The sequence below is a fragment of the Vreelandella titanicae BH1 genome, from assembly GCF_000336575.1.
GTDB lineage: Bacteria > Pseudomonadota > Gammaproteobacteria > Pseudomonadales > Halomonadaceae > Vreelandella > Vreelandella titanicae.
The window spans coordinates 1-87,159 of the sequence record NZ_AOPO01000018.1 but is presented as its reverse complement, the minus strand read 5'-3'; the positions used below and the strand labels follow the sequence as shown (position 1 = coordinate 87,159).

Genomic DNA, 87,159 nt, shown 5'->3' with positions numbered 1-87,159 from the left:
ATTGGGTTGCCCGTTTACTAGCTAAATTTGAACAGTACCAGCAAGCTTTAAACTTATGATTGGTTTAAAACCATGGTCGGTTCAAAGCATCGCTAGACGGCTTTAGGTTCGCTCATCAACCCCTTGATAATGGCATAGCAGGCCACTAGCAGAATGATGGTGAACGGGAAGCCGGTAGAAACAGCCATGGTTTGCAGCGCTGTCAGGCCACCGCCTAGCAGTAGCGCAATGGCAATCGCGCCTTCGATGATCGCCCAGAAAACGCGCTGTGGCGTCGGTGCATCGACCTTACCGCCAGCGGTGATGGAGTCAATCACCAACGAGCCAGAGTCAGACGACGTCACGAAGAACACGATGACTAGCACAATGGCCACGAATGAGGTGATTTGTGATAACGGCAGCTGCTCGAGCATTATGAATAGCTGCAGATCAACGCCTGCATCGCGAACGGCCTCAATGCCTTGGCTGACGTACTGATCAATGGCTGTGCCACCAAACGTGGTCATCCATAGTACTGATACAGTGGACGGCACCAGCATCACCGAGACCAGAAATTCACGCACTGTACGACCGCGGGATACCCGCGCAATAAACATACCGACATACGGAGACCAGGAGATCCACCAGGCCCAGTAGAAGGCTGTCCAGCCCTGGCTGAAGTTGGCATCTTCACGACCAAAAGGATTCGATAACGCAGGTAGATGAACCGCATAGTTCCAAAGGTTTTCAAAGAAGCCCGTGGCAATCATCAGGGTAGGGCCAACAGCAATCACAAAGAAAAGTAGCATTGCCGCAAGAATAATATTGATTTTGGAGAGCAGCTGTACGCCCTTATCAACGCCTGCCACGATTGAGCCGATGGCGATCATCGTAATACCGATGATCAACAGGATCATGGTGATATCACTTTCCGGCGCACCAAACAGGTAAGTGAGGCCTGCTGCTGCTTGGGTTGCCCCTAAACCAAGGGACGTAGCCAAACCAAATAAAGTGGCAAACACTGCCAAAATATCAATCACGTGGCCTGGCCAGCCCCATACGCGCTCACCCAAAATGGGGTAGAACACAGAACGCATGGATAGCGGCAGGCCCTTATTGAACGAAAACAGTGCCAGTGAAAGCGCCACTACAGCGTAAATTGCCCAGGGGTGCAGGCCCCAGTGGAAGATGGTTGCGGCCATAGCTAACGCTTCAGCACCGGCAGCATTGCCTTCCGCACCCGCAAGCGGCGCCCAGCTGCCACCGTCAAATGAAGTGCCAAAGTGCGTCAGCGGTTCGTTAACGCCGAAAAACATCAAGCCAATGCCCATGCCTGCGGCAAATAGCATTGAAAACCAACCCATATAGGTAAAATCAGGCTTGGCATCGGCGCCACCAATGCGGATTTTACCTAAAGGAGAGAAGATCAGACCAATGCACAAAATGACGAATATATTCGCCGCTAGAATAAAGAACCAAGACAGATTTCCGGTCAAGAAATCGAAAATGTTTTGATAAATCGGTGCGACGGTCTCTTGCAGTGCCAGAGTTAACACCACAAATAGCAGCACGATAACGGCCGATATACTGAACACCTTACCGTGCAGGTCAAGATTGAGACCCATAGTATTCGTGGTGATGTTGTCTTGGCCGATAACGTAATCGGTATCGATCAGGTTAGCCGGGCCATCTGGGGCGGGTATACCCTCAGAGACCGGCTCATCAGGCTCATTTTTCGGTGTTTTGTCCATAAGTTTACTCCCTTAATTATTTTAAAAACGAAAGGCGGTTTTATTGAGCCAGACGAATTAAGAAGACAGAGGCGTTTGTGTGGGTTGCTACTTTGCCACCATGCGAAGGCATGACAATATCCAAATGCCGCGGCAGATGAGTTGCCATCATTACTAAGTCAGCCCCTACTTCGTCAATAGCTTTCTCAAGCAGTGTGTCGATATTCGCCATAGGGTCTGTTGAGCTATAAACCTTGCTGCTTACCGGTTGGCCATGAACCTTATGTCGTTCTTGCGCAAAAGCCTCGAGCTTTTGCGCATACTCCTGGGGAGTGCGGGCGACGCTTGTGGGTGTATTGGCCGTGACGCTGACATAGGTGATATGGGCGTCATATTGTTTGGCAAGGTCGGCTACAACGCTTAATGCGGGTTCAAGTGCTTCAAGGTGGGCAAGGTCTACCGGCACCATAATGTTATTAAACATGCCAAGCTCCCGAAATGACCTGTCACACTATCAAACTGCTTATAGTAGTGTGCTCATAACAATAGGTTGTACAAACTTAAGCAGTTGGGCTGGGGCTTACGAAAGCCCCAGCCCAACCATTGCTAACAAATACAACTTACCTAATCAAAATGGCATTAGCTATCGAGCCATTCTGCTACTACATCTTGGTTATCTTCAACCCACTGCTTCGCGTTCTCATAGGGGTCACTGCCATCTTCCTGGTTCATCAGCATGACCTCGCCCATCTGCTCAGGCGTCCACTCGAAAGCGTCGAGAATGGCATAGGCTCCTGGCATGTCGTCTTCCAGGCCTTGGCGAACTGCGGTGTGAATCTGCTCTGCACCGCCATAGACGTTTTCAGGGTCTTCTAGATATTTGAGATCAAAGCGGGCAAACATCCAGTGGGGCGTCCAGCCAGTAACAACGACATCTTCCTCGTTATTAATTGCACTCGACAGTGCCGCCGTCATGGTGGCACCGCTGCCACTACGCAGATTCAGCTCAAGGTCATAGGTATCCACAACCTCTTCGGTGAGGCTCATTAAACCTGCACCAGGGTCAATACCGATGATCTCGCCGTTAAAGCTGTCGGCGTTATCGTTAAGGTCTGCAATCGAGTCGACGTCAGTATACTCTGGAACCACAAGGCCCAGCTTGGTGCCGTCCAGGTTGGGGCCAAGGTCTTCAATACTATCGCCCAGGCGTTCCATGTAATCGGCGTGAGTGGTTGGCAACCAAGCAGCGACGATGGCATCCGCATCGCCAGTGGAGAGCGCCTGGAACATAGCCGCCGCTGAGAGTGAGGTTAGCTCGACGTCATAGCCCGCTTGCTCAAGTACTGCAGCGACCACGTTAGTTGAAGCGACTTCGGAAGACCACTCTACGTAGGCCAGGTTAACCATGCCTTTCTCTTCTTCAGCCTGCGCCGCGCTGCTGACGGTCACACCAGCACCTGCTAGCAGTGCCAGCGAAGCAAGACGGATACGGAGGTTCAATGTGCGATGTTTCATTCACTTTCTCCCTTGTGTATTAAAATATAAATGTACTGGTTATTAACGTGCATGATGCTTAACGAGCACGGTTGCTGCAAAACACAGCATGGTAAGCAAAGAGCGACTTAGCAAGCTAATGGCTCAACGCAGCCGCTTCTGCTGTTTTACTCTATCGCGCGTTTTCGCTATTGCCGGGTTTTTCTAAGCGATTGCGTCAGGCGGTCAAGCAGCATGGCCAGGATGACCACCGCGATGCCTGCTTCAAAGCCGTCGCCAGGGCGCAAGCGTTGAATTGCGCGCCATACTTCGCTGCCCAAACCATCTGCACCAATCATGGCTGCGATGACTACCATGGAGAGAGCGAGCATTATCGTTTGGTTGATACCTGCCATTACTGTGGGCAATGACAGCGGTAGCTGTACTTTGAATAACTTCTGGCCACGGGTGGCACCGTAGGCATCGGCGGCCTCAATCAGCTCCACCGGTACTTGACGAATACCCAGAGTGGTAAAACGAATAGCCGGGGGCATCGAGAAGATCACCGTGGCAAAAATCGCCGACACCGAGCCAATACCGAAAAATGGAATGGCTGGGATCAAATAGACGAACGCTGGCATGGTCTGCATAAAGTCGAGAATTGGCATAATGACCCGGTAAAGCCGGTTAGACAGCGCCGCGGCAATACCCACAGGTAACGCGATGACAACTGCCACCATGGTAGCGAACACTACCAGCGTGAGCGTTTCAATCATCGGGTTCCAGAGCCCCAGGTTCCAGATCAGTGCCAAGCCCGCAGCAGCGCCTATGGCTAGGCGAGTGCCCGCCAGCTTCCAGCAGAGCAGGGCGATCAAGCCAAGCAGCGCCCACTCGGGTAACCACATCAAGCCGTCATTTAAAACATCGATACCGGTTTGAGTGAAACGAGAGATGCCGCGGGTAACCAAAGAGTATTCGCTGGTCAACCAAGTCAGGCCGCCTTCAATCCAATCACCTAGCGGGATGCGTGGGATATCCATTATTGCTCTCCTGCTCGTGCCAGTTCGTCGAGTACTGCGCCTTTAACCACCACGCCTAGCAGTTGCTCTTGCTTATCAATAACGGCGATAGGGAAACTCTTTTCACTAAACATGGCAAACAGGTTATGCAGTGGCTCATCCATGGGGACTTTGCGGAAATCCTGGGTTAAGTAGGGAATAATCGAATCGGCACCCTCTTCAATGGCCCGGCTGGCGGCATCGGCCTCGAGTAGCCCGATAAGGCGGCGGTTGCGATCAACCACATAAATAGAGTCGATAGCATGGTCGCGCATGCGGTGTAGCGCCGTGCGTGGGCCATCGCTTTCCCGAGCGGTGGAGCGCAGTGGCCGCATGGCGCTCTCGGCGGTCAAGATACGTGCCCGGTCAACGCCTTCGATAAAGCGACGCACGTAGTCATCCGCAGGCTTGGTCAGAATCTCTTCCGGCGTGCCGATCTGCACCACTTCGCCATCTTTCAGCAACACGATACGGTCGCCAATGTTGAGCGCCTCATCCAGATCGTGGGTGATGAAGACCGTGGTTTTTTGCATTTTGGATTGCAGCTGCAAAAGCTCTTGCTGCATGTCTTTGCGAATTAGCGGGTCAAGTGCTGAGAAAGCTTCATCCATTAACAGTACGGTGGCATCGTTTGCCAGAGCACGGGCGAGGCCAACGCGCTGCTGCATACCGCCGGAAAGTTGATTCGGGTAGGCGTCTTCCCAGCCCTCCAGGCCCACTTGCTTAAGCGCATCATGGGCAATTTTATGGCGCTCTGTTTTCTCTACGCCGCGAATTTCCAAACCGAACTCGGCATTTTGCTGCACAGTGCGGTGGGGAAATAGCGCGAAATTTTGAAATACCATAGAGAAGTGACGGCGGCGGCACTCCAGTAACGCTTTCTCTTTTAGCGTCGGGATGTTTTCGCCGTCGATAATGATCTCACCTTCGGTGGTCTCAATTAGACGGTTAAGACAACGGATCAAGGTCGATTTGCCTGACCCCGAGAGTCCCATGATGACCAGCAGTTCGCCTTCATAGACATCAAACGAAATATTGGATAGCCCCAGTGTCTGGCCGGATTTCTCCAGAATTTCGGGGCGCTTCATTCCTTGATCACGTAGCTCAATGGCTTTTTGTGGGTGCTTACCAAAGACTTTGCTTAATCCGCGCACTTTAATTTTGACGGGTCGTGTCTCGTCCATCGGCGATGCCTTTTTGTTGAGCTGAATGGGCGTGTGTCGTTATTGCGCCATTCATAAAGAAATAAGAGCTTGAGTCGGATAATTTATTAAAAATTATTATACATAGGTGGGGCCTGTGTGTCACAACGGCTCGCTCAACGGGGCAATTAACGCTACATGTGTCATTTTTTACCCACTCGCGCGGGCTGCCTATAAGTACATAATGGCATTGCTAATGTTTTATAAGGCATTGATTATTAATTGTTTATATTGGTTTTTTATGTTTTTGGCACGTAAAGTGATTGTAGTTTAAGTAGAGTGTTGTGAATAACTTGTATACGTGTACGGAAAGCTGACTGTCGATTTTTCCAGTGAAATGTTTAGAAACAAGCAGCGTAAGTAATGGAGGTGGGTATTATGGATAAGCAACACGACCACATTGAGAGCAAGCAAATTTCCAATCGCCCACGCTGGTTAACGCTGTGCATGATGGCGACAGCGGCAAGTGTAATTGTGTTAGCTGGTTGCGGTGATAACGAAGAAACAGCGCCACCTGCTGAAGAGCCTTCACCATTAGAGCAGGATGCCACCACTCAGCCGGAACCGGGTATGAGTGAAGAGTCAGCGATGGAGCAGGATCCAGGCTTAAGTGAAGAGCCAGCAGCAGAAAACAGCATGACGCAATCTGAAGAAACGATGTCAGAAGATCCTATGCCAGAAGAGTCCATGCCAGAAGAGTCCATGCCAGAAGAGTCCATGCCGGATGACACCATGGACGAGCCCGCAGAGGGCACTATGAACCCTGACGACGAGCCTGGCTTTGGTGAAGGAACCGAACCTATGCCTGGCGCTGAGGAAGAGGATGAAAATTCGACCAGTAACTAGTCTTTAGCAAGTGTACCGCTCCCTACGATGGTAAATCGCCTCAGCTGTTTGTTCCCTGCGGCTGCTCCACACGATTTGCCATCCTTTCCGCCCCCGCGCCCGCGGGGGTTTTTTTGTCTGTTTTCTAGCTAGCGCATCCCACCTTATCAGTATCCTGGTAGTTACTCTTCACTGTCTTCCAGGCGACGATAGAGTGTCCGACGAGCAATGCCCAGCACTTCTGCGGTGCGTCGTTTGTTGCCACCCGTTGCTTCTAATACCTTGTTAATATAGCGCTTTTCAACTTCTTCTAGGCTAGGCCAGCGGATTGGCGTTGCCGAGGGCACCTGGCTCCCTGCCAGCACTTCGCCACTGACGGTAGGCACCAGTGGGGTACCGCTTTCCACCGTTGATTGTTCGCGCAGCCGTTCGGGCAGATCTTTATGGCTGAGCGAGCCATCTTCGCTCAGGGTAACTGCCCGCATGATGGCGTTTTCCAGTTCGCGAACGTTACCGGGATAGGCATAGTTGAGCAGGTTGTTGAGCGCTTCTGGCTCGATTTGCTCGATCTGCTTGCCCTGGGCCTCGGAGTGCTTGTCGATAAGGGCAAAAACAAGGTGCTCAATATCGGTACCGCGCTCGCGTAGCGGGGGAATGCGCAGCGAGAACGTTTCCAAACGGTAGAACAAGTCGCTGCGGAAATTCTCCTGCTCGATTTCCTTCTCCAGGTTGCGGTGAGTCGCAGCGATGATGCGGACATCTACTGGCTCTTCGCGCTCGCCGCCCACTGGGCGCACGGTTTTCTCCTGCAAGGCCCGCAGTAGTTTAGCCTGCAGATTGATGGGCATTTCACCAATCTCATCTAAAAACAGGCTGCCGCCCTGAGCACTTTGAAAGAGCCCTTTGCGCGCCTCATTAGCCCCGGTAAAGGCGCCTTTTACATGACCAAAGAACTCACTCTCCATCAAATCTGCGGGAATGCTCGCACAGTTAACCGGCACAAAGGGTTGGTCATTGCGAGGGCTTTCCTGGTGAATGGCGCGGGCGAGTAACTCTTTGCCGGTACCGCTTTCCCCTAAGATCAAAATGGGGGCATCGCTTTTGGCAAGGCGGGAGGCGTCATGAAACAGTGTCTGCATGACCTGGCTTTTACCCACAATGCCGTGGAAATGGCTGATATCCGTGTCGTGGAAAACCGCCAGGCGTTGGCGTTCCAGCACACGAAATACGGCATCGCGGATGGCATCAAGGTCTAACGGCTTGGTTAAAAAGTCGTCAGCCCCTAGCTTAAGTGCCTCAACCGCCTGATCGATGGTACCGAAAGCGGTAATCACAATAATGCCCAGCTCACTGCCTGCTTGGCGGAGCTGCTGGAGTAGCTGAATGCCGGTCATACCCGGCAGTCGCACGTCGGTAATTACCAGTGAGACGGTGGTGTGGCTTAGTAAGGCGATCGCCTCTTCAGCGCTAGGTACGCCGAGCGTCGTGTAGCCTGCATCCTGCAGTTCTTCTTCTAATAACTCACGTATAGCGGCGTCATCTTCAACCACCAACAAAGGTAAAAGGGGATCCTGTTGGGTCACAAACGTTGTCCTCACGCGGATGCGGTTTCACTAATAGGTAGTGTGATTTCAAATCCAGCGCCGCCAAGGGCGCTGTCAAACACGCCGATCGTACCGCCGTGGTCGTTAATAATGCGATGTACCATAGAGAGTCCCAAACCGCTGCCTTGACCGACCGGTTTGGTGGTGAAAAATGGGTCGAACACTTTGTGATGATGGGCACTGGGTATCCCTGGGCCATCATCTTCCACCCACAGTATTAATTCGTGCTCTTGCTGCTGGGCGCGCACTCGAATTCTGTTCACTTCGGGGGCTTGCGCTGCATTGCGCAGCAAATTGGTCAGCACCTGCACAATTTGTTGGCCGTTGGCGAGTAAGTTGGGTGTCGGCGACGGTAATTCAATGTCTAAACGAATATTGCGTGGCTCCAGCTCGTCTTCAACCAAATCGCTGGCATTCATAATAAGCTGATCAAGCGCCAGTTCGCCTTTCTCTACGTTATGTTGGCGGCCTAATTCCATCAACTGGCGCACAATTTCAACGATGCGCTCGACTTCGCCACGAATACGCCCTAGTCGTGCGCGTTCGTCATCGCCAATCACATCGCGGCGAGCCAAACGCTGGGCCTGGCCATTGATCACCGTTAACGGCGCACCTATCTCATGGGCAACGCCGGCTGCCAATACGCCCAGTTCAGCCAGCTTTTTCGATTTGCGCAGGCGCTTTTCAAGCTCAATTTCGCGCCGTTGGCGATTTTCGATCTCTTGGTCTTTTTCGGCCATCGCATCCAGCATGCCATTCAAACCGGAGGCAAGGTGGCGATATTCGATAGGGCCGTCTTCGGTGGCGCGTTGGCTGCGGTCACCTTTTTCTACCAACTGCATTACGTGCAGCAGCCGGTTAAGCGGGCGCTCGATATGGCGGCGAAACCCCCACCAAATACTAAACACGATTCCGGCGGCGCCAATCACGAACACCAACACGGCCACAATACTGATAAAACCCGTGTAGTTCTCAATACCGGTATTTAGCCGATTAACCTGCAGTACCCCATATACAGTGCCATCTTGTGAGCGCAAGGGTGTCAATGCAGAGTAGTAATTCCATCCATCGTGTTGGCGATAGTTGCTATATAAGTCATCGCGCTCAATGATTTGTTGAATCTCTTCACGGCTGAAAATATCTTTGCCTAGGCCCAGCCCGTAAATATCGCGACCTTGGGTATCGAATACATAGGCCCCGTAAATTCGATGGAAGGAGAACGCCGACTGTAGCGCTTCTTCAAGCGGCGTGTTGCTATCTGGCGTAACCGCGTAGCTGAGCGACGAGCTCAGCGTCCGGGTAATAATCTCGACTTCCGTTTGTAGCTTTGAGCGTACGTTATCTTCGAGCGACTTGATTGCCACTAAGCTAAAAACCACCAGGATGACAAATAGCGGCACAATCACGGTCAAAATAATCAAATTGCGTAGTCGCATGGGGCATCCATGGTGGTTTTAATACGTTTTAATATCAGCCAGTGAATGAAGCGCTACTGGTTCGTTGGCGCTAGGCGGTACAAGCCGCCCTGGGGGGCGTCAGTGAGTAAGTAAATGGCATCATCAGGGCCTTGGCGAACATCGCGAATGCGACCCACTTCGCCTTGTAAAATCAGCTCTTCCTCGGTGACACGGCCCTCTTCCAAGCGCAGGCGCAACAGCTTCTCGCTACCTAGCCCACCGGCTAATAAGTTGCCTTGCCACTCACTAAAGGCGTCGCTAGTCACTTCGGCAAGCCCAGCGGGGGCGAAGCGGCCTTCAAATACATACACTGGATCAACCATGCCGGGGAGCGAATCTTCGCCAATCGGCTCGTTGGTTGCATAGTCATTGCCCTGGCTGACCTTTGGCCAGCCGTAATTATTGCCCGCTTCGATATGATTCAGCTCGTCGCCGGTGCGGGGGCCATGCTCTGACGCCCAGGCTTCGCCGTTACTGAGCACGACCATGCCTTGAATATTGCGATTACCCATGGAGTAAATTTCATCCAGGGTGGTGTCATCACCAACGAAAGGGTTGTCATCGGGAACGCCGCCAGTAGCGGTAAGACGCAGGGTAGAGCCCGCGTGGTCATCGCTTGCCTGGGCGCGGGGCGGTTCACTGCCGCGATCCCCAATACTCATTAGCAGGGTACCGTCGGGCAGCCACGCCAACCGCGAGCCGTAATGGCGGCCCGGCCCAGAGGCGCGATCTTGTTCAAACAAGTGTTCGACCTCTCCTAGCTGGCCATTGTGCCATTTTATTCGCGATAATGCTGAACGGCTGTTATTGCCCTCGGGCTTGCTCCAGGTGAAATAGATCCAATCGTTATCACCCTCGCTATTTCCGCCTTCAAAATCAGGATGTAACGCTATGTCTAGCAAACCGCCCTGGCCCTGAGTACTCACTTCGGGCATGCCTTCCAACGTACTGGCTTCACCGCTTTCGGGGTCGACAAGTTTCAGTTGCCCGCTGCGTTCGCTCACCAAGTAGCGGCCATCGGGTAAAAACGTCACCGCCCAAGGATGCTCAAAACCATCGGCGATACGCTCAATGGAAAGGTTTAAATGGTCGGTTTCCAGCGATTCCTGGACGATTTCCGCATTTGCCGTGTTAATAGCGCCCGCCAGCACTAGCCCACTGATCCTTGCCCAAGCCCCAGGGGGCAGTGGGCGTTGGGTATGATTGTTCATGTGAAGCATAGCGTGCCCTCTGGTGACGTTAATCATTGGCATCCTTGCCAGTAGTCTAGCAGTGACCTTTTAGTCACGTGTGGGTTCCACTATTACATGAGCAGGGCGAGTAGCACGGGTAGGTAAAACAGCGCTAACAACGTTGAGCAGAAGACCAAACTGGCGACATAAACGGGTTCGCGCTGGGCACGCTGAGCAAAGAGATAATTGAATACCGCCACCGGCATACACATTTGCAGCACTAAAATGCTCTGTGCCAGTGGCGGAAGGCCCACCCAGCCAGCGATCAACCAGGCGACCACGGCAGCGAGGGGCACGCGCACCAGGCTAAATCCGAGCCCTGAACGCAGGTTCTTCACCTGAATGCTGGCTAGCGATACGCCCAGAGTAATGAGCATGAGCGGTACCGTGAACCCTGACATTAAGTCCACCGTATTCGCCAACCAGGGCGGCAGGGAAGTGTCCGTCAGCAGCAGCGCCATGGAAATCGCAATAGCGTAAACCGTGGGCGTTTTGGCAAGCGTTTTGAGCGGGTTGCCCTGGCTATTAAGCACCGCGCCTAAGGTGAACTGAAACAGCGAGACAGTCACCATCACCGTGATGCCGTATGCAAACCCGGCACTGCCAAAGGCGTAAAGCACCACCGGTAAGCCCATATTGCCGGTGTTGGGGTACATCATGGGGGCAAGCAGCACTCGCCAACTGCGGCGCAACAGTTTTGCCACCACAAAAGTAGCGGCCCCCATGGTGATAATCACCAGCGCGGCGGCCAGCATCGTCTGGCCAAAGGTGGTGGCATCGATATCGGCACCCGCCAGGGATGCTAATACCAGTGAGGGTGTGCCAATGTTAAACACTAGCCGGGTAATGAAGTCGACCGGGTAGGGATGGCCTAGGCGTACCCACAGGTAGCCGAGCCCTGCACCCGCCAGCACGGGCGCCATGACGGCAAAAAGTTCGGCAAGCATTGGCTGTCCTTGGCAATCGTTAGCCGCCCATTGTCGTTAATAAGCGGGCTAACTGGCAAGGCAAACACTCGAATTAACCTAGACGGCGGCGGCTGACGTGCGCCACGGGGCGGGCACCTGGCTGCGTAAAAACTCTAACAGCGCGTGGGTACGGCGTGATTGATGACCGTAAGCGTAGAGCAACGTGATGGGGAGAGGCACCGGCTCCCAGCCCGGCAGGCAGTTAACCAGTTCGCCTGGATGATGCTGTTCGCGTTTTGCAGTTAACCAGTGTGAGAGCAACCCGATCCCCTGGCTGCGCGCGATGGCATCAATATGCAGGGCAGTAAGGTCTACTCGCAGCCGGGAACGGGGCGGGTTAAAAGCGTACTGGCCATGCTCTTGATGAGTGAGCAGCAGCCCATCAGAGGCAGAACCCAACAGATCTATCCAGGCGTGCTGGTTCAGTTCGTCGGGGTGTTGAGGCGTGCCAGCCGCCGCTAAATAGTGTGGGCTGGCATAAAGCCCGCGGGTTAAATGCCCCAAGCGCTCCTGGTTTAGCCCGCACTCGTGCGTTGGCCCAAGCCAGACATGAACGCTATTGCTGTGCATTTTAGTGGGTGGTGTTTCCCTGGTGTGTAGCGTTAACTCTACCTTGGGGTGGCGGTTTAAGAAGGCATCAATCGTGCCGGGTAACCAGCTGCGTGCCAGGGCACCGTGTACCTCAAGGGTTATTTCGCCGCTAATCTCCTCACGCAGCTCTGCCAGCGCCTCCTGGCTATGAGCCGCCATTGCCAGAAGCTCGGTGCAGTAGTTGTGAAACAGCAGCCCTGCTTCGGTAGGAATTAAGCGGTTGGCCTGGCGGCGCAGCAGAGGCTGGTTAAGCCGGGTTTCGAGCTGGCTGATACGGCGGCTAAGGGTCGATTTGGCTAATCCGAGCTTTTGAGCGCTGCGAGTCAAACTGCCCGTGGTCATCACATCGGCAAAGGCGGTAAGTTCGTCAAAGTCATACATGGTCAGGCCCACGGAAAAGGGTGAGCGCTAATTGTGCCATTTTTCGGTGCGAATGAAAATAATAGGCATTTGTGTTCCGGTATGCTGAACGTACCGTCTCACCCCAGTGTGCAAAGAGTGTGTAAAAATATTAATGCTAATAATTCGCATTTAATAGAGCGAATGCTGACCCACATTGCTCACACACATTGAACACACTATGAAGGACGAAGTTATGTCTCCCTGTTTGCGCCGAACGCTGCTGGCCAGCGCCATCTCTTCCCTTGCCAGTAGCGCATTATGGGCACAAGAAGCACCCCGTTTAGACGATATGGTGGTCACTGCGTCGGGGTTTGAACAGCAGATTACCCATGCGCCTGCCTCTATCAGCGTGGTTTCCCGGGAAGAGTTAGAGCGGGGCCACTATCAAAGTGTCACCGATGCGCTGCGTGACGTGCCCGGTGTGATTATTACTGGCGGGGGCGCTGGGGATAACGGTCAAGATATCTCCATTCGTGGTATGCCTTCCCAGTACACGCTTATCTTGGTGGACGGACGCCCGCAGAATTCCCGCGAGTCCCGACCCAATGGTAGCGCCGGGTTTGAGCAAGACTGGCTGCCACCGCTACAGGCTATCGAGCGCATTGAAGTAGTGCGTGGGCCAATGTCGACGCTCTACGGCTCCGATGCCATCGGCGGGGTAATTAACGTGATTACCCGCAAGGTTGCGCAGGAGTGGCACGGTAATGTTCAACTCGACACCGTGCTTCAGGAAGACAGCGACTCCGGCGATAGCCGTCAGGCTAATTTTTACCTCAGTGGCCCGCTGGTAGGGGATCGTTTAGGTCTTCAGCTCTATGGTCGCGCCTCTCAGCGCGATGAAGACAATATCCTCAACGGCTATGAAGATAAAAGCCTACAAAGCCTTACCGCACGATTTAGCCTTGCCGCATCAAAAAAACACGACTTCACGTTTGAGGCCGGTATCACGGAGCAGGAGCGCGAATCGCTGATGGGCAACTCGGCGCCATCAGAGGGCTGTCGCGGTGGTTGTGAGGATAGCTTCAATGACTATACCCATCAGCACGTTGCGCTAACCCACAGTGGCCGCTTCGATTGGGGTACCAGCGAAACCTACCTGCAGCGTGAGCGCAGCGAAAATAAATCGCGGGATATTGAAATCACCAACACCACCGCCAAAACCAGCGCGGTCATTCCGCTAGGCATGCATATGGTGACGGTAGGCGCTAACTACGAGGAAGAGTCGCTTGACGATAGTACGACGAATCAATTGCCTGGTTCTGATCGCAGTGAGATTGAGAATAGCCAATGGGCACTCTTTGTTGAAGATGAGTGGATGCTTACCGATTCCTGGGCATTGACCGGCGGTTTACGTGTTGATGATGACGACAATTACGGTAGTCATTTAAGCCCGCGTCTTTACAGCGTGTGGAATATGACGCCTGATTGGACGTTGAAAGGCGGCGTTTCAACCGGTTATCGAGCGCCTAACCTGCGCGAGATTACTCCCGACTGGGGACAGGTCAGCCGTGGTGGCAATATTTACGGTAATCCTGACCTTGAGCCAGAGACCTCGCTCAATAAAGAGCTGGCCCTGCTTTATGCCAACGACTCTGGCTTGAATGGCAGCGTCACGGTATTCCATAACGACTTTGACGATAAAATTACGCGCATTGCTTGCCCCATCGATATCTGTACGGATGGCGCTAACGATTATGGTAGCGACCCGACTTACCGCGTCAACGTGGATGAAGCGGTGACTCAGGGCGTAGAGGCGAGTGTGGCTGCGCCGTTAACCGATACCGTTGAGCTAACGGCCAGCTACACCTATACCGATAGCGAGCAAAAAAGCGGTGAGTATGCAGGCGAGCCGTTAACACAGCTGCCTAAGCACCAGGTATCCGCCTCGTTAGATTGGCAAGTCTCTGCCAAGTTGAGTCAATGGACAAAAGTCACTTACCGCGGCGAAGAGAGCCAACCGACTACCGGCCCTTCGCAAAGCTCCATCGTGGCCCCTTCCTACACCTTTGTAGATGCAGGTATTGGCTACCAGCTAAATGAATCGACTCAACTGAACGCGGGTATCTACAACCTGTTCGACGAAGCGATTGACTACGATGAGTACGGCTATGTGGAAGATGGCCGCCGGGTTTGGTTAGGTCTCAACGTCGCCTTCTAAACGCTAGGTTCCCGTTATAAACGCAGTACAGCAGCGGCTATCCAGCGATAGCCGCTTTTTTGGCTGCTAGGCAAGGAGAGGAGAGTCAGCAAAAAAGCCCCAGCGCATGGCCGGGGCAGAAATCAGCATTGAAACAGTAGCGAGCTGAAATTGATTAGAACTCGTAGCGGGCGGATAGCCACAAACGGCGACCTTCTTCGCTATTGGCGTAAACGTTGCCAAAGCTGGAGCCATCGCCGTAGGCGCGGTAGTCGACAAAGTCTTTGTCAAACAGGTTATAGATCGTCGCGCTCAGATTAAGCTGATCGGTGACCGCGTAATTACCGCCCAAGTGAAACAGCGAATAGGCTTTAAAGTCGCCCAGGTCATCAAACGAGGGGGCACCGCGGACGCTTTCGCGGTTACGGTAGCGTTCGCTGCGGTACTCAGCGGAGAGCCAGGTATCCAGCTTTGCCGTTGTCTGCCAGCGCAGGGTGGCGTTAATGGCGTGTTCCGGGGTATCTGTCAGCGGCTCGCCCTTGTTATCGCCACTCTTCTGTTCGCTATCGGTGTAGGTGTAATTGGCGTTGACGCGCCAATTGGGAGCGAACTGGTAGCCAGTAGAGAGCTCAACCCCTTGGGTGATCGCTTCATCGATATTGATATCCTGGCTATACAGGCCGTCAGGAATCAGCGGGTCGTTTTCCACCAAGATATCGCTGCCGCTGGCAATCTTATCGTCAAACTGGTTATGGAACAGTGTGGCGCTGGCGGTAAAGCCTTGCTGGTTATCGTAATGGGCGCCGATCTCGCTACTAGTGCTGGTTTCAGGCTCAAGATCCGGGTTACCAATGGTCAGCACGGTGCCTTGGCCGGTGACGCCGTTGATGCCATCGTGCAAATCATTAAGCGTGGGCGTTTTATAGCCGCGGCTCACGCCACCTTTTAATGTCCAGTTGGGCGTCGTGTTCCACACCAAGTAGCCGCGCGGGCTGAACTGGCTGCCAAAGGCATCGTGGTGATCGTAACGGCCACCTAGGGTCAGGGCCAAATCGTCCCGTAGTAGCCACTCATCTTCCGCAAATAGCGACCAGGTGGTTTGGGCAAAGGTCTCACCGGCCAAGCCGTCGTCAAGCTCGGCATCCCACCACTGCATACCCACGGTGGCCATATGGTTGTCTAGCGGCATGATGAATTTGCTGTCGAGCACGGTATTGGTGGTTTCCAGCTCCCGCGGCGCACCGCCGACAATGCTGGGAAAGCCTTCGTAAGCGACGCCCACATCACCAGGAATCGTGCGTCCTTTGGTTTCGGTGGTATTGCGCATCAGGCTGGATTCCAACGTACCCGAGGCAAAACGTCCGGTGTGGCCAATGGCGATTTGCTCGCGCTCAAAACGGAGTTCATCCGAATAGCCGGTGGCGCTGCCAGGGTCGGGCGCGCAGCTGCGGGTGCGGCCATCCAGGGTGCCTAGCTGGCACTCATCGTTGTTATAGCGCTGACGATTGACTTCACCATCTAGCCACAGGTCATGGCTATCAGAGGGTGTCCAGGTTAGCTTGCCGCCGATGTTGTAGGTATCGCCTTCCACCGGGCTGGGGCCGCGCTGGCTAACCTCAATAGGATTGCCGTCACCGTCGGTGTAGGTGAGTTCAGAAGCATCGCGCTCATAAACCCGCCCGCGCAGTTGCAGGCCAAGGGTATCTTCCACCAAAGGGCCACTGGTATACAGGTTGATCTCGCGCCGATCGCCAAAATCACGATCTTCGTTAAAGGTGTTTTCGACCCCGATAGAGCCAGTCCACTCGCGGCCAACCCGACGGGTAATAATGTTGATTACCCCGCCCATGGCGTCAGAGCCATACAGTGTCGACATCGGCCCACGAATAACTTCAATACGCTCAATGCTGGAAATGGGCGGAAAGAAGCTGGTGGACGTTTCGCCAAAGCCGTTGGGCGTCACGCTACCGGCAGTATTCTGGCGGCGGCCGTCAATCAGGATCAGCGTGTAGTCGCTGGGCATGCCACGGATACTAATGTTGCTACCACCGGTTTTGCCCACTGAGCCGCCGACATCCACCCCCTCAACGTTGCGCAGGGCATCAGCAATACTGGTAACCCGTTGGCGCGAAAGCTCCTCGCGGGAGATCACCGAAATGCTGGCGGGGGCATCGACCATCGCCTGTTCAAACCCGCTGGCCGAGACAACGATATTGTCCAGCTGTTGATCTTCTTGAGCGGTGGCTGTGCCTGCAGAAACAGCAAACGTGACGGCGCTAGCCAGAACAGAGCGAGTAAAGCGTGGCATGTCATTCCCTCTTGGTTACGATAATTATTAGCCAATGATATTAATTATCAAATAAAGGCGGGAGTCTAAAAAGAAAAGTTCCCAAACGCGAGGGAATGATTGAGGAACGTTACGTTGCGCATACTGAAACAGTGAGGGGGTGGAGGAGTTGCAGGAAATGGAACACGCCATTCGCTGGAATAGTAGTGCAAGCGCTTTTGAGAATCGTTATTATCCTTGCCAAGGTACCGTATTGAGAGAAACTTATGCTGGTTAAAACGACATCAATGGCCGCCATCCTCGCTAAGAGCGGGCGTTTAGGTATGGTCGGCGTATTGCTAAGTATTTTTGTGGCAGGCACTGCGCAAGCGCGCACGCTGGAAACCGCCTTTGGCGACGTAGACGTTGAGGGAACCCCAGAGCGCGTCGTAACACTCTACGAAGGCGCTTTGGACGCTGCCGTAGCGGCAGGCGTGAACCCGCTAGGCGCTGTGACTACGCGTGGTGGCGACAACGTGGCAAGCTACATTGAAGCGCATCTTGGTGAAAACCCGCCGGCGATTATGGGCGTGGTGCGTGAGATCAATATCGAGGCCGTGCTGGCGCAGCAGCCGGATCTGATTTTGGCACCCGCCCAGCTCTCTGATGAGCAGTATCAACTGCTGTCACGTATTGCGCCCACGGTGGTGCCACCGACCCAGCCACTGGCGCCGGATAATTGGAAAGCAGAAGCCCGCCTTTACGGCGAAGCGCTCAATCGCCAAGCTGCCATTGCAGAAGCGATTGAGGCCGTTGAACAACGCGCCGCCGAGGTCGCTAAGGCAGTGGAAGAGGCCAGTGTGGGGGGGAGCGCCTTCTTGGTGCGCTGGATGCCCGGTGGCCCCATGGTGATGTCGGAAAACCTTTTCTCTGCAGGTTTGTTAGCCCAGGCGGGCCTGGATGTTCAGGACGCTGGCCTGGTCGGCGAGCGCGGTGTGCATAGCGATGTGCTCAGCCTGGAAAACCTTTCCCAAGTGGACGGTGACTGGCTATTTCTGGCAACGCTCAACGAAGATGGTCAAGCGGCGGTGGACGCAGCCAAGCAGAGCAGCGCCTTTACGCGCCTAAACGTAGTACAGCAAGAGCACGTAGTGCCGGTGGATGGTCAACTATGGACAAGTGCCAATGGCCCGTTGGCCGCCCAGGCGATTCTTGACGATATAGAGGCAGCGCTGTTGCCGTGACGGTTCCACGTTTTGCAACGCCTAACGTTAGGCGTGCTACTCCCCGTACGTTAATGCTGCTACTTCTCACCGCCCTTGTGGCGGTGAGTCTCGTTAGTCTATTAATCGGTGCGGGTAGCGTTGGCCCGGGTAGGGCCCTGGCGCTACTGAGCGGTGCCCAGGACAGTGAAGCACGCTTCATCGTCTGGGAACTGCGCGCACCGCGCACCTTGATTGGTATTGTCGTGGGCATGGCATTAGGCGTTGCTGGTGCCCTGTTGCAAGCGGTGGCACGCAACCCGCTGGCTGAACCGGGGCTTTTAGGGGTTAGCGCGGGGGCGGCATTTGCCGTGGCGCTGGCCTTAGTGCTGGGTGCCAGCGCCGCCACGTTACGCATTTCAGTCGCGCAGTTAGGTGCGCTGGTGGGCTGCGTGTGCGTATTGAGCGTGGCGCGCTTTCGCGGTGTGGGTAACGACCCCGTCCGGCTCGTGCTTGCCGGGGCTGCGTTCTCTGGCCTGTTGGCGTCATTAACCTCATTGATACTGCTTTACGACCAGCGTGCCGCTGATGAAATTCGTTTCTGGGTGATTGGCAGCTTGGCAGGCCGCCGCTTGGACGACCTGCTTGCCGTGCTGCCCAGTATGCTGGTCGCGTCAGTGATGGTTGCGCTGATTGCTCGGCCGTTAGCTGCCCTGGCACTAGGCGAACGAGTGGCCTCTGGTTTGGGCCACCACCCCAACCTCATTCGTTGGTTGGTCATCGCCTGCGTGGCGCTGTTGGTGGGTGCTGCCACCGCTATCGCCGGGCCTATTGCCTTTGTTGGGTTGGTGGTGCCGTTTGTCGCACGGGCTTTTGCCGGGCCTGATATTCGTCGCACGCTATGGTTTTGTCTGCCCATCGGGCCGCTGATCGTCCTCGCGGCCGATATCATCTCTCGGGTGGTGGTTGCTCCATCGGAACTACCGTTGGGCGTACTCACTGCGCTGTGCGGCGCACCTGTACTGATAGCGGTTGTTCGTGCACGCCGCCTACCGATGCTGTGAATTCGCTAATGAAAACCACGCAGATAAAAAGCTCGTCTATGCCTTTCTCCCCGGAAGACCAGTTCCGCGCGGACGGCAATAACAACGTACCGCCACCGCAAGGTTACTGGCGATTCGCCTGGCGAAGCGGGAACGGTGCGAACAGCCTGTTGTTTGAACAGCGTGCGGTGGTCGTTAACCTGGGTCTGTTTGGCGCGTTACTGCTTGCCAGCGTCATTTACCTAAGTCTGGGCAGCGTTAAGGTCGCGCCAACGGCGGTGCTGCAGGCACTGTTTGGCAACGCAGATATAATGGCGAGCTTTGTAGTGCAGGAGCTACGCTTGCCGCGTTTGGCCGCAGCCGCTAGTACCGGGGCGGCCTTCGCGTTAGCGGGCATTCTGATGCAAACCCTGGCCCGCAATCGCTTGGCAACGCCGGGTATTATCGGCATTGATAATGGCGCGACAGCGTTTGCAGTGGCATCCATTGTAGGCCTTGGTGTTTCCATTGCGCCGCCTGCCATGGCGTTAGCAGGGGCAACCACCGCTGCGGTACTCACCTTCGGGCTCGCCGCGGGCAACGGCACCCAGGGCTATCGCTTTATCGTGGCGGGGATTGGCGTGGGCGCGGTGTTTGGCGCGATAACTCAGTTGATGCTGGCGCGAGTCGCCATTGATACCGCCAATGCCGCTTACCCATGGACGGTGGGGTCGCTCAGTGCCCGCCCCAGCGGCGCACTGCAATTACTCATGCTCGGGTTGGTGTTAGGGCTGGCCACTGCCATGGCGTTAGCCCGTTCGCTAACGCTACTGCGTTTTAAGGATGCTACCGCTAGTGGGCTAGGCGTGAACGTCAAGCGACGCCGGTTGGAAGTGCTGCTGCTATCTGTCGCCTTGACGGGGTTGGCGGTCGCTGTTGCCGGGCCGGTGGGCATGGTGGGGTTGATTGGGCCGGAGATTGCCCGGTCGCTTGCGAGTTCGCGCAGCGTGCCTGTTTTGGCGGCCACCCTGGCGGGGGCGTTGGTGATGGTACTCGCCGATTTGGCCGGGCGTACGCTGCTGGCGCCTATCGAGATTCCCGTCGGTATCGTTACCGCCGTGGTCGGCGGGCCCTGGTTACTTTGGATATTAATGCGCCCGCAACGGAGCTTCACATGAGCCAATCTCCAACACCCAGCATGCCGTCTCTTGCCACGCAGTCGCTCGGCATGAGTTATGGCACCCGGCAGGTGATCGATGGCTTGGATATCACCCTGCCCAGCGGCCAAGTGACCGCCATTGTGGGCCCTAACGGCTGCGGAAAATCGACGTTGTTGGCCGGGCTTGCTCGTTTACACAAACCTGATAGCGGTGCTGTATTGCTTGATGGCGCCGATATTCAGCGCCTGCCTACGCGCCAGTTGGCCACTCAACTGGCGCTACTGCCCCAGGAGGCCGTCGCACCGGAGGGGCTCACTGTGACCGAGCTGATTCGTTTTGGTCGCCAGCCCCACCAAGGCTGGCTGCGCCAGTGGTCAGCAGAAGACCAGCGCGTGGTGCAGCACGCGCTAGCGGCGGCAGGGCTTGAACAACTCGCTGACAGACCGATTGATGCGCTCTCCGGTGGCCAGCGTCAGCGCGCCTGGATCGCCATGACTATCGCCCAACAAACCCCGCTGCTGCTGCTGGATGAACCCACCTCCGCGCTGGATCTGGGCCACCAGATAGAAGTGTTCGAGCTGGTGAAGCATCTTGCTCACCACGGCCGTACCGTGGTGATGGTGCTGCACGATCTCGCCAGCGCCTGCCGCTACGCTGACCATCTCATCGCCATGCGCGAAGGTCAGATTATCGCGGCTGGGGCTCCGGCTACGGTGGTTACGCCTGACCTGGTGCGAACGCTCTATCAAGTAGAGTGCACGCTACTCACCGACCCAGATACCGGCAGCCCGTTGCTGGCCAATGTGCGCCGCTCCCCGGCGCCTGCTTAACTCCCCAAGCATTAACGCGTTGAGCCTTCGCCGTGAATTCATTACGCTAGCGCCTACCTAATTGGCCTACAACCACCTCAGTAAGGAATGCTCGTGGCTCCTTCTCCGCCCCGTTCTAAGAATCAGAGCTTTCAAGCCCTGGTGCGGCTACTCCGCTACGCCAAAGGCTATCGTCGGCGCATCATTGCCGCCACCGCCTGCTCGATTATCAATAAGCTGTTTGATATCGCCCCAGAAATTCTGATTGGTGTCGCCATTGATGTAGTGGTCAACCAAGAGCAGAGCTTTGTGGCCAGCCTGGGGTTTGAAACGCCTCAACAGCAGATCACCATGCTAGCGGTGCTGACGTTTGTTATCTGGGCGGGGGAGTCACTGTTTGAGTACCTGTTTCAAATCCTATGGCGCAACTTAGCCCAACGTTTACAAGCGGATATGCGCCAGGATACCTATGAGCATGCTCAGCGGTTGGATATGGCGTTCTTTGAATCAAGAAGCTCCGGCCAGCTCGTGGCCACCATGAACGACGACGTTAATCAGCTCGAGCGCTTTCTGGACGGTGGCGCCAACGCGATGGTTCAGGTAGTGGTGACGGTGGTGGTGATTGGCGCGGTATTCTTTGTGCTTTCGCCGCTGATTGCGCTGCTGGCGTTTACACCGATTCCGCTGATCATTTGGGGCGCGTTCTTCTTCCAGCGTAAAGCTGGGCCGCTCTACAGCGACGTGCGTGAAAAGGTGGGCGATTTAGCCAGCCGTTTATCCAACAACCTAAGCGGTATCGCAACGATTAAAAGCTTTACCAGCGAAGACCGCGAAGCTGAACGCCTGCGCGAGGCCAGCGAAGCCTACGTAGACGCCAACAGAAGGGCGATCAAGGTTAGCTCCGCGTTTATTCCAGTGATCCGCATGGCGATTTTGGCGGGCTTTCTGGCCACCTTTACTGTGGGCGGCATGATGGCGCTCAACGGCTCGCTGAATGTGGGTGCGTACGGTGTGTTGGTATTCCTGACGCAGCGGCTGCTCTGGCCGCTCACCGGTCTGGCGCAGGTGATCGACCTGTTCGAGCGCGCCATGGCCAGCACGCGGCGGATTCTCGATCTACTTGAAGTGCCGATTACCGTTAAAGACGATAGCACCACTCCGCTCGCTCAGCCGGTGCGCGGCGAAGTGACCATCGACAATGTGAGCTTTCACTACGCCACCAGTGGCGTTGGCGTGGAAAACATTCATTTACACGCACCTGCAGGCAACACTCTGGCATTAGTAGGCGCGACCGGCTCGGGCAAATCGACCCTGATCAAGCTACTGCTGCGCTTTTACGACCCGGAAAACGGGCGGGTATTCATCGATGGCCAGCCGATTACCGACGTCAGCATGAACTCACTACGCCAGTCGATTGGCCTGGTCAGCCAGGATGTTTACCTGTTTGAAGGCAGCATTCGCGACAATATCGCCTACGGTAAGCCCGAGGCGGATGAAGCTGAAATTATCGACGCTGCCAAAACCGCCGAGGCGTGGAGCTTTATCGAGACGTTGCCCCTAGGGTTAGATACGCCGGTAGGGGAGCGGGGCGTGCGGCTTTCTGGCGGCCAACGCCAGCGGCTTTCCTTAGCGCGGGCGCTGCTTAAAGACCCGCCTATTTTGGTGCTGGATGAAGCCACCAGCGCGGTGGACAACGAAACCGAAGCGGCCATCCAGCGCTCGCTTAAGCGCATCGCCCATGGCCGCACGGTGATTATGATTGCCCACCGGCTTTCTACCATCGTGCATGCCGATGAGATCGTAGTGATCGAGAAAGGCCAAGTGGCCGAGCGCGGCACCCATTCCAGCCTATTGGCAGCGAACGGCCACTACGCCGCCCAGTGGCGGGTACAAACCGGCGAAGCCCAGGCGGGGGATGTGGAAGCAGTTAGTAGCCTTTAACGACTACCGATTAACTATTACCTATTAACCAGGAGCGCATTGAGGGTGACGGGCACATGCTCGTCAATCTCCTGGTAGCCTAGTAATGACATCACGGTGCGCACCGTGCTGTTGGCCATCAGCGCTCGGCCATCCATCGCCATGGGCTCCGCGTGGGTTACGCGTATCTCGTTCAAGCCTTCACGAGTAAACCGCAGCGGCACGGATTCCTGTTGGTTTACCATGTCTGATTGAACGCTAAATGTCAGCGTCTCCACCAGGGATTCGCCAATATCCAAACCGTCCAACCGCTCTGGCGGCATTTGCGCCTCTAGCGTCACCAAGGTGGTGTTCGCCAGCAAGCCTATCCAAGGTGGCAGCTCACCAAAGCGTTCCAGCACATCCGTTTGGCTAAGTTTTAACGGCAAGCGCAGGGTGCCATCACTGGAGATATCTCCCTGTAGATCGCGCACTTGATGGTGATGCGTTTGCGGTGTTTCGCCGTTCAACTGAGTAATCGATGCCTGAACCCGCGACTGGCCAGGATCAAGCTGCCAGTCAGCGTGCACGGGCAGCGCCAACAATAAGGGGAATAGAGCAATCAATGCTTTCACAGCGCGTCTCCGCATAAAGAACTACTCACCAGACTGCCCAATCCACATAAAGTGCCGTAATGACATCAAGATAGCGCAAAGGGGCTAGCCTCACCCGGCCACATTCGCTATGATATGCACGCTTTTCGGGCCTATAGCTCAGTTGGTTAGAGCAGGGGACTCATAATCCCTTGGTCGTAGGTTCAAGTCCTACTGGGCCCACCATTTCTATATTTACCTATTTCAAAAGCAGGGAGTAATTAGTCCCTGGAGCTGCTGTATATCTGATTCTAGTTACGCCCTGCGCACGTCTAAAACTTTCAAGTCCCCCAATATTACCCAACCCACCAGCGCCAACCCGCAGCGCAAAGCATACCCATGGCAATCGATACCAGCGGGCTTCTCAATACTACCGCCACCGTGCCAGCGGCAATGGCCGCGAGCCGAACGCCGCCGTCACCATGCACGATGATAGGCGTAATAACGGCAATCAGGACTGAGCTAGACATGGCATCGACGAATCGCCGCACGCGTGGACTTAGCGGCACACGCGACATGATTAGCAGCCCCAGCACTCTGGAGCCATAAGCAATTACCACCATTAGCATGATAGCTATCAACGACTGCCACACGGGTGATGAGCTCATGAGGCGCTTTCCCTTAACCAGCGCCCGGGTAATAATACGGCCACCACGCCACCAGTAATGGCACCCACCATCACATGTAGGTAAGGCGGCAACCACCAGTACGCCATTAATGCACTAGCCGCTGCTGCCAGCCAGGGTAGGGCCATTGCCGCTCTTGGGTTTCCACCTACAACGATCATCAACAGAAAGCACAGCATGATCACATCAAGGCCGAAGCGTTCAGGCTCGGTAATGCCTCCGCCAAAGGCTAACCCTATTGCGGTGCCCGCGACCCAGGCTCCCCATAGCGCTATCCCGCCACCTAGAAGAATGCCCAGGTTTCGCTCGCCGCGCTGATACTCTCCCAGCGCCATTGCCCAGTTGGAGTCGGTTAGCAGAATCACCATAGCGAATTGCTGGCGTTGAGGTAACGCCTTGAGCCAGGGATAGAGCGCCGCACTCATTAGCATATGCCGGGTATGAATCGCGAGTGTGACCGCTGCCAGAGCAAGCAGTGGCAGAGGCGAATGCCACATCTCTAGGGCAGCAAATTGCGATGGAGCCGCGAAGACAAACAGGCTCATTAGCATCGCTTCCCAGCCGGCCAACCCTTGGTGCACGGCGGCTACGCCAAACGCCAATCCAAACGCGATCGTAAAAACCGCTAAAGGCAGCATCATGCGAATCCCTCGCCAGGTACCCGCAATATCCAGCCGAGTAGGATTTTCTTTTATTTTCATTGCTTAACCTTTCTATGCGAAGCAGGTCGTATCAAAAACAAACAGACCTGCTTGTTTTTTTATTATTTGAAGTCTAGATTGAATTATGTGCACGCGCCACAGCTGGTGACGTGTCAACAAGATGAAACAATACAACAGAAAAAAACAGCCGATTAAATCGGCCCAGGAAACTATATGAACTTCACTCGTAATACGCTGACACTCGCCGTTGGAGCGCTGGTCTTGCCTGTTGTTGCTTCTTCGGCCCATGCCGCAACTTCCTTTATTGCCAATTCGTTCTACGACCAACAACATCCCCACTCCCGTTACGGTTACATCGAGTGGGCAGAAATGGTCAAGGAACTCTCGAACGGCGAACTGCAACCCGAGGTTTATACCGGCACCGTACTGTTGGCACCACGGGCTAACCTGCAGGGTATCCAGGATAACGTGGTTCAGGTTGCTCACCATGCGGCTATCTACACGCCTTCTGAAATGCCAGTCGCGAATGCCGTGCAGGAGTTAGGGTTTAACTATGATGACCCGCTGATTGGCATACTGGCGGTGACAGACTTCAGCCTTAATAATCCCACTCAGCTAGCCGAGTGGGAGGAGCTGGATATTGTCTACCTGGGCGCCTATAACACGCCTTCCTATGTGCTGTTCTGCCGCGAACCAGTCCGCAATCTGGAAGAGCTACGCGGTAAGCGTATTCGAACGGCTGGCTCGACTGTTTCTGCCTGGGTCGAGCAAGCCGGGGGAACGCCCGTCAATGTGCCTTCCAGTGAGATGTATAGCGGCCTCGATCGTGGCTCGTTGGACTGCGCCTCTAATGCGGCTAACGACTTGATTGACCGGTCATTGTGGGAGGTTGCCGAGCACACCACGTTGCTGCCTACCGGCATGTATTGGTCTGGCCCTCAGTGGGGCTTCAATTCGGGCTTCTGGGCTAGCCTCAACGATGAGGAACGTAATGTCTTCAAAGAAGCGACTGCCAAGGCAATGACCCGCATGATTGTCCAGTATCTGGGCGCTTCTGAAGCCGCACTGGAAGAAGCCGCCTCCCACGGCAACAATATCTACGAGCCCGAAGATGATCTGATGGCTTCCGTGGAGGCTTTCCGCGATGAGGCCTTGGCCAATGTCTACGATAAGGCTCGTGATGAGTACGGCGTTGAAGACCCAGAGGCGCTGATTGATGATTTTATCGCGACCTACGAAAAGTGGGATGCCTTAATCAGCGAGGTTGATCGCGAGGACGAAGAGGCACTGGCCGAACTGGCCATGGAAGAGATCTACAATAAGCTTCCTGCTGACTACGGAATCTATTAACGCTGCAACATTGAGGCCGCCGCATTGAGGCGGCCTAGGCCAAATAAGGGTTCGCTATGACGAAGCGACAGAATCAAGAAGAACGCTCACGCCAAACCCAGGCTCGGGTGACGCAAGCGACTATCGAATGCATTCTCGAGAAGGGCATTCGTGCCACTTCAACGGTAGATGTTGCACGTCTGGCGGGCGTTTCCCGTGGCGCTTTAGTTCACCATTACCCCTCTAAGACATTATTGATGCAGGCGGCGCTTGAGGACTTGCTTAGTCGCGAAGTGGAAAGCGTAAGGGAGATGGCCGTAAAGGTTAAAGCGGGTGAGCTTAACTTTGACAGCCTGCTTAAAGCGCTGCATGAGCACTTCAAGGGTGACCTTTATATGGTGACTCTCGAATACCTCACTAATGCGCGAACCGACCCCGATATCATGAAAGTGCTGATACCGCTGGCAGCAAAGTTCAATGACTCTTTGGAGCAGATTTGGGAGCAGTTAGTCGCCAGTTCCAAGCACACTTCACATCAGAATCGCGTCGCCCTGAATGCCACCTTGTGCATGATGCGGGGTATGGGGGCGCAAAGCATCTGGCGAGATGACCCCGAACTCTACCGCGATATGCTGCTGTTCTGGAAAGAGACCCTGTTAGAACTGGGCTTTTCTGCCCCGGATACGCAGAGGAGTGAGCCCGCATGATGGCCAAACACTTCGAATCACTGAGCCAGTGGGTTGCCAAAAGTGCCATGGTGCTGGCGGCCCTCTTTCTGGTGCTTATGGCACTGCATGTCTCACTCGATGTTGGGCTGCGCTACTTATTCGGAAAGTCGTTTACCGGCACCTTGGAGTTTGTCTCTTTTTACTACATGGTCGCCGTCGTCTTTCTGCCTCTCGCCTATGTGGAGCTTCAGCGGGAACACATCAGCGTGGATGTGCTGGTGGGAAGGCTTCCGCCTATTGCCCAACTAACGCTTTACCTATTTGCCAGCACCCTTGGGTTCCTCTATTTCGGCATGCTCTGCTACCAGAGCTATCTAGATGCCGTTCGCGCTACGGTTCGAATGGAAACGGCCATGGCCAATTTCACCTTCTATCTATGGCCCAGTCGTTGGGCGTTACCGGTTGGCTTTGCAGCTATGTGCCTGGCCATCCTCGCCAACATGATTAAGGCGCTGCAACAACGCCAAGCCCTGTAGGAGTTTCCTAATGAGTAATATCGAGATAGGTGTGGCAGGCATTGCCATCGCCTTGGCCCTTACCGCCCTGCGCGTACCAATCGGCGTGGCACTGGGTTTGGTGTCGATTATCGGCATTGGCGAAATGACCAGCATGCGTGTGGCCTGGGGGATGATTTCGGCCACTCCGTTCGACTTTGCAGGTACCTGGGAACTGACCGCTGCACCTATGTTCCTGTTTATGGGCTATTTGTGTACCAGCACTAATATGACCCAAGGCCTGTTTCATGCCATGCGCCTTTATCTGGCGCGCCTGCCTGGCGGTCTGGCTGTTTCCAGTGTTATGGCCTCTGCCTTCTTTGCTGCAGCCTCCGGCTCTAGCGTCGCAACATCGGCGGCCATGTCGCGGATTGCCGTGCCCGAAATGCTCAAGCATAACTACGACAAGGGGCTGGCCACCGGTACCGTCGCCGCCTCTGGAACACTTGGCTCGCTGATTCCCCCAAGCGTGCTGCTGGTGCTCTATGGCGTTTATGCCCAGGTGTCGGTGGGTCAACTGTTTATGGCGGGATTCATCCCCGGTGTGCTTTCGGCGCTGCTTTACATCGCCATGATTATGGTGCGAACCAAGCTTAGCCCCAGCTTGGCGGGCAACACCGATGTACGCTCTAGCTGGGACGAAAAGTGGGATGCCTTTAAGCATATCTGGCCGTTGCCGTTGCTGATCGGCTCAGTTCTTGGCGGGATTTTTCTGGGTGTTTTTTCACCTACCGAAGCGGGGGCCGTGGGTACAACCATTGCCGCTCTGATTGCTTTGGCACGGCGCACACTAACTTTTTCAGCCATTCGGGAAGCGCTGATTCGCACGGCGGTGAGCACGGCAAGCATCTTTATTATTCTCATTGGGTCGCTGTTTTTCACCCGCTTTCTAGCCATGAGTGGCGTGCCCGCTGCTTTCTCCGAAATAATCCTCGGCGTCAGCACCGAGACCTGGTGGATCATTCTCGCGGTGGCAGTGATCTATCTTGTGCTGGGGATGTTTATCGACTCCATTGGCTTACTGCTCCTCACTCTGCCGTTAATTCTGCCCTTAGTGGAAGGCGCAGACCTCAACTTGATCTGGTTCGGTATCATCGTCGTAAAGCTGCTTGAAGTGGGGTTGGTCACTCCGCCTATCGGGCTCAATGTGTATGTCATCAAAGGTGCCTTGGGCAATAGCGTCACCCTGTCTGAAGTCTTTAAGGGCGTCGCCTGGTTCATCGTCATGGATATTGTTGCCCTGTTATTGATCGTGCTGATTCCAGCGCTTTCGCTCTACCTTCCGCAAAAGATGTTTTAACGCCACTCTCACAAGAACACTCACAAGGAATACTCATGACAACGACACGCTTTATTAATGCCAACGTCATCGACACGCGCAACGGAAAAGTACTCGCCAACCAGCAGGTGCGTATTCAGGATGGCCGTATCGTCGATGTGAGCGATTCGCCGCTAGAGGGCAGTGATGATCACGTCATCGATATTCAAGGCCACTACCTGATGCCTGGTCTGGTTGATTCGCATGTACACGTCACGGCAATTACACCCAATTTTGCTCTGCTTGAGACGCTTTCGCCTTTCTATGTGGGTGCCAAATCAAGCGAGCTGCTGGAAGCTATGTTGATGCGCGGATTCACGACCGTGCGCGATGCTGGCGGTGCAGATTACGGGCTCGCCAAGGCTGTCGATGAAGGTGCCCTGGTCGGCCCGCGTATCATGTACGCCGGGAATGCACTCTCCCAGACCGGCGGCCACGCCGATATGCGCGGCCCAGGCCAACAAACCTTTGAAGGCTGCTTCTGCTGCGCGGGCCTAGGTCGTGTTTGTGACGGTGTTAGTGAAGTACGCCGGGCCGCCCGGGATGAGATCAGAAAGGGTGCCACCCAGATCAAGATTATGGCGTCTGGCGGCGTTTCATCACCTACCGACCGTATCGACAGCACGCAATTTTCGCTTGAGGAAATTGATGCCATTGTGGAAGAAGCCTCCGCCGCCAATATTCATACCATGGCACATGCCTATACGGCGCGCGCTATCAACCGGCTTATCCCCAGAGGCGTCAAGACCATTGAGCACGGCAACCTTATGGACGAGGAGAGCTGTCGGCTATTCCTTGAGTACGACGCTTACCTAACGCCGACTCTCTGCACTTACGATGCCTTAGCGAAGGAGGGCGTCGAAGCGGGCATGGCCGAGCACCTACAACGCAAGGTTTATGATGTGCTGGATGCTGGCGGTAAGGCACTGGAAATGGCTCAACAATACGGTGTCAAGATGCTATACGGCTCTGATCTTCTTGGCCGGATGCAACGCCATCAACTCAACGAATTTCATTTACGCAAAGATGTAGTGCCCACCGACGAGCTGATTCGTGCAGCCACTAGCCACGCCGCCGACGCTTATGGTCACACCGGCGATTTTGGCGAGATTATCCCAGGCGCAAGGGGAGACGTAATCGTGCTTAAAGACAATCCTTTGGACGATATTAATGTTCTTACTCAGCCCGATGAGCAGCTCATGCTAATTATGAAAGGGGGAGTAGCTTACAAAAATGTTCTGTAGTCAGGCTTAATGCTGCTTAATAAAACGCTGCGTAATGAAGAGGCCAGCCAATGGCCTCTTTACGTAGCCCGTTGGCGTTACAGAGGAAGGGGGCTTATTAAATGCTTGATCAAGCGTTACGCTTCCTTTCTTTATATCACCGGCAACATTTTGGCGTATAACGCGCAATCATCGCTATAGCAATCGCAGGACGCCTCGATTAGGCCTAGTCGATCAAGCACCGTGATGGTTCCACGCTGGTAACGGATTAGGCCACGCGCCTGCAGGGCTATCGCCGCCAGGGTAATGCCTGCACGTCTAACCCCGAGCATCATGGCCAGAAACTCATGAGTCAGATTCAACTGATCGGTACCCGCGCGATCCTGAGTTATCAGCAGCCAGCGGGCGAGGCGCTCTTCAATTCGATGAAAATGATTACACGCCGCAGATGTCGCCAGTTGCTTCATCACGACATAGATATATCGCTTTAGTCGCTGTTGTAATACCGGAGTGCTAAGGAGTAGTTGTTGAAAGGCTCCAGCGTCAATACGTAGGGCCGAACCTGCTCCTTGAACCAGCGCGAGTAGTGGCGCCTCATCAATGCCTAACACTAAGGAGCTGCCCAGCATTCCTTCCCGACCCGCCATCGCGACTTCCAGTCGTTTGTCAGTATCGATGACGACAATCAGTGAAATGAAGCTATCGATGGGAAAATAGACGTGGGTAAATGTCTCTGTGGGCTGTAGCAGCACTTTACCAAAGCTAAGCTCCACGGTGTTGCAGGCAGCCATAAAGGCATTTCGCTCGACTTCCGGCAGCTCAACAAGGAGTTGATTGGCAGTGGGAACGTTCAAAATAGACGTCATGTGCCTCTCCGGTTATAAGAACCTGGCAAACAGCACAATGAAGGTGTAAATCATTTTGATGTCGGCTGCAGATAGGCCATCATCAGCGTTATTGACGGACTATGCGCATATTAACATTGGGTAAATCACTCGTCGGCACGCTAGCGTACATAACGTTGGAATGGTGTTTACGGGTAGATTGATAGTAGGGATTGAAGGATTACATTACGTCATGGTGGTTGAGTAGGCGGTCGTACTCGCGCTTAACCACCGCGTAACACTCGCAGACCCGCTTCTCTAGCCCAGGCCTGTCAATGATGGTGATATGCCCGCGGTTGTAGGAAATCAGCCCTGCTCGCTGGAGTTTCCCTGCGGACTCGGTCACGCCTTCGCGCCGCACGCCCAGCATATTGGCAATTAACTCTTGGGTCATAATCAATTTATCGCCCGGTAGCCGGTCGAGGCTGAGTAGCAGCCAGCGGCATAGCTGCTGATCGACGCTGTGATGGCGGTTGCATACCGCTGTCTGTGCCATCTGCGTCAGCAAGGCTTGGGTATAGCGCAGAAGTAGTCGCTGCATAGGGCCCGCGCGATAGAATTCGTTTTTGAGTAATTGCCCCTTAAGGCGGTAAGCCTTCCCTGCACTCTGCACAATCGCTCGGCTGGGGGTGGTCTCTCCGCCCATGAACAACGAAACGCCTACCACTCCTTCATAACCCACTACGGCAATTTCCGTCGAGGCACCATCTTCCATTACGCACAGCAGTGAGACGATAGAATCCAATGGGAAATAGACATGGCTCATTTGCCGGCCGGATTCGCTGAGTGACTGACCCAAGGACAATGTAACCTGCTCAAGATGAGGCAACAGATGCGCAAGGTCTTCTTCGGGTAATAAGCCAAGCAGAGCGTTCTGCTGGAGTTCTAGCATCGCACCTCTCCCCCTGTTGTTGGCTGTCGCGCGGCTTTTGATCAAAATTGTCTGAGTAAGATGTTCTTTTCTAATGCTTTTTACTGTTATCACAAATTTTTATACAGATATCGTTTTTAGTATAGGCTATCGGCAGACCAACTCAGTACGCTAACGTACATAAGCCTCTTGGAACAGGCTTAGAAACGACGTGTTGTATAAGAGAGAATCGTTGGAGAGGGATAGTTATTGCAGGAGTTTTCACCCCCATGTTCGCCAGCGCACAGCCAACAGATAGCTAACTGTTTAATGTAGATATAAGTGTGGCAACGGAAATGCCTAAACAGGACGTTGCACTTTGCGCTGCAGGGAACGCAGCGCCTCTCTTCTCAAATCTCAACTGCTAAAGCATCTAAGCAGTTGAGATGCATTGGGTACAGTCTGTTGGTATCGCCTTCAGTCAGCGTGGAAAATCCCCGCATTAGGCCATTGAAAGCAACTATTCAAAAGCGCTATCATGAATGCTAATAACAACGATTATCATGATGCTTATTTCTCTGCTTCCTCTTTGCTCCTAATTCCAACTGAGACTCTATCATGCCTCGTCTGCCGTTTGCCCGTCGTCCTTTGGCGCGCTCAATTTCCGCACTGATCCCCGTCACTGCGGCGCTTTTTTGCGCATCTGCCTATGCTCAGGAAGAAAACACTTCCAACGATACTGTGGTGGTTACCGCCACGGCACTAAAAGTCGATACCCCGCTAGTAGAGACACCACGCCCGGTCTCAAGCGTTGACCGTGAAGAACTGGAAGCCCGTAACGTCCAACAGCTAGATGAAACTTTCCGCTATCGTGCGGGCGTGCTGTCGGGCCATTACGGTAGTGATAACAATACCGATTGGCTCAAGGTGCGCGGTTTTGATCAATCGACTTACCAAGATGGTCTGCGAATCTACCGCGAAGGATTTTATCAGTGGCTACCCGAGCCTTATGGTTTGGAACGTATCGAGGTATTTAAAGGGCCTTCATCGATTCTATACGGTGAGGCACCTCCTGGGGGCTTGATCAATGCGGTCAGTAAGCGTCCGACTGAGACTCCTCAAGGGGAGGTTAATTTACAGCTTGGCAACCGCAACCATCGCCAAGTCGGCATTGATACCAGCGGGCCGCTGGGAGAATCAGAGGATGTGCGCTATCGCTTGGTGGGATTATACAAAGAGCGCGACGGCGATTTAAACGCCACGGATAACGAGCGCTACTATTTTGCGCCGAGCCTGGCGGTTGATCTTAGTGAAGATACTACCGTTACCTTTTTAGCCAGCGTGCAAAAAGATGATGGCGTTCCCGTTAATGGCTTTAAGCTGCCCTATGGCACTGTGGAAAACACCCCCTTTGGCCGCATAGACCCACAGACCAACTTGAGCGAACCTGGATACGATCAGGATAAACGCACTCAGTGGGGGCTTGGTTATGAGCTTCGCCACGCTATTAACGATACTTGGTCGTTTGAGCAAGACCTGCGCTACAGCGAACTGGACTTAGAGCTGCGCAGCACCTACGCACTCTCCATGGTTGATGATCGACGCGCATCCCGTGGATTGGTTTATCGCGATGGTTCCATTGATAGCTGGACGATTGATAACCGCATGGTGGGTACTTGGTACGGTGATCGCACCGAGAATACGCTGCTGCTGGGTGTTGATTACCAAAACTTGAGCCTGCGTGGCCAGGAAGGGGATAACTATGCGTTCGGCGAGCCGATTGATATCTTTAACCCAACCTACGGTAACTTTACGCCGATTGCAGAAGAAGATCTGCTAACTCGGGAAATCGATAAAGAGCAGACCGGTCTGTATGCCCAAAACCAGCTGCGTATCGATGACCGCTGGGTGCTGCTGGGCGGCGTACGCTACGACCAAGCGGAAACTGATAACCGTAATCAAACCGCAGGAACCACTCAGCGCTCAGATGACGACCAAGTGTCTTGGTCAGGTGGCGCAATGTATCTGGGTGAAAACGGTGTTAATCCTTACGTTAGCTACACCGAGTCATTTGACCCAGTGGGTAGAGTCGATGATGCAGGCGACCTGTATGATCCCCGCGAAGGTCGTCAGTGGGAAATAGGCGCTAAATTGGCGCCGTTCGACTGGGATGGCTATGTAACGGCGGCAGTTTTTGATCTGGAAGAGACCAATACTCTAGTGACCTCTCCAGCAGGCTTCCAAGTACAAGAGGGCAAGCGTACCTCTCAAGGCTTTGAGCTGGAAGGGGTGGGTTATATTACCGATGCGTTAAAAGTCACCGCGGCCTACACCTACACCGATGCTCGTCTGGAAGGCGATGAGCGTGCGCCGTTAATCCCGCGCCACCAAGCATCAACTTGGTTGGATTACGCCTTCACCGGCGGCGCGTTAAACGGCGTGACCCTAGGTGGCGGTGTGCGTTATGTGGGCAGCACTGTTGATACCAGCGTCGCCGACAACACAGTAGTGGATAGCTACACTCTGGTCGATGCCATGGTGGGCTATGAGTTTGCTGACGGTTGGCAGGCCCAGGTCAACGTCAACAACCTCACCGATAAAGAGTACGTGGCCAGCTGTGAATACTGGTGCTATTACGGTGAATCCCGCAGTGTGATTGGCAGCGTGAAATATAGTTGGTAAGGCCCAGTGCAAACCACAACGCCCGGTCATATAGGTCGGGCGTTTGCGTATCTGGGGTATGCCTTAGGATTTGGGCGTATATCTTAGTAAAGCATCGTGCATTTCTATCTATACTGAGGACGCTGCCTGTCCGCTTTATGTGCAGGACAGCCTATTTAGGAGTTGGTCATGCCGCGTTTAACCCGTCGATTCATCAGCGTTCTACCGCTTGCGATGTCCACCATATTTGTTGGTTGGGCAGCACCAGCCTTCGCGCAGGCATTTAATAGTGACGTGTTAAGCGCCGACGAATCAGACCCCAACCGGTTGGGCTGGATGCAAGGGTTTCCGCCTGTTTCAGAACGGGTAATTGGCCAACCTGACTCCAATTACTTTAGCTTTCCTAAAATGCGTTGGACAGTGTGCCACTTCCGCGAATTGCTACCCACTAAACAGGTGAGCAGGGGGTTGGGAGCGCCTATGCCGCTCACCTACGCGCTGGATGACGCTATCAATGATGTGCTGTTTACACCCCTTGACGGTAGTGAACCCATGTCGTGGCAGGTATCGTTGAGCGAGAACTACACCGATGGCCTGCTGATTCTTCATCAGGGGCAAGTGGTGTATGAGTACTACGCCGGCTGTTTAGATGAGGCGGGCCAGCACGGGGCAATGTCGGTGACTAAGTCGATGACCGGCCTGTTGGGGGAAATTCTGGTCGCTGAAGGCGCATTGGATGAAGAGGCGCTCGTCGGCGACATACTGCCAGAGCTGGCCAATAGCGCTTTTGGCAATGCCACCGTGCAGCAGCTGTTAGAAATGACCACAGGCCTTGCCTATAGCGAAGATTACAGCGACCCCAATGCGGAAATATGGGCGTACAACGCAGCGGCAAGCCCACTTCCTAAGCCAGAAGGCTACTCTGGGCCACGCACTTACTATGAGTATTTAGCCACCGTGCAGCCGGAAGGTGAGCATGGTCAGGTGTTTGGCTACAAAACAATCAATACCGATGCACTCGGTTGGGTAATTGCGCGCACCACGGGCGAGTCGGTGACGTCGTTACTGTCGTCGCGAATTTGGCAACGCATAGGCGCCGAGCAGGATGGCTACTTTACCGTCGACTCTATCGGAACACCCTTTGCCGCTGGCGGTTTAAGCGCAGGCCTAAGGGATATGGTCAGAGTAGGGCAGTTAGTGCTGAATGAAGGTGTTATTAACGGCAAGCAACTGTTTCCCGCGGCTGCGGTAGAACGCATTCGTCAAGGCGGTGGCAGGCAAGCGTTTGCCGCTGCAGGTTACCGCACTTTACCCGGTGGCAGTTACCGTGGCATGTGGTGGTCGCTGCATAATGATCATGGTGCATTCACTGCCCGTGGGCAGACGATCTATATCGACCCCACCGCCGAGATGGTAATAGTGCGCTTTGCCTCACACCCGGTGGCGGGCAATACCGCACCCCACCTCGCTCCCAGCCTATCAAGTGGTAGCTGAGTATTTGTTGAAGAAAGCCCCTTAGCCCAGAACATACGAGGTCTGATGCATCGACTGGCTCTACCAAATATTGTAGTTCTAGGTCGAGTAGAGTACTTAAAGAATGCTAAAAGATGCGTTAAATTGTTCTTCTTCTTTGACTGATATAGCTTATCTTGGTAATCTTAATTAGGATTTTTCGTTTAAAATTTTTAGAAAGGAAATCTTATGTGTATGACGTTCAAATTTAAGTGGAGTGCAATATGATATTTTTGCACCCACGAAATTTAGCAATCATTGCTCTAGCCGGCCTTACACTTACAGGGTGTTTTGATGACGCTGCCGAGACAACCCTTCCCACTCATGATGTAGAGTGGTTCAAATCTCACGATGATGAGCGCAAGACAACACTAACGGAGTGCTCAAATAATCCTGGCGAGTTAAAAGACACGCCGAATTGCTCTAATGCACTTGAAGCTGAGCAGCAGCTTTCTTCAGGTTCATTGCATAACGTCGATTGGTAATCGTATCGCTTATGTCTGTAGTGGTTCAATAAAATCGGACACCACTTAAGAGATAATATTGCTACTAGTATTTGAGGTGTTTAATAAAAAACTTCTCAATATGTAGGTTAGCATATCCACTTTATACGACGCTGATGAAGCAGATATATGCCTTACATTGCACTGCATCTCTAAAAAACCACCTCCGATGCAGTGGCGGTCTGATACCGTTTCCGCGGCACGCAAATCGGGCTGCCGCTTTCGGGGTCGTGGATCACATGGGCATCCAGGTCGAACACGCGCTTAAGGTTGGTGGCGGTAAAGACCTTGCTGGGCGCGCCGCTGGTAACGATACGGCCATCGCACATCATTACTAAATGATCAGCGTAGGCGGCGGCCAGGTTTAGATCGTGGAGCACCAGTAGCAGGGTGCGACCTTTTTCATGGGCCAGGCGCAAAAGTAGCTCCAGCAAATCAACCTGTACCTTTAGATCCAGAAAGGTGGTGGGCTCATCAAGTAGGATCAAGTCGGTTTGCTGAGCCAGCACCATGGCAATCCAGCAGCGCTGGCGCTGGCCGCCGGAGAGCGCATCGACATTGCGCTCGGCAAACTCAGTCACGTGGGTATAAGCCATGGCTTCACGAATAGCAGCGGCGTCTTGCTGAGCATTTTTCTGCCATAACCCCTGATGTGGAAAACGGCCCATCCCCACTAACTGCTTTACGCTCAGCCCCTCGGGCGCTACCGGGCCTTGGGGCAGAATTCCCAGGCGCTTGGCGACCTCCCGCGTTTTGCTGCGATGGATATCCTTGCCGTCCAAATACACATGCCCGCCACTAGGCGTGAGCGTGCGCGCAAGGGTTTTTAGCAGCGTCGACTTGCCACTTCCATTTGGCCCCAAAAGCACCGTGAGCTTGCCTTCCTCAATCGCAATATCGACACCATCCAGTACACGTCGAGTGTCATAGCCCGCGTGCAGGGCTTCGCCCGTCAAGCGAGGTGGCTGATGAGAAGGCTGGGTCATGAATGTGCTCATTGGGGTTGTTTAAGCAGGCAGAACCGTAAGCCAAAATATTCTCATTTTCAATACTTGCCATTGCTCAGCAAGCAGTTGCTCACTGCTTTAAACGTCGGCCGTAGAGGAAAGAGGGGGTAAGAAAGGGGAGAAATAGTGTCGTTATCCTGAACGGTTCGTTCCGCTTGAGTAGATCTTTGTGACTTATATGCATAAAATAATCATTATTATTTAGATGTAGATTACGTTTACAGGGTAAGGTTCACTCAAAAGCAGGGGGATAAAAACTAGATGTACACTAAGAAACGCCAGGTATTTTGGCCTACGGTGACGCTTGCCGGTTTGGTAGCTGCCAGCCACGCTTATGGGCAGGAGTCTGCTTCCACAGGATCGCAAAGCGGCGCCAGTGATGCCGATTCGACCATGGTGGTGACTGCCACCCGCAGCCATAGCGAAGCGGGCCAAACGCCGCAGCGGGTAACGATCATTACCCGTGAGCAGATTGAGCAGCAGCTAGCGATTACTGATGACCCGGGCCAGGTGCTCAGTAATCTTATTCCCTCTTACTCCCCCAGCCGCCAAAAGCTCTCCAACGCGGGCGAGACATTCCGCGGCCGCGATGCCCTGTTCCTGATTGACGGAGTGCCGCAGTCCAATCCCCTGCGCGACAGCTCGCGGGATAGCTATACCATTGACCTTTCCATGGTGGAGCGTATTGAAGTCATCCACGGGGCCAGCGCCGAGCACGGTTTAGGTGCGACCGGCGGCTTGATCAACCTGGTGACCCGGCGTGCCGAAGGCGGGGGCATTAGCCAACACGCGGGCATTAGCCTGACCATGGATGATGATCTCCAGTCGGATGGGCTAGGCAACAAGCTGGACTACCGCATTAGCGGCCAGCAAGGCGACTGGGATTTCGTTGCCGCAGCGACGCGTCAGGAGCGCGGGGTTTTTTACGATGGCAACGATGAGGTGGTCGGTATTGCCTACCCAGGCGAGCTGCAAAACTCGGAAAGCTACGATCTTTTCGGCAAGCTGGGCTACTGGATCGACGACAACCAGAATGTTGAGTTCTCGCTGAATCACTTCGATTTGGAAGAGGGCAACGACTACGTACCGGTCACCGGGGACCGCTCCGCAGGTGTTCCCACCACGGCACGCAAAGGCCGTCGTGACGGCGAGCCTGGGTTCAACGAAGTGACCTCGGCGCGGCTTTCCTACTCTCACGCTGACTGGTTTGGCAACGAGCTGGACGCCCAAGTATATCGTCAGCGCTTCCGTGCACGCTTTGCCACTACGCCATTTTTCCCTTATCTGGATAGTGCAGGGGATACCCAGTATGACCAAACGCGGAATGAATCTGACAAAATGGGCGCCAAATTCACCTTGAACCGTGATGGTATGCTGGATGACCGTTTGGGTGTGACGGTTGGTTTGGACGTATTGGAAGACGAAACAAGCCAGATGCTGGTGCATACCGGGCGCACCTACGTGCCGGAAAGCCGCTATCGTAATTTGGCGCCTTTCCTGCAGGGCCAGTTTAAGCTCGCGGATCCTCTCACGCTGCATGCCGGGGTGCGTCACGAGCATGCCGAGCTTGAGGTGGATACCTTCCAAACGATTGATCGCAGCAATGTCACCCAAGACAACGTCACCGTGGACGGTGGCAAGCCCAGTTTCGATGAAACGCTGTATAACGTCGGCTTAACCTATCAAGCCACCGACTGGGCCCAGCTGTACGCCAACTATTCGGAAGGCTTTGGCATGCCCGATGTGGGCCGGGTGCTACGCGGCATTGGCACGGCGGGCCAGGATGTGGACACCCTGCTGCAGCTTCAGCCGATTGTTACCGATAACCGGGAAATAGGCGCGCGTTTTGACTGGGATGGCTACGGGCTAGAGATTAGCTACTATGAGTCCAATTCGGATTACGGCCAGCGGCTTACCGAGCAGAATGGCACCTGGGTCGGTAGCCGAGAGAAAACCGAGATCCAGGGCGTTGAGATTACCGGCGACATGCAGGTGGCCGACAAGCATGACCTGTCGCTCTCTTATGCCCACACCGAAGGTAAGTCGGATCAGGATGGCGACGGTAGCGTAGATACCAAACTCACCGGTATCAATATCGCCCCGGATACGCTCAAACTGGGCTGGAGCGCTACCTGGAACGACCGTGTTTCCACGCGCTTGCAGGGTAGTTACTACTTCGATCGAAGCGTCGATAATCCTGAACTTGATTTTGACGGCTACGGCTTAGTGGATGCTTCTCTAGCTTATCGCCTGCCCACCGGCAGGGTGTCAGTAGGTATCGAAAACCTCACCGATGAGGATTACCTCACTTACTACTCTCAAGCCGCACGCATCAGCGATGAGTACTACTTCACTGGGCGGGGCCGCACTTTCACTCTGGGGTACCAGCTGGATTTCTAGTCAGCCGCTTTCTATTTTCTATGTTTTGTGCTCGATACTGTTTGGCGGCGCCTTTGGGGCGCCGCTTTTTTTTCGTCAATTCGCTCTAAAAGCGAGCTCGCGATCTATGCAGTAAATAAACGAAGAAGGGCGCGCCTATCCCGGCAACAAAGATGCCCGCAGGTAAATCTTTGGGCAAAAACGCTACCCGGCCCAGCAGGTCGGCGTAAAGCACTATCAAGGCGCCGACCAACGCTGATGTAGGCACCAGGCGTGCCATGTTCCGCCCCACCAGCCTAGCGGCCAGGTGGGGGGCAATTAATCCCACAAAGCTTAAGCCACCGGCAAAAGCCACAGCGGCACCTGCCAGCGCCACGCTGCAGGCCAGCAATACCAATCTGCTGCGCAGAATCGCCACCCCAAGCCCTTCGGCAACGCTATCACCCAGGGCCATGGCATCCGCATGGCGGGCGAAGAGTAGGCTGATAGGCACCGCGACGACTAACCACGGCAATAGGCTCCACACATCGTCCCATTGCGCCGCGTAAAGGCTGCCGGTTAGCCATACATAGGCGGTCATGGCGGCAGAGTCATCGCTGATCACGATTAACAGGGTGGTGCCAGCGCCCATGGCCGCGGCCAGGCCAATGCCGACCAGTACCATGCGCGATGGGCTAACACCGTTTTTCCAGGCCAAGCTCACCACCAGCAGTGCAGAAACCAGTGCTCCCAGCATGGCCGCAACGGGCAGCCAGTGAATGCTAAGGGTCGAACTCAATAGGGATAAGAACACCACCGCCGCCAGCGCCGCACCGCTGGTAATGCCGATGACATCCGGGGAGGCCAGCGGGTTACGCACAATGCTTTGCAGAATCGCTCCCGCGATTGCCAGGGTGGCGCCGACCAATACCGCTAGAGCGATGCGCGGAAGGCGCAGCTCCCAAATAATAAAGGTAATATCACTACTTAGCGGGGCTGCTAGTGCATTTAGCACCTGCAGCGGTGGTGTGGGAAAACTGCCTAAACAGAGCGACAGCCCGGCGCTTGCTAGCAATAAAAGGCTTAGCATCAGCAGGCGACGTAGTAAGCGATTACTGTCGCTTTTTGCTTCGCTGTTAAGGTTTAACGTGGCGTCTGCTCTCATTGGCCAGCCATCTTGCGTCGTGCCAGATAGATAAAGAAGGGCGTGCCGATCAGCGCGGTCATCACACCGACCGGAACCTCTTGGGGTGGCATTAAAAAGCGCGAGCCAAGATCGGCCAGCAGCAGCAAACAGGCACCCAATAGCGCGCAGGCTGGCAGCAGCCAGCGATGGTCGATGCCAAATAACCCCCGCGCCATATGGGGCACAATCAGGCCCACAAACCCGATCATGCCCGCCAGCGCTACGGCGCTGCCCGCCAGCACAATCACAATCAGCCCGAGCAGCAGCTTGATGGTGGTGGCCTGCATGCCCAGCCCGGTGACCATGTCATCGCCCAGTAACAGTGCATTGGCGTGACGTACCAGCAGTGCGCTGAGCAGCAGTGCTCCGCCGAAGAGCGGCAGTAAGGGCGCTACCAAAGAGAGGTCGCGCCCCGACACTGAGCCCGCCAGCCAGTAAAGCACGCTTTCAAAACTTTGCTGATCAATCACCAACAGCCCTTGGCTGAACGACACAAACATTGCCGTCACTGCTACACCTGCCAGCACGACCCGCAGAGGGGAGAGCTCACCGTGGCGGCCGCGGCTAAGCACCACCACCAGTATGGCCGCAACGAGTGCCCCTAATAGCGCGGCCCATACGTAGTGAGCGGGCGTGTGCAGCGGCAATAGCGAAACTGCCACCACCACAAAAAACATCGCGCCGGCGTTAATGCCCAGAATGCCCGGCGACGCCAGCGGGTTGCGCGTCATGGTCTGCATCAGCGCCCCGGCAATGGCTAAGCTGGCGCCCACTAGAGCGGCAATCACCGCACGGGGTAAGCGCTCAGTTAAAAGAATGATGTGGGCGATGTTGGTAGGATCGTAATGGGCGAGCGAGCCATACAGAGAGGAAAGGGAGATCTCCGTTGTGCCTAACATCACGCTGGCGAAAAAGGCGCCTAGTGCCACCAGCACGCCAAGTAGCAGGCCAATACTTTTTGCGGCAGCACTGCTTAGCATGAAATAGGTTCCCCGTGGCCAGAAGAGCGAGGCAGGCAAGCCTGATGCGGCGCCGCTTCGGGTTGCAACAGCCCGTAGTGACTATACAGATCATCCAGCATGGCGTTGGCCGCCAGTATGCCACCACCCATCATCCAACTCACCGGCTCAACTTCAAATACGCGCCCGCTTTGTACCGCTGACAGCTGTTGCCAGAGTGGGTGGGAGGCCCAGTGTTGGTAATTATCTGCAATAGCGGGGTCATCGGGCTCAAGCAGAATAAAGAGGGCGTCGGCATCCAGCACCGGAATGTTTTCAGTACTGGAAAGCTTCATTCCCCAACTCTGGCTTTGCAGTGTATCCGGCTGATTAAAGCCCAGCTCATCAAGAATCGAGCCTGTAAAGCCGCTGGTATAGATGCGCACGTGGTCGCTTTTAAACCGCACCACGGCCACTTTTTGCGGCCACTCGCTGCTCAACTTGGCGGCGATCTGCTGGCGAAAGTCGGCGACACGATCATCCCATTGCTCAAGCAGCTCATTTGCCTGCGCTTCGCGGCCAGTAGCATTGGCCACCATGTTCAGCGTGGTCTTGAAGTTAAACACTGTCGGGGCAGATACAGTGGGGGCGATGGCCTCCAATAGCGGCGCTATTCGCGCATGGCGAAAGTCGCTGGCAATGACCAAGTCAGGATTAAGCCAGGCAATCTTTTCCAGATTGGGTTGGGTTTCCAGCCCCACATGCTCGACGCTATCAAGCGCATCGCGCAGATAGCGGTACATGGGCTTTTCCAGCCAGGAATCGACTACGCCAATAGGCGTCAGTCCAAGGGCTACGGCGCTGTCGGTAGCCCCCTGGTAAAGCGTCACAATGCGTGGCGGTTCCGGGGGGCTGCTCGGCGTGTCAGCGGCTGCCATAAAGGGCATTAGCGCCGCCTGCGTTAACAGCAACACACTCATAAAAACCTTCTTGCGATGGGTGTGTGCTTTTAACATTAATGTCACTTTACGATTGGCTCGGACTTAAGAGCCAGGATGATGGCATGACGTAAAAGCTAATGCAAAGCATTACCAAATGAAGGCCGCGACCTCAACTATCCCAAATACCGCGACGCCGGCCGCGACCGGCCAGCCAAGTGAGCGTACCCGCGACCACACCAGCAGCGTGACAGAAAGCCCGATGGCGGTGGCGATCCAGGAAACAGCGCTTGGGTTAACCGGTACAATGGATACCCCCAGCACGGCGGCAATCATCAGTGGGCCAAGAATACCCAGCCACTGGGGCATGTTATTAAGGCCACTTTCGCTGTTGAGGCGGCGCTGCATCCATAAAAACGGCACAACCCGCATCAGCAACGTGCCAATGGCAGAAACCGCGACCGCTATCCAAAGTGCAGTGCTCATGATTCACGCCTCCTGTTGGTGGCGAATCTTTGCGTATAGAACTGCGTGGAGTAGAAGCACAGCGCGCCGCAGGCGGCGGCTAAGGGAATCGCCACGTTGCCCCAGCCGACCAGGGTCAAACACAGCGCCGCTAAAATGGTGCAGCCCATGGCGACTGCCCAACGCTTGTCGGTAAAGCGCGGCGCCACCATGGTCAAAAACAGCGCGGGCAGCGCGAAGGGCATAATCTCACCCAGCAGCGGCCAGCGGGCGGTAAAGGCCTCACCGGCGGTAGCCCCCACCGCGGTGCCAATTATCCAGGCGCCCCAGGCCAGCAGTGATGCGCCCAAAAACCAACTAAAACGCTTTACCTCAGGCAGTTGGGGCAGTCGGGTTAGGGCCAGTGCAAACACCTGGTCGGTGAGGCCGTGCATTAACCAGGGCCAGTGGCGACTGCGCGGCAGTAGTCCCGCCAGGTTAGGGCCGTACACCACATGGCGCACGTTAATCAGCAGCGTCATCGCTACCACCAGCCACAGCGGGGCGCCTGTAGCGATCATACCGACAAATAGAAATTGCGAAGCACCGGCGTAAATCAGCGCTGAAATAGCCGTGGCCTCCAGCGTGCTAAAGCCGGCCTGGGTGGCGACTAAGCCAAATGACAGCGCCACGGGAATGTAGCCGCCCAATAGTGGGATGGCTTCTCGCACGCCCTGCAGCGCGCTACGAACAGGAGAGTGGCTGGCAGCTTGGCTCATGATGTTTGGCCTTCCAAACCATAGGTGATGGTCATCATCAACGTGGCCTCCGCTTCGTGGGTACGGTAAAGGTGCGGTTGATCGGCGGCGAAGGTGATGGCCTCTCCCGGTGTCAGTACCGTGGTTGCCCCTTCGGGCCCCGCTTCCAGCCAGCCGCTGATCAGTGTGAGTGATTCACGGGTGCCGGGTGTATGGGCTTCAGCATGACGCAATGTATGCGGTGCGCAGCGCATCCAGTAGGCGTCCACCTGAGGGGAATCCTTGCCTTGATCGATTAAACGCACCTGTACGCCATCTTCACCCAGCGGCACGCTGATTGGCGCTACCAGAGTGCCGAAAGGCACATTGAGCTGCACCGCCAGCCGCCAAATGGTATCCAGGGTCGGATTGCCGTTGCCTTGTTCAAGGCGACACAGGTTGGATTTGGCAATCCCCGCCTCATTGGCTAACTGCGACAGTGACCAGCCCCGCTCCAGGCGAAGTGCTTGAAGGTGCTGGCCCAACGTGTTGAGTGAGAGCTTATCCATAAGGCTGTCCGCTGTTCTTTATATAGAACGTTCTATATAAGGAACGTTCGTCTGTCAATGGCCTCGCTCGGCAACAATAGCCTTATTCGGAAGTGGCACCCTCTAGCGGCGGCGCGCTGGGAGTATGCCTAATGGGGCACTATGCCCCGGGCAGTGCTAGTTGTTCGCTTCCTTGGAGCGGCAGGCCGCTGCAGTAAACAGCACATCGGTAGAGGAATTGAGCGCAGTTTCGGTGGAGTCCTGTACCACGCTGATCACAAAGCCAATCGCCACCGCCTGCATGGCCACTTCCGTGGGAATACCGAACAGGTTGGCGGCCATGGGAATCAGCATCAGTGAACCGCCCGCCACGCCTGAAACGCCGCAGGCCGCCAGCGCTGAAACCACGCAAAGTAGCAGCGCCGTGGGAAAGTCGACGCTAATGCCTAGCGTATGAGTGGTCGCCAGAGTGATGACAGTAATGGTGATGGCTGCGCCACACATATTGATCGTTGCACCCAGCGGAATGGAAATGGAGTAGGTGTCAGGGTCGAGCTTTAGGCGGCGGCAAAGCTCCAGGTTCACGGGGATATTCGCGGCCGAACTGCGGGTGAAAAAGGCAGTAATCGCACTACCGCGCAGGCACGTAAACACCAGGGGATAAGGGTTTTGCCGGGTGGTGAAGTAAACCAGCAGCGGGTTGCTAACCAGCGCGACAAACAGCATACAGCCCACGATCACACCCAGCAGTTGGGCGTAGTTGAGCAGCGACTCAACGCCGGATTCTGCCAGCGTGCCTGCCACTAAACCAAAGATACCCAGCGGCGCTAAACGAATCACCAGTGTCACAATGCGGGTGATCGCTGCGGATAAATCGCTCAATGCTTGGCGGGTGGTATCGCTGGCTTGGCGCAGCATTAAACCCAGGCCGATAGCCCAGGCCAAAATAGCGATAAAGTTAGCCTCCATCAGCGCACTAACCGGGTTGGCAACCGCGTTTAGCAGCAGGTCGCGTAGAACGCTAAAAATATCCCCGGGCGGGTTGCCGTCAACTTGCCCCAAATCTAACGTAAGCTCCGTGGGAAACAGGAAGCTGGCTGCCACTGCAATGAGCGCGGCGATCAGCGTGCCCACCACATAGAGCACCAGCACGGGGCGAATATGGGTGGGTTGACCTTTTTGATGAGCAGAGATCGCAGCGGCTACCAGTACAAACACCAAAATGGGCGCCACTGCCTGCAATGCGGCGATAAAGAGCTGGCCAAGTAGGGCCACGTCGCTTGCAATGCCCGGTGAAAACAGGGCGAGCACTACCCCGGCAACGATACCGATTAAAATCTGCGGGATAAGGCCCAGCCGAATAAGTGGCCGGAAAACGGTGCGGGCGGTGGCGATCATTGCGCAACTCTCAGGTAGTAAAAGGTGGGTGGCGTATCGGCGTTTAGCCGCTAACGCGCCTGAAAGGGGCGGTATTCTATCAGCTACGACCTGCCTCCGTTACTTTTCAGCGACTGTGTTTGGCTTGATAAATACCTCTAACTGATGTCGTTTGCCATCCAGCGGAATGCGTACTTCACCTTGTTGACGGGTCAGTATTCGGCCATCGAGCTGCGCGCTGGGTGCCTCATCGGTGGTGGTAACCTTAACCGCGTAGTGGGTGGCGGCAATGGTTAGCGTTGCGCTAAAACCTGGCCAGTCGTGGGGAAGGCAGGGGGCAATCACCAGCCAGCCACCTTCTCGGCGAATGCCCAGAATGCCCTCCACCCCAGCGCGGTACATCCAGCCCGCTGAGCCTGTGTACCATGTCCAGCCGCCGCGTCCGGTATGAGGCGCAACCGAATAGACATCCGCAGCCACCACATAGGGTTCTACGTGATAACGAGTGACCTCTTCGGTGGTGCGGGCATGATTGATCGGGTTGAGTAGCGCAAAAAGCCCATGCGCTTTGCTGCCCTCGCCGAGCTTTGCAAAGGCGAGAATCGCCCACATTGCGGCGTGGCTATATTGCCCACCGTTCTCGCGCATACCGGGCGGATAGCCGCCGATATAGCCTGGGTCGCGCTGGGGCTGATCGAAGGGGGGCCAGAACAGTAGCGCAAGTTGCTCATCGTGCCTGATCAGCTCACGTTCCAGTGAAGCCATGGCGAGGGCTGCGCGGTGGGGGTCTGCTGCCCCCGAGAGTACCGCCCAGGTCTGGGCAATCGAATCAATTTGGCAGGCGTCGCTCCCTTTACTGCCCAGCCAGCTGCCGTCATCAAAGGTCGCCCGGCGGTACCACTGGCCGTCCCAGGCGTTGCTTTCCAGCGCAATACGCAACGCAGTGATATGGGCACGCCAACGCTCGGCGCGTGGAGTGTCCATTGTGGCTGAGTCCAGTGTGGTTGAGTCCTTAGCCGCTGAAGGCGCTTGCTTTTCGCGCTGCTGGGCAAAGGGTAGAAACAGCTCCAGGGTATGCACCAGCAGCCAGCCAAGCCACACGCTTTCGCCTTCGCCCGCTTCGCCAACGCGGTTCATGCCATCGTTCCAATCGCCGCCACCGATCAACGGTAAGCCGTGCTCGCCGGTTAGATCAATGCTTTGATCCAAGCCTCGGGCGCAGTGCTCAAACAGCGAGGCGGTTTCCCCTGCGATCATCGGCTGAAAAAAACAGTCGTGCTCTTCAGGCGCTAATTCGGCACCTTCCAGAAAACTCACCGTCTCGTCGAGCACGGCGGCGTCGTGGGAAGTGGCAATATAGCGGGCGCAGGCATAAGCCAGCCAGACCCGGTCATCGGAAATACGCGTACGCACCCCTTGGCCGGAGTGGGGCAGCCACCAGTGCTGGACATCGCCTTCGACAAACTGGCGTGAGGCGGCGCGGAGCAGGTGTTGACGAGTGGTTTCGGGGCTGGTGAAGGTTAACGCCATGCCATCCTGTAACTGGTCACGGAAACCATAGGCGCCGCTGGCTTGGTAAAACCCTGAGCGCGCGGTGATTCGGCAGGCAATGGTTTGGTACATTAGCCAGCCGTTAAGCATGATGTCCATGGAGCGGTCAGGGGTGGCCACTTGTACCGCGTTAAGCTGCGTTTGCCAGTGCGCAGTGACCAGTGCGAGCTCCGCGTCAATGTCCGCCTGGCGATACCGCGCGATCAGCGATTTGGCTTCAGCGGTTGAGCTGCTTTGCCCCATCAGTACAACGATATCGACGCTTTCACCTGCCCCTAGCGTTACGCTGCGGTTAAGCGCGGCACAGGGATCCAACCCCGCACCGTGGGTGCCGGAAAGCGGAGCCTGGCTGCGCAGCCCCGCGGGCGCCCCCAGGCTACCGCCGTGGCCGATAAATTCACAGCGGTCAGCCGTCCAGGAAGTTGGTTGGGTGCCGATATCCAGAAACGCTACCCGGCCAGGGAAATTTATATTCCAGGGATTCTCCACCAGCAGCGCGCCGCTATCGGCGTCTGGGTGCGAGATCAGAAAAGGCGCCGAGCCGCTACGTGAAGTCCCTAGCACCCACTCGGCATAAGCCGTCACCGAGAGCTTGCGTAGTCGCCCGGAGTGATTGCTAAGGCGTAGCCGTGAAATCCTTAGCGGGGTCTCTAGGGGCACGAAGTGCAGAAGCTCCAGAGCGATCCCATCCACTTGGTGCTCGAACTGGCTATAGCCGAAGCCGTGTCGTGCCATGTAGCGGCCATGATCCCGCAAAGGTCGGGCAGTCGCGGTGAAGAGCGCCATCGTCTCTTCATCGCGAACATAGATCACATCGCCACTTGGATCCATCACGGGGTCGTTTGACCAGGCTGTGAGCTGGTTTTCGCGGCTGTTATCCGCCCATACATAGCCTGCGCCTTCTGCTGATACCTGAAAGCCGAAGCCTGCGTTGGCGATCACGTTGATCCACGGCGCGGGCGTGGAGCTCCCTGCCTCAAGTACCGTGACGTACTCACGACCATCCTGAGCAAAGCCGCCCAGGCCATTAAAAAACTCAAGCGTTGGGAGTGGCGTTTCGCTGGCATTGAGCGGGGTGTGCCTGGGTAGGGGACGTTTGACCAACGCTTGGGGCGGTGTTGTGGCAAGGCGTGTGGGCAGCGTCAAGGCTAATTGATTCGCTATGCTGCCGCGATGGGCCATTAATGCAACGCAGGCGATCGACTGAAGCTGCATACGTATTTCCAGACTTATTAGGTCGGCACGCAATGCAATCACGGCGCCCTGAGCGAAATCTTTTTTAAGACGAGGTTGTGTTTGGCTGCTAAGCACCGCTGTTTCAATGGCCTGCTGCAGATCCTGAATATAGGAGGAGGAGCGCTCATTGATAATCACCATATCCACGCCCAGCCGCTTCATGCGCCAATATTCGTGGGCACGGAGCAGTTGGCGTACCTGGCCAATGTCATCAATGCTATCAATGCGCATTAAAATTATCGGCAGGTCACCGGAAATGCCGTGTTGCCAGAGTCGCGACTGCGGCCCGGCACCACGCTCAATGGCTTCGGCAGGCGCTCTAAAGCGGGTATCAGGGTAAAGAATTGGCGCGGCAAGACGCTGAAAGTCGGCGGCTTCTTCAGGCTGAATGCCCAAATGGCGAAGCTGCACCTGTGCCTGAGTCCAGGCGAGGGTTTTGGCGCGCTCAAAGGCGCTGCGGTCGTGGTGTTTATCAATTAGATCCATCAGCGCCTCACGGGAGGAGGCGACCACAGTCCAGTAAGCGATTCGGGCCGCTTTGCCGGGGACCACGCGCAGGCAGTAGCGCAGTGCAAAAATAGGATCCAGTACGCTACCAACACTGCTTGAAAGGTGCTGGCCCTCTGCCAGCGCTGAGGCATGCAGCGTACTTCGGCCGCGGCCTAAAAACCGGGCCCGGTCAGTCTCGAACTCCAGCTCGCCCACGGTGTCGCCCTCTACCACCGCAAAGTGAGCCGCCCACACCTGCTCTTCATCGGGTGAGCGCCGCCGCCTTGTGGCGATCAAGGCGTTGAAGGCTTCAAGGTACTCGGTCACCACAAACATTTTGGCGAAAGCGGGGTGCGCATTGTCGGTACTAGGAGCGGTCAAGACTAATTCTAGATAGGAGGTGATCGTGATGTCCCGGGCGTGACGACCGCTGTTGGTGAGCGAAAGGTGGCGAACTTCGCTGTCGTCCTCGCCTGAAACCAGCACCTCCATGTGGCTGGTGATGTCGTCATGACGATGGCTGTAGCGAGCATAATCCTCGGCAAATATCGCATGGCTATGTTCATCGTTAGCGCTGGTTGGGTGTGCCGCCGTCTGCCCAGTGGCTGTCCACACGCCAGGGTGCTTGGCATCGCGCAGAAAAATAAAGCTGCCTAAGTGGTCGCGGGTGGCATCCGGCTGCCAGCGGCTAATGGCTACGTTGCGCCATCTGCTGTAACCACCGCCGGTGGCCGTTAGCATCACCGAGTAGCAGCCGTTGGAGAGTAAATGGGTAACGGGTGCGCCACTGGCTGTTGTTGAAGCACGGCGAATAGTTTGTGCTTCGTTAATCATTTGACTCGCGTTTGACTTCACCTCTTCAGCGCGGGGGTGGGCAATCGCCACGTTACGCGGAACCCGCTCTTGAAGCAGCAGTTCGCTGGCTTGAATCATCGGTTCTCGGTGAAAGCGAGCGCGCATCTGGCCGTGATGCAGGGTGTTAGCAATAGCCGCGATGGTCATGCCCTGATGGTGGGCCATAAAGCTGCGCACAATCACCACTTTCTCACCTGCGGGTAGCCGCGAGCGAGTGAAATCGAGTGCTTCATAGAAGCCATAGCGGCCTACTGCACCCATCTCCGCCAAGCGTTTGAAATTACGACAGGCGCCGTTGGGGTCAACCATGGCGGCTAATCCGGTGGCGTAGGGTGCGATCACCAGATCAGCAGAGAGCCCTCGCTTGAGCCCCAGCCCCGGCACCCCAAAATTAGAGTATTGATAGGTGAACTCCCGATCACGGGCATTATAAGCGGATTCGGAAATACCCCAAGGGGCGGAGAGCTGGGCAGCGTAGGTCTCTTGACGCTTTACCACTAGCCGGTTGGTTTGCTCCAGCAGGCTGCCCCCAGGGGCGCGCATCACCAGCGAGGGCATCAGGTATTCAAACATCGATCCCGACCAGGAGATCAATGCCGAGCCAAAGGTGACCGGGGTGGCAGCACGGCCGAGTTTGAACCAGTGGCGGGTGGGAATATCGCCTTTGGCAATTGCAAACAGGCTAGCCAGGCGCGCCTCAGAGGCCAGCAGGTCGTAGCAGCTGGTATCCAGGCAGTTGTCATCCAGCGAATAACCAATCGATAGCAGTTGACGCTCGCTATCGAGTAGAAAGGCGAAATCCATGCCCAGTGCCAGGCGTCGCGCCGAGTCCGCAAGCTGCTGCAGGCGTAGGGCGAGTGCACCCTCTTCAAGGTTTGGCTGGGATTCCCTGTCATGGCGGTGTTGCGCCACTGAGGCGTGCAGTGCTTGCAACCAAAACAGCAGGTCTTCGCTGTATGGGTCGTTATGCTCGCTGAGAGGAGTGCGCGAAAGCGTTAACGTACTATCCGTCAATGCGGCGATAGTTGCCAAGCATCCCGTCGACATCACTTTGCCTTTCAACTGAGCGTCTATGGCCTCCAACTGCACGCTAAGCTGAGCCGTGAACTCTTTCGACAAAGTGGATGCTTGTTTAAGTGTCTGACGGGCCAGGTTTAGGGTGTCGGCAATGCCTTCGCGTGGGTCAGCTAGATAGCCTGCCGTCTGCCAGGTTTCGCAGGCATTGGCGATAGCGATAAGGTGCCCTGCAAGGTTGCCGCTATCCACCGTTGACACATACCGGGGGTTAAGCGGGCGCAGGTCGTGGGTGGCGTACCAGTTATAGAAGTGCCCCCGGTAGCGGGGTAGTCCCAGCATCACGCCCAGGGTGGCTTCGAGTCGCTCAAGCGTCTCATGGGTACCTGTCCAGCCGAAATCCCGTGCCGCCAGGGTGGAGAGTAGATAGAGCCCCATATTGGTCGGCGAGGTGCGCTGGGCGAGGGCGGGCTGAGGATCCTCCTGAAAGTTATCCGGCGGTAAGCGGTTATCGGTGGCAGTCACGAAGGTTTCGAAAAAGCGCCAGGTTCGCCGAGCAATAACCCGTAGCTCAAGGGCTTCTTCTTCTGAGATGGTGGGTTGGACAACGGCGCTTGTGCTGCTGCTTAACCAAGAAGCCACTGCTGGTGCCGCCAACCAAAGCAGTGCCATGGGAAGTGTGATTGGCCATGTGTGGCTGGCTGTCCAGAGTGCACTGATAACCACCGCTAGCCCCAGTGCGGTGCCTGGGGCCATGCGCTGATAGAATCCCAGTACGGTCAGCGGCGGGCTTTTCATCGACTGGGCGGCAGATGTCCACTCCAGTAGACGCCGGTGGGTGACCAGTACGCGGGCGAGCGTTCTGGCGATGGCATCCAGCATGCGCCATGCTTGGTCAGGTAAAAACAGGATCAGTAGCAGCATTTGTGCGCTACCCAGCTTTAGCTCGTCAAACCAAAGGTGGTAGTGGTGGCGTAGTCTAGACCACGCCCGGAAGGGAACGAATGAGGCCGTTAGGGAGAGCAACACCGGTGCCCCGACAACGGCCAGTAGTAGCAGTGTACTGGTAATAGCCATGCTCAGCGGCAACTGCCAGCTAACCGCAAGGCTTGCCAACACTAATAGTGGCGTTACCGAGCGGCGCAGGTTGCCGAGCATTTTCATCCGCCCAGTGAGCGGCAGCGCCGAGGCGATTAGCCAAGGGAGCAGTTGCCAATCACCGCGTGTCCAGCGGTGCTGGCGCTTGGCGGCTACATCATAGCGGGCCGGGAAGTCTTCAATCACTTCGATATCGGAGGCGAGTCCCGCACGGGCAAATACACCTTCGAACAAATCGTGGCTGAGCAGGCTATTGTCGGGCACCCGGCCAGCCAGCGAGGCTTCAAAGGCATCGATCGCGTAAATACCTTTACCGGCGAACGAGCCTTCACCGACCAGATCCTGATAGAGATCTGAAATAGCGGCGGCGTAAGGGTCGATGCCCCCAGGCGCGGAGAATAGCCGCTGGTAGATAGAACCTTCGCCCCCTGTGGGCAGCGACGGCGTCACTCGAGGCTGCAATATTGCATACCCCTCCACGACCCGGCGTAGCTGTTGATCCATTCGTGGCTGGTTTAACGGATGCGCCATTTTACCGATCAACCGGCTGGCTGCGCCCCGTGGCAGGCGAGTGTCGGCATCTAGAGTGATGACGTAGCGCACGTCACTGGGTAGTGGCGGCGGCTCGATAAAGGTGGTGTCCGTGGCGCCACGTAGTAGGCGGTTTAGCTCGTGTAGCTTGCCCCGCTTACGCTCCCACCCCATCCAGGTATTCTCGCTGGCGTTAAATACCCGCCGCCGATGAAGCAGAAAGAAGCGTTTATCGCTATCCAGGGCGAGAGGACAATAACGCTTATTTAACTGCTCCACCGCTGCTTGGGCAGCCGTTAACAGCGCGGCCTCATGGGGGAGTTCCGCTTGGGGGGCATCCACGCCGTCAAGCAGCAGCGCATAGCCAAGCGCCCCCTCACCGCTGGACAAGTGGTGCACTTCAAGACGCTCAATCTGTTCGCGCAGATCTTCTTCGCTGGTCAGCAGCGTAGGCACCGCCACAAGGGTTCTTAACTGTGGCGGAATGCCTTTGGCAAGGTCGAGCCCAGGCAGCGGTTGAGCGTCGATAGAGTAGATAATCAGGCGGTTCACGATCAGCGTCGCGACTTCCATAATGGGCAGGAAACCGAACGCCCCTAGCAGCATAAGCCAGGGTAACGGTACATCACCCATCGCCAGCGGCAACGAAAGCAGCAGCCCGCCGGCCAGCGTCATCAGGCTCACCGTCACTACGGCCATCAGTACGATATAGCTGCGAATGCCGTGGTGAATGAGTGTCCGGCGCAGCCATTGGCGTGAGGAGGGGGTAAATCGTATCTGCCGCTCAAGGGTTATCCGCCCTGAGCCCACCAAGAAGTAGCCAGGGTCTCCCCGGCGTGCAGCTTCGGCCGGGTCGCTGGTGGCGTCCCCTGCCTGCTGGGAGAGTGAGAGCGCCGCTTCGACTACCTCAAACTCGCTGAAACGAGAGCCACGGGCGAGTTGTTCTATGGCGCTGCGATACTGATTGCGGGTGGGGAAATCGAGCTGGCTGAAGTGGCTTTGCTGGCGTAACCGGCTATCCACTAAACTAACGTTCTCAAACAGCTCCGCCCAGTCGATGCTGGAAACGAAGCGCATGCTGGTGATGATATTGCGCACGGTTACGTTGGCGGCGCCTTGGCGCTGCTGAGCGTGCTGAACCATGTCGTCAATGCTTTCACCCTGCTGGCTAAGTTGCTCGTTTAGCCAACCTACCAGCGGGCTGCAGCGGGGGTCTAAGCCGCGTAGCCGCTTAGCGAGCTGAGCGGTGAAGGGCTCTGCTAATGGCCCTTTATGAATATTGAGCGTGCTGGTTTCCAAGTGAAAGGTATGACGTTCCTGGGAGGTTTGCCGATCCGTGGGCGTTAGCCATTTAGCGGCCAATGCATCGGCTTCGTCCCTTGCGGTTTGTTCGCTGATAATTTGGTCGGCAAGGCGTCGCAGGTTCTCGATCAGCACAATGCGTAGCGTGATCGCCACTGCCCAGAGCTCGCCAATGGTCAATGACTGAACGCGCTGATAAGCGGTGATAAAGTTCTGCAAATTATCCAGGTCGACATGGCTGTCGGTATGCGCCACAAAGGCCCAGGCGATACCGAATACACGCGGGTAGCCCGCAAAAGGCCCGTTGGCTAACTTCGGTAGCTGGCGGTAATACCCAGGGGGGAGGTCGCTGCGTATCTCACGAATTTGCGCTTCAATTAGGTGGTAATTATCGAGCAGCCAAGCGGCGGCAGGCACAATTTCTCGCCCACCTGCCAGCGCTGTGGCACTGGCGCGGTAAACGTCCAGCAAAGCGCGCGCGTTATCGTTGAGCCGTCTTGCTAACGAAACTACCTTGGGTGGCGTGCTGGTCACTGATTGGTTAAGCGCCAAGCTGCCGGCGTGCTGTTCAAGTCGCTCTGCGCTGAAGAGCTCTTCCCTGACGGGGCTAGTCGAGTTCCACGGCGCTGCAAACGTAGGGTGCGGACGCACAAAACGGAGAAGTTGTTTCACAGATTCCATCCTGGTGAGAATGCACCTCGGTGCACCAACGATGCTTCCTTACCAGAACAATGGTCGTGATGTGAGATTTCGTCCGTGCGCTAGCGCACATTGCGCTTATGTCACTGTTAGTATTTGCGCATAGTTAAACTAAAGTTGTTAGACTTTGGTTGTAATTAATGGCAAATCACTGGACTAATTGCCTATTGCAGTTAATAAAGGGCGCCAAAGGAGGTTCCGTGTCGCCCATCGTGCGGCATATATATCGGAATGTTGATCCTCGATTTGTTCTTTTCACTCTGACCGTAAGTGGCGCAAATTGTATGCATAAAACTGCCCTGATGACGGTATGGGATCAGCTATGGCACTCCCACTACCAAGCCAAAAAACTATTGATGTGCGCGCTACCTACGGGCGGGGCCGCCAACGCCGCGGCTTCGAATACCAAGCGTAATCCTTCCCCTCAACCTAAGCCGCCTGCCTACACCACGCCGCAGAAGATTGGCCTGTTGCTTGGTCCGCTGCTGTTCGCTTTTGTGGTGATGTTCTTTCACCCTGAAGACTTAAGCTTTGAAGGGCGTATGGTGCTCGCTACCACTCTGTGGGTGGCCGTATGGTGGATCACCGAAGCTATTCCGATTCCCGCGACCTCGTTGCTACCCATTGTGCTTTTACCGATTACCGGCGCTTTGGATGGCAATACCGTTACGGCCGCCTACGGTAATCCGATCATTTTCCTGTTTCTGGGCGGTTTTATGATCGCGCTGGCAATGGAGCGATGGGATCTTCACAAGCGTATCGCGCTGTCGATTATTGCCGTGTTGGGCACCAGTATTAATAGCATCGTGTTTGGTTTTATGGCCGCGACGGGCTTTTTGTCCATGTGGGTCTCCAACACCGCATCGGTCATGATGATGCTGCCGATCGGTACCGCTATCGTGTATCAGGTGAGTCAAGAGCTGGCGAAAAGTGACGGCGACCACAGTGTCGAAATCGATAAGTTCAGCAAAGCGCTGATTTTTGGTATCGGTTATGGCGGTACCATTGGGGGCCTGGGCACGCTCATTGGAACCCCTCCGAATATCATACTCGCCGCAATTGTAAATCAGCTGTTTGGCATTGAGATCTCCTTTGCCGGTTGGCTCATGTTTGCATTTCCCATTGTGTGTGTACTGCTAGTTATCACCTGGCTGCTACTTACGCGGGTGTTTTTCCGCATTGACTTTAGTCACCTACCAGGTGGCCGAGAGCTGATTAACAAAGAAAAAGCGGCGCTGGGTAACACCAGCTTCGAAGAGAAAGCGGTGCTGGTGGTGTTTTTGTTCGCTGCCTTTATGTGGATCACCCGCTCGTTCTTGTGGCAGGGGCAGATCATCAATATCCCCGGCATCAATGACACCATGATCGCGATTGTCGCTGCGCTGCTGCTGTTTTTGATTCCCTCCAAAAATCAAGGTGGCTGCCTACTGGGCTGGGACGTGGCGAAAGACGTACCCTGGGGCATTCTGCTGTTGTTCGGAGGTGGTTTGGCAATTGCCGCAGGCTTCGGCTCTTCCGGCCTGGCGGAGTGGATCGGGGGGCAAATGAGCGTGCTGGAAGGCGCCAACTTCCTGTTGGTCATCCTGCTGGCGACCGGCATGGTGCTGTTCTTGACCGAAATCACCTCGAATACCGCCACGGCCACCATGATTCTGCCGGTGTTGGCGTCGCTGGCGCTGGCGCTGGATATCCACCCCTTCGTGCTGATGGTGCCCGCCGCCATGGCCGCCAACTGTGCCTTTATGCTACCTGTTGGTACGCCGCCCAACGCCATCATCTTCGCCACTGGCAAACTGAAAATTATCGAGATGGTGCGCACCGGCTTCTGGATCAACATCATCGCCATGCTGCTGATTGTGGCGGCGGTTTACTTCCTACTGCCGGTCATGTGGGGAGTTGATCTCACCAGCTATCCAGACGCCTTCCGACGCTAGCGCTTGTTGAGCCTAGAGCCTTTAGAGAAACGATTAGCCCTGCCATTGAGCGGGGCTTTTTGTCGGTCGTTTATGTAGGTGAGGAGTTTTGTGGGTAGATTGAGTATCGGGTTGTTATCATGCCGCTACACTATTTTTTGCTGAGCCTGTTATGCGTCTACTTCACACCGCCGATTGGCACCTGGGGCGGCTGTTCCACAACCTGTCGTTACTGGATGATCAGCGCGATGTGCTCGACCAGCTTATCGAGATTGTCGACCGGGAAAACGTCGATGCGGTGCTGATTGCGGGCGATATCTACGACCGTTCGGTGCCGCCTGCGGCGGCGGTAACGCTGCTGGATGAGGTGCTCCACGCGCTCTGCGAGGAGCGCAAGCTGCCGGTGATCATGATTTCAGGTAACCACGATGGTGCTGAGCGGCTTCGTTTCGGCGCGCGCCACCTGCGTCAGGCCGGTCTGCATATTCTTTCCGACTTAGCTGATTTTGACACACCTGTAACGCTGACGATTAAGGGCGCTGAGATGGATGTGTTCGGCATTCCCTACGCCGACCCCGAACATGTTCGCAGCCAGTTTAACGTGGAGGTGCGCGATTTTGACGGCTCCCACCGCTATTTGGTTGAGCGCATCGAAGAGCAGCGTCACCCGACACGCCCGTGCATATTGATGAGCCACTGCTTTGTGGATGGCGGCAGCGCCTCTGATTCTGAACGCCCGCTGACCCTGGGCGGTGCCGAAAGCGTCGCCTGGGAGCCTATGCAAGGCTTTGACTATGTGGCGCTTGGCCACCTTCACGGCCCCCAGTACCGCGGCGGCGAGCATATTCGTTACAGCGGCTCGCTGCTCAAATATAGCTTTTCCGAAGCCAGCCAGCGTAAAGGCGTGACGCTGGTGGATTTTGATGCGAGCGGCGTCACCAAGATCGAGCAGATACCCCTCATACCCAGTCGTGAAGTTCGCGTATTAGAGGGCGAGATCGATGCGTTGATTGCCCAGGGGCGAACGGATGCCAATGCCGACGACTATCTGCTGGTGCGGTTAACCGATCGCCACGCCATTCTCGACCCCATGGGCAAGTTGCGTGAGGTGTATCCCAACGTGCTACATCTCGAGAAGCCCGGCATGCTGGATGCCCAGGGTAATCAGCAGCTTGACCGTGAGCGGCTGAAGTTCAGCGCACTGGATATGTTCAGTGACTTTTTCGCCCAAACCAGCGGTGAGCCCATGACCGACCAACAAGCCGAGGCGATAAGCGAACTGATAGGCGAGCTTAGTCGTGACGAAGAGGCTCAGGGATGACACCTCTAACCCTTACCATGCAGGCGTTCGGGCCCTTTGCGGGCAGTGAGACCATCGACTTCACCGCGCTGGGAAGAAGCCCACTGTTTTTGATTAATGGCCCTACCGGCGCCGGTAAAAGCTCGATTCTTGATGCCATCTGTTTTGCGCTTTACGGCCAAACCACGGGCAATGAACGCGATCCGGCGCAGATGCGTTGCGACCAGGCTGACGCTTCGCTGCTAACGGAAGTGACGCTGGATTTTCGCCTGCGCGGCGTGGATTACCGGGTTCGCCGGGTGCCCCAGCAGGAGCGCCCCAAGGCTCGCGGCGAAGGGACGACCACCCATAATGCAGAAGCCCAGCTGTGGCGATTAAAGGCAGAGGGTGAAGTGGAATCCTGCCTGGTAGCACGCAAGGTCAATGATGCCACCGCGGAGTTGCAAACCCTGATCGGCCTGGATGCCAACCAGTTTCGTCAGGTGATGGTGCTACCCCAGGGCAAGTTTCGTGAACTGCTGCTGGCAGGCTCCAAAGAGCGCGAAGTGATTTTTTCCCAGCTGTTTCAAACCCAGATTTTTCAGCGCATCGAAGAGCGTCTGCGCACCCAGGCCAATCAAATCGAGCGGGCAGTGAGTGATCATCGCCAGCATATCAGCGGCATACTCGCCGGGGGGGAGCTTGAGAGCGAAGCCGCGTTGGCGCAAGAGCTTGAAGCGCTGACACCCCAGGTAGACCAAGCGCGGCAACGCTTTGAAACCGCGCAGCAGCAGCGCCGTAGCGCCGAAAAACAGCGCGATGAGGCGTTGGCGCTGCAGCGGCAATTCGAGGCTCGCGATACGCTGGCGGCGGATAAAGCCCGTCATCTTGAGCAGCACACACAGATAGTAAGCACTCAGGAGCGCTTAGCGCAAAGCACCCACGCCCAGGCGCTGCGCCCACAGAGAGCTGCCTTAGACCAAGCGCAGCAGGCGTTGACCACCGCCCAGGCCGAGCAGCGACAGGCGCAAGCCGAATTAGCCACTCAACGTACTCACGCCGAACAGGCGCAGCAGGCGTTAGAAGTAGCACGCCAGCGTCAGGCAGAGCTCCCCACGCTCCGTGAACGGCATCGCCAATTGGGCGAATTTATTCATAAAAGCCAGCAGTTAAGCGAGTTGCAGGCGCTTTTTCAAACGGCGCAGGCCTCCTGGCAACAAGCCGATAGTGCGCTCAAGCGTGATGAGGCGCAGCTAGATAACATTCGCCAGCAGGGCGAAGCGATTAGCGTTAATCTGGAACGCTTACAGACAGAATTTCAGCAACTGGCCAGCGCCCCCGCTGAGCTAAGCCGCCATAACGACCTGCTGACCCAGCGCCAAGAGCTGGATGAGCTCGCCCGGCAAGCGCGTGAGTTAACCAGCCAACAGCAGCAGGCAACGGAGGCACTCAACCGTCAGCAAAGCGAAGCAGAACGAGCGCAACGCCACGCCACTGAGCAGGAGATGCGCTGGCACCAGGGGCAGGCCGCGCTGTTGGCGCTCACCCTTGAGCAGGATATCCCTTGCCCGGTGTGCGGCAGCCTGGAGCATCCAGCCCCAGCGGTTAACAGTGCCGAGCTGGTCACTCAGGCGCAGGTTGAAGAAGCCAGGGCGGCACAAGAGCAGGCTCGTCAAGCACAACAGAGCGCCGAGCGTCACCACCATCAGCTCACTCAGCAGATTAACTACAACACAGAGCAGACCCAGCGGCTTGCCCAACAGCTGGGCGAGTGGGCTAGCCAACCGCTGGCTGAGCTGCAAAATGCCTGCGAAGGCTTGCGCCGCCAAGTGCAGCGCCGGGAAAGCGTTGAACGTGAGATTAGCCAGCAGACCACCGCTCGCGAAGCGCTGCGCCGCGAGTGGGGCGCGCTGGATAAGCAGCTTAAAGCCCAGCTGCCCGCGGTGGAGAAGGCGAAAGAGGAGGCGCTGCGCCTGGAGAGTCAGCGCGATCAGCTGAGCCAATCGCTGCCGGAAGATGCCCGAGACCCTGAGGCAATGCGCCAAACCCTCACTGAGCTTGAGCACCAGATCGCACAGCTCGAAAAAGCCTGGGAGAATGCTCAGCAAGAACTCTCGACCAGCCAAACCCAGCTGGCGCGGGCGGAAGAGCAGCTACGCGGCGCGAACGAGCGAATCGAACGCAGCGAGCAGTCGTTACAGCAGGTGCAAGCTGAGTGGCAAGCCGCTCTGCAGGATAGCCCCTTTGAAGATGAAGCGGCGTTTCAGGCTGCGCAGTTAGATGATAACCAACAGCAAGAGTTGACTCGCCAAGTAGAGGCGTACCAACGCCGCCAGGCCGAGCTTGAAGGCGCGCTGGAGAACTACCAAACCCAGCTTGCGGAAAAAACGCCGCCGAATATGGCCGCGTTGACCAGCCTAACCGAGGCGGCCCAGGTCGAAGAGAACACCCAGCTAGAGGCGTGGCGGGGGCTGGATGGGAGGCTGACCACGCTGCGCGGTATTCGTCAAAAGCTTGCGACTGCCCACAGGGCGCAGGCAGAGCTCGAAGCCCAGTATCAGCTGTGGGGCACGCTCAGCGAGGTCGCTAATGGTCGTACGGGGCACCGTATTAGCCTGCAGCGCTTTGTGCTGGGTGTGCTGCTGGATGACGTATTGATTCAAGCTTCGGAGCGTTTGGTGCGCATGAGCCGCGGGCGTTATCAGTTGGTGCGTCGGGAAGATCCCTCCAAAGGTAACAGAGCGTCGGGTCTGGAGCTTGATGTGGCCGACACCTACACCGGCAAGAACCGTTCGGTAGCGACACTCTCCGGCGGGGAGTCTTTTATGGCCGCGCTCTCGCTGGCGCTAGGGCTCTCGGATGTAGTGCAGGCGTACGCTGGCGGCATTCAACTGGATACGCTATTTATCGATGAGGGCTTTGGCAGCCTGGATCAGGATGCGCTGGATCAAGCGATTGCCATGCTCAGCGAACTGCAAATGGGCGGGCGCATGATTGGGGTGATCTCCCATGTCAGCGAACTCAAAGAGCAAATGCCAGTTCGTATAGACGTAAGTGCCAGCCGCCACGGGAGCTCTGTGGAAGTAAAGGGCGTACTTCTTTAACGCCGCATGGCCGAGTGCTAGCAGTTTTCTTACAAGGCCTGGTTCATGCTGGGTTCATATAGAATGTTTTATAAAGTGAATGAATCGTCAAGCGAGCCCTAAAGATACTATCTACTTAGGAGTACAAGGATGAACGCAAGCAAAATTTTACAGCAACTGATGCAGCAAGCTGGCGGAAGCCAGAAGGGCGGCAGTGGCAGTGGTGTTGATGTTAAAGGCATGCTGAGTGGGCTCTCTAAGCAGCTAGGTGGTGGCAGTAGTAGCGGTCAAGGTGGCGGCTCCTCCAGTAGCTTTGATATGAAAAGCCTGCTCGGTGGCGGTGCCATGGGTTTACTGGTGGGTTCCAAACGTGGCCGTAGCATGGGCGGCAAAGCACTAAAATACGGCGCCATTGCTGGGGTGGGCGTGCTGGCATGGAAAGCGTGGCAGAGCTCCCAGGCGGCAAAAAATGGCAATGCGCAGCAAAATACGGCCCAGAATGCGCCAGAGGGCGAGCGAGTAGAAGTGCTTAGCGGTGAGTATCAGGAGCGCCGCAGCCTGGAGTTACTGCAGGCGATGATTATGGCTGCCCGGGCCGATGGCCATATTGATGAGCAGGAGCAGGCGCTGATTACCGAGCAGATTGATGCCCTGGGTGCCGACCAGGAGATGCATAACTGGGTGGAGCAGCAGCTAAAAGCACCGCTGGATGCCCAAGCGTTGGCCCGCGAAGCGGACTCCCCTCAAGCGGCCCGGGAAATGTACCTGATCAGCGTGGCCGTGACCGATGATCAAAACCCCATGGAGCGTGCCTGGCTTGATCAGTTGGGCAATGCACTTAACTTACCCAAAGAGATGACTGACGAACTTGAGCGTCAAGCGCAGCAGGCGGGTTAATGCTGGATACGGTTAATTTTTGGCTAGCTACCGGCTTTGGCCTGGGGCTAGCGCCGATGGCGCCGGGTACCTTCGGCTCGCTGCTGGGCATCCCCCTGGCGTGGTGGCTGTTAAGCCGCCCGCTAGGTCAACAAGGCGCTATCATGGCAGCTCTGCTGCTACTTGCGATACCGGTTTGCCACATCGCCGCCTGGCACTATGACGGTTTGGATCATGGCAGCATCGTCGCTGATGAGTACTTTGCGTTCCCGCTGGCGGTCATCGGGTTGCAAGCTGCGCGTCACCCGCTGGTTATGGCGTTGGCATTCGTTGTCTACCGCTTTTTCGATGCGCTGAAGCCGCCGCCGATTCATCTGGCAGAGTATGTTCATGGCGGTTTTGGCATTGTTTTGGATGATGTTATCGCGGCGTTGGTGACCTGGGTGGTGATTGCTATTGGGCTGAAGCTTTGGCAGCGTCGAACCTCTGGGCAACAGTTAAACTCGTAATAGAACACGCAACGAAAAAAGCGCCGCTAGCTTAATAAAAAGCTAGCGGCGCTCTATCTTATCGCTCATGATTTTGAGCGCTTACAGGCTTACTCTTGAACGACAATCACCGACTTGGCATTGACGAACTCGTGCATGCCGAAGCCGCCGTGCTCGCGACCGTAACCGGAGTTTTTAACGCCGCCGAAAGGCATTTCCGGTGTCGCAACACCAAAGCCATTGATAAACACCATGCCGGTATCAAAGTACTTGCTGGCAAGCTCGGTAGCGCGTTTCACATCTTTAGAGATGATGCCGCCGCCCAGACCGTAACGGCTGTCATTGGCAATGCGCATGGCATCTTCGTCGTCTTTGGCACGAATCAGCGCAGCGACAGGGCCAAATAGCTCATCGTCGTAAGCGGGCTGGCCGGGGGTGACGTTGTCCAGCACGGTGACCGGGTAAAACGCGCCCTTACCGGATGGCTTTTCGCCACCGCAGAGAATTTTCGCACCTTTGCGCACGCTCTCTTCCACTTGGTCGTGGAGACCATCGCGGAGATCCACGCGAGCCATGGGGCCCAGATCGCTGTCTTCTTGGGTCGGGTCACCCGCTTTAAGCGACTGCATACGTTCTACATAGCGCTTTTTAAACGTTTCATAGTTCTTTTCAGTGACCACAAAACGCTTGGCCGCGACGCAGGTTTGACCGCCGTTGTAGACGCGCCCCTGGACGCAGGTATTGATGGCGACATCCATATCGGCGTCATCAAGCACCAGGTAGGCGTCGTTAGAGCCCAGCTCAAGCACGGTCTTTTTAAGGTACTCAGCCGCTTTGCCAGCGACTTTGCGACCTGCGCCATCACTACCCGTTAGCGTTACGCCACGTACCGCAGAATGAGCAATCACCTCATCAGAAACATCGTGAGAGATCACCAGTGTACGGAAGACGTTTTCCGGAAGACCCGCTTCGCGGTAGATCTTTTCCAACAGCAGGCCGCTGCCAGTCACGTTTTCAGCGTGTTTTAGCAGCACGCCGTTACCCGCCATGATATTGGCGATTGAGTAACGTACTACCTGATATGCAGGGAAGTTCCAGGGCTGAATGCCGTAGATCACACCCATCGGTGAGTAGGTCACGAAACCGCGTTTACCATTGCCAGGCTGACGCTCTTCGTCGGCTAGCTTTTTGGGGCCATGTTCAGCGGTGTAATCACAGATGCCGGTGCAAAGATCGACTTCCTGGCGGGCCTGAGAAGGCAGTTTACCCATCTCATTGACCATCAGGTCGGCAAGCTCTTCTTTATGCTTTTGCAGCGCTTGGCCAATGGCTTTGACCGTTTTAGCGCGGCTTTCCAGCGATTCTAGGCGCCAATCGAGAAACGCCTCGTAGCAGGCGTCCACTATCTGCTTGGCTTCCGCGCTGCTCATTAGCGTATAGGATTCGAGGGTTTCACCATTGGTGGGATTGATCGTCTTGATACTGTTGCTCATAAGATCTCCTATCTATAGATCAACGTGGGGTCAAAGCGCCTAGCTCCAGGGCGCCTAATCGACCGGTCTATTACTGGTGCACGGTCACTGTAGTACAAAAAGAACGACCATGCATAACATTGGCGTTACCTTTCCGGCAGTGATTAAAGCAAACAGTTCAACCCATCACTTCAGTCAATGGTTGATGGTGTACCGCTTGTTACTCAAACGAAGGTCCACCGGCTTCTTCGCCCCACACTTCTTCCAGGCGCCCGTCGCGACCACAGCTGTAGCGGTAGAACTTATAGCGCACGGGGTTCTTTTGATAATAGTCCTGGTGGTACTCCTCAGCAGGCCAGAACTTGGTGGCTGGTACTATCTGGGTGGCGATCTCCCGGTCGAAGCGCGCTTCCATTTCGGCTTTGGACGCTTCGGCCAGTTCACGCTGGGCTTCGTCATGATAGAAGATCGCCGAGCGGTATTGATCGCCTACATCACAGAACTGACGGTCGACCGCAAAGGGGTCGATGTTGCGCCAGAAGATTTCTAAGAGCTGCTCGTAACTGATCTGCTCGGAGTCGTATTCGATTTGCACGACTTCAGCATGGCCAGTACCACCCTGGGAGATTTCTTCGTAGGTGGGGTTCTCTAGTTCGCCGCCGATATAGCCGGAAATGGTGGCGCTAACACCGGGCTGGTTGTCGTAAGGGGGTTCCATACACCAGAAGCAGCCGCCTGCAAACGTGGCTTCTGCACTGCTTTGGGCTTGAAGCGAAGGGCTGGCTAGGCCAGCGGCCGCCAATACGCCAAGCGTAAATGGACGAAGAGGGGACAGACGGATCATTGCAAGCACTCCAGTAGCAGGGCGAGTTACTGTTCATTATGAAGTTGATTAGTCGCTTGGTGTTCCCTTTCCTTACAGCCCCTTTGTGACAACCCTTTTTTTATGACTTAGCCTAGACGATGGGGCCATACCTCATCCAGCGTACTTAGCGCAGCGTTAACGGTCGATTCGTTGGTGCTTTCATGACGCCAGATAAAGCTTAACGCGCAGGGCAGGCGAATATTCTCCGCCACCGCCAGGCCGCTCTCCTGGCGTTCGGTCATCGCCAGGGCGTCCCGGGCCAGGCTTAAGCCAACGCCTGCGCGCACCAGGTCAAGCATGCAGGCCTCCTGATCCACCTGGGCTACCCGATTGGGAACTGCGCCGCTCGGTGCCAACGCCTGTTTTAACAGCCGGTGGTGGGCGGAATCCTGTGGCGTAACAATCCAGGGCAGCGTGGCTAAGTGCTCCCAACGAGTATCAATGAGTCGATTTTCCCAGCCTGCTGGGGCAATCACGTGATAATCAAAATGGGTTAGCTCACGCCAAGCAAGCGTCTCATGGCCTTTTCCAGGGCCTTGAGCGGGTGGCGCCAGGTAAAACCCAACGTCTAAGTCGCCTTGTTCAATGCGATTAAGCACGCTGCCGCTCATCCCATGGTGAAGTTCGGTTTCTAACTGCGGTGCACGGGCCATCAAGCGGCTCAAAAAGGCGCCTAGACGGAGAAATTCGGGGTCGACAATGGTGCCAATTGAGAGCTTGCCGCGCAGCGTGCTGTGTAATGTCCCGGCGGTTTGCTCAAACGACAGAGCGCTGGCCAGGGCCTTTTCAGCGGCAGGCAGCAGTGCATGGCCGTCGGGCGTCAGAGCAAGGCCTTGAGGACGGCGACTAAACAGCGTGAGGCCTAAATTCGACTGCAGTTGCTTCAACTTTAGGCTAATGGCCGGCTGAGTCAGGTGCAGCTGTTCTGCGGCGCGTGACACGCTGCCTGTTCGTGCAACGGCCACGAAGGCGCGCAGGGTGGCGTACTCTTGCATGATTAGCCTCAAATACTCGTCGTGATATTAGTAAAGCTTATAACTGGCTTTTAAATAACTCAATTGATCCGTTCACTAGGCCCAGTAGGCTAGGCTGAAAGTAAGCTTTTTGCACACGCTTTAAACATGCGTTCTTAACTAGGTACTCCCATGACAACAACAGCGATTCAGCACTTTATTAATGGTCAGGTCACCGCGGGTGAGTCTGCTCAATCCCAGGACGTCTTTAACCCTGCCACTGGCCGAGTTGCCGGCCGTGTGTCGCTAGCTTCCCCGGCGGACGTCTATACGGCGGTAGAGGCCGCACAAGCCGCTTTTCCCGCCTGGGCCGATACCCCGCCGATCCGCCGCGCCCGGGTGATGTTCAAGTTTTTAGAGCTGTTAAACGCTCATAAAGATGAGCTAGCCGAAGCAATTACCAAAGAGCACGGCAAGGTGTTCACCGACGCCCAGGGTGAAGTGGCCCGTGGTATCGATATTGTTGAATTTGCCTGTGGTATCCCGCAGTTGTTAAAGGGTGACTACACCGAGCAGGTGAGTACCGGGATCGATAACTGGACGATGCGCCAGCCGCTGGGCGTCGTTGCAGGTATAACGCCATTTAATTTCCCGGCCATGGTGCCGATGTGGATGTTCCCGCTGGCAATTGCGGCGGGTAATACGTTTATTTTGAAACCAAGCCCCCTTGATCCCAGTGCTTCGCTGCTGATGGCTGACTTGCTAAAGCAGGCAGGCCTGCCCGATGGCGTGTTTAATGTTGTGCAGGGCGATAAAGACTCCGTGGAAGCGCTCATTGACCACCCACACGTTAAGGCGCTGTCGTTTGTGGGCTCAACGCCGATTGCCAACCTGATCTACGAGCGTGGCGCGCGCAACGGCAAGCGCATTCAAGCCTTGGGCGGGGCCAAAAACCATATGGTAGTGATGCCGGATGCGCATTTGGATAAAGCCGTCGATGCGCTGATCGGTGCCGCCTATGGCTCCGCCGGTGAGCGCTGTATGGCGATTAGCGTGGCGGTGTTGGTCGGCGATGTGGCGGATAAGGTCGTCCCGGCATTGGCGGAGCGAGCCAAAGCACTGAAAGTAAAAGATGGCATGCAGCTGGATGCGGAAATGGGCCCCATTGTGACTCGCCAAGCCCATCAGCGGATTACTGGGTATATCGAAAAAGGCGTGGCTGAAGGCGCTGAACTGGTGGTTGATGGACGCAACTTTAATGCTTCATCGGCAGGCGAGGACTGCGCCGACGGGTTCTGGATGGGCGGTACGCTTTTTGACAATGTCACTCCCGAGATGACGATCTATAAAGAAGAAATTTTTGGCCCGGTGCTGGTCTGCGTGCGGGTGCCGGATATCGCCACTGCAATCCAGTTGATTAACGACCATGAGTTTGGCAACGGCGTTAGCTGCTTTACCGAAAGCGGTACGGTAGCGCGGGAGTTTGGCCGCCGCATTCAGGTCGGCATGGTGGGTATCAATGTGCCTATTCCGGTGCCCATGGCATGGCACGGCTTTGGTGGCTGGAAGCGCTCGCTGTTTGGTGACACCCACGCCTATGGGGAAGAAGGCGTGCGTTTCTACACCAAGCAGAAATCGATTATGCAGCGTTGGTCGGATTCGATTGATGCCGGGGCTGAATTTGTAATGCCCACGGCGAAGTAGCGACTAAACGTTACCGGAGCCAACCAATGTCAGAATCTACCCATAACAATATCGACCATATCAGTTACTTCGACTATATCGTGATCGGCGCAGGCACCGCGGGGTGCCTGATGGCTAATCGTTTGAGTGCCAATCCCAATAATAAGGTACTGCTGATAGAGGCGGGCGGTCGCGATAACTACCACTGGATTCATATTCCGGTGGGCTACCTCTACTGCATTAATAATCCACGTACCGACTGGCTGTTTCGCACCGAGCCCGATAAAGGCCTCAACGGCCGTTCGCTGATCTACCCGCGGGGGAAAACCCTGGGCGGCTGCTCTAGCATCAACGGCATGATCTATATGCGCGGCCAAGCGCGTGACTACGACCACTGGGCGGAAGTCACCGGCGACGATGCCTGGCGCTGGGAGAACTGCCTACCCGACTTTATCAAACATGAAGACCACTACCGTCTGGACGAGGGCGGAGATGCAGACGCCCAGCACCGGGATTTTCACGGCCACGGTGGGGAGTGGAGGATCGAAAAGCAGCGCCTTAAGTGGCAGGTGCTGGATGATTTCGCCGAAGCTGCCGTGCAGGCGGGGATCCCGCGTACCGACGATTTTAACCGTGGCTCTAACGAAGGCGTGGCCTACTTTGAGGTCAATCAGCGCTCGGGCTGGCGCTGGAATACCGCCAAAGCGTTTTTGCGCCCCGCGCTTAAGCGCAAAAACCTCACACTATGGCACTCCACTCAAGTCAATCGGCTGCTGTTCGAAAAAAGTGCCAACATGCTGCGGTGCACAGGGGTGGAGGTGGAGCGTGAGGGCAGCCCGCTTCGCGTCATGGCGAACAGGGAAGTAGTGCTCTGCGCAGGCGCGATTGGTACGCCGCATCTGCTGCAGCTTTCCGGTGTGGGGCCCGCAGAGTCGTTGCGTAAGCATGGCGTTGAGGTAGTGCATGAGCTGCCGGGCGTCGGCGAGAACTTGCAGGATCACCTGCAGATTCGTTCGATATATCGGATTACTAATGGCAAAACCCTCAATGCCATAGCCAGCACGCTGTGGGGTAAAGCGGGAATTGGCCTTGAGTACCTGTTTAAGCGCTCTGGGCCGATGAGCATGGCACCTTCGCAGCTGGGGGCTTTTACCCGCAGCACGAAGGATCAGCTGCACCCCAATATTGAGTACCACGTGCAGCCGCTAAGCCTGGAAGCCTTTGGTCAGCCGCTGCATCCCTACCCAGCGATTACCGCCAGCGTATGCAATTTGAACCCTACCAGCCGGGGCACCGTGCGACTTAAAAGCAGCGACCCGCGCCAGGCACCGGCGATTTCTCCCAATTACTTGAGCACCCCTGAAGATCGCAAAGTGGCGGCGGATTCTCTGCGGGTGACGAGGCGTATCGCCGAGCAGCCTGCGTTTGCCAAATACGCGCCGGAAGAGGTGAAGCCCGGCGTCGAGTATCAAAGTGACGATGAGTTAGCCCGGCTGGCTGGTGATATCGGCACGACTATTTTCCACCCGGTGGGCACCGCACGTATGGGCCAGGAAGATGATGCGATGGCAGTGGTCGATGCACGGCTGAGAGTGCGCGGTATTAGCGGGCTAAGAGTGGCTGACGCCAGCGTTATGCCGACCATCACCAGTGGCAACACCAATTCTCCGACGCTGATGATTGCCGAGAAGGCCGCCGGTTGGATACTGGCTGAGAGGCGTGAGGTTTACTAGCGACAAAATCTACTAAGCAGCGTTTTATGGGGGTGTTGACGCAGGAGGGTGGTTGAGCGCAGAATAGTTACAGTTGGTTAGCAAGTCGAACGTTGTCAGCAGTATAGAAGCGCCTCTAGCGTTAAATCTGGTGAAAGTCTCTTGTTATACCCACTGCAATTCGGGTATTTCCCGGTTTAATTAGCAACATTGAGGATTTCGATCATGGCAACTGGTACAGTTAAGTGGTTCAACGACACTAAAGGTTTCGGCTTCATTTCTCCTGACGACAATGGCGACGATCTGTTCGCGCATTTCTCAGAAATTCAGGCAGAAGGCTTCAAATCCCTGCAAGACGGCCAGAAGGTTTCCTTCGACGTCACACAGGGTAAAAAAGGCCTTCAGGCTTCTAACATCAAAGTAGAAGGTTAATTCCTTTACTAAGGTGTTAACAATCACCGCCTAGCGTTGATTGACCAGAAAACCCCGCCGAGCGCGGGGTTTTCGCTTTTTAGGTTTTGTAACCTAAACTTAGCTCACCTCACCTCACCTCACCTCACCTCACCTCACCTCACCTCACCTCACACCTCACACCTCACACCTCACACCTCACACCATATTCCATTTCGATCTTTAAATGTTTCTAAAAATAACTTTTTAGAATATGCGATTGGCTTCACAATACCGCCATGCTTATTTGTTAAGGATGTCGTGGTTATGTCGCTGGATGCTTGGATAGCGGTCGGGGTGGTGCTCACCATCTTCCCGTTGATGGCCTTTTCACGCCTGGGGCCGGATATTATTTTGCTGGGCGCGGTGATTTTGCTAATGACGCTGGGGGTGATTGACCCACAGCAGGCGCTGGGGGGCTTCTCCAATAGCGGCCTGTTTACCGTGGCGTTTATGTATGTGCTGGTGGCCAGCATTCGCGAAACCGGCGGCATCGACCTGATCATTCGCTATGTGCTCAAACGGCCAAAAAGCGAGCGAGGCGCGTTGGTTCGCCTGCTGCTCCCCGTGGCCACGCTTAGCGGTTTTGTCAATAATACCCCGGTTGTCGCTACCTATATTCCCGCGGTCATGAGCTGGAGCCGTCGGCTGCGCTTGTCTCCCCAGCGGCTGCTGATGCCGCTCAGTTTCGCCTCTATCCTCGGTGGCACCATCACGCTCTTTGGTACCAGCACGAACTTGGTGGTGCACGGGCTATTGCTGGAGCGTTACCCAGAACTCGGTATGGGCCTGTTGGATTTGGCCTGGGTCGGTGTTCCCGTCGCCGTCGTAGGGCTTGGCTATCTTATTTTGCTCGGGCCGCGGTTGTTGCCTGCCAGGGAAGGGCTGGCCAATGCGTTTGCCAACCCACGCGAGTTCACTATCGAAATGGAAGTCGACCCGGCAGGAGTGCTGGTGGATCGCACTGTCGAAGAGGCGGGACTACGCCACCTGCAGGAGTTGTTTCTGGTTGAGATTGAGCGCGCAGGCAACGTGGTTAGCGTTGTTGGGCCTGGCGAGCAGCTAAAAGGTGGCGATCGGCTGGTGTTTGCAGGTACCTCTGATGCGGCGGTGGAGTTGCAGCAAATTCGTGGCTTAATCCCTTCCCGGGATGGTACTTCCAGCTTGGAGAAAGAGTTTAAAGAGCGTCGCTTGGTCGAGGCGGTGGTCTCAAATCAGTGCCAGTTTATTGGCCAGCGTATTCGCGATGGTCACTTTAGAACCCTTTATGGGGCAGCAGTGCTGGCGATCTGCCGTGGCGGTGAACGGGTTAAGGGTAATCTTGGCCAAGTGCGGCTGCAGCCTGCCGATGTGCTGTTGCTGGAGGCGCGTCCTCCTTTTATTGAGCGTCATCGTCAGTCGCGGGACTTTCTGCTGATTAGTGAGTTAAATGGCGCAGCGCGGCCGATCCATGAGAAGGCGCCGCTAGCGTGGGGAGTGCTGTTAGGCGCCGTACTGCTCGCCGCCTTCGGTGTGCTGAGCATGCTCAACGCTGCCATGTTGGGGGCGGCATTGGCGCTACTAACGGGCTGCTGTTCGGTGGGCGCCGCCAAGCGTGGCTTGGATACCCAGGTGTTGCTCACTATTGCCGCGTCGTTTGGGGTGGGGGCCGCGCTGCAAAGCTCTGGTGCTGCCGAGGTAATGGCCGGCGGAGTGCTCACCTTAGTGGCCGGAAACCCTTTGCTACTGTTAGTAGGCACTTACTGTGTGGTGGCGCTGCTCACCGAGCTGGTGACCAACAATGCAGCGGCAGTGATTATTTTTCCGGTGGTGATGAGCGCGGCCGAAAGCTTGGGCGTGAACCCGATGCCCTATGTGGTGGCGGTAATGTTTGCCGCCTCAGCGAGCTTTTTAACCCCCATCGGCTATCAAACCAACCTGATGGTGTATGGCCCAGGTGGTTACCGGGTGAGCGATTTTCTACGTTTGGGCGGTGGATTAAATATACTGACGGGTGCCATAGCGCTCGTTTTGATTCCCCTCGTGTGGCCCTTTTAAACGTGGCGTGGCCTTTTTAAGCATGCCATGGCTCGCTGTTAACGCGGGTTTGCGCTAGGGTGGCCCTTTTTGAATAAGGAATACGATGTCATGACTGCTCCTGGCGAACTGATTATTGAGCCGAAAGATGGTCAACCCGCCGATGCCTGTGTGTTTATTATTCACGGCTTAGGCGCGGATGGGCACGATTTTGAACCCTTGGTGCCCGCATTAGCGCTGCCTAAAGATTCTCACGTGCGCTTTATCATGCCCCATGCGCCACGCCTGCCGGTGACGATTAATGGCGGTATGGTGATGCCCGCTTGGTACGATATTTTGGCCATGGATTTGGGGCGTCGGGTCGATGAGATTCAGCTCAAGAAATCTGCTGAGCGAATCCAAGTGCTGATTCAAGAGCAGATCGACCAGGGCATCGATAGCCAACGCATTATTGTGGCGGGCTTTTCGCAGGGTGGCGCTGTTGCCTACCACGCCGCGCTGACTTTCCCCGCGCCGCTAGGGGGCTTATTAGCCATGTCGACTTACTTCGCGACCGCCGACAATATCGATCTTGCGGAAGCCAATCGTCAAATCCCTATAGAAGTGCAGCACGGTCACTTTGACCCCATTGTGCCTGAAAGCCTGGGTCGTAGCGGTGTCGACCGCTTAAAAGAGATGGGCTACGCGGTCAACTACCGCCAATACCCTATGGCCCACGCGCTCTGCCCCCAGCAGGTGAATGATATCGGCAAATGGCTGAGTTCTCGCCTAAACTAAGCGCCTATTCGTGACCGATGCAAGGATGTAGCGAAAACGAATGACAGCCTCCTTTGATGCAACACACTCTCTTGACGCAATAGAAGTGCTGCTGGCGCTGTTCCTCACGGCATCAGCGCTAGTGAGCCTGTTTGATCGCCACCTGGTGCGCGCCTGCTACTTTTTTGTGGCCTTTGCGGCTGCAATGACTGCGGCCTGGTGGCAGCTCGGTGCTCCCTGGCTGGCAGCCGTCGAGCTGGTGCTAGGGGTAGGGCTAACCGGGCCCTGCTTTTTTTATGCCCTGGGCCATGTTGTACCCGGCGCTTCCTCGCCTTTAGAGCGCGATAAATTCAGCGAGCCTTGGTCGCGGGTGGCAATGCGGGTGGTATTGGCGCTGGCTTGGTTTGTCATGGTCGGCGCCGCGATCCGCTATGTCGTTGCCGATATGGCGTATGCACCTTCAGAGCATCCGCTGCTTGTTGCCGGGGTGGTGATCGCCGCTACCGCCTTAGGGGCGTTTGCGCTACACCGTCATCTGCTGCGTCGGCTGCTGGCGTTTAATCTGCTCGGCTCGGCGGTGTTTATGCTACTGGCTGGTGTGGCAGGTACCTCGGCGACTGCTCAGGCGTTAATTAGTGTAGGGCTGCTAGTCGCCTGGCTAGGGTCAATGCTGGGTGCGCTGTTGATTCGGCAGCTTGTACATCTCGAAGGGGTCGAGGCTTTGGGGCGTGACGGTAAACCTGAAGAGGGCGCCACATGATTTGGCGCTTTGGCCTTTTCGATAGCACCTTTGAACCCCTTCTCTCTACTCACTGGGCGCTGTTAGTTGCGCTTGGCTTACCCCTGATGCTGGGCATGCTGGCAGCACTATTCCCCCCTAAGCGGGCATGGCCCGTGGTGCTGGCGAGTGTGCCGGTGTTGGCCTCTGGGCTAATGCTGCTATCTGCTTACGATCAAGCGGGACTACTGCGCTGGCATTGGGACATAGCAGGCGTTCAGCTGTCGCTGCGCTTAAACGGGCTGAGCGTGCTGTTGCTATTAATGACTCAGGTGATTGGTGTTGCGGCAGCGATCTATACGCCAGGGTATCTGCGCTTAAGCGAAACCGGGCCGTTGGCACGCTGGCTGTGGCCGCTGATGGGCGTAGTGCTGAGTGCGCTTTCGTTAATTTGGCTGGCCACTGACCTGTTAACCCTCTATGCCGGGCTGGAGTTGATGGGCCTTGCGGCGGTCGGCATGCTGATGTTATCGGGCAAGGTAGCCGCGCTGGTGGCGGGAATGCGCTATTTGCTCTTGGCCCTGATGGGCTCGTTAACCTATTTACTCGGGGTCGCGCTGATTTTGGGCCATTGGGGGCGGTTGGATTTGCAGGGCTTGGCTGAGGTCGTCGAGCCTGGGCCGGTGGCGTGGTTTGCCGCCGCATTGATAGGCGCAGGGCTGGCCTTGAAAGCCGCGCTGTTTCCACTGCATGCCTGGCTGACTCCTGTCCACGAGAATGCCTGGACACCGGTGAGCGCGCTGCATGCGGCGCTGGTGATCAAGGCGTCGCTGTTTATATTGCTGCAGCTGTGGAGCATTCTGCTCCCCGATACTTTCTACGCCCCGCGTGTTATCGCTTGGTTAGGCATGCTGGCGATTGTATGGGGCGGGTTACTGGCGTGGCGTACCGATTCACTTAAAACCCTGGTCGCTTCTTCTACCGTAGGTCAGCTGGGTTACCTGATGGTGGCTTTTCCGCTACTACTGGGGCCGGATATTGCCCCGCTACCCCGCGCTTTGGCTTGGGAAGGGTTCTGGCTGCAGCTAATGGGCCATGCCTTTGCTAAAGCCGCCATGTTCATGGCTGCAGGTAACCTGATATTGGCCACCGGGGAGAGCACGCTCAAAGGCCTGGCCGGTACCAGCCGCCGCTTGCCGCTTTCGCTATTAGTGTTTGGTATTGCCTCCATTACTTTGATGGGGCTGCCGCCCAGCTCGGGGTTTACCGCCAAGTGGATGCTGCTACAGGCGATGGTGATATCCCAGCAGTGGTGGGCGGTGGCCGCGCTTTTAACCGGTACGCTGCTCACTGCTGCCTATATATTTCGCATGTTTCGCTACTGCTTTGATGAGACGGCCCCACGGCATCGTTATCAACCCTTGGCGCCGGGCATGGATCTGATCGCACTAACGCTTGCTCTGATTGCGTTCGCTCTAGGGTTATTGGCGCATTTCCCGCTGGAATTGATGCATGGAGGTAGCCCATGAACGCCGCCTGGTTACCGCTAACGGCTCTGGCCACTTCGCTATTGGTGGTGGTGATTATCTTTGCGCTGCCGGAAGACGCCCGGCGGCTGCGCACGACGATTAACCTAGCGGCGGCAATGGTTAAGATTATTCTGGTTACTCTTATGGTCAGGCGGGTCGCCGCGGGGCATGAGGATATTTTTAGCTTTCAAGTGATCGGTGGCGTTGATTTCGTACTGCGCAGCGATGCGTTGGGGGTGATGTTCGCCGGACTATCGTCACTGCTTTGGCTATGCACCACAATCTACGCCATTGGCTACTTGGAAGGTTCAGCTAATCGGAAGCGCTTTTTTGGCTTTTTTAGCCTCTGCGTTGCGAGCACGATCGGCATTGCGCTGGCTGATAACCTGTTTACCTTCCTGATTTTCTACGAAATGTTGACGCTCTCCACCTACCCTTTGGTGGTTCATAACGGTACCCAGCAAGCACTCGATGCCGGGCGCGTCTATTTGCGCTACACCTTAAGCGCCGGTGTGGTACTGCTGCTTGGCACCGTGTTGCTATATAGCCTGACTGGGGATCAGTCATTCTCCTCAGAAGAGGGGTTGGGCGACTATTTAAACGATCATCGCGGTCTGCTAACGCTAATATTTGCCCTGCTAGTGGGTGGGTTGGCGGTAAAAACGGCCATGGTACCGCTGCATGGGTGGCTGCCCAGGGCAATGGTTGCCCCCGCGCCGGTGAGTGCGCTGCTACACGCGGTAGCGGTGGTGAAGGCGGGGGCTTTCGGGATTCTGCGGGTAGTTTACGACCTGTTTGGCATTGAGCTGAGCGTGGAGCTCGGCGTTATTACCGCGCTAGCGGTAGCTGCCTCATTTACGATTATTTATGGTTCATTAAGGGCCATTGCCCAAGAGGAGCTCAAGCCCCGCCTAGCGTTCTCCACCGTCAGTCAGGTCTCCTATGTCATTCTCGGTATAGGCCTGTTTGGCCCTTTCGGCACCGTCGGTGCTTTAGCGCACTTGCTGCATCAGGGCTTAATGAAGGTCACGCTATTCTTCTGTGCGGGCAACTATGCCGAAGAGCTGGGGATCCATCGTATTGATGAAATGGACGGTGCTGGTAAGCGTATGCCGTTGACCAGCATCGCGTTTACTATCGGCGCGTTTGGCATGATTGGCCTTCCGCCCGTGGCGGGGTTTATTACCAAGTGGTACCTCGGCGTTGGCGCGATTCAGGCCGAGATGTATTGGGTCGTCGCCGTGCTAGTGGCGAGCAGTACCCTCAATGCTATGTACTTTTTGCCCATTGTGCACCGCTTATGGTTCCGTTCAGGGCCTGCCCATGGCAAAGGCAGTTGGCCCAAAGAGCAGCGTCTAGGCCGTTTTGAAACTCATAGTTGGCTGCTGTTACCGATGGTGTTTACCGCCTTGGTGAGTTTGGGGGCCGGGCTGTTTGCCGGGCTCCCCTTTAGCCCCTTGGATTGGGCGGCTCGGGTAGCCAACGGGGAGTATCTGCCATGATGACCATGCTGCTTGCCCTGGCGCTACTTTGGCCGCTGGTCGTCATCGGCTGGACGCTATGGAGCGCCTACCGCGCTCCGGCTGCTTATCAGAGCTATTTTTCAGCACTATGGCTAAGCGCCGCTTGGCCAGCGCTGCTGCTAGCCTATGGCGGTGAAGCGCAGTGGACGATGGATGCCTGGATGCTAGGCGGCGAATGGGCGCTTAACTCGCTAAGCCGCCCCTGGCTTGCGTTTACCGCGCTGCTCTGGGGGTTGGCAGCCATCCACGCGAGGGGCTATTTTGCGACGGAACAGGCGAAGGCCCAGGAGGGGGATCAGGATACTCAGCGACGCCTGTTGCGCTTAGCGCTGCTTTGGCCGCTGACACTGCTGGGCAACGTACTACTGATTATTGCCCAGGATATCGCCAGTTTTTATCTAGGCTTTGCGCTGATGACCTTCGCCGCCTACGCACTGGTAGTGCATAGCGGTACCGCAGAGGCGCGGCTGGGGGCCAAGGCCTATTTGATGTTAGCCGTGGTGGGTGAAGGGCTTATTATAGGCGGCTTTCTATGGGCAGCCGGTGAAGCTGACACATTAACGTTGCAAGGCCTGCGTGAAGGCATTTTAGTCGCAGAGCAAGGCGCATGGATGGCCGCCTTGTTGTGCTTGGGCTTTGGCGTGAAAGCAGGGGCTATTGGCTTACACGTATGGCTACCGTTAGCTCACCCGGTGGCACCGGCCCCTGCCAGCGCGGTGCTTAGCGGAGCGATGATTAAAGCAGGGCTGCTGGGCTGGATTAGTGTGCTGCCGTTAGGTGATGAGCAGATTTCAGCTTCCTTAGCCCAGTTTGGCAACATCATGTTAATGGCAGGGCTGGCGGCAGCGTTTGGCGCCGCGCTGTATGGCGTTTTTCAGCGTCATCCTAAAGCTGTTTTAGCCTACTCCAGTATCAGCCAGATGGGCATGATGACTGCTTTGGTGGCCATGGGATTAGTCGCGCCAGAGGTGTGGCCGTTGCTGTGGCCAGGCTTGGTGCTGTTTGCTGCCCACCACGCGCTGGCCAAAGGCTCACTGTTTATGGGCACCAGTATCAGTGAGCATCTACCCCGGTGGCCGCTGCCGTTGGTCTGGGGTTTGCTGGCACTGCCGGGTATCTCGCTGGCGGGTGCCATTGGGGCGGGCATGATCAGCAAGTGGGGGGTGAAGAGTCCACTCTACGAAATGCATCATGAATCGTTAATCAAACTACTCAGTTGGGCGGCTGTTGGCACCGCGGCTCTGGTAAGCGTTGCTTTATGGCGTCAGTGGCAGCAGCGCCATAAAGGAGGCAGTAACCGAGAGCAGTGGGGCGCCTGGTTAGTTGCCATAGCGGCAGCGCTGTTAACGCCATTTTGGCTTCCCCTCCCTGCGGGCAGTATTGAGATGCCGCCGCTTAAAGAGTGGTTGGGGATTATGTGGCCATTCCCGGTGGGGGTACTGTTCGCCGCGGTGGGCTGGCTATTAACGCGTCCGCTTAAGGGTAAATCCCTCCCCGCGGGAGATCTATGGTGGCTCTATGCGGGGATGGTCGGCGCTGCATTGGTGCCAATACGGCGGCTTGGGCACTACTGCGCCAAGCTTAAAGCGGCGAGTGTGGTAAGCGCACAAAAAACTGAAGAGATATTAATGGGCCATTTAACTCGCCTGTTGTCGACGGAGTCCTGGTTGCGTCACCATGTCAGTGGGCTGATGATGTTGCTTGCCGTGCTGCTTGCGGCGCTAATGATGTGGGAAGGTCAGCGATGAGACGACTGTGTGGACTGTACTTGTCAGGAGCCTGCTATGGGTAAGCTCCCGCGCGGTCGCCGGGCGCAGGTACCCGGTGATATTCCCCAGCGGGGTTGGCACGATATTACTTGGCGGGTAGTGCGCGCCGCTCGTCGTAACCGCCTGACCATGCTGGCCGCCGGTGTGGCTTTTTACGCCTTGCTGGCGCTGTTTCCCACTATCGCCGCGGTCATTTCCCTCTGGGGGTTACTGTTTGACCCTTATGAAGCCGGTCAGCAGTTGTATGAAATCAGCCGGTTCATGCCGCCGGATGCTGCCAAACTGATTGATCAGCAGGCTCAAAAGGTCGTGGAGAGTGCGGAATCGGGTAATTTTCTGGGCGCATTAGCCGGGCTGCTGATTGCGATGTTTATCGCTTCCAAAGGGGTGGCGGTGCTGGTTATTGGCCTTAACGTGGTGTACGGCGAAACTGAAAAACGCAGCCTGTTACACCGTAGTACGGTATTGGTCGCGCTGACTTTTGGTTTGATTTTTATGACGCTGATCTCGCTAGCGTTTATTGCCATCGTACCGGTGCTGGTCAACTCCTTGGCGATTAATCCTCCGTTGGATCAAATCCTGCAATGGCTACGCTGGCCTGCACTGTTAGTGGTGATGAGCATGCTGATTGCGCTGCTCTACCGCTACGCCCCTTATCGGCGCTCGGCCCAGTGGAGTTGGTTAAGTTATGGGACGCTGCTGGCAACGGGGATGTGGCTGTTAGGTTCCGGTGGGCTTTCGCTCTACGTGCGCTATTTCTCTACCTTTAGCGAGCTTTATGGCTCACTGGGGGCAGTGGTGGCGCTAATGCTATGGTTTTGGCTCTCTGCCTTTGTGGTGCTGTTTGGTGCGGAAGTCAACTGTGAGATGGAGCGGCAAACCTTCACTGACACCACCATTGGCGAGGCGCGCCCGTTAGGTGAACGCGAGGCGTTTGCCGCGGATACCATTGGTGCCCCCCGGCCGTGGAAGGACATTGAGGAGAGTAACGATACCTGAGGGTGTGGAGAAGCACCTCCCACCAGCGGTGGGAGGCAGTTGGTTTTAAAAAAAGCAGGTTTAAAGAAGAAAGCTTAAAGCAGTTCTTCCGCCGCCAGGGCCAGGCGCGAGCGTTCAACACTTTTCAGCGTAATATGCCCGGCATGGGGCCAATCACGGAAGCGCTCCACCACTGCGGCCATGCCGCAGGTGTTGGCGGTAAGGTAGGGGGTGTCAATCTGCCCGACATTGCCCAGGCAGACGATTTTGGTATTGCGCCCCGCCCGTGTTACTAGCGATTTAAGCTGTTTGGGGGTGAAGTTTTGCGCCTCATCAATGATTAAAAAGGTGTCGTTTAGGGTACGACCGCGCATAAAGCTCGGCGAGCGGATTTGTACCCGTGAACCAATCAACTGCCGCGTGGCGCCGTTATCCCAACTGGTTTCTCCCTCCTCGTTGCGCAGCAGGTTATCCATATTGTCGTGGAAGGCACCCATCCACGGTGACATCTTCTCCTCCTCGGTGCCGGGTAGAAAGCCAATGTCTTCCCCCATGGGGATCGGCGCGCGGGTAAACACAATACGCTCAAATAGCTTGGCATCCAGGGTTTGCTGAAAGGCGGCGGCCAGGGTCATAAAAGTTTTACCCGTACCGGCATTACCCGCAATGGTAACCAGATCAATATCGGGATCCATGAGTAGATTTAATGTGAAGTTTTGCCGACTGTCGTGGGCGTGAACGCCCCAAACGCCCGCGTGGTGGCGATAGTTCGTCAGCAATTGCAGGCGCGCCGAAGAGGGCCCCAGTTCACGAACGATTGCTTCGAACTCCGCCCCGTTTTCGCTATCCGAGACCAGCATGCCCACGTGCCAGTGGCGGGGCATAGTGCCGGTGAGTTGGTAGAAAGTGTGGTGATCGAGTCGTTCCACTGTGACATCAACATTCAACGCTTCCCACAGTGAAGCGCCATGCTGGCCTGCAGAGGTGTAGACCTGGGCGCCCTCAATCATGGCGTCGCTGTCGGAGAAGGCGCGGTCGTTGAGGTAATCTTCCACCGGTACTTTCAGCGCAGCGGCTTTAACGCGCAGGTTAATGTCTTTGGTGATCAGAATGACCGAGGCGTCGGGACGTTCTTCGCGTAGGCGACAGGTCTCCGCCAGTATGCGGTTGTCGGGGCTATCGTCGAGGGAATCAAACAGCTTTAAATCGTTATAACATAAAAAGTGCAGGCGTCCTGTGTCGCCACTGAGTCGGGGAATCGGAATGCCGCGTTGGATCTCATCAAAGGTGACTTGGCTGGTAAGGTCGGAGAGCGTACGGCTGATTTGGCGAGCCGTGCGGGCAATTTCACGTACACCATTTTTGTGCTTATCAAGTTCCTCCAGGACGGTCATGGGAATAACAACGTCGTGCTCATCGAAATGGTAGAGCGCGGTGGGGTCATGAATGAGGACATTGGTGTCCAACACATACAGCCGAGTGGCTTTCTTATCGAGTCGTACCATCGTTGGAATCACTCCTTGGTTGACGGCAACATCGACACTGGCAGGTGCGTATTACGCCCAGATGACACTTGCCAGTGTTCCTCACGTGGCGTGTCCTGGCGGCTCCTTATTTAGCTCTTTGTAATAGCGTGGAAGGCTTTGGTGTTTTTTTCCATAAAAAGATTTCAACGATATGTCAGCAAGTCCTGAGTGTTAGCCTGGTATTCGCCCGGGGCTCAGTTCTGGGAAGCTAAGAAGTGCGCCACTTTGTTTAACAAGGCGGTGGCCACCACGCCGCGGTTATCGCTCTCCACATAGCGGTAATAGTGGCTGTCTAGCACTAGATCGTGATTTAGCGTGCAGAGCGTGCCTGCCTCTAGGGCGCCTTTAACCAGCGGGTAAGGCAGCAGCGCCCAGCCGGTCGCGTTGATGACGGCATCGCGGATCACCTCAAACATGGTTAAACCCAGATAATTACCTGAAAACAGCGCCTCGCTGATCAGCTTGTCATCCTGTACGTAGGTCAAACACACTTGGGTGTACTGGGCCAAGTCGTCGCGGTTAACGCTAGGGAGGCGACTTAAAGGGTGATGGGGCGCTGCCACTAAACGCATGCTGACGGGAGCAAGGTTGGCCGCGTTGGTATCAATGCCTTCAGCGGTATACAGGCCGAAGGCAATATCCACCGTTTGGCGCTGCACAAACTGGGTGTGTTCCTGGGGTGGCACTAGGTACACTGAAATCGCGGTTAGCGGAAACTGCTGTTTTAAATCATGCATTACCTGACGCCAAAACACCTCGGGCAGGGCGTCATCACGGGCGATGCCGAGTTGGCTTTCAACGCCCTGCAAATGCTGGTGGCAGTGTTTTTTGATTCGGCTTGCGCTGGTCAGCAGGCGGTAGCAGTCAGGAAGCACGCTATCGCCCACGGCGGTGAGCGTTAGGCTATTGCCCGAACGCTCAAATAGCGCCACGCCCAGGCTATCCTCAAGCGCATTGACGGCGGCACTCAGTGTGCTCCGTTTAAGGCCGGTATGTCTTGCTGCTGCGGCAAAGGAGCCATGCTCGGTGACATCAATAAAGGCCTGTACCTGTTCTGCACGCATAGTCGCCTCGTTTAACGCCTTGAGCGCCAGTTAACTTGGCGCTGAGCGATTCGTGATTGTCATAACTCTTCTCTATTATGGCGCATAATTCGCTTAAAGTGATGGAGTTATCCGCGTGACCCCCTTTGTTGCCGAGCGCCGTGCGCTAAGATTTTCAGCCATTTCAGCCAGCCTATTTGCGTTTACCGGGCTTACGCTAGGGCTAACCAGCGGTTCTATAACGATTCTTTTTGACAGCGGCTACTCGCTGTTGAGCCTTGTGCTGGCGTCGCTATCTCTGTTTGCTCTTCAGCAGGCGCGTAAACCTGCGGATGAACACTACCCCTTTGGGCGGCTGACGGTAGAGCCGCTTGCAGTGCTGCTCAAAGGCGTAGTGATCGCGATGGTGTGTATCGTGTCATTGGTCTCCGCGCTATGGAGCCTGCTCGCTGGTGGGCGGTTGGTCACGCTGGATTTGGCGCTGATGTTTGGCGTGGTCAACGTCACGGGTTGTTTATTAACTTGGTGGTGGCTGGCGCGCTACGCCGGTGTAGCGCGCTCTTCGCTGTTGACCGCCGAGCTACGTCAGTGGCAGATGGATACCTGGCTAAGTGCCGCTGTCATGTTGGGGTTTGGGCTTACCTGGCTGTTAACCCAGTCGCCATGGGCCAGCTACGCGCGCTTTGCCGACCCGGTGATGGTGCTGATCATTGCAGGCTACTTCTTGCCCATGCCGGTTCGCATGGTGAAGGGAGCACTGCGTGAGCTGATGTTTGGCGGTTCATGCAGCAGCGTGCGACGCGATGTGGTGGAGGATATAGCTGACTTTGATGTCACTGCCGACGATGTGCGCCTGGCCCAGGTGGGCAGCTTTTTAATGGTCGATATCCAGCTCGACAAGCAGCAGTTCGACGACGCTCAAGAGATAGTGGAGAGTGTAGAGAAGCGCTGTAAACGGCTAAACCTGCGCCCTATTACCAGTCTTACCTTAGTCGCTGGCTGAGAAGGGTGAAAAAAGATTGACGTTCTGTTACAGGCAGTGCTATTTAGCGCTACCGACAATAGGTGTCGGCTTAATAGTGCTACGTTGAGGGTTGTAAAAACATGCCACTGCGCCGCTGTTTACCCGTACTGCTACTGACCACACTGGTCGCTGGCTGTGCAAGCTCTACCATTGCGCCAAGTTATACTACCGACAATCCTGACGTTATGCGGATTGGCGGTGAGCGCCCGGCTAACCGCGATGCGAGCGTTGAAAGCGCCGGATCGTTCTGCCTGGAAACCGCCGAACGTTGGAATGAGCATGGCCGTACGCCGGATGGCCAAACGTTATGGGCAAAAGACACCCTGCGTAAAGTGGTACCTTGCAAGCAGTAGTCGTTAGTAAAGCCAAAACCGCCAGCTTCGCTAAGCTGGCGGTTTTATATCAAAAAGGATAGTTAATCCTGTTTCTTTTCCGGTTTGCCTTTGCGCTGTGTACTCGCGAAATCTTCTAGCTCCTCCTCGCTCATGGAGTCATACATCTCTTTAGACGAACCATAAAGTTCACTGGGCTTGGTTTCTCCGCGCTTAGCGGATAGTGCCGCGCCCGCCGCTTTCTGTTGCGCCTTGGAGGTTGCTGGCATTGTTGAACTCCTTTCATTTAGCTTCCGTTTACCTACTGCACTATTGAGCATTGCATTTTTAAGCATAGTCACTGGTGCTCAGCTTTCCATTCATAGCGTACTAGGCTTTGTACGAAAACTGACTGCGCTCGACAATACTGCGTTAAAAATCGCCTCGTGCGCGAGTCCGATCGAAATGCTTATTTACACGCTCAGCTTTCCATTTATAGCGTGCTAACATTCATGCTCAGCCACCGGTTGACTTCCATTTGCCTGTCGCGCTATTAACCTATCGGGCGAAGTGTGCCATTCAGTAAAATCATCGTATCAACGCTATTAATGAAGAGAACGCCATGACACCGGCTATCAATAGTGCAAAACACGCAGGCATTGCCTTTCAAATCCATGAGTACGATCACGACGCCACCGCGCAATCCTATGGATTAGAGGCGGCTGAAAAACTCGGCGTCGCGGTGGAGCAGGTTTTTAAAACCTTAGTGGTAAAGCTGGATGGCAAACAGCTGGCGGTAGGCATTGTGCCGGTGAATGGCCAACTAGGGTTAAAGCAGATCGCTAAAGCCGCCGGCGCAAAGAAAGCGACCATGGCGGAACCGTCGGAAGTCGAGCGCACAACCGGTTATGTGCTGGGCGGTGTTAGCCCGCTGGGTCAGAAAAAGCGCTTGGCCACCTTTATTGATCATTCTGCCGAAAGCTTTGCCAGTATCTATGTAAGCGCCGGGCGTCGTGGACTTGAAATCGAGCTGGCCCCGGGGGATTTAGCCACGCTGAGTCAGGCTACCTTTGTGCCCCTGGCAACCTGATGTCACTGTGATGGCGGCGCAGCCCCGGGCACTTTCTGGTATGGTGCGGTAATATTTGCGCGTGTCGTTTGTCTTTTAGGCTGCGTGCGCTGTTTTCCGATGGCCATCTACCTGTGGCCCAAGCAAGGTAATATCGTGTCTGACTCCTCTTTCTCCTCGTTAGCGTTGCCAAAAGCTCTGCTGAGCAACCTTGCGTCCCTTGGCTACCACGAAATGTCGCCGGTGCAGGCGGAAAGCCTGCCGCCGATGCTGGCCGGGCGCGATGTGCTGGCGCAGGCGAAAACTGGCTCAGGCAAAACGGCGGCGTTTGGTTTGGCACTGCTGGCTAAATTGAAAGTAGACAGCTTTGCGGTGCAAGGCCTGGTGCTGTGCCCCACCCGGGAGCTCGCTGACCAGGTGGCTGAAGAGCTGCGCCGTTTAGCCCGCGGCATGGCCAATGTAAAAATACTGACCCTCTGCGGCGGTGCGCCCTTTGGCCCGCAGCTCGGCTCTTTAGAGCACGGCGCGCACATTGTCGTAGGCACACCAGGGCGTATTGACGAGCACTTGCGCAAAGGCTCGCTCACTTTGGAATCTCTCGCCATGCTGGTGTTAGATGAAGCGGATCGCATGCTGGATATGGGCTTCCAGGCAACCATTGATGACATCATTGCCGAGACCCCAACTGACCGCCAAACGCTGCTGTTCAGCGCAACCTTCCCAGACGAGCAGTCATCGGGCGGTCTAACCGAGATGACCCGCGGCGTCATGCGTGAACCGGTGATGGTGAAAATCGCCGAGGTGCACGACGCCACGACGATTCAACAGCACTTTTACAGTGTCGCCAATGAAGAGGCGCGATTTGACGCCCTGCGCCAACTGCTGCTGGTCTATCGGCCCGCGACCAGCGTGGTATTCTGCAACACTAAACGCGAAACCCAGGCAGTGGCTGAGCAACTGACCGATGCTGGTTTTAGCGCCGTGGCGCTCAATGGCGATTTAGAGCAGAAGGATCGTGATCGCATTCTGATTCTGTTCTCTAACCAGAGCGCGTCTATTCTGGTGGCCACGGACGTTGCCGCCCGCGGCCTTGATATTGCCCAGCTGGACGCCGTGTTTAACTACCAAATTGCCCGCGAGCTTGATGTTCACGTGCACCGGGTGGGTCGCACCGGTCGTGCCGGGGCCAGTGGCATTGCCTGTACGCTGGTAACCCCTAAAGAGAGTTACCGGCTGGAGCGACTGGAAGGGTTGCTGGAGCAGGCGATTAAAACTGAGCCCTTGCCTAAACCGCAGCACTCGGTGCCGTTCGAGCCGCTAATGGCGACATTGCAGTTAGCCGGTGGCAAAAAAGACAAGCTGCGCCCCGGCGATATTCTTGGCGCACTGACCAGTGAAGGCGGCTTGCGCGGCGATCAAGTGGGTAAAATTAAAGTGCTCGCCCGCAGTGCCTATGTGGCCGTTGACCGCGATGTGATTCAACAAGCTCAGGCCAAGCTCGAGCGTGATAAATTAAAAGGGCGGGCTTTCCGTGTTCGCCGTATCCGTTATTGAACGCGTACCAAAGAGGAGCCGACGCAGCTAACCATGAAAATCCCTAAGCGATTACAACCCCTGGTCGATGATGGAATGATCGACGAGGTGTTGGTGCAGTTAATGAGTGGCAAGGAAGCGCAGGTCTACGTGGTGCGCTGCGGTGAAGAAGTGCGCTGTGCCAAGGTATTTAAGGAGGCCAAACAGCGTAGCTTTAAACAGGCCGTTCAATATCAAGAGGGGCGTAAAGAGCGCAATAGCCGCCGTTCACGGGCGATGGCCAAAAAAACCCGTTACGGTCAGAAAGAGCAGGAGCAGGCGTGGCTGAATGCCGAAGTCGACGCGCTCTACCGTCTTGCCTCGGCGGGTGTGCGGGTACCTGAGCCTCATGGCTTTGTGGACGGCGTACTGTTGATGGAGATGATCAGCGACGCCGAAGGCAACGTCGCGCCGCGCTTGGACGAAGTCACGCTAACGCCAGAGCAGGCCGAGACCTACTACGCCAAGGTTATTCAAGACGTGGTTAAGATGCTGTGCGCGGGCCTGATTCATGGCGATTTGTCGGAATTTAATGTGCTGGTCGATGCCTCTGGCCCGGTGATTATCGATCTGCCCCAGGCCGTTGACGCTGCCGGTAATAACAGCGCAGCCGCGATGCTGTATCGCGATGTGGATAACATGCGCAACTACTTCGGCCAGTTCGCGCCAGAGCTTCTGAATACCGAATATGGGAGAGAGATGTGGGCGCTGTACGAAACCGGTGAACTGCATCCGGATAGTAAGCTCACAGGCCACTTCGATGCTGACACACATATTGCTAACGTCGATGAGTTGATGGAAGTCATCGACGATGCCAAAGAGGAAGAGGCGGAACGCCAGGCGCGTATGCGCGACGATGATGACGACGGCGAGATTCCGCAGCCTTACTGAACAGCCTCAATAAAGCTGGCTCCTCTCGTTTTACAGCAAAGTGAGGAGCCAGGTTCGAGCTTTTGCCTGCTTTTAAGATTTAACCCAGTAGTTCATTCGCTTGCTTGACCACATTGTCGACGGTAAAGCCGAAGTGCTTGAACAGATCCCCCGCCGGGGCGGATTCGCCGTAGGTGGTCATGCCGATCACGCGGCCGTCAAGACCCACATACTTGTACCAGTAGTCGGCATGGGCGGCTTCGATGGCGATACGCTTGGTCACCGCCTTGGGCAACACGCTCTCACGGTACTCGGCGTCCTGGCCGTTAAAGCGATAGGCCGAGGGCATGGAGACCACGCGTACCGCTTTGCCCTGCTGCTCGAGCTCGGCGGCGGCGTCCATGGCCAGGCCGACTTCAGAACCGGTGGCAATCAGTATCAACTCCGGCGTTCCTTCGCTGTCCTTAAGAACGTACGCACCGTTCTGAATGGCTGCCAACTGCGCTTTAGTGCGCTGCTGGTGGGGCAGGTTCTGGCGTGACAGCACCAGCGCCGTGGGGCCAGAGTGACGCTTGATGGCCGCATCCCAGGCGGCGGCGGTTTCGACCGCATCACAGGGGCGCCAGGTATTGAGGTTCGGCGTGGTACGCAGGCTGGTGAGCTGCTCAATGGGTTGGTGAGTCGGGCCATCTTCACCCAGGCCGATGGAGTCATGGGTAAACACATAAATCACCTGCTGGCCCATCAGCGACGCCATGCGGATCGAGTTACGCATGTACTCCATAAAGATCAGGAAGGTCGCGCCGTAAGGTACCAGGCCGCCGTGCAGAGCGATGCCGTTCATGATCGCCCCCATGCCGAACTCACGCACCCCATAGTGCAGGTAGTTGCCGCTGGCGTCTTCCGGGGTGATC

68 protein-coding genes and 1 tRNA gene are annotated in these 87,159 nt (G+C 55.8%); 37 read left to right on the top strand and 32 right to left on the bottom strand.

Annotated elements, in window-relative coordinates; all coding sequences use genetic code 11:
* Positions 1 to 92: 92 nt before the first annotated feature.
* From HALTITAN_RS21580 to HALTITAN_RS21560, 5 genes are all read right to left on the bottom strand, one after another.
* Positions 93 to 1,730: a BCCT family transporter gene (locus tag HALTITAN_RS21580; protein WP_009288362.1), complete on the bottom strand. Its 1,638-nt coding sequence runs from the start codon at positions 1,728 to 1,730 to the stop codon at positions 93 to 95.
* A 40-nt stretch (positions 1,731 to 1,770) separates the two neighbouring features.
* On the bottom strand, positions 1,771 to 2,193 hold the full coding sequence (locus tag HALTITAN_RS21575; protein ID WP_027958618.1) for a universal stress protein: 423 nt from the start codon (positions 2,191 to 2,193) through the stop codon (positions 1,771 to 1,773).
* Positions 2,194 to 2,348: 155 nt separating this feature from the next.
* Positions 2,349 to 3,224 (bottom strand): glycine betaine ABC transporter substrate-binding protein, encoded by an 876-nt coding sequence (locus HALTITAN_RS21570; protein ID WP_009288361.1) that lies wholly within the window; start codon positions 3,222 to 3,224, stop codon positions 2,349 to 2,351.
* 167 nt (positions 3,225 to 3,391) lie between these two features.
* Positions 3,392 to 4,222: an ABC transporter permease gene (locus HALTITAN_RS21565; RefSeq protein ID WP_009288360.1), complete on the bottom strand. Its 831-nt coding sequence runs from the start codon at positions 4,220 to 4,222 to the stop codon at positions 3,392 to 3,394.
* Entirely contained in the window at positions 4,222 to 5,424 is a 1,203-nt protein-coding gene (locus tag HALTITAN_RS21560) for a quaternary amine ABC transporter ATP-binding protein (RefSeq protein WP_009288359.1), read from the bottom strand. The genes HALTITAN_RS21565 and HALTITAN_RS21560 overlap by 1 nt, the downstream gene beginning before the upstream one ends.
* A 396-nt stretch (positions 5,425 to 5,820) precedes the next feature.
* Between HALTITAN_RS21560 and HALTITAN_RS21555 the strand changes: the two genes are divergently transcribed.
* The gene (locus HALTITAN_RS21555) at positions 5,821 to 6,288 is read left to right on the top strand and encodes a prolipoprotein diacylglyceryl transferase (protein ID WP_230803645.1); all 468 of its coding nucleotides are present in this window, start codon (positions 5,821 to 5,823) and stop codon (positions 6,286 to 6,288) included.
* Positions 6,289 to 6,449: 161 nt separating this feature from the next.
* On the opposite strand, the gene HALTITAN_RS21550 is transcribed toward HALTITAN_RS21555, so the two are convergent.
* The 5 genes from HALTITAN_RS21550 to HALTITAN_RS21530 form a co-directional block, all read right to left on the bottom strand.
* Positions 6,450 to 7,850: a sigma-54-dependent transcriptional regulator gene (locus HALTITAN_RS21550; RefSeq protein ID WP_027958616.1), complete on the bottom strand. Its 1,401-nt coding sequence runs from the start codon at positions 7,848 to 7,850 to the stop codon at positions 6,450 to 6,452.
* Positions 7,851 to 7,861: 11 nt separating this feature from the next.
* Positions 7,862 to 9,307: an ATP-binding protein gene (locus HALTITAN_RS21545; RefSeq protein WP_022522398.1), complete on the bottom strand. Its 1,446-nt coding sequence runs from the start codon at positions 9,305 to 9,307 to the stop codon at positions 7,862 to 7,864.
* A gap of 53 nt (positions 9,308 to 9,360) precedes the next feature.
* Entirely contained in the window at positions 9,361 to 10,539 is a 1,179-nt protein-coding gene (locus HALTITAN_RS21540) for a PQQ-dependent sugar dehydrogenase (RefSeq protein WP_400672456.1), read from the bottom strand.
* 92 nt (positions 10,540 to 10,631) lie between these two features.
* On the bottom strand, positions 10,632 to 11,507 hold the full coding sequence (locus tag HALTITAN_RS21535; RefSeq protein ID WP_009288356.1) for an AEC family transporter: 876 nt from the start codon (positions 11,505 to 11,507) through the stop codon (positions 10,632 to 10,634).
* Between the two features lie 78 nt (positions 11,508 to 11,585).
* A complete protein-coding gene (locus tag HALTITAN_RS21530) occupies positions 11,586 to 12,500 on the bottom strand; it encodes a LysR family transcriptional regulator (protein ID WP_035538178.1) in 915 nt (304 codons plus the stop codon).
* 214 nt (positions 12,501 to 12,714) lie between these two features.
* Here HALTITAN_RS21530 and HALTITAN_RS21525 point away from each other — a divergent pair, with 214 nt between their 5' ends.
* Complete coding sequence (locus tag HALTITAN_RS21525) at positions 12,715 to 14,679, top strand: ligand-gated channel protein (RefSeq protein WP_039860508.1); 1,965 nt, start codon at positions 12,715 to 12,717, stop codon at positions 14,677 to 14,679.
* 154 nt (positions 14,680 to 14,833) lie between these two features.
* On the opposite strand, the gene HALTITAN_RS21520 is transcribed toward HALTITAN_RS21525, so the two are convergent.
* Positions 14,834 to 16,966, bottom strand: a complete 2,133-nt coding sequence (locus HALTITAN_RS21520; RefSeq protein ID WP_009288353.1) for a TonB-dependent receptor domain-containing protein — start codon at positions 16,964 to 16,966, stop codon at positions 14,834 to 14,836.
* A 302-nt stretch (positions 16,967 to 17,268) separates the two neighbouring features.
* On the opposite strand from HALTITAN_RS21520, the gene HALTITAN_RS21515 reads away from it, so the two are divergent.
* The 5 genes from HALTITAN_RS21515 to HALTITAN_RS21495 all read left to right on the top strand — a co-directional run bounded on the left by HALTITAN_RS21515 (position 17,269) and on the right by HALTITAN_RS21495 (position 23,058).
* Positions 17,269 to 18,168, top strand: a complete 900-nt coding sequence (locus HALTITAN_RS21515; RefSeq protein ID WP_411572292.1) for an ABC transporter substrate-binding protein — start codon at positions 17,269 to 17,271, stop codon at positions 18,166 to 18,168.
* A gap of 53 nt (positions 18,169 to 18,221) precedes the next feature.
* The gene (locus HALTITAN_RS21510) at positions 18,222 to 19,190 is read left to right on the top strand and encodes a FecCD family ABC transporter permease (protein ID WP_039860507.1); all 969 of its coding nucleotides are present in this window, start codon (positions 18,222 to 18,224) and stop codon (positions 19,188 to 19,190) included.
* Positions 19,191 to 19,228: 38 nt separating this feature from the next.
* The gene (locus HALTITAN_RS21505; RefSeq protein WP_051052179.1) at positions 19,229 to 20,326 is read left to right on the top strand and encodes a FecCD family ABC transporter permease; all 1,098 of its coding nucleotides are present in this window, start codon (positions 19,229 to 19,231) and stop codon (positions 20,324 to 20,326) included.
* Positions 20,323 to 21,138: an ABC transporter ATP-binding protein gene (locus tag HALTITAN_RS21500; RefSeq protein ID WP_039860503.1), complete on the top strand. Its 816-nt coding sequence runs from the start codon at positions 20,323 to 20,325 to the stop codon at positions 21,136 to 21,138. Before HALTITAN_RS21505 ends, HALTITAN_RS21500 begins: the two co-directional genes overlap by 4 nt.
* Before the next feature lie 87 nt (positions 21,139 to 21,225).
* Positions 21,226 to 23,058, top strand: a complete 1,833-nt coding sequence (locus HALTITAN_RS21495; protein ID WP_009288352.1) for an ABC transporter ATP-binding protein — start codon at positions 21,226 to 21,228, stop codon at positions 23,056 to 23,058.
* Between the two features lie 17 nt (positions 23,059 to 23,075).
* On the opposite strand, the gene HALTITAN_RS21490 is transcribed toward HALTITAN_RS21495, so the two are convergent.
* Complete coding sequence (locus HALTITAN_RS21490) at positions 23,076 to 23,666, bottom strand: hypothetical protein (protein ID WP_009288351.1); 591 nt, start codon at positions 23,664 to 23,666, stop codon at positions 23,076 to 23,078.
* Positions 23,667 to 23,778: 112 nt separating this feature from the next.
* On the opposite strand from HALTITAN_RS21490, the gene HALTITAN_RS21485 reads away from it, so the two are divergent.
* Positions 23,779 to 23,855, top strand: a tRNA-Ile gene (locus HALTITAN_RS21485).
* Positions 23,856 to 23,965: 110 nt separating this feature from the next.
* Here the strand turns inward: HALTITAN_RS21485 and HALTITAN_RS21480 are convergent.
* Complete coding sequence (locus HALTITAN_RS21480; RefSeq protein WP_039860500.1) at positions 23,966 to 24,277, bottom strand: AzlD family protein; 312 nt, start codon at positions 24,275 to 24,277, stop codon at positions 23,966 to 23,968.
* Positions 24,274 to 24,996 (bottom strand): AzlC family ABC transporter permease, encoded by a 723-nt coding sequence (locus HALTITAN_RS21475; protein WP_009288350.1) that lies wholly within the window; start codon positions 24,994 to 24,996, stop codon positions 24,274 to 24,276. The genes HALTITAN_RS21480 and HALTITAN_RS21475 overlap by 4 nt, the downstream gene beginning before the upstream one ends.
* A 174-nt stretch (positions 24,997 to 25,170) precedes the next feature.
* On the opposite strand from HALTITAN_RS21475, the gene HALTITAN_RS21470 reads away from it, so the two are divergent.
* Genes HALTITAN_RS21470 through HALTITAN_RS21450 form a run of 5 tightly spaced genes read left to right on the top strand, consistent with a single transcriptional unit; the run spans position 25,171 to position 30,070 of the window.
* Positions 25,171 to 26,307 (top strand): C4-dicarboxylate TRAP transporter substrate-binding protein, encoded by a 1,137-nt coding sequence (locus tag HALTITAN_RS21470; protein ID WP_009288349.1) that lies wholly within the window; start codon positions 25,171 to 25,173, stop codon positions 26,305 to 26,307.
* A 56-nt stretch (positions 26,308 to 26,363) separates the two neighbouring features.
* Positions 26,364 to 26,993, top strand: coding sequence for a TetR/AcrR family transcriptional regulator (locus tag HALTITAN_RS21465; protein WP_039860497.1), 630 nt, complete (start codon positions 26,364 to 26,366; stop codon positions 26,991 to 26,993).
* Positions 26,990 to 27,490 (top strand): TRAP transporter small permease, encoded by a 501-nt coding sequence (locus HALTITAN_RS21460; RefSeq protein WP_009288348.1) that lies wholly within the window; start codon positions 26,990 to 26,992, stop codon positions 27,488 to 27,490. The genes HALTITAN_RS21465 and HALTITAN_RS21460 overlap by 4 nt, the downstream gene beginning before the upstream one ends.
* A gap of 10 nt (positions 27,491 to 27,500) precedes the next feature.
* Positions 27,501 to 28,808, top strand: coding sequence for a TRAP transporter large permease (locus HALTITAN_RS21455; protein ID WP_009288347.1), 1,308 nt, complete (start codon positions 27,501 to 27,503; stop codon positions 28,806 to 28,808).
* Positions 28,809 to 28,843: 35 nt separating this feature from the next.
* Entirely contained in the window at positions 28,844 to 30,070 is a 1,227-nt protein-coding gene (locus tag HALTITAN_RS21450; protein ID WP_009288346.1) for a metal-dependent hydrolase family protein, read from the top strand.
* A gap of 131 nt (positions 30,071 to 30,201) precedes the next feature.
* Here HALTITAN_RS21450 and HALTITAN_RS21445 read toward each other — a convergent pair whose 3' ends face one another.
* Complete coding sequence (locus HALTITAN_RS21445) at positions 30,202 to 30,915, bottom strand: Crp/Fnr family transcriptional regulator (protein ID WP_009288345.1); 714 nt, start codon at positions 30,913 to 30,915, stop codon at positions 30,202 to 30,204.
* Positions 30,916 to 31,114: 199 nt separating this feature from the next.
* Positions 31,115 to 31,825 carry a Crp/Fnr family transcriptional regulator gene (locus HALTITAN_RS21440; RefSeq protein ID WP_027958580.1) on the bottom strand — a complete coding sequence of 237 codons (711 nt, stop codon included), beginning with the start codon at positions 31,823 to 31,825 and terminating at the stop codon, positions 31,115 to 31,117.
* 576 nt (positions 31,826 to 32,401) lie between these two features.
* Between HALTITAN_RS21440 and HALTITAN_RS21435 the strand changes: the two genes are divergently transcribed.
* The 3 genes from HALTITAN_RS21435 (at position 32,402) to HALTITAN_RS25040 (ending at position 36,441) form a co-directional block, all read left to right on the top strand.
* Positions 32,402 to 34,465, top strand: coding sequence for a TonB-dependent siderophore receptor (locus HALTITAN_RS21435; protein WP_009288344.1), 2,064 nt, complete (start codon positions 32,402 to 32,404; stop codon positions 34,463 to 34,465).
* Positions 34,466 to 34,633: 168 nt separating this feature from the next.
* Positions 34,634 to 35,938, top strand: coding sequence for a serine hydrolase domain-containing protein (locus HALTITAN_RS21430; protein WP_230803554.1), 1,305 nt, complete (start codon positions 34,634 to 34,636; stop codon positions 35,936 to 35,938).
* Between the two features lie 242 nt (positions 35,939 to 36,180).
* On the top strand, positions 36,181 to 36,441 hold the full coding sequence (locus HALTITAN_RS25040; protein ID WP_083868875.1) for an EexN family lipoprotein: 261 nt from the start codon (positions 36,181 to 36,183) through the stop codon (positions 36,439 to 36,441).
* A gap of 170 nt (positions 36,442 to 36,611) precedes the next feature.
* Here HALTITAN_RS25040 and HALTITAN_RS21425 read toward each other — a convergent pair whose 3' ends face one another.
* The gene (locus HALTITAN_RS21425; RefSeq protein WP_039860496.1) at positions 36,612 to 37,445 is read right to left on the bottom strand and encodes an ABC transporter ATP-binding protein; all 834 of its coding nucleotides are present in this window, start codon (positions 37,443 to 37,445) and stop codon (positions 36,612 to 36,614) included.
* Between the two features lie 282 nt (positions 37,446 to 37,727).
* Here HALTITAN_RS21425 and HALTITAN_RS21420 point away from each other — a divergent pair, with 282 nt between their 5' ends.
* A complete protein-coding gene (locus tag HALTITAN_RS21420) occupies positions 37,728 to 39,866 on the top strand; it encodes a TonB-dependent receptor (protein ID WP_009288343.1) in 2,139 nt (712 codons plus the stop codon).
* A gap of 85 nt (positions 39,867 to 39,951) precedes the next feature.
* Here the strand turns inward: HALTITAN_RS21420 and HALTITAN_RS21415 are convergent, their stop codons facing one another.
* From HALTITAN_RS21415 to HALTITAN_RS21380, 8 genes are all read right to left on the bottom strand, one after another.
* Positions 39,952 to 40,989, bottom strand: coding sequence for a FecCD family ABC transporter permease (locus HALTITAN_RS21415; protein ID WP_009288342.1), 1,038 nt, complete (start codon positions 40,987 to 40,989; stop codon positions 39,952 to 39,954).
* Entirely contained in the window at positions 40,986 to 41,990 is a 1,005-nt protein-coding gene (locus HALTITAN_RS21410) for a FecCD family ABC transporter permease (RefSeq protein WP_039860495.1), read from the bottom strand. The genes HALTITAN_RS21415 and HALTITAN_RS21410 overlap by 4 nt, the downstream gene beginning before the upstream one ends.
* The gene (locus HALTITAN_RS21405) at positions 41,984 to 42,928 is read right to left on the bottom strand and encodes an ABC transporter substrate-binding protein (protein ID WP_422822778.1); all 945 of its coding nucleotides are present in this window, start codon (positions 42,926 to 42,928) and stop codon (positions 41,984 to 41,986) included. The genes HALTITAN_RS21410 and HALTITAN_RS21405 overlap by 7 nt, the downstream gene beginning before the upstream one ends.
* A 108-nt stretch (positions 42,929 to 43,036) precedes the next feature.
* Positions 43,037 to 43,372 (bottom strand): AzlD domain-containing protein, encoded by a 336-nt coding sequence (locus tag HALTITAN_RS21400; protein WP_027958561.1) that lies wholly within the window; start codon positions 43,370 to 43,372, stop codon positions 43,037 to 43,039.
* Entirely contained in the window at positions 43,369 to 44,109 is a 741-nt protein-coding gene (locus tag HALTITAN_RS21395; RefSeq protein WP_039860494.1) for an AzlC family ABC transporter permease, read from the bottom strand. Before HALTITAN_RS21395 ends, HALTITAN_RS21400 begins: the two co-directional genes overlap by 4 nt.
* The gene (locus HALTITAN_RS21390; protein WP_022522427.1) at positions 44,106 to 44,636 is read right to left on the bottom strand and encodes a helix-turn-helix domain-containing protein; all 531 of its coding nucleotides are present in this window, start codon (positions 44,634 to 44,636) and stop codon (positions 44,106 to 44,108) included. Before HALTITAN_RS21390 ends, HALTITAN_RS21395 begins: the two co-directional genes overlap by 4 nt.
* 156 nt (positions 44,637 to 44,792) lie before the next feature.
* The gene (gene sstT, locus HALTITAN_RS21385; RefSeq protein ID WP_009288341.1) at positions 44,793 to 46,013 is read right to left on the bottom strand and encodes a serine/threonine transporter SstT; all 1,221 of its coding nucleotides are present in this window, start codon (positions 46,011 to 46,013) and stop codon (positions 44,793 to 44,795) included.
* 99 nt (positions 46,014 to 46,112) lie between these two features.
* A complete protein-coding gene (locus HALTITAN_RS21380) occupies positions 46,113 to 54,749 on the bottom strand; it encodes a glycoside hydrolase family 94 protein (RefSeq protein WP_039860493.1) in 8,637 nt (2,878 codons plus the stop codon).
* A gap of 302 nt (positions 54,750 to 55,051) precedes the next feature.
* Here HALTITAN_RS21380 and HALTITAN_RS21375 point away from each other — a divergent pair, with 302 nt between their 5' ends.
* The 5 genes from HALTITAN_RS21375 (at position 55,052) to HALTITAN_RS21355 (ending at position 62,427) form a co-directional block, all read left to right on the top strand.
* Positions 55,052 to 56,701, top strand: a complete 1,650-nt coding sequence (locus tag HALTITAN_RS21375; protein WP_230803548.1) for a DASS family sodium-coupled anion symporter — start codon at positions 55,052 to 55,054, stop codon at positions 56,699 to 56,701.
* Between the two features lie 151 nt (positions 56,702 to 56,852).
* A complete protein-coding gene (locus HALTITAN_RS21370) occupies positions 56,853 to 58,001 on the top strand; it encodes an exonuclease SbcCD subunit D (protein ID WP_009288339.1) in 1,149 nt (382 codons plus the stop codon).
* Positions 57,998 to 61,063: an AAA family ATPase gene (locus HALTITAN_RS21365; RefSeq protein WP_039860492.1), complete on the top strand. Its 3,066-nt coding sequence runs from the start codon at positions 57,998 to 58,000 to the stop codon at positions 61,061 to 61,063. Before HALTITAN_RS21370 ends, HALTITAN_RS21365 begins: the two co-directional genes overlap by 4 nt.
* A gap of 129 nt (positions 61,064 to 61,192) precedes the next feature.
* Positions 61,193 to 61,939: a tellurite resistance TerB family protein gene (locus HALTITAN_RS21360; RefSeq protein WP_009288338.1), complete on the top strand. Its 747-nt coding sequence runs from the start codon at positions 61,193 to 61,195 to the stop codon at positions 61,937 to 61,939.
* Complete coding sequence (locus tag HALTITAN_RS21355) at positions 61,939 to 62,427, top strand: phosphatidylglycerophosphatase A family protein (RefSeq protein WP_009288337.1); 489 nt, start codon at positions 61,939 to 61,941, stop codon at positions 62,425 to 62,427. The genes HALTITAN_RS21360 and HALTITAN_RS21355 overlap by 1 nt, the downstream gene beginning before the upstream one ends.
* A gap of 89 nt (positions 62,428 to 62,516) precedes the next feature.
* Here HALTITAN_RS21355 and HALTITAN_RS21350 read toward each other — a convergent pair whose 3' ends face one another.
* The 3 genes from HALTITAN_RS21350 to HALTITAN_RS21340 all read right to left on the bottom strand — a co-directional run bounded on the left by HALTITAN_RS21350 (position 62,517) and on the right by HALTITAN_RS21340 (position 65,738).
* Entirely contained in the window at positions 62,517 to 63,899 is a 1,383-nt protein-coding gene (locus HALTITAN_RS21350) for an NAD-dependent succinate-semialdehyde dehydrogenase (RefSeq protein WP_009288336.1), read from the bottom strand.
* A 199-nt stretch (positions 63,900 to 64,098) separates the two neighbouring features.
* The gene (gene msrA / locus HALTITAN_RS21345; RefSeq protein WP_039860491.1) at positions 64,099 to 64,722 is read right to left on the bottom strand and encodes a peptide-methionine (S)-S-oxide reductase MsrA; all 624 of its coding nucleotides are present in this window, start codon (positions 64,720 to 64,722) and stop codon (positions 64,099 to 64,101) included.
* 107 nt (positions 64,723 to 64,829) lie between these two features.
* Positions 64,830 to 65,738: a LysR family transcriptional regulator gene (locus HALTITAN_RS21340; RefSeq protein WP_022522445.1), complete on the bottom strand. Its 909-nt coding sequence runs from the start codon at positions 65,736 to 65,738 to the stop codon at positions 64,830 to 64,832.
* Between the two features lie 150 nt (positions 65,739 to 65,888).
* On the opposite strand from HALTITAN_RS21340, the gene HALTITAN_RS21335 reads away from it, so the two are divergent.
* From HALTITAN_RS21335 to HALTITAN_RS21290, 10 genes are all read left to right on the top strand, one after another.
* On the top strand, positions 65,889 to 67,400 hold the full coding sequence (locus tag HALTITAN_RS21335) for a CoA-acylating methylmalonate-semialdehyde dehydrogenase (RefSeq protein WP_009288333.1): 1,512 nt from the start codon (positions 65,889 to 65,891) through the stop codon (positions 67,398 to 67,400).
* A gap of 26 nt (positions 67,401 to 67,426) precedes the next feature.
* Positions 67,427 to 69,112, top strand: coding sequence for a GMC family oxidoreductase (locus HALTITAN_RS21330; protein ID WP_051052176.1), 1,686 nt, complete (start codon positions 67,427 to 67,429; stop codon positions 69,110 to 69,112).
* 204 nt (positions 69,113 to 69,316) lie between these two features.
* Positions 69,317 to 69,523, top strand: a complete 207-nt coding sequence (locus HALTITAN_RS21325; protein ID WP_022522448.1) for a cold-shock protein — start codon at positions 69,317 to 69,319, stop codon at positions 69,521 to 69,523.
* Positions 69,524 to 69,808: 285 nt separating this feature from the next.
* Positions 69,809 to 71,578 (top strand): SLC13 family permease, encoded by a 1,770-nt coding sequence (locus HALTITAN_RS21320; protein WP_027958549.1) that lies wholly within the window; start codon positions 69,809 to 69,811, stop codon positions 71,576 to 71,578.
* Positions 71,579 to 71,668: 90 nt separating this feature from the next.
* Positions 71,669 to 72,334, top strand: a complete 666-nt coding sequence (locus HALTITAN_RS21315) for an alpha/beta hydrolase (RefSeq protein WP_027958548.1) — start codon at positions 71,669 to 71,671, stop codon at positions 72,332 to 72,334.
* Between the two features lie 40 nt (positions 72,335 to 72,374).
* Positions 72,375 to 73,073 carry a hypothetical protein gene (locus tag HALTITAN_RS24590; RefSeq protein WP_009288330.1) on the top strand — a complete coding sequence of 233 codons (699 nt, stop codon included), beginning with the start codon at positions 72,375 to 72,377 and terminating at the stop codon, positions 73,071 to 73,073.
* Entirely contained in the window at positions 73,070 to 74,560 is a 1,491-nt protein-coding gene (locus HALTITAN_RS21305; RefSeq protein WP_027958547.1) for a complex I subunit 5 family protein, read from the top strand. The genes HALTITAN_RS24590 and HALTITAN_RS21305 overlap by 4 nt, the downstream gene beginning before the upstream one ends.
* Positions 74,557 to 76,062, top strand: coding sequence for a complex I subunit 5 family protein (locus HALTITAN_RS21300; RefSeq protein WP_039860489.1), 1,506 nt, complete (start codon positions 74,557 to 74,559; stop codon positions 76,060 to 76,062). Before HALTITAN_RS21305 ends, HALTITAN_RS21300 begins: the two co-directional genes overlap by 4 nt.
* Complete coding sequence (locus HALTITAN_RS21295) at positions 76,059 to 77,831, top strand: complex I subunit 5 family protein (protein ID WP_039860488.1); 1,773 nt, start codon at positions 76,059 to 76,061, stop codon at positions 77,829 to 77,831. Before HALTITAN_RS21300 ends, HALTITAN_RS21295 begins: the two co-directional genes overlap by 4 nt.
* A gap of 36 nt (positions 77,832 to 77,867) precedes the next feature.
* Positions 77,868 to 78,851: a YihY/virulence factor BrkB family protein gene (locus HALTITAN_RS21290; protein WP_035538190.1), complete on the top strand. Its 984-nt coding sequence runs from the start codon at positions 77,868 to 77,870 to the stop codon at positions 78,849 to 78,851.
* 74 nt (positions 78,852 to 78,925) lie between these two features.
* On the opposite strand, the gene HALTITAN_RS21285 is transcribed toward HALTITAN_RS21290, so the two are convergent.
* A complete protein-coding gene (locus HALTITAN_RS21285) occupies positions 78,926 to 80,335 on the bottom strand; it encodes a PhoH family protein (protein WP_039860486.1) in 1,410 nt (469 codons plus the stop codon).
* Positions 80,336 to 80,550: 215 nt separating this feature from the next.
* A complete protein-coding gene (locus HALTITAN_RS21280) occupies positions 80,551 to 81,420 on the bottom strand; it encodes a LysR family transcriptional regulator (protein ID WP_009288327.1) in 870 nt (289 codons plus the stop codon).
* Between the two features lie 115 nt (positions 81,421 to 81,535).
* On the opposite strand from HALTITAN_RS21280, the gene HALTITAN_RS21275 reads away from it, so the two are divergent.
* Both HALTITAN_RS21275 and HALTITAN_RS21270 read left to right on the top strand, forming a co-directional pair.
* Positions 81,536 to 82,402 carry a cation diffusion facilitator family transporter gene (locus HALTITAN_RS21275; protein WP_009288326.1) on the top strand — a complete coding sequence of 289 codons (867 nt, stop codon included), beginning with the start codon at positions 81,536 to 81,538 and terminating at the stop codon, positions 82,400 to 82,402.
* A gap of 101 nt (positions 82,403 to 82,503) precedes the next feature.
* The gene (locus HALTITAN_RS21270; RefSeq protein WP_039860484.1) at positions 82,504 to 82,776 is read left to right on the top strand and encodes a hypothetical protein; all 273 of its coding nucleotides are present in this window, start codon (positions 82,504 to 82,506) and stop codon (positions 82,774 to 82,776) included.
* Between the two features lie 62 nt (positions 82,777 to 82,838).
* Here HALTITAN_RS21270 and HALTITAN_RS21265 read toward each other — a convergent pair whose 3' ends face one another.
* Positions 82,839 to 83,024 (bottom strand): DUF3008 family protein, encoded by a 186-nt coding sequence (locus HALTITAN_RS21265; protein ID WP_022522460.1) that lies wholly within the window; start codon positions 83,022 to 83,024, stop codon positions 82,839 to 82,841.
* Positions 83,025 to 83,356: 332 nt separating this feature from the next.
* Here HALTITAN_RS21265 and ybaK point away from each other — a divergent pair, with 332 nt between their 5' ends.
* The 3 genes from ybaK to HALTITAN_RS21250 all read left to right on the top strand — a co-directional run bounded on the left by ybaK (position 83,357) and on the right by HALTITAN_RS21250 (position 86,266).
* The gene (ybaK, locus tag HALTITAN_RS21260; protein WP_009288325.1) at positions 83,357 to 83,824 is read left to right on the top strand and encodes a Cys-tRNA(Pro) deacylase; all 468 of its coding nucleotides are present in this window, start codon (positions 83,357 to 83,359) and stop codon (positions 83,822 to 83,824) included.
* 99 nt (positions 83,825 to 83,923) lie between these two features.
* Complete coding sequence (dbpA, locus tag HALTITAN_RS21255; RefSeq protein WP_176316401.1) at positions 83,924 to 85,357, top strand: ATP-dependent RNA helicase DbpA; 1,434 nt, start codon at positions 83,924 to 83,926, stop codon at positions 85,355 to 85,357.
* Between the two features lie 33 nt (positions 85,358 to 85,390).
* On the top strand, positions 85,391 to 86,266 hold the full coding sequence (locus HALTITAN_RS21250; RefSeq protein WP_009288324.1) for a PA4780 family RIO1-like protein kinase: 876 nt from the start codon (positions 85,391 to 85,393) through the stop codon (positions 86,264 to 86,266).
* Positions 86,267 to 86,345: 79 nt separating this feature from the next.
* Here HALTITAN_RS21250 and HALTITAN_RS21245 read toward each other — a convergent pair.
* Positions 86,346 to 87,159: transketolase-like TK C-terminal-containing protein (locus tag HALTITAN_RS21245; RefSeq protein ID WP_039860481.1), on the bottom strand; the 814-nt coding region annotated here is incomplete at its 5' end.

Bases quoted from the DNA above. Each gene is read 5' to 3' on its own strand.
- HALTITAN_RS21580 (WP_009288362.1), bottom strand. From the start codon at position 1,730: ATGGACAAAACACCGAAAAATGAGCCTGATGAGCCGGTCTCTGAGGGT.
- HALTITAN_RS21575 (WP_027958618.1), bottom strand. From the start codon at position 2,193: ATGTTTAATAACATTATGGTGCCGGTAGACCTTGCCCACCTTGAAGCA.
- HALTITAN_RS21570 (WP_009288361.1), bottom strand. From the start codon at position 3,224: ATGAAACATCGCACATTGAACCTCCGTATCCGTCTTGCTTCGCTGGCA.
- HALTITAN_RS21565 (WP_009288360.1), bottom strand. From the start codon at position 4,222: ATGGATATCCCACGCATCCCGCTAGGTGATTGGATTGAAGGCGGCCTG.
- HALTITAN_RS21560 (WP_009288359.1), bottom strand. From the start codon at position 5,424: ATGGACGAGACACGACCCGTCAAAATTAAAGTGCGCGGATTAAGCAAA.
- HALTITAN_RS21555 (WP_230803645.1), top strand. From the start codon at position 5,821: ATGGATAAGCAACACGACCACATTGAGAGCAAGCAAATTTCCAATCGC.
- HALTITAN_RS21545 (WP_022522398.1), bottom strand. From the start codon at position 9,307: ATGCGACTACGCAATTTGATTATTTTGACCGTGATTGTGCCGCTATTT.
- HALTITAN_RS21540 (WP_400672456.1), bottom strand. From the start codon at position 10,539: ATGAACAATCATACCCAACGCCCACTGCCCCCTGGGGCTTGGGCAAGG.
- HALTITAN_RS21535 (WP_009288356.1), bottom strand. From the start codon at position 11,507: ATGCTTGCCGAACTTTTTGCCGTCATGGCGCCCGTGCTGGCGGGTGCA.
- HALTITAN_RS21530 (WP_035538178.1), bottom strand. From the start codon at position 12,500: ATGTATGACTTTGACGAACTTACCGCCTTTGCCGATGTGATGACCACG.
- HALTITAN_RS21525 (WP_039860508.1), top strand. From the start codon at position 12,715: ATGTCTCCCTGTTTGCGCCGAACGCTGCTGGCCAGCGCCATCTCTTCC.
- HALTITAN_RS21520 (WP_009288353.1), bottom strand. From the start codon at position 16,966: ATGCCACGCTTTACTCGCTCTGTTCTGGCTAGCGCCGTCACGTTTGCT.
- HALTITAN_RS21515 (WP_411572292.1), top strand. From the start codon at position 17,269: ATGGTCGGCGTATTGCTAAGTATTTTTGTGGCAGGCACTGCGCAAGCG.
- HALTITAN_RS21510 (WP_039860507.1), top strand. From the start codon at position 18,222: ATGCTGCTACTTCTCACCGCCCTTGTGGCGGTGAGTCTCGTTAGTCTA.
- HALTITAN_RS21505 (WP_051052179.1), top strand. From the start codon at position 19,229: ATGCCTTTCTCCCCGGAAGACCAGTTCCGCGCGGACGGCAATAACAAC.
- HALTITAN_RS21500 (WP_039860503.1), top strand. From the start codon at position 20,323: ATGAGCCAATCTCCAACACCCAGCATGCCGTCTCTTGCCACGCAGTCG.
- HALTITAN_RS21495 (WP_009288352.1), top strand. From the start codon at position 21,226: ATGCTCGTGGCTCCTTCTCCGCCCCGTTCTAAGAATCAGAGCTTTCAA.
- HALTITAN_RS21490 (WP_009288351.1), bottom strand. From the start codon at position 23,666: ATGCGGAGACGCGCTGTGAAAGCATTGATTGCTCTATTCCCCTTATTG.
- HALTITAN_RS21480 (WP_039860500.1), bottom strand. From the start codon at position 24,277: ATGAGCTCATCACCCGTGTGGCAGTCGTTGATAGCTATCATGCTAATG.
- HALTITAN_RS21475 (WP_009288350.1), bottom strand. From the start codon at position 24,996: ATGAAAATAAAAGAAAATCCTACTCGGCTGGATATTGCGGGTACCTGG.
- HALTITAN_RS21470 (WP_009288349.1), top strand. From the start codon at position 25,171: ATGAACTTCACTCGTAATACGCTGACACTCGCCGTTGGAGCGCTGGTC.
- HALTITAN_RS21465 (WP_039860497.1), top strand. From the start codon at position 26,364: ATGACGAAGCGACAGAATCAAGAAGAACGCTCACGCCAAACCCAGGCT.
- HALTITAN_RS21460 (WP_009288348.1), top strand. From the start codon at position 26,990: ATGATGGCCAAACACTTCGAATCACTGAGCCAGTGGGTTGCCAAAAGT.
- HALTITAN_RS21455 (WP_009288347.1), top strand. From the start codon at position 27,501: ATGAGTAATATCGAGATAGGTGTGGCAGGCATTGCCATCGCCTTGGCC.
- HALTITAN_RS21450 (WP_009288346.1), top strand. From the start codon at position 28,844: ATGACAACGACACGCTTTATTAATGCCAACGTCATCGACACGCGCAAC.
- HALTITAN_RS21445 (WP_009288345.1), bottom strand. From the start codon at position 30,915: ATGACGTCTATTTTGAACGTTCCCACTGCCAATCAACTCCTTGTTGAG.
- HALTITAN_RS21440 (WP_027958580.1), bottom strand. From the start codon at position 31,825: ATGCTAGAACTCCAGCAGAACGCTCTGCTTGGCTTATTACCCGAAGAA.
- HALTITAN_RS21435 (WP_009288344.1), top strand. From the start codon at position 32,402: ATGCCTCGTCTGCCGTTTGCCCGTCGTCCTTTGGCGCGCTCAATTTCC.
- HALTITAN_RS21430 (WP_230803554.1), top strand. From the start codon at position 34,634: ATGCCGCGTTTAACCCGTCGATTCATCAGCGTTCTACCGCTTGCGATG.
- HALTITAN_RS25040 (WP_083868875.1), top strand. From the start codon at position 36,181: ATGATATTTTTGCACCCACGAAATTTAGCAATCATTGCTCTAGCCGGC.
- HALTITAN_RS21425 (WP_039860496.1), bottom strand. From the start codon at position 37,445: ATGACCCAGCCTTCTCATCAGCCACCTCGCTTGACGGGCGAAGCCCTG.
- HALTITAN_RS21420 (WP_009288343.1), top strand. From the start codon at position 37,728: ATGTACACTAAGAAACGCCAGGTATTTTGGCCTACGGTGACGCTTGCC.
- HALTITAN_RS21415 (WP_009288342.1), bottom strand. From the start codon at position 40,989: ATGAGAGCAGACGCCACGTTAAACCTTAACAGCGAAGCAAAAAGCGAC.
- HALTITAN_RS21410 (WP_039860495.1), bottom strand. From the start codon at position 41,990: ATGCTAAGCAGTGCTGCCGCAAAAAGTATTGGCCTGCTACTTGGCGTG.
- HALTITAN_RS21405 (WP_422822778.1), bottom strand. From the start codon at position 42,928: ATGAGTGTGTTGCTGTTAACGCAGGCGGCGCTAATGCCCTTTATGGCA.
- HALTITAN_RS21400 (WP_027958561.1), bottom strand. From the start codon at position 43,372: ATGAGCACTGCACTTTGGATAGCGGTCGCGGTTTCTGCCATTGGCACG.
- HALTITAN_RS21395 (WP_039860494.1), bottom strand. From the start codon at position 44,109: ATGAGCCAAGCTGCCAGCCACTCTCCTGTTCGTAGCGCGCTGCAGGGC.
- HALTITAN_RS21390 (WP_022522427.1), bottom strand. From the start codon at position 44,636: ATGGATAAGCTCTCACTCAACACGTTGGGCCAGCACCTTCAAGCACTT.
- sstT (WP_009288341.1), bottom strand. From the start codon at position 46,013: ATGATCGCCACCGCCCGCACCGTTTTCCGGCCACTTATTCGGCTGGGC.
- HALTITAN_RS21380 (WP_039860493.1), bottom strand. From the start codon at position 54,749: ATGGAATCTGTGAAACAACTTCTCCGTTTTGTGCGTCCGCACCCTACG.
- HALTITAN_RS21375 (WP_230803548.1), top strand. From the start codon at position 55,052: ATGCATAAAACTGCCCTGATGACGGTATGGGATCAGCTATGGCACTCC.
- HALTITAN_RS21370 (WP_009288339.1), top strand. From the start codon at position 56,853: ATGCGTCTACTTCACACCGCCGATTGGCACCTGGGGCGGCTGTTCCAC.
- HALTITAN_RS21365 (WP_039860492.1), top strand. From the start codon at position 57,998: ATGACACCTCTAACCCTTACCATGCAGGCGTTCGGGCCCTTTGCGGGC.
- HALTITAN_RS21360 (WP_009288338.1), top strand. From the start codon at position 61,193: ATGAACGCAAGCAAAATTTTACAGCAACTGATGCAGCAAGCTGGCGGA.
- HALTITAN_RS21355 (WP_009288337.1), top strand. From the start codon at position 61,939: ATGCTGGATACGGTTAATTTTTGGCTAGCTACCGGCTTTGGCCTGGGG.
- HALTITAN_RS21350 (WP_009288336.1), bottom strand. From the start codon at position 63,899: ATGAGCAACAGTATCAAGACGATCAATCCCACCAATGGTGAAACCCTC.
- msrA (WP_039860491.1), bottom strand. From the start codon at position 64,722: ATGATCCGTCTGTCCCCTCTTCGTCCATTTACGCTTGGCGTATTGGCG.
- HALTITAN_RS21340 (WP_022522445.1), bottom strand. From the start codon at position 65,738: ATGCAAGAGTACGCCACCCTGCGCGCCTTCGTGGCCGTTGCACGAACA.
- HALTITAN_RS21335 (WP_009288333.1), top strand. From the start codon at position 65,889: ATGACAACAACAGCGATTCAGCACTTTATTAATGGTCAGGTCACCGCG.
- HALTITAN_RS21330 (WP_051052176.1), top strand. From the start codon at position 67,427: ATGTCAGAATCTACCCATAACAATATCGACCATATCAGTTACTTCGAC.
- HALTITAN_RS21325 (WP_022522448.1), top strand. From the start codon at position 69,317: ATGGCAACTGGTACAGTTAAGTGGTTCAACGACACTAAAGGTTTCGGC.
- HALTITAN_RS21320 (WP_027958549.1), top strand. From the start codon at position 69,809: ATGTCGCTGGATGCTTGGATAGCGGTCGGGGTGGTGCTCACCATCTTC.
- HALTITAN_RS21315 (WP_027958548.1), top strand. From the start codon at position 71,669: ATGACTGCTCCTGGCGAACTGATTATTGAGCCGAAAGATGGTCAACCC.
- HALTITAN_RS24590 (WP_009288330.1), top strand. From the start codon at position 72,375: ATGACAGCCTCCTTTGATGCAACACACTCTCTTGACGCAATAGAAGTG.
- HALTITAN_RS21305 (WP_027958547.1), top strand. From the start codon at position 73,070: ATGATTTGGCGCTTTGGCCTTTTCGATAGCACCTTTGAACCCCTTCTC.
- HALTITAN_RS21300 (WP_039860489.1), top strand. From the start codon at position 74,557: ATGAACGCCGCCTGGTTACCGCTAACGGCTCTGGCCACTTCGCTATTG.
- HALTITAN_RS21295 (WP_039860488.1), top strand. From the start codon at position 76,059: ATGATGACCATGCTGCTTGCCCTGGCGCTACTTTGGCCGCTGGTCGTC.
- HALTITAN_RS21290 (WP_035538190.1), top strand. From the start codon at position 77,868: ATGGGTAAGCTCCCGCGCGGTCGCCGGGCGCAGGTACCCGGTGATATT.
- HALTITAN_RS21285 (WP_039860486.1), bottom strand. From the start codon at position 80,335: ATGGTACGACTCGATAAGAAAGCCACTCGGCTGTATGTGTTGGACACC.
- HALTITAN_RS21280 (WP_009288327.1), bottom strand. From the start codon at position 81,420: ATGCGTGCAGAACAGGTACAGGCCTTTATTGATGTCACCGAGCATGGC.
- HALTITAN_RS21270 (WP_039860484.1), top strand. From the start codon at position 82,504: ATGCCACTGCGCCGCTGTTTACCCGTACTGCTACTGACCACACTGGTC.
- HALTITAN_RS21265 (WP_022522460.1), bottom strand. From the start codon at position 83,024: ATGCCAGCAACCTCCAAGGCGCAACAGAAAGCGGCGGGCGCGGCACTA.
- ybaK (WP_009288325.1), top strand. From the start codon at position 83,357: ATGACACCGGCTATCAATAGTGCAAAACACGCAGGCATTGCCTTTCAA.
- dbpA (WP_176316401.1), top strand. From the start codon at position 83,924: ATGGCCATCTACCTGTGGCCCAAGCAAGGTAATATCGTGTCTGACTCC.
- HALTITAN_RS21250 (WP_009288324.1), top strand. From the start codon at position 85,391: ATGAAAATCCCTAAGCGATTACAACCCCTGGTCGATGATGGAATGATC.